109 protein-coding genes and 7 pseudogenes (1 of these 116 cut by a window edge) are annotated in these 112,298 nt (G+C 58.3%); 74 read left to right on the top strand and 42 right to left on the bottom strand.

The window, feature by feature from the left end:
- Window positions 1–546, top strand: the 3' portion of a protein-coding gene (locus KGA85_RS07425) for an aldo/keto reductase (protein ID WP_223543031.1). Its footprint begins 450 nt before the window's first position; only the last 546 of its 996 coding nucleotides appear in the window; its start codon lies beyond the left edge, outside the window; the stop codon is at window positions 544–546.
- Between the two features lie 47 nt (window positions 547–593).
- Here the strand turns inward: KGA85_RS07425 and KGA85_RS07420 are convergent, their stop codons facing one another.
- Window positions 594–1,124, bottom strand: coding sequence for a hypothetical protein (locus KGA85_RS07420; RefSeq protein WP_223543030.1), 531 nt, complete (start codon window positions 1,122–1,124; stop codon window positions 594–596).
- A 385-nt stretch (window positions 1,125–1,509) separates the two neighbouring features.
- Here KGA85_RS07420 and KGA85_RS07415 point away from each other — a divergent pair, with 385 nt between their 5' ends.
- From KGA85_RS07415 to KGA85_RS07385, 7 genes are all read left to right on the top strand, one after another.
- A complete protein-coding gene (locus tag KGA85_RS07415; protein ID WP_223457038.1) occupies window positions 1,510–1,956 on the top strand; it encodes a DUF411 domain-containing protein in 447 nt (148 codons plus the stop codon).
- Window positions 1,956–2,390: a YqaA family protein gene (locus KGA85_RS07410; RefSeq protein WP_223457036.1), complete on the top strand. Its 435-nt coding sequence runs from the start codon at window positions 1,956–1,958 to the stop codon at window positions 2,388–2,390. Before KGA85_RS07415 ends, KGA85_RS07410 begins: the two co-directional genes overlap by 1 nt.
- An 85-nt stretch (window positions 2,391–2,475) precedes the next feature.
- The gene (locus tag KGA85_RS07405; RefSeq protein ID WP_223543029.1) at window positions 2,476–3,501 is read left to right on the top strand and encodes an alpha/beta fold hydrolase; all 1,026 of its coding nucleotides are present in this window, start codon (window positions 2,476–2,478) and stop codon (window positions 3,499–3,501) included.
- Between the two features lie 12 nt (window positions 3,502–3,513).
- Entirely contained in the window at window positions 3,514–4,467 is a 954-nt protein-coding gene (locus KGA85_RS07400) for a D-2-hydroxyacid dehydrogenase family protein (protein ID WP_223543028.1), read from the top strand.
- 316 nt (window positions 4,468–4,783) lie between these two features.
- Complete coding sequence (locus tag KGA85_RS07395; protein WP_223457030.1) at window positions 4,784–5,326, top strand: tetratricopeptide repeat protein; 543 nt, start codon at window positions 4,784–4,786, stop codon at window positions 5,324–5,326.
- Between the two features lie 66 nt (window positions 5,327–5,392).
- On the top strand, window positions 5,393–5,875 hold the full coding sequence (locus tag KGA85_RS07390; RefSeq protein ID WP_411741647.1) for an RNA polymerase sigma factor: 483 nt from the start codon (window positions 5,393–5,395) through the stop codon (window positions 5,873–5,875).
- Entirely contained in the window at window positions 5,875–6,636 is a 762-nt protein-coding gene (locus tag KGA85_RS07385) for a transcriptional regulator (RefSeq protein WP_223536265.1), read from the top strand. Before KGA85_RS07390 ends, KGA85_RS07385 begins: the two co-directional genes overlap by 1 nt.
- A 22-nt stretch (window positions 6,637–6,658) precedes the next feature.
- Here the strand turns inward: KGA85_RS07385 and KGA85_RS07380 are convergent, their stop codons facing one another.
- Window positions 6,659–7,960 (bottom strand): ATP-binding protein, encoded by a 1,302-nt coding sequence (locus KGA85_RS07380; RefSeq protein WP_223460763.1) that lies wholly within the window; start codon window positions 7,958–7,960, stop codon window positions 6,659–6,661.
- 4 nt (window positions 7,961–7,964) lie between these two features.
- On the bottom strand, window positions 7,965–8,666 hold the full coding sequence (locus KGA85_RS07375) for a response regulator transcription factor (protein ID WP_007985461.1): 702 nt from the start codon (window positions 8,664–8,666) through the stop codon (window positions 7,965–7,967).
- Here KGA85_RS07375 and KGA85_RS07370 point away from each other — a divergent pair.
- The 10 genes and pseudogenes from KGA85_RS07370 to KGA85_RS07325 all read left to right on the top strand — a co-directional run bounded on the left by KGA85_RS07370 (window position 8,559) and on the right by KGA85_RS07325 (window position 21,038).
- The gene (locus KGA85_RS07370; protein WP_411741599.1) at window positions 8,559–10,091 is read left to right on the top strand and encodes an efflux RND transporter periplasmic adaptor subunit; all 1,533 of its coding nucleotides are present in this window, start codon (window positions 8,559–8,561) and stop codon (window positions 10,089–10,091) included. The genes KGA85_RS07375 and KGA85_RS07370 overlap by 108 nt on opposite strands.
- A 15-nt stretch (window positions 10,092–10,106) precedes the next feature.
- On the top strand, window positions 10,107–13,205 hold the full coding sequence (locus tag KGA85_RS07365) for an efflux RND transporter permease subunit (protein WP_223531521.1): 3,099 nt from the start codon (window positions 10,107–10,109) through the stop codon (window positions 13,203–13,205).
- Window positions 13,206–13,392: 187 nt separating this feature from the next.
- Window positions 13,393–14,034, top strand: a complete 642-nt coding sequence (locus tag KGA85_RS07360; RefSeq protein WP_223543027.1) for a DUF1345 domain-containing protein — start codon at window positions 13,393–13,395, stop codon at window positions 14,032–14,034.
- Between the two features lie 76 nt (window positions 14,035–14,110).
- On the top strand, window positions 14,111–14,950 hold the full coding sequence (locus tag KGA85_RS07355; RefSeq protein WP_223460771.1) for an AraC family transcriptional regulator: 840 nt from the start codon (window positions 14,111–14,113) through the stop codon (window positions 14,948–14,950).
- A 52-nt stretch (window positions 14,951–15,002) separates the two neighbouring features.
- Window positions 15,003–15,611 (top strand): LysE family translocator, encoded by a 609-nt coding sequence (locus KGA85_RS07350; protein ID WP_223460773.1) that lies wholly within the window; start codon window positions 15,003–15,005, stop codon window positions 15,609–15,611.
- A gap of 140 nt (window positions 15,612–15,751) precedes the next feature.
- Window positions 15,752–16,777: a LacI family DNA-binding transcriptional regulator gene (locus KGA85_RS07345; protein WP_317848722.1), complete on the top strand. Its 1,026-nt coding sequence runs from the start codon at window positions 15,752–15,754 to the stop codon at window positions 16,775–16,777.
- A gap of 100 nt (window positions 16,778–16,877) precedes the next feature.
- The gene (locus KGA85_RS07340) at window positions 16,878–17,660 is read left to right on the top strand and encodes a sugar phosphate isomerase/epimerase family protein (RefSeq protein WP_223460774.1); all 783 of its coding nucleotides are present in this window, start codon (window positions 16,878–16,880) and stop codon (window positions 17,658–17,660) included.
- The gene (locus KGA85_RS07335; protein WP_223460776.1) at window positions 17,653–18,639 is read left to right on the top strand and encodes a sugar kinase; all 987 of its coding nucleotides are present in this window, start codon (window positions 17,653–17,655) and stop codon (window positions 18,637–18,639) included. Before KGA85_RS07340 ends, KGA85_RS07335 begins: the two co-directional genes overlap by 8 nt.
- Before the next feature lie 103 nt (window positions 18,640–18,742).
- Window positions 18,743–20,039, top strand: a pseudogene (locus KGA85_RS07330) (MFS transporter).
- Window positions 20,040–20,060: 21 nt separating this feature from the next.
- Entirely contained in the window at window positions 20,061–21,038 is a 978-nt protein-coding gene (locus KGA85_RS07325) for a 2-hydroxyacid dehydrogenase (RefSeq protein WP_223531523.1), read from the top strand.
- Between the two features lie 104 nt (window positions 21,039–21,142).
- On the opposite strand, the gene KGA85_RS07320 is transcribed toward KGA85_RS07325, so the two are convergent.
- From KGA85_RS07320 to KGA85_RS07310, 3 genes are all read right to left on the bottom strand, one after another.
- Window positions 21,143–22,330: a pyridoxal phosphate-dependent aminotransferase gene (locus KGA85_RS07320; protein WP_223531524.1), complete on the bottom strand. Its 1,188-nt coding sequence runs from the start codon at window positions 22,328–22,330 to the stop codon at window positions 21,143–21,145.
- A 118-nt stretch (window positions 22,331–22,448) separates the two neighbouring features.
- Window positions 22,449–23,591: a glycerate kinase gene (locus KGA85_RS07315; protein WP_223460784.1), complete on the bottom strand. Its 1,143-nt coding sequence runs from the start codon at window positions 23,589–23,591 to the stop codon at window positions 22,449–22,451.
- 162 nt (window positions 23,592–23,753) lie between these two features.
- Complete coding sequence (locus KGA85_RS07310; RefSeq protein WP_223531525.1) at window positions 23,754–24,875, bottom strand: sugar diacid recognition domain-containing protein; 1,122 nt, start codon at window positions 24,873–24,875, stop codon at window positions 23,754–23,756.
- 170 nt (window positions 24,876–25,045) lie between these two features.
- Here KGA85_RS07310 and KGA85_RS07305 point away from each other — a divergent pair, with 170 nt between their 5' ends.
- From KGA85_RS07305 to rarD, 3 genes are all read left to right on the top strand, one after another.
- Entirely contained in the window at window positions 25,046–26,356 is a 1,311-nt protein-coding gene (locus tag KGA85_RS07305; protein ID WP_223460787.1) for an MFS transporter, read from the top strand.
- Window positions 26,357–26,551: 195 nt separating this feature from the next.
- Complete coding sequence (locus tag KGA85_RS07300) at window positions 26,552–27,565, top strand: aldo/keto reductase (RefSeq protein WP_223543026.1); 1,014 nt, start codon at window positions 26,552–26,554, stop codon at window positions 27,563–27,565.
- Between the two features lie 201 nt (window positions 27,566–27,766).
- Window positions 27,767–28,648, top strand: a complete 882-nt coding sequence (gene rarD / locus KGA85_RS07295) for an EamA family transporter RarD (protein ID WP_223543025.1) — start codon at window positions 27,767–27,769, stop codon at window positions 28,646–28,648.
- A 125-nt stretch (window positions 28,649–28,773) separates the two neighbouring features.
- On the opposite strand, the gene hppD is transcribed toward rarD, so the two are convergent.
- Entirely contained in the window at window positions 28,774–29,850 is a 1,077-nt protein-coding gene (gene hppD, locus KGA85_RS07290) for a 4-hydroxyphenylpyruvate dioxygenase (RefSeq protein ID WP_095966635.1), read from the bottom strand.
- 250 nt (window positions 29,851–30,100) lie between these two features.
- Window positions 30,101–31,045 (bottom strand): DMT family transporter, encoded by a 945-nt coding sequence (locus KGA85_RS07285; RefSeq protein WP_223460931.1) that lies wholly within the window; start codon window positions 31,043–31,045, stop codon window positions 30,101–30,103.
- Window positions 31,046–31,122: 77 nt separating this feature from the next.
- Here KGA85_RS07285 and KGA85_RS07280 point away from each other — a divergent pair, with 77 nt between their 5' ends.
- From KGA85_RS07280 to KGA85_RS07270, 3 genes are all read left to right on the top strand, one after another.
- Window positions 31,123–31,995: a LysR family transcriptional regulator gene (locus KGA85_RS07280; protein ID WP_223543024.1), complete on the top strand. Its 873-nt coding sequence runs from the start codon at window positions 31,123–31,125 to the stop codon at window positions 31,993–31,995.
- 112 nt (window positions 31,996–32,107) lie between these two features.
- Window positions 32,108–33,640, top strand: a complete 1,533-nt coding sequence (locus KGA85_RS07275) for an EAL domain-containing protein (protein ID WP_223460927.1) — start codon at window positions 32,108–32,110, stop codon at window positions 33,638–33,640.
- A 233-nt stretch (window positions 33,641–33,873) separates the two neighbouring features.
- Entirely contained in the window at window positions 33,874–34,236 is a 363-nt protein-coding gene (locus KGA85_RS07270) for a histone-like nucleoid-structuring protein, MvaT/MvaU family (protein ID WP_008065377.1), read from the top strand.
- A gap of 162 nt (window positions 34,237–34,398) precedes the next feature.
- Here the strand turns inward: KGA85_RS07270 and KGA85_RS07265 are convergent, their stop codons facing one another.
- The gene (locus KGA85_RS07265) at window positions 34,399–34,917 is read right to left on the bottom strand and encodes a DUF4946 domain-containing protein (RefSeq protein WP_223460925.1); all 519 of its coding nucleotides are present in this window, start codon (window positions 34,915–34,917) and stop codon (window positions 34,399–34,401) included.
- A gap of 144 nt (window positions 34,918–35,061) precedes the next feature.
- Here KGA85_RS07265 and gloA point away from each other — a divergent pair, with 144 nt between their 5' ends.
- On the top strand, window positions 35,062–35,583 hold the full coding sequence (gene gloA, locus KGA85_RS07260) for a lactoylglutathione lyase (RefSeq protein ID WP_090455458.1): 522 nt from the start codon (window positions 35,062–35,064) through the stop codon (window positions 35,581–35,583).
- Window positions 35,584–35,663: 80 nt separating this feature from the next.
- On the opposite strand, the gene ahpF is transcribed toward gloA, so the two are convergent.
- From ahpF to KGA85_RS07245, 3 genes are all read right to left on the bottom strand, one after another.
- Window positions 35,664–37,226, bottom strand: a complete 1,563-nt coding sequence (gene ahpF, locus KGA85_RS07255; RefSeq protein ID WP_223460923.1) for an alkyl hydroperoxide reductase subunit F — start codon at window positions 37,224–37,226, stop codon at window positions 35,664–35,666.
- Window positions 37,227–37,365: 139 nt separating this feature from the next.
- Entirely contained in the window at window positions 37,366–37,929 is a 564-nt protein-coding gene (gene ahpC / locus KGA85_RS07250) for an alkyl hydroperoxide reductase subunit C (protein WP_007975937.1), read from the bottom strand.
- Between the two features lie 138 nt (window positions 37,930–38,067).
- Window positions 38,068–39,006: a site-specific integrase gene (locus KGA85_RS07245; RefSeq protein WP_223460921.1), complete on the bottom strand. Its 939-nt coding sequence runs from the start codon at window positions 39,004–39,006 to the stop codon at window positions 38,068–38,070.
- 178 nt (window positions 39,007–39,184) lie between these two features.
- Between KGA85_RS07245 and KGA85_RS07240 the strand changes: the two genes are divergently transcribed.
- Entirely contained in the window at window positions 39,185–40,195 is a 1,011-nt protein-coding gene (locus KGA85_RS07240; protein WP_223460919.1) for a DNA-binding protein, read from the top strand.
- On the opposite strand, the gene gorA is transcribed toward KGA85_RS07240, so the two are convergent.
- Both gorA and galU read right to left on the bottom strand, forming a co-directional pair.
- Window positions 40,192–41,550 carry a glutathione-disulfide reductase gene (gene gorA / locus KGA85_RS07235; protein ID WP_223460917.1) on the bottom strand — a complete coding sequence of 453 codons (1,359 nt, stop codon included), beginning with the start codon at window positions 41,548–41,550 and terminating at the stop codon, window positions 40,192–40,194. The genes KGA85_RS07240 and gorA overlap by 4 nt on opposite strands.
- 130 nt (window positions 41,551–41,680) lie before the next feature.
- Entirely contained in the window at window positions 41,681–42,520 is an 840-nt protein-coding gene (galU, locus tag KGA85_RS07230; RefSeq protein ID WP_007975949.1) for a UTP--glucose-1-phosphate uridylyltransferase GalU, read from the bottom strand.
- 272 nt (window positions 42,521–42,792) lie between these two features.
- Here galU and KGA85_RS07225 point away from each other — a divergent pair, with 272 nt between their 5' ends.
- Both KGA85_RS07225 and KGA85_RS07220 read left to right on the top strand, forming a co-directional pair.
- Entirely contained in the window at window positions 42,793–42,981 is a 189-nt protein-coding gene (locus KGA85_RS07225; protein WP_223460915.1) for a hypothetical protein, read from the top strand.
- Between the two features lie 134 nt (window positions 42,982–43,115).
- Window positions 43,116–43,397, top strand: coding sequence for a hypothetical protein (locus KGA85_RS07220; RefSeq protein ID WP_223460914.1), 282 nt, complete (start codon window positions 43,116–43,118; stop codon window positions 43,395–43,397).
- A gap of 11 nt (window positions 43,398–43,408) precedes the next feature.
- On the opposite strand, the gene KGA85_RS07215 is transcribed toward KGA85_RS07220, so the two are convergent.
- Both KGA85_RS07215 and KGA85_RS07210 read right to left on the bottom strand, forming a co-directional pair.
- Complete coding sequence (locus KGA85_RS07215; RefSeq protein WP_008053025.1) at window positions 43,409–43,639, bottom strand: hypothetical protein; 231 nt, start codon at window positions 43,637–43,639, stop codon at window positions 43,409–43,411.
- A gap of 72 nt (window positions 43,640–43,711) precedes the next feature.
- Window positions 43,712–44,068 (bottom strand): hypothetical protein, encoded by a 357-nt coding sequence (locus tag KGA85_RS07210; RefSeq protein WP_223460912.1) that lies wholly within the window; start codon window positions 44,066–44,068, stop codon window positions 43,712–43,714.
- 201 nt (window positions 44,069–44,269) lie between these two features.
- Here KGA85_RS07210 and KGA85_RS07205 point away from each other — a divergent pair, with 201 nt between their 5' ends.
- From KGA85_RS07205 to ada, 5 genes are all read left to right on the top strand, one after another.
- A complete protein-coding gene (locus tag KGA85_RS07205; RefSeq protein WP_007912251.1) occupies window positions 44,270–44,572 on the top strand; it encodes a DUF1883 domain-containing protein in 303 nt (100 codons plus the stop codon).
- 37 nt (window positions 44,573–44,609) lie between these two features.
- The gene (locus KGA85_RS07200) at window positions 44,610–44,777 is read left to right on the top strand and encodes a hypothetical protein (RefSeq protein ID WP_191624874.1); all 168 of its coding nucleotides are present in this window, start codon (window positions 44,610–44,612) and stop codon (window positions 44,775–44,777) included.
- 117 nt (window positions 44,778–44,894) lie between these two features.
- On the top strand, window positions 44,895–45,599 hold the full coding sequence (locus tag KGA85_RS07195; RefSeq protein WP_223531529.1) for a 2OG-Fe(II) oxygenase: 705 nt from the start codon (window positions 44,895–44,897) through the stop codon (window positions 45,597–45,599).
- Window positions 45,589–46,269, top strand: coding sequence for a DNA oxidative demethylase AlkB (gene alkB, locus KGA85_RS07190; RefSeq protein ID WP_223460908.1), 681 nt, complete (start codon window positions 45,589–45,591; stop codon window positions 46,267–46,269). Before KGA85_RS07195 ends, alkB begins: the two co-directional genes overlap by 11 nt.
- Window positions 46,270–46,356: 87 nt before the next feature.
- Entirely contained in the window at window positions 46,357–47,421 is a 1,065-nt protein-coding gene (gene ada, locus KGA85_RS07185; protein ID WP_223460906.1) for a bifunctional DNA-binding transcriptional regulator/O6-methylguanine-DNA methyltransferase Ada, read from the top strand.
- Here the strand turns inward: ada and KGA85_RS07180 are convergent, their stop codons facing one another.
- A complete protein-coding gene (locus KGA85_RS07180) occupies window positions 47,422–48,405 on the bottom strand; it encodes an MDR family oxidoreductase (protein WP_223460904.1) in 984 nt (327 codons plus the stop codon).
- Between the two features lie 178 nt (window positions 48,406–48,583).
- Between KGA85_RS07180 and KGA85_RS07175 the strand changes: the two genes are divergently transcribed.
- From KGA85_RS07175 to KGA85_RS07145, 7 genes are all read left to right on the top strand, one after another.
- A complete protein-coding gene (locus KGA85_RS07175; RefSeq protein WP_223543023.1) occupies window positions 48,584–51,037 on the top strand; it encodes an autotransporter in 2,454 nt (817 codons plus the stop codon).
- Window positions 51,038–51,141: 104 nt separating this feature from the next.
- Complete coding sequence (locus tag KGA85_RS07170) at window positions 51,142–52,209, top strand: NAD(P)H-dependent flavin oxidoreductase (RefSeq protein WP_223543022.1); 1,068 nt, start codon at window positions 51,142–51,144, stop codon at window positions 52,207–52,209.
- A 122-nt stretch (window positions 52,210–52,331) separates the two neighbouring features.
- Window positions 52,332–53,099, top strand: coding sequence for a molybdate ABC transporter substrate-binding protein (gene modA / locus KGA85_RS07165; protein ID WP_223460649.1), 768 nt, complete (start codon window positions 52,332–52,334; stop codon window positions 53,097–53,099).
- A complete protein-coding gene (gene modB / locus KGA85_RS07160; RefSeq protein WP_223460650.1) occupies window positions 53,100–53,780 on the top strand; it encodes a molybdate ABC transporter permease subunit in 681 nt (226 codons plus the stop codon).
- Between the two features lie 3 nt (window positions 53,781–53,783).
- Window positions 53,784–54,863 (top strand): molybdenum ABC transporter ATP-binding protein, encoded by a 1,080-nt coding sequence (gene modC / locus KGA85_RS07155; protein ID WP_223460651.1) that lies wholly within the window; start codon window positions 53,784–53,786, stop codon window positions 54,861–54,863.
- Window positions 54,864–54,989: 126 nt separating this feature from the next.
- Window positions 54,990–55,211 carry a hypothetical protein gene (locus KGA85_RS07150; protein ID WP_223460652.1) on the top strand — a complete coding sequence of 74 codons (222 nt, stop codon included), beginning with the start codon at window positions 54,990–54,992 and terminating at the stop codon, window positions 55,209–55,211.
- Window positions 55,212–55,341: 130 nt separating this feature from the next.
- A complete protein-coding gene (locus tag KGA85_RS07145) occupies window positions 55,342–55,572 on the top strand; it encodes a hypothetical protein (RefSeq protein WP_007975977.1) in 231 nt (76 codons plus the stop codon).
- Between the two features lie 161 nt (window positions 55,573–55,733).
- Here KGA85_RS07145 and KGA85_RS07140 read toward each other — a convergent pair whose 3' ends face one another.
- Entirely contained in the window at window positions 55,734–56,396 is a 663-nt protein-coding gene (locus KGA85_RS07140; protein ID WP_223460654.1) for a TetR/AcrR family transcriptional regulator, read from the bottom strand.
- 177 nt (window positions 56,397–56,573) lie between these two features.
- Between KGA85_RS07140 and KGA85_RS07135 the strand changes: the two genes are divergently transcribed.
- On the top strand, window positions 56,574–57,416 hold the full coding sequence (locus tag KGA85_RS07135; protein ID WP_223460655.1) for an NAD(P)H-binding protein: 843 nt from the start codon (window positions 56,574–56,576) through the stop codon (window positions 57,414–57,416).
- Window positions 57,417–57,507: 91 nt separating this feature from the next.
- Window positions 57,508–57,702, top strand: a complete 195-nt coding sequence (locus KGA85_RS07130) for a hypothetical protein (RefSeq protein WP_223460657.1) — start codon at window positions 57,508–57,510, stop codon at window positions 57,700–57,702.
- A gap of 496 nt (window positions 57,703–58,198) precedes the next feature.
- Here KGA85_RS07130 and KGA85_RS07125 read toward each other — a convergent pair whose 3' ends face one another.
- From KGA85_RS07125 to KGA85_RS07100, 6 genes are all read right to left on the bottom strand, one after another.
- Complete coding sequence (locus tag KGA85_RS07125; protein ID WP_223543021.1) at window positions 58,199–58,675, bottom strand: Lrp/AsnC family transcriptional regulator; 477 nt, start codon at window positions 58,673–58,675, stop codon at window positions 58,199–58,201.
- Window positions 58,676–58,853: 178 nt separating this feature from the next.
- Window positions 58,854–58,985 (bottom strand): E3 binding domain-containing protein, encoded by a 132-nt coding sequence (locus KGA85_RS31385; protein ID WP_223460661.1) that lies wholly within the window; start codon window positions 58,983–58,985, stop codon window positions 58,854–58,856.
- A 94-nt stretch (window positions 58,986–59,079) separates the two neighbouring features.
- Window positions 59,080–61,788 carry an alpha-ketoglutarate dehydrogenase gene (mdeB, locus tag KGA85_RS07115; RefSeq protein WP_223460663.1) on the bottom strand — a complete coding sequence of 903 codons (2,709 nt, stop codon included), beginning with the start codon at window positions 61,786–61,788 and terminating at the stop codon, window positions 59,080–59,082.
- A gap of 93 nt (window positions 61,789–61,881) precedes the next feature.
- Window positions 61,882–62,802 carry a branched-chain amino acid transaminase gene (locus KGA85_RS07110; protein ID WP_223531534.1) on the bottom strand — a complete coding sequence of 307 codons (921 nt, stop codon included), beginning with the start codon at window positions 62,800–62,802 and terminating at the stop codon, window positions 61,882–61,884.
- A 69-nt stretch (window positions 62,803–62,871) separates the two neighbouring features.
- A complete protein-coding gene (locus tag KGA85_RS07105; protein WP_223531535.1) occupies window positions 62,872–63,663 on the bottom strand; it encodes an HpcH/HpaI aldolase family protein in 792 nt (263 codons plus the stop codon).
- A gap of 364 nt (window positions 63,664–64,027) precedes the next feature.
- A complete protein-coding gene (locus KGA85_RS07100) occupies window positions 64,028–64,633 on the bottom strand; it encodes a hypothetical protein (protein WP_223531536.1) in 606 nt (201 codons plus the stop codon).
- A gap of 615 nt (window positions 64,634–65,248) precedes the next feature.
- Between KGA85_RS07100 and KGA85_RS07095 the strand changes: the two are divergent.
- The 4 pseudogenes from KGA85_RS07095 to KGA85_RS07085 form a co-directional block, all read left to right on the top strand.
- A pseudogene (locus KGA85_RS07095) lies at window positions 65,249–65,581 on the top strand (hypothetical protein); the annotation flags it as partial.
- Window positions 65,577–65,831, top strand: a pseudogene (locus KGA85_RS07090) (cytochrome d ubiquinol oxidase subunit II); the annotation flags it as partial. The pseudogenes KGA85_RS07095 and KGA85_RS07090, both read left to right, overlap by 5 nt.
- Before the next feature lie 177 nt (window positions 65,832–66,008).
- Window positions 66,009–66,209 (top strand): annotated as a pseudogene (locus KGA85_RS31380) (tyrosine-type recombinase/integrase); the annotation flags it as partial.
- Window positions 66,210–66,273: 64 nt separating this feature from the next.
- A pseudogene (locus KGA85_RS07085) lies at window positions 66,274–67,432 on the top strand (transposase); the annotation flags it as partial.
- 167 nt (window positions 67,433–67,599) lie between these two features.
- Here the strand turns inward: KGA85_RS07085 and KGA85_RS07080 are convergent.
- The gene (locus KGA85_RS07080) at window positions 67,600–67,917 is read right to left on the bottom strand and encodes a hypothetical protein (RefSeq protein WP_223460671.1); all 318 of its coding nucleotides are present in this window, start codon (window positions 67,915–67,917) and stop codon (window positions 67,600–67,602) included.
- Between the two features lie 504 nt (window positions 67,918–68,421).
- Window positions 68,422–68,727 carry a hypothetical protein gene (locus tag KGA85_RS07075; RefSeq protein ID WP_223531537.1) on the bottom strand — a complete coding sequence of 102 codons (306 nt, stop codon included), beginning with the start codon at window positions 68,725–68,727 and terminating at the stop codon, window positions 68,422–68,424.
- A 103-nt stretch (window positions 68,728–68,830) separates the two neighbouring features.
- Here KGA85_RS07075 and KGA85_RS07070 point away from each other — a divergent pair, with 103 nt between their 5' ends.
- The 5 genes from KGA85_RS07070 to KGA85_RS07050 all read left to right on the top strand — a co-directional run bounded on the left by KGA85_RS07070 (window position 68,831) and on the right by KGA85_RS07050 (window position 71,927).
- Complete coding sequence (locus KGA85_RS07070; protein WP_223543020.1) at window positions 68,831–69,169, top strand: hypothetical protein; 339 nt, start codon at window positions 68,831–68,833, stop codon at window positions 69,167–69,169.
- On the top strand, window positions 69,166–69,471 hold the full coding sequence (locus KGA85_RS07065; RefSeq protein WP_223543019.1) for a DUF4406 domain-containing protein: 306 nt from the start codon (window positions 69,166–69,168) through the stop codon (window positions 69,469–69,471). The genes KGA85_RS07070 and KGA85_RS07065 overlap by 4 nt, the downstream gene beginning before the upstream one ends.
- Window positions 69,472–69,566: 95 nt before the next feature.
- The gene (locus tag KGA85_RS07060; protein ID WP_223543018.1) at window positions 69,567–69,923 is read left to right on the top strand and encodes a hypothetical protein; all 357 of its coding nucleotides are present in this window, start codon (window positions 69,567–69,569) and stop codon (window positions 69,921–69,923) included.
- A 764-nt stretch (window positions 69,924–70,687) separates the two neighbouring features.
- Window positions 70,688–70,894, top strand: coding sequence for a DUF4224 domain-containing protein (locus KGA85_RS07055; RefSeq protein WP_223531539.1), 207 nt, complete (start codon window positions 70,688–70,690; stop codon window positions 70,892–70,894).
- A 1-nt stretch (window position 70,895) separates the two neighbouring features.
- Window positions 70,896–71,927 (top strand): tyrosine-type recombinase/integrase, encoded by a 1,032-nt coding sequence (locus tag KGA85_RS07050; RefSeq protein ID WP_223543017.1) that lies wholly within the window; start codon window positions 70,896–70,898, stop codon window positions 71,925–71,927.
- A gap of 623 nt (window positions 71,928–72,550) precedes the next feature.
- Here the strand turns inward: KGA85_RS07050 and hpaR (KGA85_RS07045) are convergent.
- Window positions 72,551–72,973 (bottom strand): homoprotocatechuate degradation operon regulator HpaR, encoded by a 423-nt coding sequence (gene hpaR, locus KGA85_RS07045; protein WP_223510867.1) that lies wholly within the window; start codon window positions 72,971–72,973, stop codon window positions 72,551–72,553.
- Between the two features lie 249 nt (window positions 72,974–73,222).
- Window positions 73,223–74,128 carry a 4-hydroxyphenylacetate catabolism regulatory protein HpaA gene (gene hpaA / locus KGA85_RS07040; protein ID WP_223510866.1) on the bottom strand — a complete coding sequence of 302 codons (906 nt, stop codon included), beginning with the start codon at window positions 74,126–74,128 and terminating at the stop codon, window positions 73,223–73,225.
- A 180-nt stretch (window positions 74,129–74,308) separates the two neighbouring features.
- Between hpaA and KGA85_RS07035 the strand changes: the two genes are divergently transcribed.
- The 9 genes from KGA85_RS07035 (at window position 74,309) to KGA85_RS06995 (ending at window position 83,080) form a co-directional block, all read left to right on the top strand.
- On the top strand, window positions 74,309–74,968 hold the full coding sequence (locus tag KGA85_RS07035; RefSeq protein ID WP_223510865.1) for a fumarylacetoacetate hydrolase family protein: 660 nt from the start codon (window positions 74,309–74,311) through the stop codon (window positions 74,966–74,968).
- A gap of 11 nt (window positions 74,969–74,979) precedes the next feature.
- Complete coding sequence (locus tag KGA85_RS07030) at window positions 74,980–75,750, top strand: fumarylacetoacetate hydrolase family protein (RefSeq protein WP_223510864.1); 771 nt, start codon at window positions 74,980–74,982, stop codon at window positions 75,748–75,750.
- A 5-nt stretch (window positions 75,751–75,755) separates the two neighbouring features.
- Window positions 75,756–77,216 (top strand): 5-carboxymethyl-2-hydroxymuconate semialdehyde dehydrogenase, encoded by a 1,461-nt coding sequence (hpaE, locus tag KGA85_RS07025; RefSeq protein ID WP_223510863.1) that lies wholly within the window; start codon window positions 75,756–75,758, stop codon window positions 77,214–77,216.
- 104 nt (window positions 77,217–77,320) lie between these two features.
- Entirely contained in the window at window positions 77,321–78,178 is an 858-nt protein-coding gene (gene hpaD / locus KGA85_RS07020; RefSeq protein ID WP_223510862.1) for a 3,4-dihydroxyphenylacetate 2,3-dioxygenase, read from the top strand.
- 45 nt (window positions 78,179–78,223) lie between these two features.
- On the top strand, window positions 78,224–78,616 hold the full coding sequence (locus KGA85_RS07015; protein WP_223510861.1) for a 5-carboxymethyl-2-hydroxymuconate Delta-isomerase: 393 nt from the start codon (window positions 78,224–78,226) through the stop codon (window positions 78,614–78,616).
- A 51-nt stretch (window positions 78,617–78,667) separates the two neighbouring features.
- On the top strand, window positions 78,668–79,972 hold the full coding sequence (locus tag KGA85_RS07010; protein WP_223510860.1) for an MFS transporter: 1,305 nt from the start codon (window positions 78,668–78,670) through the stop codon (window positions 79,970–79,972).
- Window positions 79,973–79,984: 12 nt separating this feature from the next.
- Window positions 79,985–80,788, top strand: a complete 804-nt coding sequence (gene hpaH / locus KGA85_RS07005; RefSeq protein ID WP_223510859.1) for a 2-oxo-hept-4-ene-1,7-dioate hydratase — start codon at window positions 79,985–79,987, stop codon at window positions 80,786–80,788.
- A 14-nt stretch (window positions 80,789–80,802) separates the two neighbouring features.
- Window positions 80,803–81,603: a 4-hydroxy-2-oxoheptanedioate aldolase gene (hpaI, locus tag KGA85_RS07000; RefSeq protein WP_223510858.1), complete on the top strand. Its 801-nt coding sequence runs from the start codon at window positions 80,803–80,805 to the stop codon at window positions 81,601–81,603.
- A gap of 16 nt (window positions 81,604–81,619) precedes the next feature.
- The gene (locus KGA85_RS06995) at window positions 81,620–83,080 is read left to right on the top strand and encodes an NAD-dependent succinate-semialdehyde dehydrogenase (RefSeq protein ID WP_223510857.1); all 1,461 of its coding nucleotides are present in this window, start codon (window positions 81,620–81,622) and stop codon (window positions 83,078–83,080) included.
- A gap of 68 nt (window positions 83,081–83,148) precedes the next feature.
- Here KGA85_RS06995 and hpaR (KGA85_RS06990) read toward each other — a convergent pair whose 3' ends face one another.
- Complete coding sequence (hpaR, locus tag KGA85_RS06990) at window positions 83,149–83,571, bottom strand: homoprotocatechuate degradation operon regulator HpaR (RefSeq protein ID WP_223510856.1); 423 nt, start codon at window positions 83,569–83,571, stop codon at window positions 83,149–83,151.
- 287 nt (window positions 83,572–83,858) lie between these two features.
- Between hpaR (KGA85_RS06990) and KGA85_RS06985 the strand changes: the two genes are divergently transcribed.
- From KGA85_RS06985 to KGA85_RS06960, 6 genes are all read left to right on the top strand, one after another.
- Window positions 83,859–85,157: an NAD(P)/FAD-dependent oxidoreductase gene (locus KGA85_RS06985; protein WP_223510855.1), complete on the top strand. Its 1,299-nt coding sequence runs from the start codon at window positions 83,859–83,861 to the stop codon at window positions 85,155–85,157.
- Between the two features lie 31 nt (window positions 85,158–85,188).
- Entirely contained in the window at window positions 85,189–85,554 is a 366-nt protein-coding gene (locus tag KGA85_RS06980) for a cupin domain-containing protein (RefSeq protein WP_223510854.1), read from the top strand.
- A 52-nt stretch (window positions 85,555–85,606) separates the two neighbouring features.
- Window positions 85,607–86,266, top strand: a complete 660-nt coding sequence (locus tag KGA85_RS06975; protein ID WP_223543016.1) for a helix-turn-helix transcriptional regulator — start codon at window positions 85,607–85,609, stop codon at window positions 86,264–86,266.
- A gap of 85 nt (window positions 86,267–86,351) precedes the next feature.
- Window positions 86,352–87,173: a molybdenum cofactor biosynthesis F family protein gene (locus KGA85_RS06970; protein ID WP_223543015.1), complete on the top strand. Its 822-nt coding sequence runs from the start codon at window positions 86,352–86,354 to the stop codon at window positions 87,171–87,173.
- Window positions 87,166–87,966: an SDR family NAD(P)-dependent oxidoreductase gene (locus KGA85_RS06965; RefSeq protein ID WP_223510851.1), complete on the top strand. Its 801-nt coding sequence runs from the start codon at window positions 87,166–87,168 to the stop codon at window positions 87,964–87,966. Before KGA85_RS06970 ends, KGA85_RS06965 begins: the two co-directional genes overlap by 8 nt.
- Window positions 87,959–88,726, top strand: coding sequence for an SDR family oxidoreductase (locus KGA85_RS06960; protein ID WP_223510850.1), 768 nt, complete (start codon window positions 87,959–87,961; stop codon window positions 88,724–88,726). The genes KGA85_RS06965 and KGA85_RS06960 overlap by 8 nt, the downstream gene beginning before the upstream one ends.
- A gap of 41 nt (window positions 88,727–88,767) precedes the next feature.
- Here KGA85_RS06960 and KGA85_RS06955 read toward each other — a convergent pair whose 3' ends face one another.
- From KGA85_RS06955 to KGA85_RS06935, 5 genes are all read right to left on the bottom strand, one after another.
- Window positions 88,768–89,376 (bottom strand): TetR/AcrR family transcriptional regulator, encoded by a 609-nt coding sequence (locus KGA85_RS06955; RefSeq protein ID WP_223510849.1) that lies wholly within the window; start codon window positions 89,374–89,376, stop codon window positions 88,768–88,770.
- 32 nt (window positions 89,377–89,408) lie between these two features.
- Window positions 89,409–90,632, bottom strand: a complete 1,224-nt coding sequence (locus KGA85_RS06950; protein WP_223510848.1) for a multidrug effflux MFS transporter — start codon at window positions 90,630–90,632, stop codon at window positions 89,409–89,411.
- A gap of 103 nt (window positions 90,633–90,735) precedes the next feature.
- On the bottom strand, window positions 90,736–91,698 hold the full coding sequence (gene feaR, locus KGA85_RS06945; RefSeq protein WP_223510847.1) for a transcriptional regulator FeaR: 963 nt from the start codon (window positions 91,696–91,698) through the stop codon (window positions 90,736–90,738).
- Window positions 91,699–91,815: 117 nt separating this feature from the next.
- Entirely contained in the window at window positions 91,816–92,400 is a 585-nt protein-coding gene (locus KGA85_RS06940) for a DUF3156 family protein (protein WP_223510925.1), read from the bottom strand.
- Complete coding sequence (locus tag KGA85_RS06935; RefSeq protein ID WP_223510846.1) at window positions 92,381–93,880, bottom strand: APC family permease; 1,500 nt, start codon at window positions 93,878–93,880, stop codon at window positions 92,381–92,383. The genes KGA85_RS06940 and KGA85_RS06935 overlap by 20 nt, the downstream gene beginning before the upstream one ends.
- A 289-nt stretch (window positions 93,881–94,169) precedes the next feature.
- Here KGA85_RS06935 and KGA85_RS06930 point away from each other — a divergent pair, with 289 nt between their 5' ends.
- A complete protein-coding gene (locus KGA85_RS06930) occupies window positions 94,170–95,498 on the top strand; it encodes an alginate export family protein (RefSeq protein WP_223510845.1) in 1,329 nt (442 codons plus the stop codon).
- 57 nt (window positions 95,499–95,555) lie between these two features.
- Here KGA85_RS06930 and KGA85_RS31375 read toward each other — a convergent pair.
- Together KGA85_RS31375 and KGA85_RS31370 are read right to left on the bottom strand one after the other, a co-directional pair.
- Window positions 95,556–95,762 (bottom strand): annotated as a pseudogene (locus KGA85_RS31375) (methyl-accepting chemotaxis protein); the annotation flags it as partial.
- An 84-nt stretch (window positions 95,763–95,846) separates the two neighbouring features.
- Window positions 95,847–96,059 (bottom strand): annotated as a pseudogene (locus KGA85_RS31370) (PAS domain-containing protein); the annotation flags it as partial.
- A gap of 763 nt (window positions 96,060–96,822) precedes the next feature.
- On the opposite strand from KGA85_RS31370, the gene KGA85_RS06920 reads away from it, so the two are divergent.
- From KGA85_RS06920 to KGA85_RS06905, 4 genes are all read left to right on the top strand, one after another.
- Window positions 96,823–97,800, top strand: coding sequence for a helix-turn-helix transcriptional regulator (locus KGA85_RS06920; protein ID WP_223510844.1), 978 nt, complete (start codon window positions 96,823–96,825; stop codon window positions 97,798–97,800).
- A 131-nt stretch (window positions 97,801–97,931) separates the two neighbouring features.
- Complete coding sequence (locus KGA85_RS06915) at window positions 97,932–98,813, top strand: transporter (protein ID WP_223543014.1); 882 nt, start codon at window positions 97,932–97,934, stop codon at window positions 98,811–98,813.
- 22 nt (window positions 98,814–98,835) lie between these two features.
- Window positions 98,836–99,999 carry an MFS transporter gene (locus tag KGA85_RS06910; RefSeq protein WP_223510842.1) on the top strand — a complete coding sequence of 388 codons (1,164 nt, stop codon included), beginning with the start codon at window positions 98,836–98,838 and terminating at the stop codon, window positions 99,997–99,999.
- Window positions 100,000–100,034: 35 nt separating this feature from the next.
- Complete coding sequence (locus KGA85_RS06905; protein WP_223510924.1) at window positions 100,035–101,141, top strand: class II histone deacetylase; 1,107 nt, start codon at window positions 100,035–100,037, stop codon at window positions 101,139–101,141.
- Window positions 101,142–101,269: 128 nt separating this feature from the next.
- On the opposite strand, the gene KGA85_RS06900 is transcribed toward KGA85_RS06905, so the two are convergent.
- The gene (locus KGA85_RS06900; protein ID WP_223510841.1) at window positions 101,270–102,226 is read right to left on the bottom strand and encodes a p-hydroxyphenylacetate 3-hydroxylase reductase component; all 957 of its coding nucleotides are present in this window, start codon (window positions 102,224–102,226) and stop codon (window positions 101,270–101,272) included.
- A gap of 56 nt (window positions 102,227–102,282) precedes the next feature.
- A complete protein-coding gene (locus KGA85_RS06895; protein WP_223543013.1) occupies window positions 102,283–103,452 on the bottom strand; it encodes a p-hydroxyphenylacetate 3-hydroxylase oxygenase component in 1,170 nt (389 codons plus the stop codon).
- Between the two features lie 271 nt (window positions 103,453–103,723).
- Between KGA85_RS06895 and KGA85_RS06890 the strand changes: the two genes are divergently transcribed.
- Window positions 103,724–105,211, top strand: coding sequence for an aldehyde dehydrogenase family protein (locus KGA85_RS06890; protein WP_223510839.1), 1,488 nt, complete (start codon window positions 103,724–103,726; stop codon window positions 105,209–105,211).
- Window positions 105,212–105,352: 141 nt separating this feature from the next.
- Here the strand turns inward: KGA85_RS06890 and KGA85_RS06885 are convergent, their stop codons facing one another.
- Window positions 105,353–106,786 carry an NAD-dependent succinate-semialdehyde dehydrogenase gene (locus KGA85_RS06885; RefSeq protein WP_223543012.1) on the bottom strand — a complete coding sequence of 478 codons (1,434 nt, stop codon included), beginning with the start codon at window positions 106,784–106,786 and terminating at the stop codon, window positions 105,353–105,355.
- 164 nt (window positions 106,787–106,950) lie between these two features.
- Between KGA85_RS06885 and KGA85_RS06880 the strand changes: the two genes are divergently transcribed.
- On the top strand, window positions 106,951–107,913 hold the full coding sequence (locus KGA85_RS06880; protein WP_223510837.1) for a hydroxymethylglutaryl-CoA lyase: 963 nt from the start codon (window positions 106,951–106,953) through the stop codon (window positions 107,911–107,913).
- 2 nt (window positions 107,914–107,915) lie between these two features.
- On the top strand, window positions 107,916–108,728 hold the full coding sequence (locus KGA85_RS06875; protein ID WP_223510836.1) for a cupin domain-containing protein: 813 nt from the start codon (window positions 107,916–107,918) through the stop codon (window positions 108,726–108,728).
- A 147-nt stretch (window positions 108,729–108,875) separates the two neighbouring features.
- On the opposite strand, the gene KGA85_RS06870 is transcribed toward KGA85_RS06875, so the two are convergent.
- The 3 genes from KGA85_RS06870 to KGA85_RS06860 all read right to left on the bottom strand — a co-directional run bounded on the left by KGA85_RS06870 (window position 108,876) and on the right by KGA85_RS06860 (window position 112,251).
- Window positions 108,876–109,754 carry a helix-turn-helix domain-containing protein gene (locus KGA85_RS06870; protein WP_223510835.1) on the bottom strand — a complete coding sequence of 293 codons (879 nt, stop codon included), beginning with the start codon at window positions 109,752–109,754 and terminating at the stop codon, window positions 108,876–108,878.
- Window positions 109,755–109,879: 125 nt separating this feature from the next.
- The gene (locus KGA85_RS06865; RefSeq protein WP_223510834.1) at window positions 109,880–110,671 is read right to left on the bottom strand and encodes an SDR family NAD(P)-dependent oxidoreductase; all 792 of its coding nucleotides are present in this window, start codon (window positions 110,669–110,671) and stop codon (window positions 109,880–109,882) included.
- Entirely contained in the window at window positions 110,668–112,251 is a 1,584-nt protein-coding gene (locus tag KGA85_RS06860; protein ID WP_223543011.1) for an amino acid permease, read from the bottom strand. The genes KGA85_RS06865 and KGA85_RS06860 overlap by 4 nt, the downstream gene beginning before the upstream one ends.
- Between the last annotated feature and the right edge of the window lie 47 nt (window positions 112,252–112,298).

Raw genomic sequence — 112,298 nt, 5'->3', positions numbered from 1 at the left:
CGTTATCTGGGATTGAGCGAGGCCTCGGCGGCGACTTTGGAGCGGGCGCACAAGGTTCATCCGATCAGTGCGTTGCAAAGCGAATATTCGTTGTGGAGTCGCGACCAGGAAGAAAACGGTTGCCTGGCGGCCTGCCAGCGCCTGGGCGTCGCCTTTGTGCCTTATAGCCCGTTGGGCCGAGGGTTTCTGACCGGCGCATTGAAAAGCCCGGATGATTTCGCGGCGGACGATTATCGTCGTTTCAGCCCACGCTTCCAGGGCGAAAACTTCGCGAAAAACCTGCTGCTGGTGCAACAGGTACAAGCGCTGGCAGCAGAAAAAGGCGTGACGGCGGGCCAACTGGCGCTGGCGTGGGTGCTGGCCCAGGGCGACTACCTGATTCCGATTCCGGGCACCAAGCAACGCAAATACCTGGAAGAAAACGTGGCCGCTCTGGAGGTGACGCTGAACGCCGAAGAACTGCACGCGCTGGAAGCAATCTTTCCGGCGAATGCCACCGCTGGCCTGCGTTATCCGGAAGAAGTCATGAAACTGCTCGACCGCTAAGGGTTGCCGGCCCGTTCGATGAACCGGGCGGGCCGGGCAACATGGCGTCAGGCCTCTTCCGAGAGAACACTGCCTGGCCTCACCATGGGGCCGTTGTTCTTGCCGTAAGTTTCCAGGTTTTGCAGCACGTAGATCGCTTTTTTGAATTCGGGAACCAGGTAGTTGGCGTACTTGTTACCCTTCAGATTGTTATTCTGGATGTTCTCCAGTTGCGTGGCGAAATATTCCAGTGCATTAAACTTCGCGTCAGGGTCCTTGATGCCAAACCGGTCGAACTTGTCACCGGCATTGCTCAGCGTGACCGCCGTCACATCACTGATCAGGCCACGTTCTTTCAGAAAGACACTGAGACTGCCCATGGATTTGACTGAAATATTAGTAGGATCAAAACCCTTCATCTGCTTGCGCAACTTCATCTTGTCCATCTTGACTGTATCCAGTTTAACTGGATTGTTGCCCACCAAGTCAAGCATCTGCCTGACCTTGACGCTCTGGGGAACAGCCTTTGATCTGCTGGCGGTATCTCGAACCAGCAGGCCCGCTTTCGCGGTCCAGGCGCCGGTATATCCGATAGTCATTGAAAACTCCTTGTTTGACCAAGTTAGGAGGTCAGGAGTATCGGCCGGAGCACTTGAGGCCACCAAACTTTAATTCAGAGTTTTAACAATTCTCGTACAATTAAGATACATACTGTAAAACTTCTTGTTTATTGGATCTTGGCACATTAAAGAATGGTCCTTCAGACTTTTCTTACATAGCGACTAGTTGGTTTTCATCAATACCGATACTTACCCTCGGCATTTCAACCTGACGATTTTGTAATGTGCCCCTCATCTGCCTGACAGCGTTGATCTACCATCATCGAATGGCAGACCTTTGTAGCAATTAGAAACACTCCTTGAATGCCTGACCAATAAAAATGGTCAGAATGCGTTTTTTTGCCCGTTAGCCGAGACGAACCCCATGCGAAACCCTCTGCGTCTGATCGCCCTGAGCGCCCTGTTCATGTCCTCCCTGGCCCAGGCCGCCGACCTCATTCCGATCGAGGTTCATCGCGACGCCAACTGTGGCTGCTGCAAAAAATGGATCACTCATCTGGAGGCCAATGGCTTCAAGGTCGAAGACCACGTCGAAGCCAACATGAGTGAGTTCAAGCAACAGCATGGCGTGCCGCCGCGCCTGTCGTCGTGCCACACCGCGTTGATCAACGGCAAATTCGTCGAAGGTCATGTCCCGGCCGACCAGGTCCTGGCCTTGAGCAAGCGCGACGATCTGCTGGGCGTCGCTGCCCCCGGCATGCCCATGGGTTCGCCCGGCATGGAAATGGACGGCATGAGCGATGCCTATCAGGTCATCGGCCTGAAAAAGAACGGCACTGACGTGGTGGTTGCGGACTACCCCGCTCATTGATGTCCGGCGCGTACCTCGGGCTGTTTTTCGCGGCATTCGGTGCTGCCACGCTGCTGCCGTTGCAATCCGAAGCGGTGCTGGTCGGATTGCTGCTCAGCGATCGGTATTGGCTCTGGGCACTGCTGGCGGTGGCAACGTTCGGCAACGTTCTGGGGTCGCTGCTTAACTGGTGGCTGGGGCGCGGCATCGAGCGGTTCGGCGACCGACGCTGGTTTCCGGTGAGCCCCCGGCACCTGGAGAAAGCCCGGTTTCATTACCAACGCTACGGCCACTGGTCATTGCTGCTCAGTTGGCTACCGGTGATCGGCGATCCGCTGACGCTGGTCGCCGGGGTCATGCGCGAGCCGCTGGGGCGCTTCCTGCTGATCGTCACCCTGGCCAAAGGTGCCCGCTACGGCGTGCTGGCCATGGCGACTTTGGGCTGGATGGGTTGAACCATCGAGGGCGGCGGTTGCCTGTGTTTAATGCCGCCCTAATCGAGCCGATCCAGCATCGGCGGATTTTCCATGGAGCCCACCCATGTCGCCCCCCTTCTCCCGCTGGTTACCCGGTCTGCTGCTAACCGCCGCCCTGCCCGTCATCGCCCACGCCGAAGGAGCGGGATACGGCCCCGAGCTGCAAGGTTTCGACTACCCCTACACCCTCAAGCACTTCGCCTTTGAATCCCAGGGCCAATCCCTGCAAATGGGTTACATGGACGTCGCCGCCCACGGCAAGGCCAATGGTCGCAGCGTGGTGCTGATGCACGGCAAGAATTTCTGCGGCGCCACCTGGGACAGCTCGATCAAAGCCCTCAGCGACGCCGGTTATCGGGTCATCGCCCCGGACCAGATCGGCTTCTGCACCTCCAGCAAACCGGCGCACTATCAGTACAGCTTCCAGCAACTGGCGACGAACACCCAGCAATTGCTCAAGGCCCTGGGCATCCAGAAAGCCGCCCTGCTGGGGCATTCCACCGGCGGCATGCTCGCCACTCGCTATGCCTTGCAATACCCCGAACAGGTCGAGCAACTGGCGCTGGTCAACCCCATCGGCCTGGAAGACTGGAAAGCCCTCGGCGTGCCTTACCGCACGGTTGACCAATGGTACGAACGCGAACTCAAACTCAGCGCCGACAGTATCCGCAATTACGAACGCAGCACCTATTACGGCGGCCGCTGGAAGCCGGAGTTCGATCGCTGGGTCGACATGCTCGCCGGCCTGAACAAAGGCCCGGGACATACGCAAGTCGCGTGGAACTCGGCGCTGATCTACGACATGATCTTCACCCAACCGGTGTACTACGAATTCCAGAACCTGAAGATGCCGACCCTGCTGTTGATCGGTACGTCCGACACCACCGCCATCGGCGGTGACATCGCCCCGCCCGAGGTCAAGGCGAAGATCGGGCACTACGACGTCCTCGGCAAACAGGTGGCCAGGCTGATTCCCCAGTCCACGCTGGTCGAACTCCCTGGCATGGGCCACGCGCCTCAGATGGAAGAACCGGCAGAATTCCACCAGGCCCTGCTCGCCTGGCTGAACAAGACCAACCCCGTGCGTTAAAGAGGAAAGGCGATGCCTGTGCAGATTGCAGTGCTTGATGATTGGCAGGATGTGGCGCGGGACGTGGTGGACTGGTCGGCGCTGGACAGTGTCGGCCAGGTGAGTTTTCTCCATGACTACCCCACCGATACCCCATCCCTGGCCGAGCGCCTGGCCGGGTTTGAGGTGATCTGCGTGATGCGCGAACGCACCCGTTTCGATGAAGACCTGCTGCGCCGCCTGCCGAAGCTCAAACTGCTGGTGACCGGCGGCATGCGCAACGCCGCCCTGGACCTGAAAGCCGCTGCCGCGCTGGGCATTCAGGTCAGCGGCACCGACAGCTACAAACACGCCGCACCGGAACTGACCTGGGCGCTGATCATGGCCGCAACCCGCAACCTGGTGGTCGAAGCCAATGCCCTGCGTGCCGGCCAGTGGCAACAAGGCCTGGGTGGCGACCTGCATGGCAAGACGCTGGCCATCCTCGGTCTGGGCAGCATCGGCCAGCGAGTCGCACAGTTCGGTCAGGTGTTCGGCATGCGCGTCATCGCCTGGAGTGAAAACCTCACCGCCGAACGTGCGGCGCGGGTCGGTGTGACCTATGTCGGCAAACAGGAACTGTTCGAACAGGCCGACGTGCTGTCGGTGCACCTGGTGCTCAGCGAGCGCAGTCGCGGTCTGGTGGACGCGCAAGCCCTTGGCTGGATGAAACCCACGGCATTGCTGGTGAACACCGCTCGCGGACCGATTGTCGATGAAGCGGCGCTGATCAAGGCGCTGCAGAAACAACGGCTGGCCGGTGCCGCCCTGGACGTCTTCGAGCAGGAGCCGCTGCCCGCCCACCATCCGTTCCGGACCCTGGACAATGTGCTGGCAACACCCCATGTCGGCTACGTGAGCCAACAGAACTACCAGCTGTTTTTCTCGCAAATGATCGAGGACATTCAGGCCTGGTCGGCAGGGGCTCCGATTCGTCTGCTGGGTTGATACCGCGTCATAATGCTTCGTCGGACCGCCGCCCATGTTGTGTTCGACGAAAATCCTATGTGGGATCGTCAGCGCACACACTGTGTAAGGCACAAAACCATGCCTGCGCCCCGTCATGGGCTTTCCTTGAAAGCACCGCCAGAACGTAATGAATAATTGTTCATGCTGCGGTGTTCTCAAGACATCAACCCTGAACATGAGGTTGCCGGGGCAGCAGGCCCCTTCAATTGTTCAAGCCGTTGGCTGTCTCAACCATGCGCTGCATCTGGCAGGGCGCGACCTGATCCGAAACCCATGAACCTAAGGAGCAAAGCCCATGAATATTCGTTTTGCTGTTCTGATGACCCCGCTGTTGCTGACCGTTGCGTTGTCCGGCTCCCTCGCCCTGGCCAACGGTGGTGGCGGCGGTGACGACATGCCCACCAGGCCCAGCTGCCCGAAAGGTCAGGTGCTGGATACCAGATCGCATCGGTGCGTCAGGCAGACCAGCAACCTGGTGCCTGACGAAGACCGCACCAACTATGCCTATCAACTGGCCAAGGACGGGCGTTATGAAGAAGCCCTGGCCCTGCTCGACACGCTGAAACAGCCAAACACGGCAAAAGCGTTGAACTATCGCGGTTACGCCACGCGTAAACTGGGACGTACCGACGAAGGCATCGGCTATTACCTGCAATCGGTGAAACTCGACCCGCAGTACGCGCAGGTCCGCGAATACCTCGGCGAAGCCTATGTGGTCAAAGGCCGGCTGGATCTTGCGCAGGAGCAACTGCAGCAGATCAAATCCATCTGTGGCAGCACCCAGTGCGAGGAGTACCAGGACCTGGCCGAAGCCATCAACGGTTCATCGAAAACCTGACAACCCGAGCGGACGGAGGTCGCCATCGCCAGCGATCAGGCAATACGAACGGAACTGAACCAGCATCTGGCGCGTTTATGGCGCTACGGCCTGCTGCTGTCCCGGCAACGGCATGTCGCCGATGACCTGGTGCAGGCCACCTGCGTGCGAGCGCTGGAACGGGCCGGGCAATTCATGCCGGGAACGCGCATGGACCGCTGGCTGCTGAGCATTCTGCATTCGATCTGGCTCAACGAAGTCCGCGCCCAACGGGTGCGCCAGGGTCAGGGTTGGGTGGATGCCGATCAGGCCTTGTCGTTCGATGGTGAATCCGTGGCCCAGACCCACGTGTTGGCGGCGCAGGTCATCCGTCGCGTCGATGCGTTACCCGAGACCCAACGCGAAACGGTGTTTCTCGCCTATGTCGAAGGCTTGTCCTACCGCGAAGTCGCTGAAGTGTTGCAAGTGCCCATCGGCACGGTCATGAGTCGCCTGGCCACCGCTCGGGCGAAACTGGCCGAATATCCACCGTTGCACACGGTGCCCAACCCTAACCGAGGAGAACATTGATGAGCACGATACCCTCGGACGAACAACTGGTGGCTTACCTCGACAACCAACTCGATACCGAGCAGCGCTCGCGCATCGACGCGGCCATCATCGCCGACCCTATGCTCGGCCTGCGCCTGCAATGGCTGGATCGCAGCAGCCTGCCGTTCAAGGACGCCTACGATGAACTGGCCCGGCAGGCGCCGGTGGATCGCCTGCAAGCCATGCTCGCCACGCTACCCTCACCCGCCCGCCCCGGGCTCAATCGCCGCTGGTTCCTGGCCGCCGCGGCCGGGCTGTTGGCCGGCGGCGTACTGACGGACCGTTTGTTCCTCGGCTGGCAAGCGAGTCAGCAGACACACAACTGGCGCGGCCTGGTGGCCGATTACATGGCGCTCTACGTGCCAGAAACCCTGGATCATTTACCCGCCGATGAAGCCGCCCAACGGGCACAACTGCGAACCATCGATGCGCGCCTGGGCCTCGATCTCGCGCCGGCAAAACTGAGCCTGCCCCGTGCCGAGTTCAAGCGTGCGCAAATCCTCGAGTACGACGGTGCGCCCATCGCCCAGATCACCTACCTCGATCCGGCGCACGGCCCCATGGCGCTGTGCATCACCCGCTCCAATAGCGGCAACCGCCAAATCGCCCATGAACGGCGGCGCGAGCTGAACATCGTGTATTGGGCTGACATGGAACACGCCTGGATGCTGATCGGGCATCAGCCGATCGCGGATCTGGAGGAGATGGCCAAGTTGTTGCGTAGTCGACTGAGTGCCTGAGCAGCGCTATCCCGAGCGCCAGTCAAGCCGAAGCCGGCAACCATAAGCGAAACCGCGCCCCGCCCAGCGGCGAGGCTTCCACCGTCAGCGTGCCGCCCTGGGCCTCCAGCGCGCGGCGGCTGATCGCCAGTCCCAATCCGAAACCACCCGTAGCGCGGTCGCGACTGCGGTCGAGGCGGTAAAACGGTTCGAAGATCCGCTCGCGCTCGTCATCCGGAATACCGATGCCGTCATCGTCGACCCAGATTTCACAGCCCCCGGTATACACCTGCACACCGATCTGAATACGCTTCTCGCAGTAGCGCATGGCGTTGCGCAGCAGGTTTTGCAAGGCGCGGGCGGTCAGGCGCGGGTCCAGGCTGAAGCGTTCGAACTGGCCGTGGAGCAGCACGTCGATGACGATTTCCGGGGACTCCATTTCCTCGTCGACGCTGCCGAGGATGCTGTCGATGAATTCATCCAGCGACACTTCGACCTGCTCCGGTAGCCGCGCCGGGTTTTGCAGGCGACTGTAGGACAGCAGTTCCAGTACCAATTCATCGAGTTCACGAATGTGCGCCACCAGGCTTTGCAGGCGCTCGCGGCTGGCCGCCGGCAAGTCGTCGGACAGTGCCAGCGCCAGGCCGAAATCCAGGCGCGTCAGCGGCGTGCGCAACTCGTGGGACACCGCATTGAGCAAGTCCCGCTGCTGGTTGAGCAGGTTCTCGATGTCGCCGGCCATGGTGTCGAACACACTGGCCAGGCTGCCGATGTTGGAGCTCGGAGAGATTTGCGTGCGCTCGCCCAAGTGGCCCTTGCCAAAGCGTTCGGCCGCGCCCTTGAGGCGTTCCAGATCACGCCAGTGCGGGCGCAGCCAGAGCAACAGGCACGCGAGCATGGTCGCGCCGATCAGGACGTTGATGCTCCAGTACAACAGATTGACGTCCAGCGGGTCCGGTGGCACGACCATTTGCACCACGGTGCGCTCATTCAGCGGCGCGACCGCCAGCGTGCGCCAGCCCCAGTCGCCCACGCGCACGACGTTCTCGCCGTGGCGCAAGCGCTGCTGTTCTTCAGGCGTCAGGCTGCTGTCGTCATTGTCACTGAGCACGATGTGCAGTGGATTGAAGTCCTTGTCCATTTCAGCGGCCAGGGCCGGCCACTGTTCGGCCGGGGCCGCGTGAAACTGTTTGACAATCAGCGTTTGCAGCCCACGGGAATAATCGAGGTTGTAGGTGACAAAGCGCTCGTGGAACACCTTGACCACCAGATCCGGCACCAGGTAAATCGCGGCGCTGAACGAGACGATGGTCACCAGGTACAAACGAAAGAGGATTCTGAACATCGGCTCAGCATTCCCACTCGGATCGACTGAACAGGTAACCCTTGCCCCACACGGTCTTGATCTTGCGCGCCTCGCCGGCGTGGTCGTCGAATTTGCGCCGCAGCTTGGAAATTGCCACGTCCACCGAACGGTCGGTGCCGTTGAATTCGATGCCGCGCAAGCGTTGCAGGATCTGGTCGCGGCTCAATACTTCGCCGGCATGCCGGGCCAGCACCACCAGCAGGTTGTACTCACCGCTGGACAGCTCCACCAATTGCTCGCGCCAGGTCACGGTGCGTTCAGACAAATCGATGCACAGGTTGCCCATCAGAATGCGGTCGTTGGCGGTCTGCGGCTCGCTGAGGCTGCTGCGGCGGAGCAAGGTCCGCACCCGGGCCAGCAGCACCCGCGGCTCGCAGGGTTTGGTGACGTAGTCGTCGGCACCCATTTCCAGGCCCAGGACCTGGTCGTGGCTGTCGTCGCGGGCAGTGAGCATCAGGATCGGCAAGGTCGCAGAATCGGCGCGCAACAGGCGACAGACTTGCAAGCCGTCGAGTCCGGGCAGCATCAGGTCGAGGATCACCAGGTCCGGCGGATTGAGCCGCGCACGTTCGCGCACATGGTCACCGCGACCGATCACGCTGACGGAATAACCGTTGCGTTCCAGGTAGCTGGCAATCAGTTCGGCGAGGGCGGTGTCGTCTTCGACCAGGAGGATGTTGGGCATGGGGTGTTTCCAGAAAGAGCTGTGGCGTCTGCACCGGCCTCTTCGCGAGTAGGCTCGCTCCCACAGGGGACCGCATTTCAACTGTGGGAGCGAGCCTGCTCGCGATGGCGGCCTGTCAGGCGCAATAGAAATCAAGGACTGAAGGATATACGCCCTCACGCACACCTGAGTAAAACCCTTACACAATTTCACACAGCACCAACAAAGCTTCACCGCTACCCTCGCCGTCGCCCAGTAGGATGCTGGGGGTCTTTATTGGGGTATTACATGTCGAAGAATCTGCTTGCCAGGCTCAGCCTGATTGCACTGGCGTTGACACTGGGCGCGTGTGACAAGTCCTCGAACGCCGAGGAACAGGCGCCGCTGGCCACGGTTCGCATCGAGACCATCGAAGCGCGGCCACTGACCATCAGCAGCGAACTGAGCGGGCGGATTGCCGCACCGCGCATGGCCGAAGTGCGTGCCCGCGTGGCTGGCGTGGTCTTGCAGCGCACCTTCCGCGAAGGCAGTGACGTGAAACAGGGCGATGTATTGTTCCGCATCGACCCTGCGCCGTTCAAGGCTGACCTGGACAGTGCCGAAGCGGCGTTGCACAAGGCCGAAGCCAATGCGTTCCAGGCCAAATTGCAGGAGCAACGCTACGCCCGGTTGATCGACGACAAGGCCATCAGCGGCCAGGACTACGACAACGCCCGGGCCAACGCACGGCAGACCGCCGCCGACGTCGCCGGCAACAAGGCTGCGGTGGAACGCGCCCGGCTGAACCTCGGTTACGCCACCGTCACCGCGCCGATTTCCGGGCGTATCGGTCGCGCGCTGGTCACCGAAGGCGCGCTGGTCGGGCAGAACGAAACCACGCCGCTGGCACTGATTCAGCAACTGAACCCGATTCACGCCGACCTGACCCAGTCCACCCGCGAACTCAACGAACTGCGCCGCGCCTTCCGTTCCGGTCAGTTGCAGCAGGTCGGCCAGGACCAGGCCAAGGCCACGCTGATTCAGGATGACGGGAGCCTCTACCCGCTGCCGGGCAAAATGCTGTTCAGCGACATCACCGTCGACCCGGGCACTGGCCAGATCATCCTGCGCAGCGAGTTCCCCAACCCCGACCTCGACTTGCTGCCCGGCAGTTTCGTGCGCGTGCGCCTGGAACAAGCGGTCAACCAGCAGGGTATCAGCGTGCCGCAACGGGCCATCCAGCGCGACAGCGCTGGCATCGCCCAGGTGCTGCTGCTCGACGCCGAACAGCGGGTCGGGCAGCAACCGGTCGAACTGGGCGCCGTGCAGAACGATCGCTGGATCGTCACCAGTGGCCTGAAAGCAGGCGACCGCATCGTCATCGAGGGCCTGCAGCACGCCCGCCCCGGCGAGAAAGTGCAGATCGACGACACCCCTCTTCCACTTGCCCAGTTGACTGGTCAGTAAGCAGGACGCTTTTTTATGCCGCAGTTCTTTATCGACCGCCCGGTATTCGCCTGGGTGGTTGCCTTGTTCATCCTGCTGGCCGGTGCGCTGGCCATTCCGCAACTGCCGGTGGCGCAATACCCCGACGTCGCGCCACCGCAGATTGAAATCTATGCCGTGTACCCGGGCGCTTCGGCGCAAACCGTGGACGAGAGCGTGGTCAGCCTGATCGAGGAAGAGCTCAACGGCGCCGATCACCTGTTGTATTTCGAATCCCAGAGCAGCCTGGGCAGCGCCACCATCAAGGCCACTTTCCAGCCGGGCACCAATCCGGAACTGGCCCAGGTGGATGTGCAGAACCGCCTGAAAGCCGTGGAGTCACGGCTGCCGCAAGCGGTCATCCAGCAAGGTTTGCAAGTGGAGAAAGTCTCCTCCGGTTTCCTGCTGTTGATCACCCTGACGTCCAGCGACGGCATGCTCAACGACGTGGCGCTCAGCGATTACCTGGCGCGCAACGTGATGAACGAGATCAAGCGTCTGGACGGCGTCGGCAAGGCGCAGCTGTACGGCGCCGAACGGGCGATGCGGATCTGGATCGACCCGCAGAAACTGCTCGCCTTCAACCTGACGCCGGCGGACGTCAACACCGCCATTGTCGCGCAAAACGCCCAGGTGTCGGCGGGCAGCATCGGCGATCTGCCGACCCGCACCACCCAGGAAATCACCGCGACCATTCTGGTCAAGGGTCAGTTGTCGACCCCCGAAGAGTTTGCCGACATCGTCCTCAAGGCCAACCCGGACGGCTCGACCGTGCGCATCAGCGACGTGGCGCGGGTCGAGATCGGTAGCCAGGAATACCAGTTTTCCACACGCCTGAACGGCAAGCCGTCCACCGCCGTCGCCGTGCAGTTGTCGCCTGGTGCCAACGCCCTGAACACCGCGACCCTGGTGCGGGCGAAGATGGACGAACTCAAGCGCTATTTCCCGGCGAACGTCGAGTACTCGATCCCGTACGACACCTCGCCTTTCGTCAAGGTTTCGATCACCAAGGTGGTCTACACCCTCGGCGAGGCCATGCTGCTGGTGTTCGCGGTGATGTTCCTGTTCCTGCAGAACATCCGCTATACGCTGATTCCGACCCTGGTGGTGCCGGTGGCGTTGATGGGCACTTTTGCGACGATGCTGGCGCTGGGGTTTTCGATCAACGTGCTGACCATGTTCGGCATGGTGCTGGCCATCGGCATTCTGGTGGACGACGCCATCGTGGTGGTGGAGAACGTCGAACGGATCATGGCCACCGAGGGCCTGTCGCCCAAGGAAGCCACGCGCAAGGCCATGCAGCAGATCACCGGGGCCATCATCGGCATCACCCTGGTGCTGGTCGCGGTGTTCATTCCGATGGCGTTCATGCAGGGCTCGGTCGGGGTGATTTACCAGCAGTTTTCGCTGTCGATGGCCACCTCGATCCTGTTCTCGGCCTTCCTCGCCCTGACCTTGACCCCGGCCCTGTGCGCGACATTGCTCAAGCCGATTGCCAAAGGCGAGCACCATGAAAAATCCGGATTCTTCGGCTGGTTCAACCGCCGGTTCGAGCAACTGACCGAGCGCTATCAGGATTGGGTGGCCTACGCGTTGAAACGCACTGGGCGCTACCTGCTGATCTACGGCGTGCTGCTGATCGGTCTGGGCTTGGCCTTCAGTCGCTTGCCCTCTTCGTTCTTGCCAGTAGAAGACCAGGGTTACACCATCACCGACATCCAGTTGCCTCCGGGTGCGAGCAAGAACCGCACGGTGAAGGTGGCTGAGCAAGTCGAGGCGCACAACGCTACCGAGCCGGGTATTCGGGACAGTGTGGTGATCCTGGGTTTCAGCTTCTCCGGCAGTGGCCAGAACGCAGCACTCGCCTTCAGCACACTCAAAGACTGGTCCGAGCGCGGCAGCGACGATTCGGCGGCTTCGATTGCCGACCGGGCCAACGTCGCCCTCAGCCAGATCAAGGACGCGGTGACCTTTGCCGTACTGCCGCCGCCTGTGGATGGCCTGGGTACGTCCAGCGGATTCGAGTTCCGCCTGCAGGATCGCGGTGGTCTCGGCCATGAGCGGTTGATGGAAGCCCGCACCGGGTTACTCGCGGCGGCCGAAAAAAGCCCGATCCTGATGAACGTGCGCGAAAGCGCCCTGGCCGAGGCGCCGCAGGTGCAACTGGTGGTCGACCGCAAGCAGGCCAACGCGCTGGGGGTGTCCTTTGCCGACGTCGGCAACGTGCTGTCCACGGCCGTGGGCTCGGCCTACATCAACGACTTCCCCAATCAGGGGCGGATGCAGCGCGTCGTGGTGCAAGCCGAAGGCGATCAACGCAGCCAGGTAGCTGACCTGCTGAAGATTCACGTGCGCAACACCCAAGAAAAAATGGTGCCCTTGTCGGCCTTTGTGCAGGCCAAATGGACTCAGGGCCCGGCGCAGTTGACCCGCTACAACGGCTACCCCGCGATCAGCATTTCCGGTGAACCGACCCCGGGCCACAGCACCGGTGAGGCCATGGCCGAGATCGAGCGGCTGGTGGCGCAAGGCCCGGCGGGCCTGGGCCAGGAATGGACCGGATTGTCGTTGCAGGAACGGTTGTCCGGCAGTCAGGCGCCGATCCTGCTGGGGCTGTCGCTGCTGATCGTGTTCCTGTGCCTGGCAGCGTTGTACGAGAGCTGGTCGATCCCGACCTCGGTGCTGCTGGTGGTGCCGCTGGGCGTGCTCGGCGCGGTGCTGGCGGTGACCTTGCGCGGGATGCCCAACGACGTGTTCTTCAAGGTCGGGCTGATCACCATCATCGGCCTGTCGGCGAAGAACGCGATCCTGATCATCGAGTTCGCCAAGAGCCTGTACGACGAAGGCCACGACCTGATCGACGCCACCCTGCAAGCCGCGCGCCTGCGGTTGCGGCCGATTGTCATGACCTCACTGGCGTTCATCCTTGGCGTGGTGCCGTTGGCGATCGCGACCGGCGCCAGTTCGGCGAGCCAGCAGGCCATCGGCACCGGGGTGATCGGCGGGATGATCACGGCGACGCTGGCCGTGGTGTTCGTGCCGGTGTTTTTTGTGGTGGTGATGAAGCTGGTGCGCAAGCGACACAAGCGTCCCTGACCCACACACCACCCTGTAGGAGCGAGCTTGCTCGCGATGGACTCCCAGGCACCGCGTTTATCCAGCAGACACGCGTTATCGTTAACGACCATCGCGAGCAAGCTCGCTCCTACAAGGGGCGCGTTGATTTCAAGATTGGGGTCACCTGGGATAAGGTGACTGCATAGCCCCAACCCGTCGAGCCTCCATGATCTTCCTCGCGCGCACCCACCCTCGCCTGTCCACCGCCATCCTGCTGGGCATCGCGGTGGGCATTCTGGTTCCGGCCGATTCGCCGATCGGCAAGATCCTCATCGGCTGGAATGCCGGCGTCTGGATCTACCTGCTGCTGATGCTCTGGCTCACCGTGCGCTCGAAGGCGCCTGACGTAAAACGCATCGCCGAAATCGAAGACGAAAACGCCGGGCTGGTGCTGGCACTGGTGTGCATTGCGGCACTGGCAAGCCTGGCGACCATTACCTTCGAACTGGCTGGCAGCAAAGACCTGGAAACCACGCGCAAGCTTTTGCATTACGGCTTCACTGCGCTGACCGTCATCGGTTCATGGCTGCTGATCGGGGTCATCTTCAGCCTGCATTACGCCCGGCTGTATTACATCTGGGACGGCAAGGAGCCGGCGCTGCGTTTTGCCGAAGGGCTGACGACCCCCAACTACTGGGACTTCCTGTACTTTTCGTTCACCATCGGCGTGGCGGTGCAAACCTCGGATGTCGGCGTGGCCACCCGGGACATGCGCAAGATCGTGCTCGCGCAGTCGTTGATCGGTTTTGTGTTCAACACCGCCATTCTCGGGTTCTCGATCAACATCGCGGCAGGACTGTTCGGTTGATGACTGCACAAACGTTCTAGGCATGGCCCTCGGTCAAGGCGTTAAATAGCCCGGCAAACCGTTTCGCAGGTGCCCCATGAGCGCTCACAACTGGATCGACCTGGCCCAGGATGCCGACACCGGCATCGAGACCCTGCGCGCGCATTTCGAAGGCCACGCCTACGACCCGCACTGGCATGACAGCTATCTGGTGGGCGTCACCGAGCAAGGGTTGCAACAATTCAATTGCCGACGGGCCAGGCACCAGAGCACGCCGGGCAAGGTGTTTCTGCTGGAACCCGGTGACATCCATGACGGCGAAGCCCCGACCGCCGACGGTTTCACCTACCGCATGCTGTACCTCGACCCACAGTGGTTGCAGCGTGAACTCGGCGCCGTGTTCGATCATGCCCCCGACAACAGCCAGCTCAGCTTCGCCGCCACCCTGGCCAGCGATGCGCGTCTGGCCCAGGCCACCAGCCTGGCGTTTGAAACCCTGCATCGCGGTGAACTGAAGATTGTCCGCCAGACCGCCCTTGACGGTTTGCTCGAACGCCTGACCAGCCACTTGCACTGGCGCGCCCGCGATGGCCAGGACCCGCGTCTGCCGCGAGTGGCGCAGAAAGCCCGGGAATACCTGCATGCCAACGCGCAATACGACATCGGCCTCGATCAACTGGCAGCCGTCACAGGCGTCGACCGCTTCCGCCTGACCCGCGCGTTCAAGGCTGCCTATGGCATGGCACCCCACGCGTATCTGGTGCAATTGCGCCTGGCCACCGCCCGCCGCCTGCTGGCCCGTGGCGAACAACCGGCCGCGGTGGCGATGGCGCTGGGCTTTGCTGATCAGAGCCATCTGGGGCGCTGGTTCATGCGCGCCTACGGCCTGACGCCAGCGCTGTACCGCAAACGCTGCTCAAATCTTCCAGACAGATAAGCCCGGGATAGTGAAGATCGACTTCACTGATCTTCACCGGAGTTAGCCCGCGATGCTGCCCTCGTTCCCGACGTTACTGCCTTTCCTGCTGTTTGCCTTCGTGGCTTCGATCACCCCCGGCCCGACCAATATTCTGGTGCTGAGCAACAGCGCTCGATACGGGTGGGTCGCGGCTGTGCCGATCATCGTCGGCGCCTGTGCCAGTGCTGCGACTCTTGTGTTGCTGGTGGGCACGGGTATCGGTTCATCATTGACCGCGTGGCCCGCTGTGCAAGGCATCATGCAATGGGCCGGCGTGGCGTGGCTGAGTTATCTGGCCTGGCAGATTTTCAGCGCCCCGGCGACAGCCATTGCCGACCGCAACAGCGAAGCGCGCCTCGGATGGGTGGGCGCCGCCAGCCTGCAACTGGTCAACCCGAAAACCTGGATGATGGCGCTGGCGGTGGTCAGCGTATTCGCCGTGGGTGGCGAGCATCGCGCAGTGCAGGTGGCGTATTTGTCGCTGGTGTTTTTTCTGGTTTCCCTGCCATGTCTCGCGGTCTGGGCGATGCTCGGTGCCGGTTCAAGCCGCTGGTTGCGCTCACCCCGTGCCATGCAACGCTTCAATCGCAGCATGGGCCTGTTATTGCTGGGTTCTGCGTGGTTGAGCGTGTTGGCCTGACGGCCACTTGTCGTTCATTGTTCGACAATCAATCATCCAGGGCTTGACGGTGAAATGGCTTTTGGTGTCTCCTGAAACCGGTTTCAGTGCTGTCTCACGAAGCACTTGACCTTATAAATCCAATAAGAAGGTTTCAGACCGTGAACGATTTCTCCGCCGCTCAGCGCAGCCGCGTGACCATGCTCGACGTGGCCGAACACGCCAAGGTCTCCAAGGCCAGCGTTTCGCGGTTCATCGGCGATGATCGCGCCCTGCTCTCCGATGCCATTGCCCTGCGCATCGAACAGGCAATTGCCGAACTCGGCTATCGCCCGAACCAGATGGCCCGCGGCCTGAAACGCGGGCGCACCCGCCTGATCGGCATGCTGGTGGCCGATATCCGCAACCCTTATTCAATTGCCGTGATGCACGGGGTGGAAACCGCCTGCCGTCAGCACGGCTATAGCCTGGTGGTGTGCAACACCGACCGCGACGACGAGCAAGAGCGCCAGCACCTGGCCCTGCTGCGCTCGTACAACATCGAAGGCCTGATCGTGAACACCCTCGGTCATCATCGTGACGAATTGCACGAACTGCACCGGGAAATGCCCCTGGTACTGGTGGATCGCAAGGTGGAGAACCTTGAAAGCGATATGGTCGGGCTGAACAACCCGCAGGCCATAGACATGGCCCTTAACCACCTTGAAGAACGCGGTTATTGCGATGTGTTGCTAGTGACTGAGCCGCTTGATGGCACCAGTTCGCGGATTGAGCGGGTCAGCAGCTTCAAGGCGCAAATCGAGCAACGCCCGGCGCTTCGCGGCACGCACATCGAAACCGGCAGCGAACTGACCGCACAATTGAAATCCTTCCTCGACACGCCTGGCCCCGGCCCGAAGGCGCTGTTTTGCGCGAACGGGATTGCAGCGCTAGCCAGCACCCATGCATTGCGTGAACTCAAGTGCAACCTGTTCGATGACGTGGGCTTGATCGCCCTCGATGACTTGGATTGGTACCCGTTGGTGGGCAGTGGTATTACCGCCCTCGCGCAGCCGACCACCGAGATGGGCGCCAGTGCCTTTGAGTGTCTGCTCAAGCGGTTGCGTGGGGATGACGGGGCGGTGCGGACGCTGGATTTTTCCGCGCGGCTGGTTGTGCGGGGGTCGACCCTTGGGAATTTGCGTTGAATGTTAAGGCCCCTTCGCGAGCCTGCTCGCGAAGGGGCCCCAAGTAGCACTGAAAATTTTTTTGAACAAAAATGAAACCGGTTTCAGAGATAGAAAAACAATGAACAAACCAGCCGTTTCCATCAGCCTTTCCAGCTACGGCGCCGACCTTGTGCGTCAACGCGGCCAGGGCAGCTTCATCGAGATTCTCGCCGCCGCCGGCGCCACGCGCATTGAGTGGCGCGAAGAGTTGCTGACCATCGAGGACCCCGCTCAACTGGCCGATGCCACTCAAGCAGAGGGCCTGCAGAGCGTGTATTCGTCGCCCATGGAGCTATGGCTGGCCGGGCAATCCAAACCCAACGCCGAACTGATCACGGCCCTGCAACGCGCCCAGGCATTCGGCGCCAAATGGCTGAAGGTGTCGCTGGGCTATTTCACCGACAACAGCGATCTGCAAACTCTCGCCCGTGTGCTGGGCGAAAGCGCCGTGCAGTTGCTGGTGGAAAACGACCAGACCCTGCACGGCGGCCGCATTGAACCCTTCCAGCGTTTTTTCGCGGACGTCGAGCAGCACCAGTTGCCGATCAAGATGACCTTCGATATCGGCAATTGGCACTGGCAGGACCAGTCCGCCGCCAGCGCCGCGCGCTTGCTCGGACGTCACGTCGGTTACGTGCACTGCAAAGCGGTGACCCGCCGCGCCGACGGCAAACTGGTCGCTATCCCACCCGCCGTCAGTGACCTGCAACAGTGGGAACACCTGCTGCGGCACATGGCCCAAGGTGTTATGCGGGCCGCGGAATATCCGCTGCAAGGCGATGACCTGGTGCAACTGACCACCGAGCACGTTACCGCCCTCGCCCACCTCGGCCAATCGCAGCTGGAGAGTGCTCATGTCTAAGATCGATATTCTGTCGTTCGGCGAGACCATGGCGATGTTCGTCGCCGAGCAGGCTGGTGACCTGGCCAGCGTCGGCGCTTTCCACAAACGCATTGCCGGGGCTGACAGCAACGTCGCCATTGGTCTTTCCCGTCTGGGATTCAACGTGGCATGGCTGAGCCGTGTCGGTGCCGATTCGTTGGGCCGGTTCGTGGTCGACACCCTGGAAAAACAAGGCCTGGATTGCCGCCACGTCGACATCGACACCGTCCACCCGACCGGATTTCAACTCAAGTCCCGCACCGACGACGGCAGCGATCCGGTGGTCGAGTACTTCCGCCGTGGTTCGGCGGCCAGCCACCTGTCGCCGCACTCGATCGTGCCCGAATTGCTCAAGGCCCGACACCTGCACGCCACCGGCATTCCCCCGGCGCTGTCGGAGTCGGCGCGGCAGATGTCGTTCGAGTTGATGACCCGCATGCGCGAGGCCGGGCGCAGTGTGTCCTTCGACCCGAACCTGCGCCCGAGCCTGTGGGCCAGCGAGCAACAAATGATCACCGAGATCAACCGCCTCGCCGCCCTCGCCCATTGGGTGCTGCCGGGGTTGAGCGAAGGTCGCTTGCTGAGCGGTTTCGAAGACCCGGCCGACATCGCCGCCTTCTACCTTGACCAAGGCGCCGAAGCCGTGGCGATCAAGCTTGGCCCACACGGGGCTTACTACCGCACACATCTTGATCAAGGTTTCGTGGCTGGCGTACCGGTGCAAACAGTGGTCGATACGGTGGGCGCCGGCGATGGTTTTGCCGTGGGCATGATCAGCGCGCTGTTGGAAAACCAAAGCGTTGTCGAGGCCGTGAAACGCGCCAACTGGATTGGCAGCCGGGCGGTGCAGAGCCGGGGGGATATGGAGGGGTTGCCTACCCGATCCGAAATGGTCAGCGAATTTGAGGCCGCCATCGCGAGCAGGCTCGCTCCTACACGGGATTTATGTCGACCTTAGATCCAATGTAGGAGCGAGCCTGCTCGCGATGAGGCCAGTAAAGGCACCGAAGATTCAAACCGTTACCTGCTGCGACAAAAACAACAAGCTCAGGAGCACCACCATGAAAACCGCAACGCTCGCCACCCGCCGCTGGTGGTACATCATGCCCATCGTGTTCATTACCTATAGCCTGGCGTATCTGGATCGCGCCAACTATGGGTTCGCCGCCGCGTCCGGCATGGCGGCAGACCTGATGATCACACCAGGCCTGTCGTCGATGCTCGGCGCGCTGTTCTTCCTCGGCTACTTTTTCTTCCAGGTACCCGGCGCGATCTACGCGCAGAAACACAGTGTGAAGAAGCTGATTTTCGTCAGCCTGATCCTCTGGGGCAGCCTGGCGACGTTGACCGGGATTGTCTCCAATGCCTACTGGCTGATCGTCATCCGCTTCATGCTCGGCGTGGTCGAAGCGGCAGTGATGCCGGCGATGCTGATCTACCTGTGCCACTGGTTCACCCGCGCCGAACGCTCGCGGGCCAACACCTTCCTGATCCTCGGCAACCCGGTGACCATGCTGTGGATGTCGGTGGTCTCGGGCTATCTGGTGCAGCATTACAGCTGGCGCTGGATGTTCATCGTCGAAGGTTTGCCAGCGGTGTTGTGGGCATTCATCTGGTGGCGTCTGGCCGATGATCGTCCGTCACAAGCCAAGTGGCTCAACGATCAGGAAAAACAGGACCTGGAAAGCGCACTGGCCGCAGAACAGGTCGGCATCAAGGCCGTGAAGAACTACGCCGAAGCGTTCCGCTCACCCAAAGTGATCATCCTGGCACTGCAGTTTTTCTGCTGGAGCATTGGCGTGTACGGCTTCGTGTTGTGGCTGCCGTCTATCCTCAAGGCCGGCGCGCAGATGGACATGGTCCAGGCCGGCTGGCTGTCGGCGCTGCCGTACCTGGCGGCGGTGATCGGCATGCTGCTGGTGTCCTGGGGTTCGGACAAGCTGCAAAAACGTAAACGTTTCGTCTGGCCGCCACTGCTGATTGCCTCCGACCTTCTATGGTTCCTACGCCTTGGGTGCCGAACACTTCTGGGGGTCCTACACCCTGCTGGTGATTGCCGGTGCCTGCATGTACGCGCCTTACGGACCGTTCTTCGCAATCATTCCGGAGATCCTCCCGGCCAACGTCGCGGGCGGCGCCATGGCGCTGATCAACAGCATGGGCGCCCTCGGTTCCTTTGGCGGTTCCTATCTGGTCGGCTACCTGAACAGCTCCACCGGCTCGCCCGGCGCCTCGTACCTGTTGATGAGCGGCGCGCTGATGTGCTCGGTGCTGCTGACCATTTGCCTCAAGCCCGGCGCCAGCGATCGGGAGCGGCCCACGGCCACAGTAACGCGCACTGCCACGGCACATTCCTGAATTGAAGTTGAGATCTCAAAGATGAAAAAGCAGGTCGTCCTGTACAAGAAACTCTCGCCGCTGTTGATGGCTCGCCTGCACGAGCAGGCCGAAGTGACGCAGATCGAAAACCTTGATGCCCAGGGCCTGGCCAAACTGCGCGATGCCCTGCCCCGCGCCCACGGTTTGCTGGGTGCCAGCCTGAAGCTGGATGCCGAACTGCTCGATCTGGCACCCAACCTTCAAGCCATTGCCAGCGTCTCGGTGGGTGTCGATAACTACGACATCGACTACCTGACCGAGAGGCGCATCCTGCTCAGCAACACGCCGGATGTATTGACAGAAACTACCGCCGACACTGGTTTCGCGCTGATCCTGGCAACGGCCCGGCGCGTAGTGGAATTGGCAAACATGATTCGTGAAGGCAATTGGACCCGCAACATCGGCCCCACGCATTTCGGCAGCGACGTGCACGGTAAAACCCTGGGCATCATTGGCATGGGTCGCATTGGTGAGGCCCTCGCGCAGCGCGGGCATTTCGGGTTTGGCATGCCGGTGATTTATCACAGCCAGTCACCGAAACCGGCGGTGGAACAGCGGTTCAATGCGCACTATCGAAGCCTGCCGGAGCTGTTGCAACAGGCCGATTTCGTTTGCCTGACGTTGCCGCTGACCGCTGAAACCGAAGGGTTGATCGGCACAGAACAGTTCGCCCTGATGCGTCCCGAGACCATCTTCATCAATATTTCACGGGGTAAAGTGGTGGACGAAGCAGCACTGATTGAAGCCTTGCGTGCGGGCCAGATTCGCGCGGCCGGGCTGGATGTATTCGAACGCGAACCGTTGAATCAGGACTCGCCGTTGTTGCAGTTGAACAACGTGGTGGCAACACCGCATATCGGCTCGGCCACCCATGAAACACGGGAAGCCATGGCCAGATGCGCGGTGGACAACCTGTTGGCGGCGCTGGCGGGTGAACGGCCGGCCAATTTAGTCAACGCTCAAGCCTGGAAGGCTTGAGGGATTTGGCGTTTGCCTCATAGCTATCGTCGGAACGCCGCCCGGAGCAAGCTCGCTCTGGGCGGCGTTCCGACGACGGGGCCCGCACACGCAACACAACGACCTCAGGCCCGCCGCACCTCCAGCAAATCCGTCGCACACAAAGCAATCCGCCGGCATGCATCAGCCAGCTTCATCTGATCCACCACCAACCCGATGCGGATATGCCCCGCCGCACTCGGCCCGAAAGCTTCACCGGCCAGTACCGACACGCCATAGTCTTCCAGCAGTCGTTCGGCGAAGCGCTGGGCCGACAACCCGGTCTGGCCTACATCGACCATCACGAACATCCCGCCATCCGGGCGAATCGGCCTGAGGCCCGGACACTGGCTCAGACTTGCACACACCAGGTCTCGGCGCTGGCGATACTCTTCGCGCATCGAGGCCACTTCCGGCAGGTCCCGGTCCAGCGCCAACTGCGCAGCGTTCTGCACGAAATCCGGAATGCCGAACAACATGCTCAGCGACAAATTGACCAGGTGTCCGGCCATGGGTTTGGGCCCGATCACCCAACCCACCCGCCAACCGCTCATGGCATGGGACTTGGACAGGCTGTTGATTGTCGCCGTACGTTCGGCCATGCCCGGCAGACTCGCCGGGCTGATGTGTTCACCCTCGTACAGCAGGTCGCTGTAGACCTCATCGCTGATCAGCCACAAATCGTGGCGAATGCACAGCGTTGCCAATTCCTGCCAGATCGGCAACGACAGACTGGCGCCTGATGGATTGTTCGGACTGTTGAGCAGGATGGCGCGTGTTTTTGCCGTGATCCGTGCCGCGACATCTGCCGGGTCAACGCGAAACCCGTTCTGCGGGCACACTGGCACCGGGACCACTGTGGCCGCGCAAGCGCCGATCACGCCCTCATACGTCACGTACATCGGCTCGGCGACAATCACTTCATCGCCCGGATCGAGCAGGCATTGCGCCACCGAATACACCGCACACTGCGCGCCCGGAAAGACGATCACATGCTCGGCATCTACCGCCTGACCGCTGCGGTGCCGATGCCGCCGGGCAATGCTGTCGCGCAGCCCTCGACTGCCGCGCACTTCAGGATAGTGCGTATCACCGGCCAACAGGCTGGCGATGGCGGCCTGCACGATGGGTTGCGGCGTATCGAAATCGGGATCGCCAATTGACAGCAGCACGACATCGACGCCCTGTTCGCGCAATTGCAGCGCTCGATCGTGAATCTGCCAAGCCGCCGCTCCGTCACCGGCGATTCGTTGGGTCAAGGCTGAATAGCGCATGTCGGTCTCCTGTCGCGCGGGTGCTCCCAGCCACAACCCTATCTCAAATCACGAAGCGCGCCACCATGGCGTGCAAATCCACCGCCAAAACTGCCATCGGGGCTTTTGTGAAAAACCCTCAGCCGCAGCGGACAGCCATCCGCCAGACACGAGCGATATCAGTTGCCCGCTCACGCAGCAAGCGCGGCGCCTCGGCACAGGCCTGGTCCAGGGTCATCGGCCCGCTCGCCAGGGCAAACGCAGCGTCGATACCATGCTCGTACAGTGCCTGATAGCCCTCGCCCAACGTGCCGGCGATGACGATGACCGGCACGCCATGTTCCCGGGCGACCCGCGCCACACCAAACGGCGTCTTGCCGCGCAGGGTTTGCGCATCGAAACGCCCCTCACCGGTGATGACCAGATCGGCGCCTGCAATGGCGTCGGCCAAGCCCACGAGTTCGGCTACCACTTCAACACCCGCCTTGAATTGCGCACCGAGGAACGCCTTGGCGGCAAACCCCAGGCCGCCCGCCGCGCCACTGCCCGGCTCGTCGCGTACGTCGTTGTTCAAGGCAGTCGCGCAATAGTCGGCAAAGTGCCCCAAGGCCCGGTCCAGTTGCTCGACCTGCACGGGCGAGGCGCCTTTTTGCGGGCCGAAAATCGCCGAGGCACCGTGGGGGCCGCACAACGGGTTGTTGACGTCGGCGGCGATGTCGAAGCGCACCTGTGCCAGACGCGGATCAATGTCGCTCAGGTCGACGCGGGCCAATTGCGCAAGGGCGAGGCCGCCCGGTGACAGCGTCTGCCCCTGGGCGTCGAGCAATTTCACGCCCAAGGCTTGCATGGCACCGGCGCCGCCGTCATTGGTCGCACTGCCGCCAATCGCCAGGATCACCCGTTGTGCACCGGCATCCAGCGCGGCGCGGATCAATTGCCCGGTACCGAAGGTGCTGCTGATGCACGCATCCCGTTGCACCACCGGGACTAACTGCAAACCGCTGGCCTCGGCCATTTCGATGATCGCGGTGTGGCTCTGCGGCAACCAGCCCCAGGCGGCTTCCACCGTGGCCCCCAGCGGCCCTCGAACCACGGTGCGGCGCTGTTCGCCTTCGCACGCGGCCAGGATTGACTCGACAGTCCCTTCCCCACCGTCGGCCATAGGGCATTTGATCAGTTGGGCATCAGGCCAGACCTGCGCCAATCCCAAGGCAATGGCATCGGCCACGCCTTGAGCGCTGAGGCTGTCCTTGAACGAGTCGGGGGCGATCACGATTTTCATGGGAATTCTCCAGTTCCAATGTCCACATGCTGCCAGCCGCCATGAACAATAACGCCGGTCCGCTGCACAAGCGGTGTTGAGGATTATTGTTCATTTCCACAAACCCGGCGGGAGCGGCATCGTCCACAAATCTGTGCACCACCACAGGGGGAGTTGTGTGATTCATGGATGGGTGTCTGTCTGGGGCAACAGTTGCACGCCGAGGTACAACGCGAGCATGCCGTCCAATCTTAGTGGATCAACCCCGCTCAGTTCGGCAATCCGCTCCATCCGGTAACGCAGGCTGTTGCGATGGATGCCCAACGCATCGGCGCAGGCCTGGCTCTGGCCGTCGTGTTCGCACCAGCTGCGCAGGGTTGCCAGCAACTGGCCGTTGTTGTCCTTGGCAATGACCTTGCGTAGCGGATTGAGCAACTCATCGAGTGCGTCGTCGTTGCGGTGGCGCCAGAGCATCACCGGCAGCCGATAACGGTTCAGCGTCAGCAATCGGGAGCGCGGCAACACCTCGCGCCCGTAGGCCAGCAAGTCACCGACCCGGCGATAGCAGCGACGCAAGCCCGAAAGTCCATCGGCCTGCCCACCCACGGCAATGCGCAGGATGTTCCAGCCCAGGCCGTCGAGTTTGTCCAGCAAGCGCTCGTTCTCAACCGTCTGGCTCGCCGGCCGGCACCAGAGCAACGAGGTCTTGGCTGAACTCACGCACCAACTGTCGGGATGACGGGTGGTCAACCAGGCGCTGAGTGCCTCGACGGTTTGCCCTGGCGCGTGCTCCAGGCCCAGTTCGAACAGGTACGGCACCCGGGTCATCTGTGGCTTGAGGCCCAGCTGCGCTGCTTCATCGACCAGTCGCGGAGCATCCCCAGCTTCGCTGAGCAACAACGCCAGCAGATCATCGCAGCGCTGGCGACGCCATTGTTGTTCGGCCTGCTGGTTGCGCTGGCCCACCAACATTTCGGCGGTCATGCGCACCAGCTCGGCGTAGGTGCGCAGTTGCTCGGGTTCGCCGGTGATGCCCAGTACGCCGATCAGGCGCTGGTCCAGCAAAAGCGGCAGGTTGATGCCCGGCTGCACGCCCTTGAGATGAATCGCCGTCTGCGCATCGATCTCCACCACCCGGCCATTGGCCAGGACCAGTTGCGCGCCTTCATGCCGGGTGTTGACCCGCTCCGGCTCGCCGCTGCCCAGGATCAAGCCCTGGCTGTCCATGACGTTGACGTTGTACGGCAGGATAGCCATCGCCCGGTCGACGATGTCCTGGGCCAGGTCGTGATCGAGTTCGAACATGCAAGTAATCCTTGAAGACGGTGATGGAACGGGTTGTTCACCCGCACAGGCCTTGGTTGCAAACCCTGTGCTCAGGCACAAAGACAGCCACCCTGAGGGTGGTCGAGACTCTCTGGGCGATCAACGTTACCCTTTGCATCGCAAAAAATCATAATAAAGAGAGAGCCGCCATGACACAGAGCGCCGTAGCGTCCGACGCCATCGCTGACGACAAAAACGCCGTCTACAAGCGCATCACCCTGCGCTTGATCCCCTTCATTTTCATCTGCTACCTGTTCAACTACCTCGACCGGGTGAACGTTGGGTTTGCCAAGCTGCAGATGCTCGACGCGCTGAAGTTCAGCGAGACCGTGTACGGCCTCGGTGCCGGCATCTTCTTTATCGGTTACGTGCTGTGCGGTGTGCCAAGCAACCTGGCGTTGACCAAATTCGGCCCACGGCGCTGGATCGCGTTGATGATGATTACCTGGGGAAGCCTGTCGACCTGCCTGCTGTTCGTCACCACGCCGACCGAGTTCTATACACTGCGCCTGTTCACCGGCGCGGCCGAAGCCGGGTTCTTCCCTGGCGTGGTGTTGTACCTCTCGCAGTGGTTCCCGACCTTCCGCCGTGGCCGCATCATGGCGCTGTTCATGTCGGCGATCCCGGTTTCCGGCCTGCTCGGCAGTCCGTTTTCCGGCTGGATTCTCAATCACTTTGCCACCGGCCAAGGTGGTTTGGCGGGCTGGCAGTGGATGTTCCTGCTGCAAGGCATTCCCACCGTCATCCTTGGTGCGCTGGCTTACTTCCTGCTCAGCGACAGCTACGCCAACGCCAAGTGGCTGACCCCGTTCGAGCGCTCGGTGCTGGAAGCCGACCACGCCGAAGATCTGGCGAACAAGCCGAAAACCACGACCGATTCGCTGCTGGCGGTGTTCAAGAACCCGGCGATCTGGGCCTTCGGCCTGATCTATTTCTGCATCCAGAGTGGCGTGTACGCGATCAACTTCTGGCTGCCGTCGATCATCAAGAACCTGGGCTTCAGCGATAACCTGGTGATCGGCTGGCTCAGTGCGATTCCGTACCTGCTGGCCGCGGTGTTCATGCTGATGGTTGGCCGTTCGGCGGACCTGCGCCAGGAACGTCGCTGGCATTTGGTGGTGCCGATGCTGATGGGCGCGCTGGGGCTGCTGATTGCGGTGAACTTCGCTGCCAACCCGGCTATCGCGATTCTCGGCCTGACCATCGCCACCATGGGCGCCCTCACCGGCCTGCCGATGTTCTGGCCAGTGCCGACCGCCCTGCTCAGTGCTGGCGCCGCGGCTGGCGGCCTGGCGCTGATCAACTCGATGGGACAGATGGCTGGCTTCCTCAGCCCGTACCTGGTGGGTTGGGTCAAGGACAGCACCGGCTCGACCGATGCGGCGCTGTACCTGCTGGCGGGCGTGATTGTCTGCGGCAGTTTGCTGGCGTTGCGCATGACTCGCACGCTGCGCGCCTAAGCAGCGCAAATCCCCTGTGGGAGCGGGTTTGCTCGCGAAGGCGGAGTGTCAGTCAATATAAATGTCGTCTGATACTCCGCCTTCGCGAGCAAGCCCGCTCCCACATTTGATCTGAGTTGTTAGTTAAATCGGTTTGCCCCGCAGAGCGATTCTGGTATCTGATTGAGCCTTTCCCACTGGTAAAAGGATTTGCTCATGAGCTACCGCACGCTGGGTCATTCGGGCCTGCAGGTGTCCACCCTGACCCTGGGCACCATGATGTTCGGCGAACAGACCAGCGCCGAAGATTCCTTGCGAATCATCGACAAGGCCTGGGACCAGGGCATCAACTTCATCGACTCCGCCGACGTCTACACCAACGGCCGTTCCGAGGAAATCGTCGGCGAGGCCATCGCCAGCCGCCGCCATGAATGGGTGCTGGCCACCAAGGTCGGCTTCGGCCCCGTGGACGGCGTCCCCAACCGCAGCGGCCTGAGTCGCAAGCACCTGTTCAACGGCATCGATGCCAGCCTGACGCGCCTGGGCACCGACTACCTCGACATCTATTACCTGCACCGTGAAGACCACAACACGCCGCTGGAGGTCACGGTATCGGCCATCGGCGACTTGATCCGCCAAGGGAAAATCCGTTACTGGGGCCTGTCCAACTACCGTGGCTGGCGCATCGCCGAAGTCATCCGTGTGGCCGACAAGCTTGGCGTTGACCGGCCGGTGATCAGCCAGCCGCTGTACAACATCGTCAACCGCCAGGCTGAAACCGAGCAGATCACGGCGGCGCAAAACTACGGTCTGGGCGTGGTGCCCTACAGCCCGCTGGCGCGCGGGGTGCTCAGCGGCAAATACGCGCCGGATGTGAAACCGGACGCCAACAGCCGCGCCGGACGCCAGGACAAACGCATCCTGGAAACCGAATGGCGCGTCGAGTCCCTGCGCATCGCCCAGCAAATTCAGCAGTACACCCAGCAGCGCGGCGTCGGCATCGTCGAGTTCGCGATTGCCTGGGTGCTGAACAACAGCGCCGTTACCTCGGCCATTGTCGGGCCGCGTACCGAAGCGCAGTGGGACGCCTACACTAAGGCGCAGGCGGTGAAGATCACGGCCGAGGACGAGGCGTTCATCGATTCGCTGGTGACACCGGGGCATGCGTCGACACCGGGGTTCAATGATGTGAGCCATTTTGTGCCGGGGCGTACACCGCGAACCAACTGAATCAACCTATAACCCAGTGTGGGGGCGAGCCTGCTCGCGAAGACGGAGTGTCAGCAACATCAATGCTGACTGACACACCGCTTTCGCGAGCAGGCTCGCTCCCACAGTTGGACGGTGTTGATTGATCGGTCAATATTCGTCTGAAAAACCACGTATCCTCTGCGCCCGTTTCACTCTCACTCAAAATCACGCGAGGACAGCTTGTCTAAAGGTATCGCTCTATCGGTTTCAGCCTCGGTGCTGTTTGCCGTCATGTATTACTACACGTCGCTGCTCACCCCCTTGAGCGGCGTGGAAATCTTCGGTTGGCGCATGCTGCTGACCGTCCCGTGCATGACCGTGTTCATGCTGGTGTCCGGAGAGTGGAAGCGCGTGCTGGAGATCGTTCGGCGCGCCACTGCCAATCCGAAACTGATCGGCGCGCTGATCGCCTCCTCCGCCCTGCTCGCCGTGCAATTGTGGCTGTTCATGTGGGCACCGCTGAACGGCTACAGCCTCGACGTATCACTCGGCTATTTCCTGCTGCCGCTGACCATGGTCTTGACCGGTCGCCTGGCCTACGGCGAACGCCTGTCCTATCTGCAAAAAGTTGCCGTGGTGTTCGCCTGCCTGGGCGTGATCAACGAGGTGTATCAGGTTGGTGGTTTTTCCTGGGCGACCTTGCTGGTCTGCATTGGCTATCCAACCTACTTCATCCTGCGCAAACGGCTGGCGGCGGACAACCTCGGTGGCTTGTGGCTGGACATGGCATTGACGCTGCCGGTGGCGTTCTGGTTCGTGCAGAGCGGCGCGCAAGGTTTTGGTGTGTTTGACCAGCATCCATGGTTGTCGCTGTTGATCCCGATGCTCGGCGTGATCAGCGCGTCGGCTCTGGTGGTCTACATCATTGCCAGCCGCCTGCTGCCGTTCAGCCTGTTCGGCTTGTTGAGCTATGTCGAACCGGTGTTGCTGCTGGGCGTGGCGTTGCTGTTGGGAGAAAGCATCAAGGCTGGTGAGTGGCTGACCTACATCCCGATCTGGATGGCGGTGCTGGTGCTGGTATTCGAAGGGTTCAAGCACCTGGTCCGCCAGCGCAAACCTTAACGTCACGTAAAACAAATGTGGGAGCGAGCCTGCTCGCGAAGGCGTCGTATCAGCCAACCTTTATAGTGACTGATACAACGCTTTCGCGAGCAAGCTCGCTCCCACAGTTTTATCGGTGTAACGGCTTAGTCGGTGGAGAGAACACCACGACGAACCTGGTCACGCTCGATGGATTCGAACAGCGCCTTGAAGTTGCCTTCGCCGAAACCGTCGTCGCCCTTGCGCTGGATGAACTCGAAGAACACCGGCCCCATCAGGGTTTCCGAGAAGATCTGCAACAGCAGGCGCTTGTCGCCCGACTCGGACGAACCGTCCAGCAAAATGCCCCGCGCTTGCAGTTCGCCTACCGGCTCGCCGTGGTTCGGCAAACGGCCTTCGAGCATTTCGTAGTAGGTTTCCGGCGGCGCGGTCATGAAGCGCATGCCGATGCTTTTCAGGTGGTCCCAGGTCTTGATCAGGTCATCGGACAGGAACGCAACGTGCTGGATGCCCTCGCCGTTGAACTGCATCAGGAACTCTTCGATCTGCCCGGCGCCCTTGGACGACTCTTCGTTCAACGGAATGCGGATCATGCCATCGGGTGCGGTCATGGCCTTGGAGGTCAGGCCGGTGTACTCGCCCTTGATGTCGAAGTAGCGGATTTCGCGGAAGTTGAACAGCTTCTCGTAGAAGTTGGCCCAGTAGGCCATGCGACCGCGATACACGTTGTGGGTCAGGTGATCGATGATCTTCAAGCCGGCACCGACCGGATGGCGGTCGACACCTTCGATGAACACGAAGTCGATGTCATAGATCGAGCTGCCTTCGCCGAAACGGTCGATCAGGTACAGCGGCGCACCACCGATGCCTTTGATCGCTGGCAGGTTCAGCTCCATCGGGCCGGTTTCGATGTGGATCGGCTGGGCGCCAAGTTCCAGGGCACGCTTATAGGCTTTTTGCGAATCCTTGACGCGAAACGCCATGCCGCACACCGACGGACCGTGCTCGGCCGCGAAGTACGAGGCCACGCTGTGGGGTTCGTTGTTGAGGATCAGATTGATCGCGCCCTGGCGATACAGGTGCACGTCCTTGGAACGGTGGGTCGCCACCTTGGTGAAGCCCATGATCTCGAAGATCGGCTCCAGGGTGTTCGGAGTCGGCGATGCGAGCTCGATGAATTCAAAGCCCATCAGGCCCATTGGGTTTTCGTATAAATCTGCCATGGTCGGCGCCTCATCATTCTTTATCAATTAACAAAGGTTAGTTGTAAGCAATGCTGAGACCAGTGGGTGGCGCACAGGAGATGCCCCGCACACTGCGGGCGAGAAAGTCACCGTAGATCAGTTGAAACCCGAATATCTTCATTGTCGACCCAAGGCTCTTGCGGGCGAGGCTTCTGCTGCCAGAAGACGATTATTATTGTATGCGTAACCCGATTCTACACAGCGTAAATCAGTTTGTCCGCCTTCTGTATCAAATCCCCTTTTTCCTTGCCCGCGCAAGGGGTTTGTTGCAGAGGAAAATCCCCGCCAGTATCAGCCCGCCGCCCAGGCACATGGCCAGCGTCAGCGGCTCGTCCAGCAGCAGCGCGCCAAGGATCACCGCTGTCAACGGGTTCAAGGCAATGAACACCCCGGAACGGGTCGCGCCGATTTTGCGGATGCCGTCGTAGTAGCCAACGTACGCCAGCGCCGATCCCAGCACCCCCAGGTACAAAAGGCTCAACCATTGCTGCGCACCCAGATGGGCGATCGCGGCGACACTCACCTCACCGCGCACGATGCAGGCCATCCAGAGCATGACGGTGCCCAGGACAATCGAATACGTCACCGTTTGCACCGGTCCCAGGGTTTGGTTCAGCTCTCTGGAGAACAGCGAGTAGACACCCCAGCCGAGGACGCAACCGAAAATCAGCAGATCGCCGAGCCAGACATCGGCACCGCCGGCCAGTAATTGCGGGTCGCGACTGACGATCACCATGCTCGCGCCCGCCATGCAGATTGCAATACCGACGACTTTGGCCCGGTTCAAACGCTCCTTGAACAGCAGCCAGGAAGCCAGGCCGATCACCGCCGGATTCAGCGCCACGATTAAGGATGCCCGTGAAGCGTTGATGTAATGCAGGCCATAAAAGAAGCACAGGTTGTAAAAAAAGATCCCGAAAAAGCCAAGCAATGACAATTGCAGCCATTGCCGGGGGCTGGGCCGGACCAGCGGTGTCCGCGCCATGCGTACAAACAGCAGCAACGCCACGCTGGCCAGCAGAAACCGCAGGCTGGCCGCCAGTATCGGGCTGAGGCCGCCGGCCAGATAGCGACCGGCGACGAAGGTGCCACCCCACACCATGGTGACCGCCGCCAGTTTCAGATACACCGGAAAATCCGAGGGTTTTGACAGGGTTTGCTCGCAGATCGTCATAGATTCCAGGACCGGATAGTGGAGAGATGACGTATCATTCGACTAATACCCAGTCATCGTAAAATGAGCAAACACTCATGACCCTCACTCAACTGGAGATTTTCTCCCTCGTGGCCGAACTCCACGGCTTCACGGCAGCGGCCAATCGCCTGGGTATTTCCCAATCGGCGGTGTCCCATGCCTTGAAGTCCCTGGAGCTGGAGTTGGGTGTCGAGTTGTTGCGCCGCCATCAATCCCAGGTCGAGTTGAGCGACATTGGTCAGCAGTTGTTGCTGCGTGCCCGAGCGATGCTCGGCCTGGCCAACACCTTGCGCCAGGAAGCGGCCGATGCGCGAGGCATGAAACGCGGCACGCTGCGCATCGGCTCCTTCGGCCCGACCTCATCGATCAAATTGCTGCCGTTGATACTGCAGCAGTACCGCGCCGCCCATCCCGGCATAGAGGTGCATATCGACGAAGGCCCCGACCGCCAGGTGCTCCAGTGGCTGGAGGAACGACGGATCGACATCGGCTTCGTGGTATTGCCCGAGGAGCGTTTCGACACGGTCGCGCTGATCGAAGACCAGATGGTCGCGCTGCTGCCCGCCGCCCACCCGCTGGCGGTTCACGACAGCCTGAGCCTGAAGGACCTGTGCGATTTCCCGTTCGTGCTGACCGAGGCCGGTTCTTCGGAGCTGGTTTCACGCCTGTTCACGGCGGCCCGACTGACGCCCAACATCCGTTATCGCTGCTCGCAGTTGATCAGCACCCTGGATGTCGTCGCTCGTGGCGACGGGGTGACGGTCGTTGCCGAAGGTTCATTGCCCAATCAAATTGACCGCCGCTGTGTGAAAAAACCGCTGTCGCCGGCAGTGTTGCGTCAGGTCGGCCTGGCGGTGCTCGACCGACGCCAGGCATCACCCGCGACGCTGGCCTTTATTAGCCTGGCCGAAAGCCTTGACTTGCGTTGAGCGGCATAACCGCCAACGGCCAACTATCATGGCCCATACCCGAACTCTTCATGGGAGGCGTATTGCCCTGCCAGCGTTTGAGAGCCTTACTTCTTCGTGACAGGATTCGCGAATGCCGTTGAAAGCCAAAGCCCGCAGTCGCAGCACAAGAATTGCTGTCACTCTGATCAGTGGATTGCTCCCGGTGCTGTTGGGGGCCGCCATTCTTTACATGCAAGCGGGGCGTGCGCTCAAACAAGACACCGAACAAACTGCCGAAGAAGCGATTCGCCAGTTCGACCTGATGCTCGACAACACCGCCCAGGCCGCTCGTGAACTACTGCCGCTGGCAGGCCAACGTTGCGCTGACGTCAGCCTGGCCCTGCGCGAACAGGTCACTCGCCGCCCATTCGTGAGCTCAACCAATCTGGTGTGGGACAACAACCTCTATTGCAGCTCTCTGTTCGGCGACTACCAGGAGCAGGTCACCCCCGGTGACTACAGCCAGGGCGCCTTATGGCTCATGAGCGGCAATCCGGTAACGCCCGACACCGCCTTGCTGGTATACCGCCTGAGCGAAGGAAAAAAAGGTGCACTGACGACCCTCTATGGTCATCACTTGAGCAATATCCTGCGCCTGATAAGCCGCAAGACTTTGCTATTGCTGCAAGTTGGCCCGGACTGGATATCCGCCGACGGCAAGGTTCACAGGGGCGCTGCGCCTGACCTGCCCGTTGCGCAAAGTCGATTGACCTCCGAGCACTATGCTTTTGCCGTGGAAGCGGGTTTCCCCAAAGGCGAAACCTGGCGATACATGAGCAGCGAATATCCACCATTGTTCAGCCTGCTGATTTTCTTCGGTGTGATTGCCGGGGCAATTGGTCACTTCCTGCAAAAGCGCTCATCGGCACCCACCCAGGAAATGCAACGGGCACTGGAAGCTGCAGAGTTCATTCCGTATTTCCAGCCCGTGGTGCATGGCGACAGCAAAAGCTGGTCCGGCGCTGAAGTGCTGATGCGCTGGAAACATCCGAAGGAAGGCCTGGTGCGTCCGGATCTGTTCATTCCGTTTGCCGAGCACTGCGGACTGATCGTGCCGATGACCCGCTCGCTGATGCGACAAACCGCCGCCCTGCTCGCGCCGAACTCCGCCAGATTCAACAGGCCGTTTCACATTGGTATCAACATCACCGCCAGCCATTGTCAGGACCTGGAGCTGATCAAGGATTGCCGCGAGTTTCTCGATGCGTTCGAACCAGGCTCGATCCATCTGGTACTGGAACTGACCGAGCGCGAACTGATCGAGCCCACGGCCATCACCCTGCAATTGTTCGAGCAACTTCGCGAACTGGGCGTGAAAATCGCCATCGACGACTTCGGCACGGGCCACTCAAGCCTTGGCTACCTGCGGCAGTTCAATGTCGATTTTCTGAAAATCGACCAGAGTTTTGTCGCCATGATCGGCATCGACACACTCTCCAGCCACATCCTGGACAGCATCATCGAACTGGCGGTCAAGCTCGACCTTGCCCTGGTGGCCGAAGGTGTCGAAACCCGTGAACAGAGTGATTACCTGAGCGCTCATCAGGTCAACTTCCTGCAAGGTTATCTGTTCGGCAAACCCATGCCCGGCGCGGAGTTCATTAGTGCATTAAGCAACCATTAACTAGCGGATTTAACCGAGAAAACAACGACTACACGCACCAATTTGAATCAAAACACTACTGCCGTTACATGAAAAAAAAGACAGGATTTACTCTTGGCCAATTAACTACTACAATTTTACATGCCTGCGCTAAATTGGCAGGTGAGCCACTATCACCGAGTCGCTGCAAGGCTCTTGGCTTATAGCTTTGTTTGCGGTTGGTATCAGCCAAACACACTATTGGAGTAAAGATATTGTCCAGACTCGCTGAATTTCGTGCAGCCGAAAAGGCTCTTCAAGAACAGCTCAAGCAGCTGGAATCACTGAAGAACGATGCCGGGCTCAAGAAAGAAATCGAATTCGAAGAGAAGCTCCAGGGTTTGATGAAAACCTATGGCAAGAGCCTGCGCGACATCATCGCCATTCTCGACCCTAACCCGGCAAAATCCGGCCTGCAGCAGGCAGCACCTAAAACCCGCCGCGCCCGTGTGGTCAAGGTTTATCAGAACCCGCACACCGGCGAGCTGATTGAAACCAAGGGCGGCAACCACCGCGGCCTGAAAGCCTGGAAAGAACAGTACGGTGCAGCCACCGTTGATTCCTGGCTGCGCGGCTAACTCTCGCGGCGAAAAAAAGCCCTGCTTATGCAGGGCTTTTTCATGGGTTATCTAAATGCCCGGGGCGGACACCCGTCAACTACCTGACTGCCACCAACTTTGTGCTTAATCCATTTGGATATCTAAAATTTTCTTCATGCATCGAAAAAGCACTGTCGCTTACTAAAGTTTCAAGCTGTTACGGGCAGCGTCTATTTCATCCTGGCTCGCCTTATAAGCCTCGGCCTGCCCTGCGTAGGAAAGAACATAGGCCTTATCGGCATCCACCGCGGCCACCAATGTTTGAGAAAGCACATGCCTGCCGTTTTGCGTGATGGTGCAGGTTGTTTCCAGCGCGGCCAATCGACTCAACGTAGTCGAATGAATACGCGTACAGACACTTTGATACCCGCCCTGAAAGAAGTCTTTTTGAACTGACTTGCGCATCTCCAGCAATACGCCTTCGAGGTTTACCTGGTGATCGCTTTGCACCGGACTCATGGTCAGTTCCATCACCATGAGCGGCGATCCATTCTGATCATTTTTTACCGCCCGCTGGCGACTGACCCCTGACGCCGATTCAGGCACGACTTCGACCTGCCAGCCTTCCGGCCAGGTCACTACTGGCGCATCGGCGCGGGCAACGCCAGCCAGCGAAAACACGCTTAGCAAGATGAACAGCACGCTACGGAATCGAATCATTGCAATGGGCGCTCACGGATCAAGCCGTAAAGTCTGGGCCCAGGCCGGCTGTCAGGCAATAGCCGACTGTTTGGGTTTGGTGATGTCCGAACCCTTGCGTATCATTGTCACCATTCGTTAGCCCACATATTTCCCGGAGGGCCCATGAGCCTGCACGAATTGAACACCTTCCCCGGCGTCACCGCCCAACCGGACGCCGCTACGCAGAAATTTGTCTTCAACCACACCATGCTGCGGGTCAAGGACATCACCAAGTCCCTGGACTTCTACACACGCATTCTGGGTTTTACGCTGGTGGAAAAACGCGACTTCCCGGAAGCCGAGTTCAGCCTGTATTTCCTGGCGCTGGTCGACAAAAACCAGATCCCGGCCGATGCCGCCGCGCGCACCGAGTGGATGAAATCGATCCCGGGCATTCTGGAGCTGACCCACAATCACGGCACCGAGAACGATGCGGATTTCGCCTACCACAATGGCAACACCGACCCCCGCGGTTTCGGCCACATCTGCATCTCGGTACCGGACATCGTCGCCGCCTGCGAACGCTTTGAAGCACTGGGCTGCGATTTCCAGAAACGCTTGAGCGATGGCCGCATGAAGAGCCTGGCGTTCATCAAGGACCCGGACGCCTACTGGGTCGAGATCATTCAGCCAGCTCCGCTCTAACATCCACCACACATTGGTAATGTGCAAGACACAAAAAAACCCATGATCAATCATGGGTTTTTTGTTTTCAGCGCCAGGGTTTATGCCGGGGCGGAAGTCCGGATCAAGTGATCGAAAGCGCTCAGGGAAGCCTTGGCGCCCTCGCCCACTGCGATCACGATCTGCTTGTACGGCACGGTGGTCACGTCGCCGGCGGCGAACACACCCGGCACCGACGTTTCACCACGAGCGTCGACGATAATCTCGCCTCGTGGCGATAGTTCGATCGAGCCCTTGAGCCAATCGGTGTTGGGCAACAGACCTATCTGCACAAAGATCCCTTCCAGCTCCACACTGCGCAACTCGTCGCTCTGACGATCCTTGTAGCGCAGGCCGTTGACCTTCTGGCCGTCGCCGGTGACTTCAGTGGTTTGCGCACTGGTGATCACGGTGACGTTCGGCAGGCTGTGCAACTTGCGCTGCAATACCGCATCGGCACGCAACTGCACATCGAACTCCAGCAGCGTGACATGGGACACGATACCGGCCAGGTCGATGGCCGCTTCGACGCCGGAGTTGCCGCCGCCAATCACCGCCACGCGCTTGCCCTTGAACAGCGGGCCGTCACAGTGCGGGCAGTACGCCACGCCCTTGTTGCGGTATTGCTGTTCGCCCGGCACGTTCATTTCACGCCACCGTGCGCCAGTTGCGAGGATCACGGTCTTGGCCTTGAGCTTCGCGCCGCTGGCGAAGTGGACTTCGTGCAACTCACCTACTTTGCCAGTGATCAATTTGTCTGCGCGTTGCAGATTCATGATATCCACGTCGTACTGCTTGACGTGCTCTTCCAGCGCCACGGCCAGTTTCGGCCCTTCGGTTTCCTGCACGGAAATGAAGTTTTCGATGGCCATGGTGTCGAGCACCTGACCACCAAAACGCTCTGCCGCGACGCCGGTGCGAATACCTTTGCGAGCCGCATAGATCGCCGCCGAAGCACCGGCCGGGCCACCGCCGACCACCAGCACATCAAAGGCTTCTTTGGCGCTGATCTTCTCGGCCTGGCGTTCAATGCCGCTGGTGTCGATCCTGGCGAGGATTTCTTCCAGACCCATGCGGCCCTGACCGAAGTTCACACCGTTCAGGTAGATGCTTGGGACCGCCATGATCTGGCGCTCATCAACTTCAGCCTGGAACAGCGCGCCATCGATGGCGACGTGGCGAATGTTCGGGTTCAGTACCGCCATCAGGTTCAGCGCCTGGACCACGTCCGGACAGTTCTGGCAGGACAGCGAGAAGTAAGTCTCGAAGTTGAACTCGCCCTTGAGCGAGCGGATCTGTTCGATCACTTCGACACTGGCTTTGGACGGGTGACCGCCGACTTGCAGCAAGGCCAGCACCAAGGACGTGAATTCGTGGCCCATCGGGATGCCGGCGAAACGCAGGCTGATATCGGCCCCCGGGCGATTGATCGAGAACGACGGCGTGCGTGCATCATCGCCGTTGTCGAGCAAAGTAATCTGGGTGGAAAGACTGGCAACGTCTTTCAACAGTTCGAGCATTTCCTGGGATTTCGCACCGTCGTCGAGGGAAGCAACGATCTCGATCGGCTGGGTAACCCGTTCCAGGTACGATTTCAACTGGGCTTTAAGATTGATGTCCAACATACGGGCGATTTCCTTTTTGCTGTTTCATATAAAGCAGGCATAAAAAAACGCCCGAGCGAATCTCGCCCGGGCGTTTTTATTGGGCGGTGCAGCTTACCGAGTAGGCGCGGAGTTCCGCCCTGATGGTGCGATCACAGACTTAGATCTTGCCGACCAGGTCCAGGGACGGCGCCAGAGTGGCCTCGCCTTCTTTCCACTTGGCTGGGCAAACCTGACCTGGGTGAGCAGCGACGTACTGGGCTGCCTTGATTTTGCGCAGCAGCTCGGAAGCGTCACGGCCTACACCGCCGTCGTTCAGTTCAACGATCTTGATCTGGCCTTCCGGGTTGATCACGAAGGTGCCGCGGTCAGCCAGGCCTGCTTCTTCGATCAGCACGTCGAAGTTGCGGGAGATGGCGTGGGTCGGGTCGCCGATCATGGTGTACTGGATTTTGCCGATGGCTGGCGAAGTGTTGTGCCAGGCAGCGTGGGCAAAGTGGGTATCGGTGGAAACGCTGTAGATCTCGACGCCCAGCTTCTGGAACGCGTCGTAGTTGTCGGCCAGGTCTTCCAGCTCGGTCGGGCAAACGAAGGTGAAGTCGGCCGGGTAGAAGAACACCACAGACCACTTGCCTTTCAGGTCAGCGTCCGAGACTTTTACGAAGTCGCCATTTTTGAATGCGTCAGCTTTGAACGGTTTAACTTGGCTGTTGATGATAGGCATCGTTGACTCTCCGTCAGGGGTTAAGAAGTTGATGGAGAGAACTTTACCCACTCGACGAACGGTTGGCTCATTGGCAAACCTGATGCTGCTGATTGGCTTTCGCTATTAGCCAGCTGTATTAATAGAAGAAAACGGTATCTAGGGTGACACGGGCTTTTCCGTGATACGCGCCATGCCGAGGAACGGACTGGCTTCGATGTAACGCATGGCTGACTTCATGTCTTTCCAGCCTACATAACTCATCAAGGACTTCAAATCCCAGCCGCTCTGATGCGCCCAAGTGGCAAAGCCGCGACGCAAGGAGTGACTGGTATAAAGCTCGCCGGCGATACCTGCTCGCGCCAACGCCTGACGCAATAGCGGAATCACACTGTTGGCGTGCAATCCCTCCTCGCCCAGATGCCCCCAGCGGTCGATGCCACGAAACACCGGCCCACGCACCAGTGCCGCCTCGGTAATCCAGTCGATATAAGCCTGCACCGGACACAAGCGCTGCAAGGCCGGTGTCTGATAGGTCTTGCCAATGTTATCGCGATCACTCTTGCTGCGCGGCAGATAGAGACTGATGCCGGAACCGGCGCTGGCCTGCACGTGTTCCACCTGAAGCCGGCACAACTCATCACTGCGAAAGCCGCGCCAGAAGCCCAGCAGGATCAAGGCCATGTCGCGCCTGGCCCGCAGTAAACCCGCTCGATCGCCTTCGGCCCTGGCGGTTTGCACTTCTTGCTCCAGACAACTGACCACCTGCTCCAGATGCTGAAGCTGCAAGGGTTCGGCTTGTTTTTCCTGGGCCGGGTGCAGCGCGCGAATGCCCTTGAACACCTTGCGCACCACCGGCGCCTTGGTGGGATCGGCAAACCCCTGGCTGTTGTGCCATTGCGCCAATGCCGACAAACGCAGTTTTAGCGTGTTGATCGACAACACCCCGGCATGGGCCACCAGGTAGCGCGCCACGCTGTCGCCGGTGGCCGGCAGAAAACCGCCCCACGTGACTTCGAAGTGTTCGATGGCTGCGCGATAGCTGCGACGGGTGTTGTCGCGTGTCGCTGCTTGCAGGTAACGATCCAGCTCGGTCATGGGGTCAACTCTTGAATTCATACCGCTTTGATGGGTCAAAAACCGGTACTTGGCGTATCACACGGGGTAATACCAGTATATCCCGTATCAGTTATATTCAGCATTTAACTTTATTAATTGAATGGTACAATGTGTATTTACGTGGTACGTACCACATCATCAAAACCCGGGAGATCTCATGGCACGCGGCGGTGTAAATAAAGCGGTGGTTCAAGCCGCTCGGTTGGCGATCCTCGCCCGCGGCGAAAACCCCAGCATCGATGCCGTACGCATCGAGATGGGCAATACCGGCTCGAAAACCACGATTCATCGATATCTCAAGGAGCTGGATAACCGGAGCGAACCTGCCGAAGCACCAGCGGAACCGATTGACGACGAACTGATGGCGCTGGTGGCACGGCTCGCACAAAGACTCAAGGAGCAGGCGCAAGAACCCATCGACCAGGCGCGCGCGCAGTACGAAGAACAACGCAAGGTGCTGGATAACCAGCTCGGCAAAGCGCAAGAGGCCAACAGCGAACTGCACCAGCAATACGAATTTCAAAGCCTGGCACTGACCCAGGAATCCGAGGCCCTGCAAGAAACCCGCGCCATTCTGCAAACGGAGCAAACCCGCAACGCCGGGCTGAACCAGGCGCTGGCCGATTTCGAACTGCGCTTGAAAGACAAGGACGAGCAGATCCGCTCCCTTGAAGAAAAACACCTGCACACTCGCGACGCGCTGGAGCACTACCGCAATGCGGTCAAGGAACAGCGCGAACAGGAAATGAGTCGCCATGAAGGCCAAGTGCAACAGCTACAGATGGAACTGCGCCAGGCACAACAAAGCGCACTGGTACGCCAGGATGAAATCACCCAGTTACACCGTGACAACGAACGCTTGCTGACTGAAAACCGCGGCACACTGCGCGAGCTGAGCCTGCTGCAAGAACAGCTCAAGCAGAGCAATACCCGCCAGGATCAGTTGCTGGAACAAACCACCCGCGTCGACGGCGAGCGCACCCTCCTCCAGGAACGCCTGCGCGTCGCCCTGCTGGAAAGCCAGGCACTCAAACAGAATGTCGATGAGCAGTCGCAGCTCAACAGGTCACTGGAAATGGATTTGGCCAAGACCCGGACGGATCTTGAAGAGCGCGTACATCTGGCCGCGACCCTTGCGGCAGCGGCAGACGCAGCGAAGGACGATTAACCGGCGACCGGCGTACGCATGGTGACGAACTCTTCGGCGGCCGTCGGGTGCACGCCGATGGTTTCGTCGAAGTCGCGCTTGGTGGCGCCGGCCTTCAAGGCAATCGCCAGGCCCTGGACGATTTCACCGGCGTCCGGGCCGACCATGTGGCAACCCAAGACCTTGTCGGTCCGGGCGTCCACCACCAGCTTCATCAGCGTGCGCTCCTGGCATTCGGTCAGGGTCAGCTTCATCGGCCGGAAGCGGCTTTCGAAGACCTGCACCTCGTGGCCGGCTTCGCGAGCCTCTTCCTCGGTCAAACCGACGGTGCCGATGTTCGGCAGACTGAACACCGCCGTCGGGATCATCTTGTAATCCACCGGACGATACTGCTCTGGCTTGAACAGGCGTCGTGCAACCGCCATGCCTTCAGCCAGCGCCACCGGAGTCAGCTGAACACGGCCGATCACATCGCCCAGCGCCAGGATCGACGGCTCGGCGGTTTGATACAGCTCATCGACCTCGACGAAGCCTTTCCTGTCGAGTTTGACCCCGGTGTTTTCCAGCCCCAGATTGTCCAGCATCGGACGACGCCCTGTGGCGTAGAACACGCAATCGGCTTCCAGTTGGCGGCCATCCTTGAGCGTGACTTCCAGGCTGCCATCGGCCTGCTTGTCGATGCGCTCGATGTCCGCATTGAATTGCAGGCCCATGCCGCGCTTGGTCAACTCTTCCTGCAAATGCTTGCGCACGGAACCGTCGAAGCCGCGCAGGAACAATTCGCCGCGATACAGCAGCGTGGTCTTGGCACCCAAGCCGTGGAAGATCCCGGCGAACTCGACCGCAATGTAACCACCGCCCACCACCAACACCCGCTTGGGCAGTGCTTTAAGGAAGAACGCCTGGTTGGAACTGATGGCATGCTCGTGCCCCGGAATCTCCGGAATCTGCGGCCAGCCGCCGGTAGCGATCAGGATGTTTTTGGCGCTAAAGCGCTCGCCATTGATCTCGACCTGATGTGGGTCGACGATTTTCGCGTGACCTTCATGCAAGGTCACGCCACTGTTGACCAGCAGGTTGCGATAAATGCCATTGAGGCGATTGATCTCACGGTCCTTGTTGGCGATCAAAGTCGGCCAGTCGAACTGCGCCTCATCCAGACCCCAGCCAAAACCGGAAGCCTGCTCGAAGTCTTCGGCGAAGTGCGCACCGTAGACCAGCAATTTTTTCGGCACGCAGCCGACGTTCACACAGGTCCCGCCCAGATAGCGGCTCTCGGCCACGGCGACTTTCGCGCCAAACCCGGCGGCAAACCGCGCAGCCCGCACACCGCCGGAACCGGCACCAATCACATAAAGGTCAAAATCGTAGGCCATTTTCAATCTCCTCGGCAGGTGACCAGCATACCTGCAGACATTTGTTGGGCAAGCGCTGCAGTCGATATGGGGCCTGAAAATAAAAAAGCCACCCGAAGGTGGCTTTTCAATACAGTCAGGTCGAAAGCGATCAGTACGCCTTGCCCGTCTTGTAGAAGTTCTCGAAGCAGAAGTTGGTCGCGTCGATGTAGCCTTCGGCGCCACCGCAGTCGAAACGCTTGCCCTTGAACTTGTAGGCAATCACGCAACCATCCTGCGCCTGCTTCATCAGGGCGTCAGTGATCTGGATTTCGCCACCTTTGCCTGGCTCGGTTTGTTCGATCAGGCTGAAGATGTCCGGCGTCATGATGTAACGACCGATGATCGCCAGGTTCGACGGGGCATCTTCCGGCTTTGGCTTCTCGACCATGTTGCGCACGCGGTACAGGTCGTCACCAATCAGGTCGCCGGCAATCACACCGTACTTGCTGGTTTCTTGCGGGTCGACTTCCATGATCGCGACGATGGTGCAGCGATACTGCTTGTACAGCTTGACCATCTGCTTCAGTACGCCGTCACCTTCCAGGTTGACGCACAGGTCATCCGCCAACACCACGGCGAACGGCTCGTCGCCGATCAGTGGACGACCGGTGAGGATCGCATGACCCAAACCTTTCATTTCAGTCTGGCGAGTGTAGGAGAACGAGCACTCATCCAACAGGCGGCGGATGCCGACCAGGTATTTCTCCTTGTCGGTGCCCTTGATCTGGTTTTCCAGCTCGTAGCTGATGTCGAAGTGGTCTTCCAGGGCGCGCTTGCCGCGACCGGTGACGATGGAGATTTCGTTCAAGCCAGCGTCCAGTGCTTCTTCAACGCCGTACTGGATCAGTGGCTTGTTCACCACCGGCAGCATTTCTTTGGGCATGGCTTTAGTCGCTGGCAGGAAGCGAGTACCGTAACCGGCTGCTGGGAACAAGCATTTCTTGATCATATAAGTCCTTGTAAGGGCTGTGCGTGTACGAGTTTCGGCGCAGTCTAATCAGGCGGCGTGCACCTTACAATGCCCCCGCGCTGGCTAACCGATGCCAACATAGAGAAATAAACTTGCCGATAGTTCCCTGCGCGAGCCCTTATGCATAGCAGAGACTTGCGCAATTGCACGGATTTCAACCGCCCGGAACGAACCACCATACGCCCATCGACACCCGTTGAGTGCGTTTGGCGGTATCATGGCGCGATTGAACCAGACAACGAGGCAAATAGATGTCGGCAGTAAAAAGCGTCAACGGATTCCTGATCAATCAGGAGAAAGACGGTCAATGGTGGGTGGCCAGTGTCGCCGGTGAAAATATCGCCGGACCTTTCCCTTCCGAAGCCCTGGCAATCGAAGTGGCTTCGGTGCTGGAGCTTGAGCACCCGGAACCCAAGCGACGCAGCAAGGACAAGAACTGATCGACGTCCGATGCGAAAAGCCCTGTCATTGCGCAGGGCTTTTTTATGAATGCATGCAATAACGTGGCGTTTGGCTATAACCTTTTGCCTGCGACGCTGTCTCAGCCTTAGCCCCCCCTGATGATGATCAAGCCATGAACAAAATTTTGCCTTTGCTAGCGGTATTGGCCCTGAGCGGTTGCGCAACGTCGAAAGAAACCTATCTGGGTAACGGAGAGCAAGGTCTATCGATTGACTGCTCCGGGGAAGCCAATTCCTGGGCTGCGTGCTACGAAAAGGCCGATTCGTCCTGTGCAGGCAGCGGCTACAAGATCGTCGGAACCGATGGCACCCCCTCGCTCAAGGAGAGCGAAAAGACTCTCGGCGCCGACGTCGGCAACTACAAGAGCCGCAACGTCGTGGTGATCTGCAAGTAAGGCGCCGCGCTCTACATATGGATTTCGGCGAATTTGATTCCGAGCCCGCGCACGGTATCGATCAGATCATCAAGGCGGCTGAAGGACTCGACTTCATCATTGTCATCCACCAGGAAATAGCTGCGCCCGGCACTTTTCTTGAAAAACACGATCCATTCCCCCAGCTCCGCCGGATTCTGAATCACATGAGTGGCAGAGATTAAACCCTCTGCATGGCGCTCCCGGACCTGCTCTCGCTTCATATTCGACTCCAGAAATAACGATGCCGCCAAAGCAAGGCTTTGGCGGCATCGTTGCTGATGGTCGATAGTCTATCAGCCGGAAATGCACTCGTTGGCGGCATTCTGTACGTCCTTTGGCCGCACCGGGACATTGGACATGCTCTCGTGCAGCTTGATGCTGCTGCCGCCGGTGCGTTCTTCGATGTCAAACACGGCAGACGGACCCGAGGAAAATTTGAGCGGCACGATCACGCGCAAACCATCCTTGTGCGGCTGGATCTGCAAGGCGCCACGGCTGGCAGCCAGCTTTTCGCTCAGGCATTGCGCGTATTCATGGGGCTTCTTGCCGGAAATCACGTTCATCGTCGGCAAGGACTCGTTGATTTCCGAGACGTTCGCACAACCACTGATCGTCAATGCCATCGGCAACAACCACAAACCCCACTTCATACTAAACCTCCGATAAAGACCCTCGGACAGCGCAACTGCGATTTTTCTCCGAGACAAACTGCTTTATCGCTCATCAAATGTGAAATAAGCGTTTTTAATTGTCGAAGCGGCCGGATAATAAGGCGTTCGGGCTGATAAACTGCGCCAATCGCCCATGCTATCGTTTTGATTTTGTAGAAAAAGCCCTTCTGGAGGCGCCTCATGAAATTTATCCATCAGCGCGAGCACCTCAATGAAGACGACATCGTCGTCATTCAATGCTCCCAAATGTGCAACATCCGCTTGATGAACGACGCCAACTTCCGCAGCTTCAAGAACGGCGGTCGTCACACCTATCACGGCGGTGCATTCGACACGTTTCCGGCGCGCATCACTGCCCCTAGCACCGGCTTCTGGAACATCACGATCGACACCGTCAACCGCCGCGCTATCAGCGTGACGCGCAAACCCACCCTGACGCACTCGATCAAAATCATTCGCCGTTCCAGCACGAAACTGAGCTGATCAGCGAACCCGAAACACAAGACAGGCAGATACAACCGTGGCCCAAACGACCAAGTACGTCATCAAATACAAACTCAACGGTGAGCGCCGCTTCGAGTTTGCCCAGCTTGAAAACGGCACCCCGGAAGAAGCCAAGGCGGCGCTGGATGCCATTCATGGACAGGACGACGTCATCAGCGAAATCAGCGTCAGCAAAGCGCTGTAACACGATCCGGAGCGACAATGGACGTCTGCTCCCACTCGCAATTCGACCGCAAGCACCGGAGTGCCAGCTTCATCCTTGCCTTGCAGACTGGCCACCTCAACAACAAGAGGCCCGGCAATGAGCGAGCAATATCTGGACAGGCTGGACTGGCCCCGGCTGGAACAGCAACTTGATCAGGACGGTTACGCCGTCATCCCGTCACTGTTGAGCCACAAGGCTTGTGAGCTGGTCAGCGCCTTGTACCCTCGAACCGAGCTGTTTCGCTCCCACGTGGTGATGGCTCGTCACGGGTTCGGCCGAGGCGAGTACAAGTATTTCAGCTACCCGTTGCCGGAACTTGTGGCCCGCTTGCGCAGCGCGCTCTACCCACGACTGGTGCCCATCGCCAATCGCTGGCATGAACAGATGGGCTTGCCGGTGCGTTTTCCTGAAACCCTTCCAGCCTTCCTCGATCGCTGTCATGCCGCTGGTCAGAACCGTCCGACACCCTTGTTGTTGCAATATGGTCCGCAGGACTACAACTGTTTGCACCAGGATTTATACGGTGAGCACGTTTTCCCGCTGCAAGTGGCGATTCTGCTGTCAGACCCTGATCAAGACTTCACCGGCGGCGAATTTGTCCTGACTGAACAGCGCCCGCGAATGCAGTCACGCCCGATGGTCATCGGCCTGAAGAAAGGTGACGGGTTGATCTTTGCGGTCAACCAACGGCCGATCAAAGGGACTCGCGGTTACTACCGAGTGACCCTGCGACACGGCGTGAGTCGCCTGCACAGTGGCAAACGGCATACCCTTGGAATCATCTTTCACGATGCGTCATGAACCCATGAATCCGCTGACTTTCGATCTGTTTGCCGACATAGAACCCGAGCAACAGCCCAGGCGCGAGCAGATTGGTGAACAGTCCTACGTGCTGAGAGGCTTCGCCCTGCCCTGGCTGGAACGCTTGCTGCCTGCCCTGGAGGCGGTGCTGGTGGCCGCGCCATTTCGGCAGATGGTCACACCCGGCGGTTTCACCATGTCGGTTGCCCTGAGCAGTTGTGGCCAATTCGGCTGGACCACGGACCGCAGCGGTTATCAGTACACCCGCGACGATCCACAAACCGGTCGGCCCTGGCCAATGATGCCCGAGGTGTTTTTCCAACTGGCACAAGCGGCGGCGCAGGCAGCGGGTTTCGCCGATTTTGCACCGGATTCCTGCCTGATCAACCGCTATATCCCCGGGGCAAAAATGTCATTGCATCAAGATAAGGACGAACACTCCTACGCCGCCCCCATCGTTTCAGTATCCCTGGGTTTGCCGGCGATGTTCCTGTTCGGGAGTTTTGCACGCAGCGACAAAAGTCAGCGCGTTCCGCTGTTCCATGGTGACATCGTGGTCTGGGGTGGCGTGGATCGCCTGCGTTATCACGGCGTGTTGCCGATCAAGGACGGCCATCATCCGAAGCTGGGCGAGCAACGCATCAACTTCACCTTCCGTACCGCCGGATAAAGACTTCGAATTTGACCGCAAGCACCGGAGTGTGTGGGAATTGCCCCATGGTTAATGTGCAGGCAACCCCTCAATGGACGTGACGCCATGACAACCCAATCGACCAAGATCACCATCGAAAACGATCCACGCTGGGCCGCCGTGGTCGCGCGCGATCCCAAGGCTGACGGGCAGTTTGTCTATGCCGTGAAGACCACTGGCATCTACTGTAATCCCAGCAGCCTCGCGCGCTTGCCCAAACCACACAATGTCGAATTCTTCGATAGCGCCGAACAGGCCCGGGCTGCAGGTTATCGTCCGAGCAAACGCGCGACAAAGGATCAGAGCGAAGTCGCCGCGCAACATGCCGCCACCGTGGCCGCCGCGTGCCGCCAGATCGAAAGCGCGCAAACGCTGCCCGCCCTAGGCGAATTAGCTGAGGCGGCGGGCCTGAGCAGCTTCCACTTTCATCGCGTGTTCAAAGCCGTCACCGGCCTGACGCCCAAGGGCTACGCCGATGCTCATCGCTCACGCAAGGTGCGCGAGCGACTGGCAACCGGCGGCTCGGTGACCGATGCCCTGTATGACGCCGGCTTCAACTCCAACAGCCGGTTTTACGAAGCGGCTGACCATCTGCTCGGAATGAAACCCGGGGACTACCGCGCGGCCGGTCAAAACAACGACATTCGTTTTGCCGTCGGCCAGTGTTCGCTGGGCGCGATTCTGGTGGCGCAGAGTGAGCGCGGGGTCTGTGCGATCCTGCTGGGCGATGATCCGCACCAACTGGTCTGTGATCTGCAAGACAAATTCCGGCGCGCCAACCTGATGGGTGCCGATCATGAATTCGAGCAATTGATTGCCAGGGTCGTCGGCTTTATCGAGGCGCCGGCCATTGGCCTGGATTTGCCGCTGGACGTACGCGGCACGGCGTTTCAGGAGCGTGTCTGGCAAGCGCTGCGGGACATTCCCGTGGGCAGCACTGCCAGCTACGCCGATGTCGCCCAGCGTATCGGTCAACCAAAAGCCGTTCGCGCCGTGGCCCAGGCCTGCGGCGCGAACAGCCTGGCCGTGGCGATCCCTTGCCATCGCGTGGTGCGCAGCGATGGCAATCTGTCGGGCTATCGCTGGGGTGTCGAGCGCAAACGGCTGTTGCTGGAGCGCGAGTCGCAGTGATCAGCGATTCACATCCACCACCACGCGCCCGCGTAACTGCCCGGCCAGCAAGCGCGGCGCGGCTTCGATGGCTTCGCTCAAGCCGATTTCGTGACTGATCAGCGGCAACAGATTGAAGTCCAGATCCTGGGCCAGGCGATTCCAGGCTTCCACGCGCTTGGCTTTGGGCTGGGTCACGCTGTTGATGCCGGCCAGGGTCACGCCGCGCAAGATGAACGGCGCAACGGATGCCGGAAAGTCCATGCCCTGGGCCAAACCGCAGGCCGCGACGGTGCCATTGGCCTTGGTGCTGGCGCATGCGTTGGCCAGGGTGTGGCTACCGACCGAGTCGATGACGGCCGCCCAGCGCTCCTTGGCCAAAGGTTTGCCCGGCTCGGACAAGGTGGCGCGATCAATGATTTCGCCGGCACCCAGTTGCTTCAGGTAGTCGTGCTCCGAGGTTCGTCCGGTAGACGCGACCACCCGGTAGCCGAGCCTGCTCAGCAACGCTATGGCGAAGCTGCCGACGCCACCGTTGGCGCCGGTCACCAGAACTTCGCCCTGCCCGGGCGTCACACCGTTGTGCTCCAGCGCCAGGATGCACAGCATCGCCGTGTAGCCCGCCGTACCGATGGCCATCGCCTGGGCAGCGCTAAACGCCTTGGGCAGCGGAATCAGCCAGTCACCGTTCAAGCGCGCCTTCTGCGCCAATCCACCCCAATGCCCTTCACCCACGCCCCAGCCATTGAGCAGGACTGCGTCACCGACCTTGTAGTCCGGGTGCCCGCTGGTTTCGACGACACCAGCCAGATCGATGCCCGGCACCATCGGGAATTTGCGCACCACCGGACTGCTGCCGGTGATCGCCAGGCCATCCTTGAAATTCAGCGTGCTGTAGGCAACACGCACCGTGACATCGCCCTCGGGTAACTGATCGTCCTGGATCTCTTGCAGTGTGGCCCGGTAACCGCTGTCGTCTTTGTCGATCAAAATGCCTTTGAACATTACGGCCTCTCAATGGAATCAGTCTGGTGGTGGTGCAATTGAAATAACACATGGCAACGGATTGCCGTACCCGACTTTAAGCCAATCAGGCAAACCGCCGAGCGTTTTCATTGACGGCGGCTATGCTTTTCGCAACCTTGAAATGCCGCAACAAACTGTCTTGTCGATGGAGCTGACAATGCCTCAACTGCGTTTATTCACCGCCTTTCTGATGCTCTGCCTGGTTCCGCTCAGCGACGTCCAGGCAGCACCGGAGCAACCCCTCCAACCTTCCGCGAATCAGGCGCCCGCCTCCCCCAGCTGGCCACAGGTGCTGGCTGCCGGCGATACCAAGTTGACCATCTACCAACCGCAACTGGACAGTTGGGACGGCTACACCCTGAACGCGCGGACTGCCGTGGAGGCCACGGGCACCGATGGCAAATCCACCTACGGCATCGTGCAGTTCAGCGCCCACACGCTGGTCGACAAGGCCACCCGCTGGGTGGCGCTCGACCATTACACCATCACCAAAGCCGATTTCCCCGATAGCGCAACCAAGGCTGACAGCTGGGTCGCAGCGGTGAAACAAGACGCCGAGAACCGCACGAAAAGCATTTCTCTCGACCAACTCGAAGCCGCGCTCGGCGTCATCGCCGCCGAGCAAAAGTCCGGCAGCGAGCCGCTGGAAAATACCCCGCCGACCATTATTTCGTCCGAGGTACCCGCACTGCTGGTGTACATCGATGGCGAGCCTGCCTATCGCCCCGTTGATGGCACCTCACTGCAGCGGGTGATCAACACCCGGCCGCTGCTGCTCAAGGATGCGCAGGGCAAACATTACCTGCACGTGTTCGATGGCTGGATGGTGGCGGACAATCTGGGCGGGCAGTATGCGCCACTGCACCCGCCTTCAGCCGAGCTGGAGAAAGCCAAGAAAGCTGCGATCCAGGGTCGCCAGGTAGACCTGCTGACGGGCCAGAGCGATCCGAAGGACAAAATACCGACACTGGCCAAGCCGCCGATTCCGCAAATCCATATCGCCACGGTGCCGACCGAGCTGATCGTGACTGACGGCCCGCCGCAATGGCAGCCGATCCAGAACACCAAGCTGCTGTATGTGACCAACACCACCGGGCATATTTTCAAGGAGATCGGTGACCAGGACAGCTACGTGCTGATCTCGGGCCGCTGGTTCCGCGCCGGTGACATGAAAGGCCCTTGGACCTTTGTGGGGGCAGACAAGTTGCCGGCGGACTTCGCCAACATTCCCGATGACAGCCCCAAGGAAAACGTAAAAGCCTCGGTAGCCGGCACGCCGCAAGCCAGGGAAGCGGCGATTGCAGCGACCATTCCGCAGACCTCGGCGATCAAGAAAAGCCAGGTGAAAATGAGCAAGCCGGCATTTGACGGCGAACCGCAACTCAAGGCCATCAAAGGCACGCCCCTGCAATACGTGGTCAACAGCCCGATGCCGATCATCATGCTCGATGCACAAAGCTGGTACGCGGTGGAGAACGGTGTCTGGTTCGTGGCCACGTCGGTGCAAGGCCCCTGGACGGTCGCCTCTTCGGTGCCGGCGGTGATCTATTCGATTCCGCCCAGTTCACCGATGCACTACGTCACTTACGTGAAAGTCTACGAAGCCAGTGACGATACGGTCGTCGTCGGTTACACGCAGGGGTATCAAGGTTCGACGCTGGACCCTGACAGCGGAGTGGTGGTGTATGGCACCGGTTATCCGTATACGCCGTGGGTGGGCAGTATCTGGTACGGCCCGCCGGTGACCTATGGCTTTGGCGTGGCGATTCGCTACACACCCTGGACGGGCTGGACGTTCGGCTTCGGTTTCGGCTGGAGTTGGGGCGGCAGTACGGTCGCCGTGGGTTGGGGCTGGGGCGCCTATCCGTGGTGGGGCAATTACGGTTGGGGTTACGCCTGGGGGCCGCATCTGTACCCGGCGCCAATGCCTTGGGGCGGTGCCGCTTACGGTTATCATGGCGGCGCTGTCGCCTGGGGCCCCGGTGGCTGGGCCGGCACGACCGGCAACATCTACCGCCAGTGGGGCGACCGTGCTTCGGTCAGCCGCTACGGCGGCGGTTACAACGCCTGGACCGGCAATCGCTGGGCCGGTCAGGTCGGTGCCTCCTACAACTCGCGCACGGGCATCGCCGCGGCCGGCCAGCGCGGCGCGGTACACAACGTCTACAACGGCAACTATGCCGCTGGTCGCAGCGGCGTGGCCGTCGGCCCCAACGGCGGGGCCATTGCCGGCCAGCATGTGACGGCCGGCAACGTCCGCACCGGTACCCAGGTCACCGCCAATCGCGGTGCCGTCTACAACCCCAATACCGGCAACACCACCCAGTACGGTGGTATCCATGATCGCAACGGCGGCGTGGCGCATGTCGGCGACAACGTGTACGCCGGCCATGATGGCAACGTTTACAAGAGGACCGATAGCGGCTGGCAATCGATGGTTCAAGGCGGTGCAACCCATCTCGATTCGGCCAACACTGCCCAGGTCCAGAATCTCAACCGGGAATACGATGCGCGCTCCTTCGGTAATGATCGCTTCAACAATTTTCACGACTCTTCCGGGTTTATGAATCGCTCCTTCGGGGGTGGGGGTGGAGGCTTCCACCGACGCTGAAAAAGCCTCAGCCGCTGAAATGACGACTGGCCTTGCGCCAGTCGTTGCGTTACAAATCCTGTTCTACCGTCCCTGCCCGGATTCAACGTCGGAGAACTCAGCACATGAACCAATGGCCAGATACCCGCATTCTTGACCTGCTCGGGATCGAACTGCCGATCATTCAGGGGCCGATGGCCGGTGCCACCAACTCGTCCATGGTGATTGCAACCTGCAATGCAGGCGGCCTGGGCTCGATGCCAGCGGCAATGCTCAGCACGGATCAACTGCGCGAAGAGCTGAAGACCATCCGCCAACACACCCAGCGCCCGATCAACGTCAACTTCTTCTGCCATCAGCCTCCAGCCCCTGACGAGCAACGCGCGCAGGACTGGAAAAACCTGCTGCAACCCTACTATCAGGAGCTCGGCATCGACTTCGATGCGCCAACGCCGGTGTCCAACCGGGCGCCGTTCGATAACGCTGCCTGCGAAGTGGTCGAAGCGTTTCGCCCTGAAGTGGTGAGTTTTCACTTTGGCCTGCCGGAAAAATCCCTGCTCGACCGGGTCAAAGCCACCGGTGCGAAGGTGCTGTCCTCGGCCACCACCGTCGCAGAAGCGGTGTGGCTTGAGCAGCATGGCTGCGATGCAATCATTGCCATGGGCTACGAGGCCGGAGGCCATCGCGGGATGTTTCTCAGCGATGACCTGAGCAGTCAGGTGGGGACTTTCGCCCTGGTGCCCCAAGTCATCGATGCGGTGAAAGTGCCGGTGATTGCCGCCGGCGGCATCGCTGACGCACGAGGTGTCGCCGCCGCTTTCATGCTCGGCGCTTCGGCGGTACAGGTGGGTACGGCGTACCTGTTCACGCCTGAAGCCAAGGTCAGTCCTTCCCATCACAAAGCCTTGCGCACCGCCAGGGAAAGCGAGACGGCCGTCACCAATGTGTTCACCGGTCGCCCGGCCCGGGGCATCCTCAATCGGGTGATGCGTGAACTGGGGCCCATGAGCGCCAAGGCCCCGGCCTTTCCCCTTGCCGGTGGCGCGCTGATGCCGTTGCGAGCCAAAGGTGAAGCGGACTTCAGCAACCTCTGGGCCGGCCAGGCATTTACCCTCGGCGTCGATTTGACCACCGAGGCACTGACTCGAAAGCTGGCTGAAGAAGGATTAGCGAGACTGCTAGGTCGCCCCTGAGCAGCACCTGCGTTAAAATTGTATACAATTTTGTGACAGCACATTCCGTTTAAAGGCAATTCGCTATATATTTTTGTACATAACGATTAACCTGCTGCAATTGCCTTTAACGGAGCCGTTTCATGACCATTCGTGCCTCACGTTTTGCCCCGACCTGCCTGGCGAGCCTTCTCGCCGTATTCACCTTCGGCTCAGCCCAGGCGGACGAAGTCCAGGTGGCTGTCGCCGCCAACTTCACCGCGCCTATCCAGGCCATCGCCGCTGATTTCGAAAAAGACACCGGGCATAAACTGGTCGCATCCTTTGGCGCCACCGGCCAGTTCTACACCCAGATCAAAAACGGCGCGCCGTTCGAAGTGTTCCTCTCGGCAGACGACAGCACCCCGAAAAAACTTGAAGCCGAAGGCGACTCCGTCAAGGGTTCGCGCTTCACCTACGCGGTCGGTACCCTGGCGCTGTGGTCGGCCAAGGAAGGCTACGTCGATGCCAGGGGCGATGTGCTGAAAAAGAACGCCTACCAACACCTGTCCATCGCCAACCCCAAAGCCGCGCCTTATGGCCTGGCGGCGACCCAGGTATTGGCCAAGGAAGGTTTGACCGACGAGGTCAAGGACAAGATCGTTGAAGGCCAGAACATCACCCAGGCCTATCAGTTCGTCTCCACCGGCAACGCCGAATTGGGTTTTGTCGCCCTGTCGCAGATCTACAAGGACGGCAAGATCACCAGCGGTTCGGCCTGGATCGTTCCCGCCAGCCTGCACGACCCGATCAAGCAAGACGCGGTGATTCTCAACAAGGGCAAAGACAACCCGGCCGCCAAGGCACTGGTTGACTACCTTAAGGGGCCGAAAGCGGCCGCTGTCATCAAGTCCTACGGTTACGAAATCTAAATGTCGCTATCGAGTGCCGACTTTTCCGCCATCTGGCTGACCCTGAAACTGGCGTCCCTGACGACCGTCATCCTGCTGATTGTCGGCACTCCGATTGCGTTATGGCTGTCGAGCACCCGCTCCTGGCTGCGCGGCCCGGTCGGGGCGATTGTCGCCCTGCCCCTGGTGCTGCCGCCGACGGTGATTGGTTTTTATCTGTTGCTGGCGCTCGGCCCTCACGGGTTCTTTGGCCAGCTCAGCCAATCACTCGGCCTTGGCACCCTCACGTTCAGTTTCGCGGGGCTGGTCATCGGTTCGGTGTTGTATTCGATGCCGTTTGTGGTCCAACCGCTGCAAAACGCTTTTTCCGCAATCGGTACACGCCCGCTCGAAGTGGCCGCGACCTTGCGGGCTAATCCCTGGGACACCTTTTTCAGCGTGACGCTGCCCCTGGCCCGCCCCGGTTTCATTACCGCGGCCATTCTCGGCTTCGCCCACACCGTCGGCGAGTTCGGCGTGGTGCTGATGATCGGCGGCAACATTCCCGAGAAGACCCGCGTGGTCTCGGTGCAGATCTACGATCACGTCGAAGCCATGGAGTATGCCCAGGCCCATTGGCTGGCCGGGGCGATGCTGGTGTTCTCGTTTGTCGTTTTGCTGGCGCTGTATTCCAGCCGTAAAACCAAAGCGGGCTGGAGCTGATCGATGATTCAAATGCGTCTGAAACTACGTTATTCGGGCTTCGCCCTGGACGTCGACCTGCAGCTGCCGGGCCGTGGCGTCACTGCGCTTTACGGTCATTCCGGCTCGGGTAAAACCACTTGCCTGCGCTGCATCGCCGGCCTGGAGCGGGCCGATCAAGGCTTTATCCAGGTCAACGATGAAGTCTGGCAGGACAGCGAACACAAGATCTTCGTCGCGCCGCACAAGCGCGCGCTGGGCTACGTGTTCCAGGAAGCCAGCCTGTTTCCTCATCTATCGGTGCTGGCCAACCTGGCGTTCGGTCTCAAGCGCATCCCGAAGTCCCAGCGTCGGGTCGACATGGCCCACGCCACCGAATTGCTGGGCATCAGCCATCTGCTGGACCGGCACCCACAACACCTTTCAGGCGGTGAGCGGCAGCGCGTCGGTATCGCCCGCGCCTTGCTCACCAGCCCGAAACTGTTGTTGATGGATGAGCCACTGGCCGCGCTGGATGCTCAACGCAAAAGTGAAATCCTGCCCTACTTGCAACGCCTGCACGACGAACTCGACATCCCGGTGCTGTACGTCAGCCACTCCCAGGATGAGGTCGCGCGGCTGGCCGACCATATCGTGTTGCTCAGCAACGGCAAGGCGCTGGCCAGCGGCCCGATCGGCCAGACCCTGGCACGCCTCGATTTGCCGCTGGCAATGGGGGATGACGCCGGTGTGGTGATCGAAGGTCGCGTCAGCGCCTATGACGCCGACTACCAATTGCTCAGCCTGCAACTGCCCGACACCACCCTCGACATTCGTGTGCCTCATACGCCGCTGGATAAGGGCCAGGCACTGCGCTGCAAGGTCCAGGCGCGGGATGTGAGCCTGAGCCTGGACAATGCCGGGCACAGCAGCATTCTCAATCGCCTGCCAGTCACCGTCGTCAGTGAAATGAACGCCGACAACGCCGCCCATGTGCTGATTCGCCTGGACGCTGCGGGCACGCCACTGCTGGCGCGGATCACGCGATTTTCTCGCGATCAACTGAACGTCCATCCTGGCCAACAACTCTGGGCACAAATAAAAGCGGTCGCGGTGCTGGCGTAAATCCGCCGGCACGGCTGCACCGGACAGAGGTCACTGCCTGAACCGACGAATTAACTTGTCTATTTTTTGCACGATCACCAATGGCTTCTATAGTTGAACTGAACACGAATCAGCTGCGGAGACGCCATGGAAGACATTTTCGTCGTGAAGCGTTGCAACAAGATCATCATCCATGGCCGCCGTGAGGGTGAAATTGACCACCTGCCACCGGACGCTGCGGTCTGGTACCGCATCGCCGATACCCGCACCCAGGGCTTTATCGGCGATGGCTACGAAGTTGAAGAAGATGCCGTGCGTGTTTGCCGTCAGTTGAACGCTAAATCACAAGTGACAGCCCGACAAAGTTGACGGCTCGTCACCATTTTTTAACGGGGCTATACTGAAATAGTTGAAGGATCAGTAACCCTTTCGGCAGAAAGCTCGCTCCAGGCGGGCTTTTTGCTGCCACTCCCAGGTTTCTTGAACGGAGGTGTTTCCCATGTCCGAAAAAGAGTCCATCACCACCCTGCTCACTTTGCTGGACTCGCGTCAGGCTCGCCTGGCCGCCGCCTGCAAGGAAATCGCCGACTGGGTCGATCATCAAGGCGGACACCCCACCGCCCTCAGAATTCGTGATCGCCTGAACGATATCGAAAAGGACACGCCGCTGATCCGGCACACGCTGTCGTCTCTCCAGCCTGTCGACCGGCCTCTGCCTCGGTTCAGATGATCCGTCACGGATTTGCGGTACGAGGACAGGCCCGATTCGGGCAGCATGATCGGTGACAGTGACGTCTCCGAACGTTTGGCTGCCTGCTGGATTTCCATCCTTTCTCACAACCCGACCTGGTGTCGGGATTTTTGTTGCCCAAAACCAATCGAGAGACCTCATTACTTGTCGACGCCCTTGCGCGCTGGCTCCATGACCTCGCGCAGGGACATGCGTTTGAACGCCTCGACCAGTGCGCGCCCCTCCTCTGGCGCACAAGTAACCGCCAGGCGCATGGTCGCCTCGCCCAGGTGCCAGATCAAAAACGCGGATTCCTGAACCTGTTGCTCATCGCTTTCCGGAAATACACGAAGCATGGCCTGGGCGAGCAGCGCTCCGGCAATCCGGCTCTCCCCCAGTTCCAGCTGCAGCAACTGCTTGTCGGCCTGCATGCCGGACCAGATGTCACGCATCACCGGTGTCGCCATCACGATCTCGTAATACTGATCGAGCAACTGCGAATAGGCGGCATGCAAGCCCTCAGCATCCTCGACGGCCTCCATTGCCTCTGTAATGCAACGACGGCTCTCAGCGTTGTAACGTTCGGCCAGCATCCGGATGACGGAGCTCTTGTCAGGGAAATACTGATAAAGGGAGCCGATCGAGATCTCGGAGCACTCGGCGATTTCACTCATCTTGAGTTGGTCGCTGCCTTTGTCCGCGATCAATTGAGTGGCCATGGCCAGAATCCGCTCCTGACGATCGCGGCTGCGCTGTTGCGTGGGATGACGTCGAACCGCTTGCGCAGCAGGCTGTTCGAGGGTTTCAGAGGGCTTCTTGCGCACGAGCGAATTCCCGTTCAATAACATGACATGTACTCACCTTAGCATCGCCGCTCGCCGCGCCCAATAACGGATGCCACACGTCGGGGAATTCGATCTGATGGGTTGACGGAAAAACATGAGCATCTATCATCTTTTAAACGTGAGTTACACTCACATTAACCGATGGAGATGAACGCGATGAAAAATGCCCAACCAATCACGCTGGTCCTCGGTGCCACCGGCAAAACCGGACGGCGTATTACACAACGGCTCGAAGCGGCCGGCCTGCCCGTTCGCCGGGGTTCGCGCGACGCCAATCCACCCTTCGACTGGGAGGATCGATCAACCTGGGACGCCGTGATAGATGGTGTTCATGCGGCCTACATTTCCTTTCAACCTGATCTCGCCGTTCCAGGCGCCCTTGAAACCATCCAGGCTTTCACCGACCTGGCGGTGAAAAGCGGAGTCCGCAAACTGGTTTTGTTATCCGGGCGCGGCGAAGTTGAAGCGGAACAGGCCGAACGCGTCGTACAGGACAGCGGGATTGACTGGACGATTCTGCGGGCCAGCTGGTTTTGCCAGAATTTCAGCGAGGCACACTTTCTTGAACCCATTGTGCAAGGTGAACTCGCACTCCCCGTCGGCCAGGTCGCCGAACCCTTTGTCGATGCAGAAGACATCGCCGAGTGTGCCGTCGCAGCACTGACCCAAACCGGACACACCGACCAGCTCTATGAATTGACCGGCCCTCGGGCGTTGACCTTTGCTCAAGCCGTGACCGAGATTGCCCGCACCACCCGGCGCAACATCGAATTCGTGGCCGTACCGCCGGACGCCTACCGACAGGCAATGGAACAGGAACAACTTCCCCCGGAGTTTATCGATCTGGTGTTGTATCTGGTCACGACTGTGCTGGACGGTCGCAACACACCCGTGGCCGATGGCGTGCAGCGGGCACTGGGTCGGCCGGCCCGCGACTTTAGCGACTACGTACAGCGCACTGCCGCTACGGGAATCTGGGGAAATGGAAGTCCGACGTAAAGCAGTGGCGAGAACCTGCTTCGTCGACTAGGGTTTTTGCGTATCGAACTGCGGCGCCTTTATTGGCAGGAGCCTGATCAAGGAGGTACCCATGTCACCCAATCGTAGTGCTGAACAAACCTACCGCCAGTGGTCCAGCCCGATCCTGTTGGAACTCAAGGAGCGAGAACATCAAATGAACCCGTCAGACCGCCAGGCCTTGGAAAACGTACTGCTGGAAAGAAGGCTGATCGATACCGGCAACCCAACCGGCAGCGATCGCCGCAAGGCAGACCCGGCATCCTGAAAAGCATCAGGCAACCACGATCAAGATAGAAATAATGGAGCAGAAACAAACAAGGGCTTGCATCAGTTTTCGCTTGCAAGCCCTTGATTTTACGTGGTGCCCAACACTGGAATCGAACCGGCACACCCTTGCGGTCCGGAAAATCCACCTGTTTCAAGTGCCAACGTATGCTCTGTGTCCGATGTTGTTCCAACTCTCATTAATCTATTTTTGATAACTATTAATTTCCCTACTCCGCTCCTTTGGCTTTGAATGCGCATCGAGGAGGGGCGGCTAAGGTAGGACTTACAGGTGACGCCTTTGACGGATGCTTCGAATGCAGCCCAGCCTGCATTTGAAGAGGCTGACCCTCCTCACCATGTGTACTATTTTGCCCCGCATCTTCCCCCAGGAGGTGCGGGGATTTTTTTACAGCAATAAGTACAAGTCAGAAGCAAAGCTGATAAGCGCTTGGCAAGTCGCATGCACTTCAAACAGGTTAGATACATACTCCCTACTACCCGACCATCAAATTCACTGGCGTTTTAACTTCCTTTACGACAAAGGAGGTGCAAACGTCTTTGACACCTGGAAAACCATTTATATTGTTTCTGGCAAACTCACTGAATTCAGCCAAATCAGTTGCCAAGACCGTTAACTGGTAATCATAAACCCCTGAAATGCAGTGGCAGGCTATAACCTGCTCAAAAGAAGTTATCAACTCCTCGAAAGCCTTCATATGGGTAGTATCCTTTTGATCCAGGGATACCTGTACAAAGGCAGTAATAGCGTAACCAAGCATTTCGGTATTAATGCTGGCATGATAGCCTCGCACCAGACCTATTTCTTCAAGTCTTTTGACCCGTCTCCAACATGGAGATGCGCTCAGTGATACCAGCTCAGCAAGCTCCGCACTCGACAGTCTTGCATCCCGCTGGAGTGCCGCCAATATGCGGCGATCCGTAGCGTCTATCTTAACCTTTGGCATGATCATTTCAAAAACCCCAAAAATACAGAATATACATTCCATATCCTTTCAATAGAGCAAGGGATTTTAGCATAAGTTTTTTCAAGAAAGCCGTAGTATCTTCTCATTGGTTTACATACTGGGCTGGGAGCCCGCTGCCTTGAGGCGACCCCACAAGGGACTAGTTCTCGGTTAAGCAATAATATCAGTTTAAACCCGAGGCGCGGCAAAGGTTAAATTTGCTAAAAATCCGAAATCCCGACATACAATTAATTTCATTCAGTGGCACCCCAAGCTCCCGGGCTAACTTACGAACTGATGGTGAAGCGAACGGCAAAATTTCATTGGAAACTACTTTCTTAATGTTTGCCTGATAGCGTTATTGGGAATAATGGGCGAAAGCAATTTCGATGCCCCCTCACAAATTCACATCAACATTCCCAAGGGGCTGTTTCGTCAAATCCAATGTCGTATTTTTCAATTGCACGAGAACAGATTTCAGCACTAAGTTGCCCTTCGTGCACCAAGCCCCACAGGGCGCTCAGGACTATCTGATGTCGGTCGACTTCAAAAAATTTGCGTAAAGCTGTGCGAGTATCGCTGCGACCAAAACCATCGGTACCCAGAACGACATAGTGATCCTCAACATAGGAACCAATAAGTTGCGCAAGCGCGCGCACGTAATCGGTCGCAGCAATGATTGGAGTCCCCTTCGGCAAACACTCACTCACATGGCTAGTCTTCTGATCGCCTTCAGGATGATGCCGGTTCCAGCGTTCTACTCCTCTGGCGTCCCTGGCGAGCTCTGTAAAACTCGTGACACTCCAGACCTCGGAATCGACCTGCCAATCTGCGCTCAGGAGTTCTGCTGCAGCCATCACTTCTCGCAAGATGGTTCCTGATCCGAGCAGCCGAACTTTGTTCGATTCCGCTCCACACTTTTGTTCTGAGAAGAGGTACATGCCTTTGATGATGTCTTTCTCAACATCCGTCGGCAGGCTGGGCTGAGCGTAGTTCTCATTCATAAGGGTGACGTAGTAGAACTCATCAACCTGCTCCTCCAGCATCTGACGCATGCCATGGTCTAGAATTACGGCAAATTCACCAGCAAATGCGGGGTCATAAGCTCTGCAATTTGGCACCAGAGCAGCCATCAAATGACTACTGCCATCTTGATGCTGCAGACCTTCCCCGCCCAAGGTTGTACGGCCTGCCGTGGCTCCGAGCAGAAAGCCTCTAGCCCTCTGATCAGCTGCCGCCCAAATGAGATCGCCGACTCGCTGAAAACCGAACATTGAGTAATAGATGTAGAACGGCAGCATGGGCAGACCATGGGTAGCATAGCTAGTTGCCGCTGCCACCCAGGAGCTGATGGCACTCGCTTCGCTGATACCCTCTTCGAGTATTTGACCATCCAGCGCCTCTCGATAGCTCAGAATCGAGCCAATGTCCTCTGGCTCATAATGCTGACCGACGCTGGAATAGATACCGATTTGCTTGAACAGATTCGCCATCCCGAACGTCCGGGCTTCATCTGCCACAATGGGAACCACACGCCGTCCCAAAACAGGATCTTTTAGCAAGCTACTGAGCATCCTGACAAAAGCCATGGTCGTGGACATTTCCTTGCCTTGCGCTTTGGTGGCAAAGCTTGCATAAACATCCAATCCGGGTACCGCGACCACAGGAACATTCGTTTGCCGGCTTGGCGTAAAGCCCCCAAGGCTTTGCCGACGCTCAAGGAGATAGCGAATTTCACGACTATCATCGGCAGGCTTGTAGAACGAGAGAGTCTCAACCTGCTCATCAGTCAAAGGAAGATTGAATCGATTTCTAAAGCCAATAAGGGTTTCGCGATCAAGCTTCTTTTGCTGATGAGTCGTCATCTTCCCTTGGCCGGCTTCGCCCATCCCATAACCTTTTTTGGTCTGGGCAAGAACCACGGTAGGCTGGCCCTTATGAACAGAAGCAGCGTGGTAGGCGGCATAGATCTTCACCATATCGTGGCCGCCACGTTTCAGCCGATCGATTTGTTCGTCTGTGAAACCTTGGGCAAGCTTTGCCAATGCTTCGTTTTGACCAAAGAAATGATCCCTGCTGTAACGTCCGTCTTTCGCCGCAAAAGTCTGGAACTGCCCATCAACGGTTTCCGAAAGGGCCCGCACCAGGCTTCCGTCAGTGTCACGAGCGAAAAGCCCGTCCCAATCAGACCCCCAAACCAGTTTTATGACGTTCCAGCCAGCCCCGACAAACAATGCTTCCAGCTCGTCGATGATTCGCCCATTGCCTCGCACCGGCCCATCTAACCGTTGAAGATTGCAATTGACTACCCAGATCAGGTTATCCAGACCCTCCCTTGCAGCCAAAGTAAGAGCTGACATGCTTTCCGGTTCATCCATCTCACCGTCACCGAAAACGCCCCACACTTTTCGCTCAGATGTGTTTAACAGGCCACGGTTGTGAAGATACCGCATGAATCGGGCCTGGAAGATCGAACTAATCGGGCCGATGCCCATCGATCCCGTCGGAAACTGCCAGAAGTCCGGCATTAACCAAGGGTGTGGATAGCTGGACAAGCCCTGTACCCCTTGGCTAGAAGCGGTAATCTCCTGCCGGTAATGCTGAAGGTTCTCTTCTCCCAGCCGTCCCTCAAGAAAGGCTCGCGCGTAAACTCCTGGTGCCGAATGAGGCTGATAGAAGACCAAATCGCCACCAAAAGAGTCGCTCCTCGCTCTGAAGAAATGGTTAAAACCAACCTCGAACAAATCAGCCGCACTCGCGTAGCTGGCAATATGACCACCCAAGTCCCCATATGCCTGGTTAGCACGTACGACCATGGCTAGAGCATTCCAGCGAATTATCGATGACAGACGTTCCTCGATTGCCAAATCGCCTGGGAATGCAGGCTGCTTTGTCACGGGGATGGTGTTGACGTAGGGCGTAACCAGCGTAGGTTTCCAGCCAATGCCGGGATCACGGACGAGACTGACCAGCTCATCGATGATTTCGCGGGCCCTCTCAGGGCCGCTATTTTCAATCAAGGAAAGTAGCGCATCACGCCACTCTGCAGACTCCTGCGTGTCGCTTTCGCTGGTGGAAAACTCCAAACTTTCAGGAGTACCGTGCTGGGAACTATTCATGGTTATCTCACCTCACATCAAGAAGTCTAGCCACCATTAGGAATAGTTGACTGTGGCTCCAGCAATAGCCGCGACATCCTGGTCACCCGACCATCAAACATAGGTCAACCAATGAGCGTACTTTTCATTAGTTCCATGTACTGCGCAAAAGTAGACCTCTTGAAGCTGCTGAGTGATAGGGCCTCGCGAGCCCGCACCGATTGTCCGACCATCGAGCTCTCGAATAGGTGTTACTTCAGCAGCGGTACCTGTAAAGAACGCCTCATCGCAGCAATACAGTTCGTCGCGAGTGATTCGTTTCTCCCGAATTTCGAAGCCCAAATCCCGAGCAATTAGCATAACCGAGTCACGGGTTATGCCATCAAGGCAAGACGCCAGATCGGGAGTGTAAATAACCCCGTCTCGAACCATGAAAATATTCTCGCCCGCACCCTCACTCACATAACCCTCGGTATCTAGCAATAGCGCCTCGTCAAACCCCAGCGAAGTAACCTCTCGGTTAGCCAGGATGGAGTTGATGTAATAGCCACAAGCTTTTGCACGCACCATGGAAACGTTGACGTGATGGCGGGTGAAAGACGATGTTTTTACTCGAATGCCTTTTTCCATGCCCTCCTCCCCTAAGTAAGATCCCATGGGCCATGCAGCTGTGGCGACATGAATTGTGTTGTTTTTTGCTGCGATACTCAGAAAGTCTGAACCGATCCAAACCAAAGGACGTAGATAGCAAGCGTCGTACTTGTTTGCTCGAATGACTTCTTCGCACGAGTTACGAATAGTTTCCTCATCGAACGGAACTTCCAGTTGAAAAATTTTAGCCGAGTTAAAAAGACGACGAATATGCTCTTTCAGACGGAAGATTGCAGGGCCACGCGCAGTTTCGTATGCGCGCACGCCCTCGAACACGCCCATGCCATAATGAAGTGTATGGGTCAAAATATGAGTTTTGGCCTCACGCCATTCAACTAACTCGCCATCTTTCCAGATTTTCCCATCACGATCTGACATCGACATTTACAACCTCCAATACAAACAATGAAAACAACAAATACTCATCGATACCACTCGATGTTCAATTCGGTATTATCTTTTTAAGTTGAGAGCATCCAAGGCGTCTGTCGCCCCCTTGGTCAACCAACCTGTATCCGAGTGAAGTGCGATAAAGGTCACGCCCTTTTCCCTGTACTGGCGGGCTTCTTCCACCGAGGTCGCAAAGATTCCTACTGCTTTGGAATGCTTGCGGGCAGCTGTCAAGACTCTCTCTACCGCAGCCTTGACATCATCGTGCCTGGTCTGCCCCAGTAGCCCCATGCTTGCAGACAAATCAGCCGTACCAATAAACAGGCAGTCAACGCCCTCGACTTCAGCTATAGAGTCGACGTTCTCTAGCCCTTCCACTGACTCGATCAGGACAATCGCACAAGCCTGGTTGTTTGCGGATTTGACATAGTTACTGTCCAGCCCATACGCCCCCGCTCTGACCATTCCGGCGACGCCTCTGACACCACTTTGATCTGGTAGTGGGAATAACATCGATGCCACTGCGGCTTGCGCGTCAGCCGCACCGTTAATGTTCGGGAAGACAATAGTCTGTGCCCCACAATCCATGGCGCGCTTGACCAAAGAAGGATCATTGGCGGTTACTCGTACTGCACCTACGGCTCTTGCCCCATTAAAACCCGCCGCATCAATGGCTCTAAGTTGAGCAGCAATATCCTGGGTATCACTAGGGCCGTGCTCGGCATCGATGACCAACCAATCAAAACCGCAATGAGCAATCAGTTCAGCGACCGCAGGGCTCGCGAGCGTCAGCCAACAACCGAGGGTTGGTTTAGCGTTTTTCAAACTGTGCTTGATTGGATTTACAAAGCCCATGGCAGATCTCCTGGCATCGTGATGCGGCGGTAATCGATGGCTCATGTTAGGCAAATACCAGGGGTATTTTTTGCGCATTTTCATTAACAGAAACGACATGCGACAGAACATTCATTCCACTTTTTTGGCATCCGCGAAATCGTCATGCTGATGTTGGTGAAATTCAGTGGAATGCCGCCGAAACGGTACTCGCCCAAAACTCACACAGACGTTTTTAGTTAACCGACATGCCAGAACCATTGAGTACATCTGGGTTATTTGTAACGACAGAAATCGTTGAATCGAGAGATCTTGGCAGTGAAGGTCAGATCGACGCATCCGGTCTAGTCGCCCAATACGTCGGGTTAATCACCCATCTGCCACGCTAAAACCACCCACTCCGATCATCTTCCAGTTCCTGGCGGCATTGCTTGAGTTGCGCGCTGTAAATTTCTGACTGCTTTTGCACTTTCTGGGCAACCTGCATCAGCCACGGTTTACTGCGATAGGAATTGCGGCTAAAGCCCTCACGCCCCTCGTGGTAAGCCAGGTACTGATTGTAGGTGTCCCATTGGGAGATACCGAGCTGACGCTGAGTGCCAGTGGCGTACCAGCCGATAAACATGATCGCGTCGTCGAAGCTGTCACGCGAACCACCGTTGCCAGTATCGTCCTTGTACTCACCCCACACCGGATCTTGAGCCTGCGCATAACCGTAAGCCGAACTGACTCGTCCCCAAGGGATCACCCAGAGCAGGTAGTCACGAGGCGGCAATGCGTCCGCCACGTAGCTGCTTTCCTGCTTCATGATCGCCATGGCCACATGCAGAGGCGTTCCATATTCACTCTGCATTTCCAGTGAGTCCTCATACCAGTCGGGATACTCACGGTAAATACTGCAGAGATTGCTTTGATCTTTTGGTGGCATAGTCGTGCAACCTGTCAAAAACATAAACAACAAAGCCAACAACAAAACTTGTCCTTGTTTCATTCATCATCCTCAAAAATAAGGGCATAAGGTGCCCTCCGTTTACTGCAAGGAGCCAGAGTCAGGCAGGTGCAGGCAAAATCGTCAGAAGACATTGATCTTGACCGCGTCACCCTTATTGAGAGATTGCTTTGTAAGTCCCTATTGCAGAGTTAACCTGGGAAATTCATTGGTCAACCAACTGCAAAGCCAAAGCCTGCAAGGCTTTCATGCTTGAGGTAGCCCTTTTTGCGTGGACATGACTGGGCACTACATTCGCAAGCGTAACGGGGTGAGGGTGATGGCTATCACCCAGAACAGTTAAATCCACGTCGCCTCAGGGCAAGCAGCCCCTACCAAAAGCGCTCGGAGAAATAGGGTCGCTACTATCTCCAAAAATGGGGCATTACACCCACCCAACCGGGCGTTTACCACCTAATTTGAGGAATGGTCCCCTCTTCACCCTTTCTCTCGCTTGAAAGACTCAGAAACAGCCTGTTAATTAATTTGAGCTTTTTCTTCGCCCTATTGAAATGGCTCATTAGTTGCAGCCCCCCTGGTACCCGCAACAGCTGTCGTCCCGGACATCATGGATGACGGCGGGGCTCGCCAGATTCGGCATGACGCGAGGGGTGAAAAATGAAACGCGTGACACCGCCATGCAGCTCCATTGCCTTGCTGCTCAGGTCAAGCCCGCCCTGTGCGATGCTCCTTACCGTCCCCAAGGCCGCGCTGGATGTGCTGACCTTATCACCCGCCAACCAAGGCGCGATTGTCCTGCCCAACGGCGTGTTCGGTGACCGGAACACGCCACGGGCCGACAACGAGCTTCCACCAAACTTGCAGACATCATTCAAAATCCCCACCAACGGCAAGCCCAACCCATTGTTCGGGGCTCAGCCGTACACTCGGCAACTGCTGTTGCTCGAAGAATTCGGCACGGAAAAACTCGACCCGACACTGCCGACGCCAAAGTCATACGCACTGGCCGTTTTTGTTCACCCGGATGCTGATGCTCCTCGCTTACATCAGCCTGGCACTGAGCATCTGGCCGAACATCATCCCGCCATCCGCCAGCCTGTGGTCGGCAGTATCACCGGCCTCCAGTCGGCTGTTCGCCCTGATCGGCGCACTGATCATCCTGCCGGTGATCCTGATGTACGCCTGCTGGCGCTATTACGTGTTCCGCGGAAAAGTGAGAATTGATGATGGCTTCCTCTGATAAATCAATTGCTCGAATCACGAAAAGGCCGATGCCCCTTTATAAGCAGGTCGCTCAGTTGGGCCTAATGTTTATCGCGTTGCTGATGATGCTGGCGTTGTCCGCTGCACTGGCGATGGAGTTGACCCTTGGAGCGCTCTGACAAGTCCGGAAAAAAAAGCAAATCATCCTCTCGGTACCGGCCTTCGGGATGCGATGGGTCTTGCCTACTTGACCGGTCAGCGGGTGACTGACACACGACGTATGGACGCGCGAGACATTCGAGATGGGCAAATTTGGGTGCTACAAGCGAAAACAAACACCAAGCGGCGGATTGGGATCACGGGAGAACTGAAGGTTTTGATTGATCGAATCATGTCCGGAAAGTCAGAACACAAGTGTAGTGGTCTAATGAAACCGGACACCCATTTAGGCGAGAATGCTCGCCAGATAGAGGTGTCTGATGACCAAGCAACGTCGTTCCTTTTCCGCTGAGTTCAAACGCGAGGCCGCAGGCCTCGTGCTCGATCAAGGCTATAGCCATACCGAAGCCTGCCGCTCGCTTGGGGTGGTCGAGTCTGCTTTGCGTCGCTGGGTTAACCAACTCCAGCAGGAGCGCAACGGCGTTACTCCGCAGAGCAAAGCCTTGACGCCTGAGCAGCAGAAAATTCAAGAACTGGAAGCTCGAATCGCTCGCCTTGAGCGGGAGAAATCCATTTTAAAAAAGGCTACCGCGCTCTTGATGTCGGAAGAGCACGAGCGCACACGCTGATTGATCAGTTAAGTGCCCAGGAACCGGTCGATTGGCTTTGCGCGGTCTTTGACATCACTCGTTCGTGTTACTACGCCCATCGCCTCAGTCGCCGATCTCCGGACGTTGAGCGGCTTCGGTTGCGCAGTCGGGTCAACGAACTGTTTACGCAAAGTCGAAGCGCTGCCGGTAGCCGCAGCATCGTGTCGATGATGCAAGAAGACGGCGAGCAAATCGGGCGGTTCAAGGTGCGTGGCCTGATGCGGAACTGGCATTAGTCAGCAAACAACCTGGATCACATGCCTACAAACAAACGACGGTCGAGCGACCTGATATTCCGAACATCTTGAATCGGGAGTTTGATGTGCCGGCGCCCAATCAAGTCTGGTGTGGCGACATCACCTACATCTGGGCACAGGGGAAATGGCACTACCTGGCGGCCGTCCTGAATCTTTGTGCACGTCGAATTGTGGGCTGGGCGTTGTCGAACAAGCCGGATGCGGATCTGGTCATCAAAGCGCTGGATATGGCTTACGAGCAGCGAGGCAGGCCTCAGGGACTGCTGTTTCACTCGGATCAGGGTTCGCAATATGGCAGCCGACAGTTTCGCCAACGGCTCTGGCGTTACCGCATGCGCCAGAGCATGAGTCGTCGGGGAAACTGCTGGGATAATGCGCCGATGGAACGCGTGTTCCGGAGTTTGAAAACTGAGTGGATACCGACCGTGGGCTACATGACAACCCAAGAAGCGCACCGAGACATCAGCCACTACCTGATGCATCGGTATAACTGGATTCGACCGCACCAATTCAACGGTGGGCTGGCTCCGGCTCAGGCCGAGAAAAAACTTAACGTCGTGTCCGGGATCAGTTGACCACTACAGGTGTAAGCGCGTCTTGGGCTGAAGCGAAACACTGTGCAGCTCGAAAAAACGACATAAAGCCTCCTGGCTAGTTCAGAAAGCCAAATCATACGCACCTACTCACAAACTTCCATCACCCCACTGTCGCATCCGGTCACGGAGGGCGGCGCCTACGATCACGACCCTACGTGCGAAAGCTCTTCGTCAATGATTCGCTCTGCATTCTTCGCAGCGGTTGTCGCAAACTCGTAACAGACCCAGTAGTCCTGCTCTGTTACGGATGCAGATCCCTGCAAGTTCTCCAGGCAGCGCGTTAATGCATGCTTTATCAAGCCATCATTTAGAGCATTGCGGGCTGCCTCTTCACCTTCAACCGCTCGAATGGCAGCTTCGATTTCTTCGATCTGCTCAATCTTTGCCGCCAGCGCGACCTTGGCGAACTCATCTCGTTCGATGATTTTGGTCCAAGAGTGATCAACTATCAGCGTTTTCATTAGTAGCTCCCTGTCTTCCAGGCTCATTCCGGGTTATCAACCAATAGCCCACAAACTCACATCTCGCCACCGCATCCGGTCACGGAAGACGGCGCCACCTGATACACACCGTACCGCCGCACCCTGGGCGGGAGCGGCGCCTAGATCCGAAGGTCGTCAATCATTTGTCTTGCGTCGTTGCTTACATCAATTTTGGCCTGTTCGCGATCCTTCCAAATCTTGTCAGCGTACTTCCGGGGTGGAAGTCCTTCAATTTTGAGCCTTGAGGTGAAGCCGTTCGAATAGGCCTCAAAGTAGATAGTGAACACGCGCCCTTTATGGCTTGAATGAAGCATTGATCTCTCCTTGACCCGGTTCCATGCCGGGCCGAGCACAAATACCCCACTTCAACGAATCACGCCAGCCGGCGGAGATTGGAGGCTAAGGTTGCGAATGAGCAGCAAAGCGTCAGCTCTCGTCTCAACCTTTATGGCCCAGTGCTCGTCACCTACCTTGTGCGAGTCATCAGTGAAGCTGTCGGAAAACTGCGCCTTCAGCGTGTCCTTTTTGTACCGCTTCATCTTGATTACTGGCGGACGCCACTGAAAAACCAGTTATTTCTGAGAAGGCATGATCGAAAAGCACCATTCGCCATTCAGGTCGACAGCAATGGACCGGACCTCTTTCTGTGGCGACACCCGGCAGGTGACCATTTTTAAACAGGTGAAGTTGCCAACCAATAAAGCGAAGGCCTCTCTTACATCCGTTATCCCGGATGTACTCATAGAACTCAGCGATTCGCTCCGAATCCTCAGCACCTTTCAGCATCATCAATCCTCCACCCTACCCCTCAAACACTGTAGCCGTTTGGCGACGAGGCACACCTATGTCCGTACAGCAGAAGAAACCCATTTTCCTCCATGGACAGCCAAGCATGGGCCTGCCATTCGAAAAAGAACTGGAAGTTGACCTGTTCGCCGGTGGCGGCGGTGCCAGCACCGGTATTGACTACAGCGGCAAGCGGATCTTCACGCATGATACGGTGTGGGGCGGGAAATGGCGCGGGTTCACCCACGGCGGAACGCTGCGCGACTTGGTCAAAGAGTTCCGCGATTACATCTGCACCGGGGAGCCGCTACACCCTGGCTATCTCGGACCTGAACGGTTCAATGACAGCAACATCTGGGGTTACGACGAAGCAGATATGCAGTCAGTTCGCGAGCAGGCCGGCGCCCTTCCAGTGTTCCGCCAGCCAGACGTGGAGGCTGCATGAAGCGCATCTACCTCAGCGGCCCCATGACCGGCCTGCCCCACCCCAACTTCCCCGCCTTCGCCGCAATGACCACCAGCCTGCGCGCCGACGGCCACACCGTCACCAACCACGCCGAACTCAACCCTGACGGCGGCTCCTGGAATGACTGCATGCGGCGCGACATCGCCGCCCTGGTGTACTGCGACACGGTGGCCACGCTCCCGGGTTGGGAGCATTCAAAGGGCGCCTGCCTCGAAGTGCTGATCGCTGAACGCCTCGGCATGACGGTTGTGAATCCCAATGATCTGGTATCGATGGGGTGACTGTCGGTCTCGCCTTTTGTCGCAAGTCGATTGACTGACAGGGACCTTTGGAGCCCAGTAATCAGCTGGCTAAACCTGATCAGAAGAGAAACACCATGTCGAAGATAACGGTGATATCCGGTGACTTTCTGGCAGGTGATGCTGAATTTCAATCTGGACTGTTCATTTTAAAATCTGCAGTAAAACCTTCTCTTGAAATAAAGATACCCATTTCAAAACTAGAAACCTTAGAAACAGCAACCGAGGAAATAGTTAATAAGAAAGGGAGCGTTATTCGATGGAGTCTGGCTGGAGCATTGCTTTTAGGTCCGATTGGACTAGTTGCGGGCTGGTGGCTATGTGATAAAGAAAAGGAAATAACTTTCTACGCAAAATTCAAAGATGGCCGCAGCCTTCTTGCCACAACTGATATCAGCACTTACTCCAAACTCTCCGCATCTCCCCACAAGTAACACCACTTCCCCCTTCAAAGCCAGCCGCTATAGCGACAAAGACGAAGTCATACCTGAAGAAATCGTTTTGATCCAGCCAGCCCCTGTCGTCCGCGATAAGAATGGCAAGTCCCGGCATAGGACGCCCCATGCCCACAGAAAACCAAACCTGTTGCGCCGCCATAGGATGAGCGCACGACGGTGATGAAGCCGGTCATCAGCGCCGTGCAACATGCCCTTCGCCAGATCGAAGCAAGAACTTCTATCTAATCTGAAGTTACCGACTTTCTAGAACGATTCCGCAGGCTGGTAGATCTCTCTTCTGCATCCCGATGTAGCAAGGAAACGTTGTAATCGTAGGTCGATATCAATGGCACAGGCTCCGCATTCCGGGACATATCAAGCCATCGCCTTGTGCGTTCGATGTCGAAGGATTCCTTCTTGAACTTCATCTTCGCAACAAGGTTCGCTGAAACCCTGAAGTGTCCACAACCAGCTGAGCATTTGACCTCTGACCAGTCTCCAGGCGCTTGAACAATCCTGGCGGCAGCCTGACAGATTAAGCACTTCATATTCGATCTCCATATCAGTGACCTATCAACTGTAGCCGATCATCGGCGAAGGAAATCCCCATGCCCACAGAAAACCGATTCACCCGGTTTCACCCGGACCCGCAAGACGCTGATTAGCATCAGCGCAACAGCCGCCGACTTGGCGCCTTCAGCAAACGAACTGCCACCTCCACTCACCCACCTTCTGCCGCCACCCGCGGCATGGAGACGCTTATGAACATTCAGTTTCTTTCCCACACGGAGGTCTGCGAGCTTACCGGCGCGCGGAACAAGGCAGGCCAGATCCTCAACCTGAAGAAGAACGGCGTCAGGCACACCATTAAGGTGAATGGCTGGCCAAGTGTCACGGCGATGGCCGTGACCGCGGTCGGTATGTTTGAGCCAGAGAAACCCGCATGGACACCACGCAAGGCTAGCTGACATGGGACGACGACCAAGCAAACCCGGATCAGTCGCCCGGCTGAGAGAGCGCAAGAAAGCCAGCGGCCGGATTTTCTATTATTACGACACCGGCGGCAAGGACCGCAAAGAAATTCCGCTGGGCAGCGATTACGGTCTGGCGATCATGGAGTACGCGAAACTCGAGCGTGATCGCACCGCCACCGACCTGGTGGCCAAGGTGATCACCTTCCGTTACGTGGCCGAAAAGTATTTGGTCGACGTGGTGCCATCAAAGAAACCAGCAACGCAAAAAGACAACGTCAGGGAGTTGAAAAACCTGATGTCATTCTTCGACGACCCGCCGGCCCCGCTCGAAACAATCCAGCCCCTGCACGTCCGCCAATACCTGACCTGGCGCAAGGCCGCGCCAGTGCGCGCCAACAGGGAGAAGGCCCTGCTCAGTGCAATCTGGAACTTCGCCCAGGATATCGGCTATACCGCGCTCGCCAACCCTTGCGCAGGAATCAAGGGAAACAAGGAGACGGGGCGGGACATCTACATTGAGGACGCACTGTTCAAGCGCGTGTACGAGAAAGCTGACGCCGGTCTACGGGATGCGATGGACCTTGCCTATTTGACTGGCCAACGGGTGACCGACACTCGATTGATGGATGAGCGCGACGTCCGAGAGGGTCAGATATGGGTGCTGCAGGGCAAGACAAACGCCAAGCGCCGAATCGAAATCACTGGGGAGCTGAAGGTTTTGATTGATCGAATCATGTCCCGAAAGTCAGAACACAAGGTCCGCTCAACGCGGCTGATCGTTACCGAGGATGGCACACCAATGTCGATGGCGATGTTGCGGGGAAGGTTTGACTTGGCCAGAGAAGCAGCCGGGGTTGCAAAATCCGAGTTCCAGATGCGCGATTTGCGCGCTAAAGCCGGCACGGACAAGGCGGAGTCAAGCGGCGATATTTTGCAGGCCAGAGATCAACTGGGGCATACGACCATCGTAATGACCGAGCAGTACATCCGCAATCGAAAAGGGAAAAAGGTATCTCCAACGAAGTGAATTGCGGACCAGATCAATAATTGCGGACCAGAAACGAACAAGAGTTTGCATTAGCTTTCGCCCGCAAACCCTTGATTTTAAATGGTGCCCGAAGCCGGAATCGAACCCTCCTCTTTGTCGCTGAAAATAAAGGAAAATTTTAAGTTCGAAAATTTCTCTATCTCTATGCGTACCCTCATTGGGCTTTTCCAATGGTACGACTGGAACGCAGTGGGGCACCGCGTAGACGAAAAATATCCCGGGTGTTTTTCTCGTTCTTCTTGGAATTCAATAGAACTCTGCAGCGCAATAATTGGAACGGGAAACGTGCGTACGCGTTGCCGCTTGTTGGCGCTGAGGCGATTTTGACCCAATCCGCCGGAAATCATTCACCCATACGAATACTCAGCAATCGATGGCCCAGCGTGGGATTTAAGAGGCTGCACATGGGGCAGCTAAAATCAGTAACCTGGGTCAAAATCGCCTCAGCGCCAACACCAGCCGTCACCGGGTTCAAAAAACTTGTGTTCCATTGCTCCGACAATTCCACTTCGGAGCAAACTCTGGTCGGAATACTAGAGCCGGCCGTCAACGAAGTACGCCTACGAAATCAGAATGGTTGTATTCGAGCCCCTCGCGATCAATCAAGGTTTGATATTTTTCAGCTCATTGAGCAAAGCCAAAAGCTGCTCCATTTTTTCCGCACCAAACTGTTCCTGAATCTTGAGGTAGTTGCTTTCCATACCTTCGCTCATGGAGACAAAGCATTGCTGGCCGCGCTCTGTGAGCGCAACGAAAACTCGCCGTTGGTCCTGGCTGGATTTCTGCCGACGCACGAGACCATCTCGCTCCAGACGACTTAAAACGCCAGTCATACTTGGCTTTAGAATGCAGGCCTGATGTGCAAGTTGGTGGCTTTCAAGTTCCCCCTGCTGGCGCAGTATCCGAATGATCCGCCACTGTTGTTCGGTCAGGTCATGTTTGTTGAGTGAGGGCCGGAAGAAAGCCATGGCGGCTTCGCGAGCTTGCAACAAGGTCAATGTCAATGAGGGTCTGGGGTTAGCCATAACGAAACTACTTGAATGGGCGAGTCGGCAGCTTAGTGTCGCCAGCCAACGGGGGCAAGCTGCGGACCAACACTCGTTTATTCGCTTGTTACCGTTTTCACAACGTGACTTCAGTGGACATCGCCCAGCGGCAGCTTCTGTGAAAAGTACAATCCGTTCCCCGTAAAAGCCATTCTGTCGAACCGCTGCGGTGGCCATGATGATCCGTACAAGATCAACAAGACCGACGCAAGAACACCTATGCCCCGCTTAACGCAAACCCGATTGACGCTGGCGGTACTCTCCCGGAGTGAGCTGTGCGTAGCGCTGGAAAAAACGACTGAAATAGGCCGGATCCTTGAACCCGAGCTGATAGCAGATTTCGTTGGCAGAGCTGCCCGTAAACAACAGCAATCGTTTGGCCTCCTGCATCAAACGCTCCATGATCAAACGCTTGGAAGGCAGATCGGCGATCCGTCGGCATACATCGTTGAGCCGTGCCTCTGTAACCCCAATGCCTTCAGCGTAACGCGACAAAGGCCAGTGCTGCTGATAGTGAGCTTCAATCAGCTCATTGAAGCGATGGAATATTTTCAGATCCTCGTGCCTGGCAGGGGTCGCTTTCAAAGAGTTGGAGCACAGCCGCAACAGGCTGACCATGATCAATCGCGTCAAGCTGTCCAGGGCGGCGCTACGCCCGGAACGCGCAGCTATCACCTCTTCGCTCAGTTCCTCGAACAGATATTCCAGTCGGCGGACATCGCCCGCATATTCCGGCCCCAAATGAGCCAGCGCGACACACGCCGCCGGCAATTGCGCTCCGGCCGGCGCCAGGCTGGAGTCGGCATCGATCAGTTGCCACACCAATTGCTGACGCACCGTCAACACGTGCCCGTCACTGTCGGCCTCGGTCACAAAGGAGTGTGGGACGGTGGGTGGTGTCAGGAAGAACATCGGCCCGGACTCAACGTATTGCTGGTCATCCAAGTAAACCCTCACCGTTCCGCTTTTCACGTAATGAATCTGGAAAAACCGATCATGCCGGTGAACGGGCATGTTGCGTCCAAAGAAGCCCGCCAGGTTGTTCAGCTTGTCGTAATGGACTTCAGCGTCGCTATAACGCTGGTCGTATACCTGGCCAATGTTGATGTTCGGGATCTGTTGACGGTCGGTCATCGTGGACTACTCGTTTTTATACTGACTCAGGCACCGCAGTCGCTTTCATCCTGCGCCGAATTGGGCATGACAACCACTGCCACGCCATTCTGCCACGCTTGACGATAGTTAACATATTAATTATAACTGTTAACACATTAACAAATCGCAGAGCCCTCATGGCTCTGCCAGGAGAAAAGCATGAGCCGTGCCTTGCATGACGTCGCGACCGGCACCCTTTTCGGTGTCGCGTTGAACTATCAGGGACTGCTGAAGCAGCGCCTCGCCGAATTCGAACAGCCGCCCTATCAGAAGCCGCCTATCAAACCTGTGCTTTTTATCAAGACGCCCAATACGCGCAATCAGCACGGCGCCGAAGTTGTGCATCCAGGCCACGGTGAACGTCTGCAACCTGGGCCGGCATTGGGGGTTGTGATTGGTAGAACAGCCAGCCGTGTCAGCCCGGTCGAGGCACTCAATTACGTGGCCGGTTACACCATCGTCAATGAATTCAGCCTGCCGGAAGACAGCTACTACCGCCCCGCCGTCAAAGCGAAGTGCCGTGATGGTTTCTGTGCCATCGGGCCAGAACTGGTGCCGACGTCACAACTCGCCGACCCGCACAGTCTGGCCGTCACGCTTTACGTCAATGGCGAAATTCGCCAGCAAAACAACACTGCCAATTTCGTTCGGGGTGTTCCCCAACTGATTGCAGAGATCAGCGAATTCATGACGTTGCACGAAGGCGATGTGCTGATAACCGGCACCCCGGAAGGACGTGTCGATGTTCAACCCGGTGACACCGTCGAAGTCGAAATCAGCGGCCTTGGCCGTCTGGTCAACCACATCGTGGCCGAGTAACAGGAGCTTCCATGAAACACGCCCGTATAAATTTTGAAGGCGAAGTCCACCTCGCCCATGTCGAAGACAACAACGCCGTACGCTTGGCCGACGGCCGTTTGCTGACCGAAGACCAGGTGCAATGGCTGCCACCGGCCACTGGCAGTATGTTCGCCCTCGGTTTGAACTACGCCGATCACGCCGCAGAACTGGCATTCAAGCCGCCCACCGAGCCATTGGCATTCATCAAATCGCCCGGCACCTACACCGGCCATAACCAGGTGACTTGGCGTCCGGATAACGTCGCCTATATGCACTACGAGTGCGAACTCGTTGCCGTCATCGGTAAGCCGGCACGCAACGTGAAACGTGAAAACGCCCTGGAATATCTGGCGGGTTACACGGTGTGCAACGACTACGCGATTCGCGACTACCTGGAAAATTACTACCGGCCCAATTTGCGGGTGAAGAATCGCGACGCCACGACCCCCGTCGGCCCGTGGATCGTCGACGTCGCCGATGTGCCGGACCCGAGCAATCTGAAATTGCGCACCTGGATCAACGGTGAGCTGCGTCAGGAAGGCAGCACAAAGGACATGATTTTCGACATCCCCTATCTGATCGAATACCTGTCCAGCTTCATGACCCTGCAGCCCGGCGACATGATCGCCACGGGCACGCCTGAAGGTCTGGCCGACGTGGTGCCCGGCGATGAAGTCATCGTGGAAGTTGAAGGCGTAGGTCGCCTGGTCAATCGGATTGTCAGCGAAGCGGAGTTCTTCTCCGCTCAGAAAGAGGCTTGAGCACCATGATCAAACATTGGATCAACGGCCGTGAGGTCGAAAGCAAAAACGTGTTCGTCAACTACAATCCGGCAACCGGTGAGGCTATCGGTGAAGTGGCGAGTGGCGGCGCCGAAGAAGTCGCTCAAGCGGTAGCGGCGGCCAAGGAAGCGTTTCCAAAATGGGCAAACACTCCTGCCAAGGAGCGTGCCCGGCTAATGCGCAAGCTTGGCGAACTGATCGAGCAGAATGTACCGCACCTCGCCGAACTGGAAACCCTCGATACCGGACTGCCGATTCACCAAACCAAAAATGTACTGATTCCCCGTGCTTCGCATAACTTCGATTTTTTTGCCGAAGTCTGCACTCGCATGGACGGGCACAGTTACCCGGTCGATGACCAGATGCTCAACTACACCCTTTATCAACCAGTGGGTGTGTGCGGCCTGGTATCGCCATGGAACGTGCCGTTCATGACGGCGACCTGGAAGACCGCACCGTGTCTGGCGCTGGGCAATACCGCCGTGCTGAAGATGTCTGAGCTGTCACCACTGACCGCAAACGAACTGGGTCGCCTGGCCGTCGAAGCAGGTATTCCCAAGGGCGTACTCAACGTCATTCAGGGCTACGGCGCCACGGCGGGGGATGCACTGGTTCGGCACCCGGATGTGCGCGCGATTTCCTTTACCGGCGGCACCGCCACCGGCAAGAAAATCATGCAGACCGCCGGCCTGAAAAAGTACTCCATGGAACTGGGCGGCAAGTCGCCGGTGCTGATATTCGAAGATGCGGATCTTGAACGAGCCCTGGACGCGGCGTTATTCACCATCTTCTCGCTCAACGGCGAGCGTTGCACCGCCGGCAGCCGGATATTTATCCAGGAAAGCGTTTACCCGCAGTTCGTGGCCGAGTTTGCCGCTCGCGCCAAACGCTTGATCGTCGGCGACCCGCAAGACCCGAAAACCCAGGTCGGTTCGATGATCACCCAGGCTCATTACGACAAGGTCACCGGCTACATCAAGATCGGTATCGAAGAAGGCGCCACCCTCCTCGCTGGCGGCCTTGAGCGTCCGGCCAACTTGCCTGCCCACTTGAGCAAAGGTCAGTTTATCCAGCCGACAGTGTTCGCCGATGTAAACAACAAGATGCGCATTGCCCAGGAAGAGATCTTCGGCCCGGTGGTGTGCCTGATCCCATTCAAGGATGAAGCCGAAGCCCTGCAACTGGCCAACGACACAGAGTACGGCCTGGCGTCCTACATCTGGACCCAGGACATTGGCAAGGCGCATCGTCTGGCCTATGGCATCGAAGCGGGCATGGTGTTCATCAACAGCCAGAACGTGCGCGATCTGCGCCAGCCGTTCGGTGGTGTGAAAGGCTCCGGCACGGGCCGTGAAGGCGGCCAGTACAGCTTTGAAGTGTTCGCAGAGATCAAGAACATCTGCATCTCGATGGGCAGCCATCACATTCCTCGGTGGGGACTGTAACCGGCCTAACGATTGCTAAAGTCCGCGAGGGTCGCGCATCGGCCTGTCGCGGCTTCACTTAATGTCGGATTGAAACGCATAACAACAATTTCAGGAGAATCATCATGGGCGAAGTCGTCCTGGCTGCGAAAATCTGCCACGTCCCCTCGATGTACTTGTCGGAGCTTCCCGGAAAACACCATGGCTGCCGTGAAGCGGCCATTGCCGGGCATAAGGAAATCGGTCGTCGCGCCCGTGAGCTGGGTGCCGATACTGCCGTGGTGTTCGATGTGCACTGGCTGGTCAACAGTGCTTACCACGTTAACTGTGGCGAGCAATTCAAAGGCATCTACACCAGCAACGAATTACCGCACTTCATTAAAAATATGGAGTACGACTACCCGGGCTGTCCTGAATTGGGCGAGTTGATCGCCGCCGAGGCCAACGCTGCCGACGTACGCACCCTGGCCCACAACATCCCGAGCCTTGAGCTGGAGTACGGAACCCTGGTGCCTATGCGTTACATGCACATGGGGGTACCGCAAGATCAGAAATTCAATGTCGTTTCGATTGCCGCCTGGTGTGCCTGGCATCGTCTGCAAGACAGCTTCACCTTCGGCGCCGCCGTACGCCGTGCCATCGAGAAGAGTGACCGCAAGGTCCTCGTGCTGGCCTCCGGTTCATTGTCGCACCGCTTTTCCGATGATCGCGATGCCGAGGCCAACATTCATAGCTGGACCCGTGAGTTCGACAAACAAGTCGACCTGCACGTCGTGAATCTCTGGCGCCAGGGCCACTGGAAAGAGTTCTGCGCCATGCTCCCGGACTACGCCGAGCACTGCTTCGGTGAAGGCAAGATGCATGACACCGCCATGCTCCTCGGCTTGCTCGGCGGGCCGAATTACGACAAGCCCGCTGAGATCATTACCGAGCCCTTCGGTAGTTCAGGCACCGGTCAGATCAACGCCATTTTCCCTGTTTGACTGTACGGCCACGCGCTCCTCCCGCGCGGCCTGAAGGAGCCGTTCATGCCCCACTTCATTGCTGAGTACACCGATAACATTGAACAGCAAGCCGACTTGCCTGGCCTGTTCGAAAAAGTCCACGAAACACTGGGTGACAGTGGCGTGTTTCCCCTGGGCGGCATCCGCAGCCGAGGCGTGCGGCTGGACACCTGGCGCATGGCCGACGGCAAGCATGACTACGCGTTCGTCCATATGACATTGAAAGTCGGTCACGGCCGTGATCTGGCGACACGGCAGAAAGTCGCCGAAAAACTCTTCGAAGTCATTACCCAGCACTTTGCCGAGCTTCAGGCCCAACGCCCGCTGGCCTTGTCGTTCGAGATGATCGAACTGCACGAGCAACTCAACTTCAAGGAAAACAACGTCCACGCCTTTCTCAAGGCTCAGGCCCGTTAAGGCAGCCTGCCCGTTCGTTCCATCGGCCTCTCAGACAAAAAGTATAAAACCATGAGCACAGCCAATACTGCCGACACTATCGAGACGGTTGCACGCGACCGTACACACAGCATCATCACCTGGCGTCTGATGCCGTTGTTGTTGATCTGCTACCTCTTCGCCCATCTCGACCGCATCAACATCGGCTTCGCCAAGATGCAGATGAGCACTGACCTGAATTTCAGCGACACCGTCTACGGCTTTGGCGCCGGCCTGTTCTTCGTCGCCTACGCGCTGTTTGGCGTACCCAGCAACATGGCCCTGGACCGTGTTGGTCCGCGACGCTGGATTGCCACGCTGATGGTGGTGTGGGGGGCGTTGTCGACGTGCATGTTTTTGATCGACGGCGCGACGGGTTTCTATGCCCTGCGCTTTTTGCTCGGTGTGGCCGAAGCCGGTTTCTTCCCAGGCATTCTGGTGCTTCTCAACCGCTGGTATCCGGCCGGTCGTCGAGCACAAATCACTGCGTTGTTTGCGATCGCGGTACCGATGGCCGGTGTCATCGGTGGTCCGCTCTCAGGCGGCATCCTCGAACATTTTCATGATTTTGGCGGCCTGCGCGGCTGGCAATGGATGTTCGTCATCGAGGGGTTACCCGTGATCCTGCTTGGGCTCGTTGTACTCAAGTGCTTGCCGGAAAGCTTCGAGACGGTCAAGTGGCTGGCGCCGGAGCAGAAGCAACAACTGCGTGAACAACTGAACAAGGAAGAACACCGCAAATCGATCACGTTGTTTTCCGCAATCCTCAGCAACCCGCAGGTATGGCTGTTGGTGGCGGTGTATTTCGCGGTGATGCTCGCGGTCAACACCCTGGCCTTCTGGATGCCGACGCTGATCCACGGCGCCGGCATCGGCAGCGATGGCAAGATCGGCCTGCTCAGTGCCGTGCCCTATCTGGCCGGCTGCTTCTTCATGATTGGCTGCGGGCGCTCATCCGATCGTAATCGTGAACGCCGCTGGCACCTCTGTGTGCCGCTACTGATGGCTGCTGCCGGCATCGCCATCGCCGGGCTCTCACCCACCAACCCGACCCTGGTTCTGGGTGGTTTGATCCTCGCCGGCATGGGGGCTAGCGCCGCGCTGCCAATGTTCTGGCAACTCCCCCCTGCGTTCTTGTCCAACCGTACCCAAGCTGCCGGTATTGCGCTGATCAGCTCCTTCGGCAGCATCGCGGCGTTCTTCGCGCCCTATCTGATCGGCTGGATGCGCGACACAACCCAGAGTGCAAGCCTGGCCCTTTACCTGCTCGCACTGTTCATCGCTCTCGGTGGTTTTTTGGTGCTGCGCACCCAAGCCTCCATCGTCAACCCTCAGTAAGAGATCATTGTCATGCTTGATCAACGCCTTATTCAGCAAGCCGCTGCCCGCCTCGACCACGCCGAGCGCTCACGCGAGCAGGTACGTCAGTTTTCCCTGGACCATCCAGAGATCACCATTGAAGACGCCTATGCCATTCAACGCGCCTGGGTGGCCCAAAAAATAAAAGATGGCCGCAAGCTGGTCGGGCATAAAATCGGCCTGACCTCCCGGGCCATGCAGGTGTCTTCCAACATCACCGAGCCGGATTACGGCGCGCTCCTCGATGACATGTTCTTCGATGAAGGTACCGACATTCCGTTCGAGCGCTTTATCGTGCCGCGAGTCGAAGTCGAACTCGCATTCATTTTGGGCAAACCCTTGAAAGGTCCGAACGTGACGGTTTTTGACGTGCTGGACGCCACCGAATGGGTGATCCCGGCGCTGGAAATCATTGATGCACGCATCCAGCAGGTCGACCCGCACACCAACGCAACCCGCAAGGTGTTCGACACCATCTCCGACAATGCAGCCAATGCCGGTGTGGTCATGGGTGGTCGCGCCGTACGCCCCACGGAGATCGACTTGCGCAAGGTGCCAGCCGTGCTCTACCGCAACGGTGTGATCGAAGAGTCCGGGGTTTCAGCGGCGGTACTCAACCACCCGGCGAAGGGCGTGGCCTGGCTCGCAAACAAACTGGCGGCCTATGACGTCACCCTGCAGCCAGGGCAAATCATCTTGGGTGGCTCCTTCACCCGTCCTGTGGCGGCCAACCCTGGCGATACCTTCCATGTCGACTACGACATGCTGGGGTCCATTGCCTGTCGTTTCGTTTGACCGGAGGTCTTCTCATGGATATGCCTATAAACACCTTCAAGCTTCGCCTGCAAAGCGGTGAAGCACAGATCGGCCTTTGGCTTGGTCTGGCAGATGCCTACTGCGCCGAACTGGCCGCTAACGCCGGATTCGATTGGCTGTTGATCGACGGCGAACATGCACCCAATGATCTGCGCGGGATGCTCGGCCAGCTACAGGCTGTAGCGCCCTACCCTAGCCATCCGGTGATTCGCCCGGTCATCGGCGACACTGCACTGATCAAACAAGTGCTCGATATTGGCGTGCAGACGCTGTTGGTTCCGATGGTGGAAAGCGCGGACCAGGCGCGAGAACTGGTGAAAGCAATCCACTACCCACCCAACGGCGTTCGCGGTGTCGGCAGTGCGCTGGCACGTGCGTCGCGCTGGAACAGTATTCCCGGTTACCTCGACAAAGCCGATGAACAGATGTGCCTGCTCGTGCAAATCGAAAATCGCGAAGGCCTGGCCAATCTGGATGCCATCGCGGCGGTCGACGGCGTTGACGGGGTCTTTATCGGCCCGGCGGATTTGAGTGCCTCAATGGGTTACCGCGGCAACCCGGGGCACCCCGAAGTACAGGCTGCTATCGAGGACGCCATTGCCCGCATCCAGAAAGCCGGCAAAGCGGCCGGTATTCTCAGCGCCGATCAGAAACTGGCCAAGCGTTACATCGAACTGGGCGCGGCGTTCGTTGCCGTTGGCGTTGACACGACCGTCCTGATGCGCGGCCTGCAAACCCTCGCTGCCACCTTCAAAGATGCTCCGGCGCCTACCAGCTCCGGCGGCGTGTACTGATTTTTTGAGAAACCCCATGAAACTTAACGATCTGAAATTGCTGCGCGAACAGGCTTACATCAACGGCCAATGGATCGAAGCCGATGACGGCAATCGTTTCCCGGTGACCAACCCGGCGAATGGCGAAATCATCGCCGAAGTCAGTTCTCTCGGCCAGGCAGAAACCGCACGCGCCATCGCCGCAGCCCAGGCTGCCCTGCCCGTCTGGCGAAGCAAGACCGCCAAGGAGCGTAGCACTATCCTGCGCAAATGGTTTGACTTGATCATGCTCAACCAGGAGGACCTCGCCCGTTTGCTCAGCCTGGAGCAAGGCAAGCCATTGGCCGAGAGCCGCGGCGAAATTGCCTACGGTGCCAGTTTCATCGAGTGGTTCGCCGAAGAAGCCAAGCGCATCTACGGTGACGTAATCCCGCATGACAAGCCGGGCCGCCGCCTAGTGGTGATCAAACAAGCCATCGGCGTGGTGGCAGCCATTACGCCATGGAATTTTCCCAATGCGATGATTACTCGCAAAGTCGGTCCGGCATTGGCCGCAGGTTGCACGGTCGTGGTGAAACCCGCGTCGGAAACGCCGCTGTCCGCACTGGCCTTGGCTGAACTGGGCGAACGCGCGGGCATCCCCGCCGGTGTGCTGAACATCGTCACCGGCAACCGTGCCCGTATCATCGGCGCCGAGCTGACGGGTAATCCCGCTGTTCAGAAGGTCTCGTTCACCGGTTCTACCGGTATCGGCAAAACCCTGATGGCGCAATGCGCCGAGACCATCAAGAAAGTCAGCCTTGAGCTCGGTGGCAATGCACCTTTCATCGTATTTGAAGATGCCGACCTCGATGCCGCGGTCGAAGGCGCCATGGGTTCGAAGTTCCGCAACAGTGGGCAAACCTGCGTCTGCACCAATCGAATCCTGGTGCAGAACAGTGTCTACGATGAATTCACGCGTCGACTGGTGGCTGCGGTCAATCAACTGAAGGTCGGTGCAGCTGACGTAGATAACGCCCAGCAAGGACCGCTGATCAATGCCAAAGCGGTGGCCAAGATCGAGGAACATATCAGCGATGCACTGGGTAAAGGTGCCACCTTGCTAGCGGGCGGAAAAACCCACGCGCTGGGCGGTAACTTCTTCCAGCCGACAGTGCTCGGTGAAGTGACCCCGGCGATGCTGGTCGCACGGGACGAAACCTTCGGCCCATTGGCGCCGGTGTTCCGCTTCGAAACCGAGGCCGAAGCGATTGCAATGGCCAACGACACCGAATTCGGCCTGGCGTCTTACATCTACACCCGCGATCTGGGGCGTGCCTGGCGCGTCAGCGAGGCGCTGGAGTACGGAATGGTCGGTGTAAACGAAGGATTGATCTCGACCGAAGTGGCGCCGTTTGGCGGCATCAAACAGTCGGGGCTGGGACGAGAAGGTTCGAAGTACGGCATCGATGATTACATCGAACAAAAGTATATGTGCATGGGTATCGGTCAAGCCTGAAACGTCTGACTGACGATAACAAACCACCCCAGCGCAACGCTGGGGTTGGGTAATGTAACCACTTGTGACTAGCGCTTGAGCGTTTTCAGTTCGTTGAGCAACGTCAACAACGTCTGCAACTTCTCCTCGCCAAAACCAGCCTGCAACCGCTGGTAATTCGCTTCCATGCTCTGACTCATTGAGTTGAAGCAGGCCTTCCCCTTCTCGGCCAGCCGCACCAGCACTCGCCGTTGATCCTGTTCCGCCTTACGACGTTCAACCATGCCGGCGGCCTCCATGCGCATCAGCACACCAGTCATGCTCGGTTTGAGGATGCAAGCCAGCTCAGCCAGGCGATTGATCTCAAGCTCATCATGCTGACTCAGGATCCGAATGACCCGCCATTGCTGCTCGGTCAACCCGTGCTGATTCAAAGAGGGACGGAAAAAACCCATTGCGGCTTCGCGAGCATGGAGCAATGTGAGGGTCAAAGATTGGCGCGGCCTGGACATCGGAATACGCTCGAACCCAAAGTTAGTTAATAGATTAACTAAACTCTATCATCCTCCGCTCAGCATTGCGCGGTCCTGATCATTACGAGGCGTCCCGGAATCAGTTGTGCTTGATCGGACACTCGCGCGGAAAGCGAGCCTCTCCAGTTCTGGCAGCCACGGTCAAAAGCTGCGGCACACAGGATCAAGACACCTACCGGTCGGAAGGCACTTAATACAACCCAACAGGTACAGAGCTTCTTGCAGGTTCTGCAGATGAGTTTTCCTTCACTTTTCCAGGCTGCGCCATGATCAATATCGAAACGCCTACCTACTATTCGGCAACCAAAAAATACAATCTCAGCTTCCCGACCCTTGAACAGGATGTGGAAGCAGATGTCGTGGTGATTGGTGGCGGTTTCTCCGGCATCAATACCGCGCTGGAACTCGCTGAAAAAGGCATCACCAATATCGTGGTGCTGGAAGCACGCTATCTGGGGTTTGGTGGCACTGGCCGCAATGGCGGTCAGATCATGGCGGGTATCGGCCACGACCTGGAAAAAATCAAGAAACACGTGGGTGAGCAAGGGCTGCGCGAGATCTTTGAAATTAGCGAACTTGGTGCTGGCATCATCAAGGATCGAATCGCCAAATACTCGATCGACGCTGACTTCTGCAACGGCTATGGCTACATGGGTTTCAACGCCCGCCAGGAAAAAACCCTGCGCGCCTGGGAGAAGGACTTCAAGTCGATCAACACCAAGGACGAAATCCGCTTTATGGCAGGGTCCGAGGTCAAGCAGATCATTGGCTCTGACGCTTATACCAGCGCGTTACTGCACATGGGTGGTGGGCATGTTCACTCACTGAATCTGTTGCTGGGCGAAGCCAAGGCACTCGCCGGGCACGGTGTGCGGATCTATGAGCACAGCCCGGCCCTGGAGGTCAGCTATGGCGAACGCATCACCGTACGCACAGGCCGGGGCTCGGTGAAAGCCTCCAAGTTGCTGTGGGCCTGCGACAGCTTCCTCAACAAACTGGAACCAGAACTGCACAAGACCACGCTGAACACATACGCCTTCCAGTTGATGACTGAACCGCTATCGGACGAAATGATCAACCGCATCAGTCCAATACGCGGCGCCTACAGCGATATTCGACCGGTGATCGACTATTACCGTGTCACCAACGAAAACCGTCTGCTGTTCGGTGCGGCGACGCCCTTTGTCGAGCACATCCCGCTGGACTTGAAGGCGTGGAACCGCAACCTGATGCTGAAAATTTTCCCGTACCTGAAGGACGTGAAAATCGACCTGGCATGGGGTGGTCCGATGGCGACCGGGGCCAATCTTTTCCCTCAAATCGGCACGCTCAGCGGTCGTCCCAATGCCTTTTATGTGCAGGGCTACGCCGGCTTTGGGGTTACACCCAGCCACATCATCTGCAAGGTATTGGCCGAGGGCATGAGCGAGGGTTCCTCTCGCTATGACCTAATCAGTTCGGTCAAACATGCGCAAATCATGGGCAAAGATCACATCCGTCCGCTGCTGCTGACGGCCGGCAAAAGCCTTCACCAACTCTCGGGTTATTTCAACGGTCGCCGTTGATCCCCACCCTTTCATTCACAGGAGAACTGCCATGCCCGTTACCACACTCAAGAAAGACATCCAGCTGTCCGAGCTCGACGCCTGGGGCACTGTCGCCGACCTCGGCTCCGAAATCCTCGAAGGTGAAGTCAAAGCCTTTGGAAAAATGACCTTTGGCGCACCGACCGACCCAGTCAGCAGTGCCTATTTCGGCACCACCCAAGGTAAATTCCGCATGGTCTACCCATTTGCGGAACAAGCCACCGTGGTCACTGGCGAAGTGGTTTTGACTGACGAGTCCACTGGCCAAAGTACGCGCTACAAGGCCGGCGACAGCTGGTTCGTGACCAAGGGCACGCCTGTGCTCTGGGACATTGTCAGCGAAAGCTTTGTGAAGCATTATTTCGCGGTTGCCTGACCGTTACCCGCTGCCGGCTCATGCCGGCAGCCTTTTGGCGAAGTTACCGACCATGAACGCCATCCCTGCCCAGGAAGTCGCTGGCCATTGCCTGCAGGCTTTCACTCAACTCGTTCCTGCCAGCCAGGCCGCGTTCTACTGTGTCGACCGGCAGCTGCAAGCCCGCGACTTCCGATTGCACCAGATGAGCGGTGAAATGCATCGCGATTATCTGGACAACTATCGTCAATTCGATCCGCTTCAACCGCGCAATTGTCAATCGAGCGGACTGGCAGTGGTGCCTCTTGGTTTCGCCATGGCCCGACAGCCCACCCGTGACAGTCGCCGCTATCGAGACTTCCTGCAACGCTACGGTGTCGTCGACGTAGTGGAGATACTCGCCCATCGCTCCGGCCAGCCGCTAGCCGCTATCTCCTTGTTGCGCACCGCTGCGCAAGGTGCTTTCACCGCGGATCAATTGGCTCAACTCAGTGCTTTGCAGGCGTTGCTGCAAATGGCGGTTGCCAACATGCAGCCCTATGAAGATTCGCTGTCAGAACTGACCCCCAAAGAGCGTCAGATCGCGTTGTTGTTGCGCCAGGGCGCCAGCAACAAACAACTGGCCCAGGAGCTGGATGTCGGTCTTCCCACCATCAAGACTCACTTGATCAACCTGTTCCGCAAAACGGGCGTGACCAGCCGCACCGAACTGGTGGGGGCGCTGTTCCTGTAAGCTGGTTCAACCATTTGGTTGATAGGCGAACCACCATCCCGGCCGCATGATCCAGGTTGTCAATTCATCCAACCGGAGCCATGCAATGACCACACAATCTGACTGGATCACCGTAGGTGCCCTCGCCGACGGTTTCGCCCCAGAAGCTTTTATCCTGCCCAACCTCGCCGATCTCAACGGCAAGACCTTCACGCTGCACTTCGCCAACGGCTGGCAGATCGAGCATCGCTTTGAAACAGAAGAGTTGAGCTGGAACGCCGCTGACGGTCACTCCAGCGGATCTGCGGCGTACCGCGCCACGTCCGTGCGTCCGGGCCTGTATCTGGTCGATTTCATCAAGCGCGAAGCCGGTCAGGCCTGCTCGGTGAGCCTGATCCTGGACACCGCCACGTCGTCGTTCACCGCCGTGATCGCGAGCATGCCGACGCAGGCAGACACACAGGAAGGACTGTACAGCCGCGCGCTCGCCGGTAAACCTCTGACGTCGGTTGACGTGCAATTTCTTCATGGCAGCCTCGACCACCCTTGGCAGGAAGGCCAATGCCCACACACGCCGACCCAAGAATTGGTCGGGTTGCGCAACATGTATCGCTATAGCCCCAGCGAAGTGTACGAGCACATTTATCTCAACGATCAGTTCTATTCCTGGCAGTGCCTAAAGGGCGTCGAGCAAGGCTTGTGCGATACCGACCGTTGCCACTACTACAAGATTGCCGAGCAACTGTACCTGTTCGTCTGGCGCGAAAAGATCATCCCTACCCTCGGCCTGGTATTGATCGACCTGAAACAGCACCGCAGCGACGGCAAGATCTTCGGCTACGCCGGTTCGTCCTTCGATGAGCTGTCGAACTTTCCAGTCAGCTCCTACTGCCAGGTCCTCAATCGCACGGAGTATCCCGATGCCTGAGTCACGCACGATTGTCATCACCGGTGCCGGAACGGGCATTGGTGCCGCCTGCGCGCGGCTGTATGCGGCCGAAGGTGCCAATCTGGTATTGGTCGGTCGCCGACGCGAGCCTCTGGAGCAGGTTGCTCGGGAAACCGGGGGCCTGATCCTGGTAGGCGATGCAGCTTGTCCGGACACGTGGGAAAGTTTCGTTGCGCAGATTCGTGAGCGCTACGGCCGACTCGATGTGCTGTTGGCCTGTGCCGGCGGTCATGGCATGGGCAGCGCCACCCAGACCAGCCCGCAAACCTGGGAAGCTGCGTTGCGAAGCAATCTGGACAGCGCGTTCTACAGTACCCGGGCCTGCCTGCCGTTACTGATCGAAAGTGCCGGCAACATCGTGCTGATCGGCTCCATAGCCTCTTTGGCCGCCGGCCCCGAAGTGTGCGGATACACCACCGCCAAGCACGCGTTGCTTGGGCTCAATCGCTCACTGGCCAGGGACTATGGGCCACGCGGCGTACGTGTGAATGCTGTTTGTCCGGGATGGGTCACGACCCCGATGGCCGATGAGGAAATGCAGCCATTGATGAGTTTCTATGGCGACACGCTGCAGCAAGCCTACGACCGGGTTTGTGCCGATGTGCCATTAAGGCGTCCTGCCAGCGCGGAAGAAATCGCCAAGGTCTGTCGCTTCCTCGCCAGCGCCGACGCCTCGATCATCACAGGAGCGACCGTGGTCGCCGACGGGGGTTCAAGCATCGTCGATGTGCCAACGCTGGCTTACGCTCACATGGAGGCCGCCAATGCGTGAAGACTTCAATTTCAGCGGGAAAACGGTGTTGGTGACCGGTGGCGCGCAAGGCATTGGCCGAGCAATCGTCGAAGCCTTCGCATTGCGCGGAGCACGGGTGATGATCGCCGATCTTCGTCTGGCCCAAGCTCAGACGCTCGCTGCAGACCTGAAGGATCGAGCGTGTCAGGTTGAGGCTGTGGACGTCGATCTGGCCGACGCGACAGCGGTATCCAAACTGGTTCAAGGGTTGGAGCGACACTGGGGACGGCTAGATATTCTGATCCATAACGCCGGCTACTTTCCGCTGACGTCGTTCGCCGACATCACCCCGCCGATTCTCGAGCGCACGCTGGCAGTCAATCTCTCGGCATTGTTTTGGCTGACCCAGGCAGCCTTGCCAATGTTCCAGCGTCAGGGTGCTGGCTGCGTGCTGGTCACCTCGTCAGTCACCGGTCCAAGGGTAGCCTATCCGGGGCTCAGCCATTACGCCGCGTCGAAGGCCGGGGTCAACGGTTTCATTCGCAATGCCGCTCTGGAGCTGGCGTGCCATGGCGTGCGCGTCAATGGTGTCGAGCCCGGCATGATTGCCACGCCAGCCATGAACAATCTGGGTGACGATCAAGTCAATGGCGACATTGCCAACCGGGTACCGTTGGGACGACTCGGCTCTGCCGAGGACATTGCCGGGGCCATGCTCTTTCTTGCGTCTGATCTGGCGACTTACATCACCGGACAAACCATCGTAGTTGACGGTGGATCGACCTTACCAGAGGCGTGATTTCGCACCTCGGGTAAACGACCTGAACCGCATGGACGCCATCAGACACGGCTTGCACCTTCGAGCATCGACAGGGAATCCCTGAAGACGCGCGACAAGGCTGCAAGCCGTTTGCCGTAACCCTGCGGCGTCGCATAAATCAGCTCCACATGCAGGCTGTCGACAATGCCAAGATAGGCGTCGCAGAACACTTCAAGCTGCTCAGGCTGGACCCCCGCCGACTGGTATTTGTCATGCGCGGCGCTCTGAAAGCACCGGCGAATCCGTGCCAGGTAACCCTCGAACCCCGTGGTAATCATTGTGCGGATATCCGCTGGCGGGAAGTAGGCCGTGCGCAATAGAAAGCGCAGATGCGCCGACACGTCATAGCGTCCGATCAAACGTTCAAGATGCAATTGTCCGGGCACCTCCGTGTGCTCGGCCTCTTCCTCGAAGCATGAGGCGATGTACTGATGCTCATGTTCCAGGGCGATCGCGAAGACCGTCTTAAACAGGTCATCCTTGCTGACAAAATGCGCGTAAAGCGACGCCTTGCGCATGCCTGCCCTGACGGCAATCTCGTTCAGGGACGAGGCGTCGTAACCGTGATCGGCAAAGTGTCCGACCGCTACCGCGCAAATATTACTGGCCGAAGGGGTGAGCGGTTTCATGACATCGTTTTCCCTGACTCATAAAAAAGGACTCAGTGCTCAATCACACTGTTTGAGACAGCATCGGTGCAACGCGTGGTGAGCCACGTCAGACCCCAGACCAATAAAGCCGACAGCATCAGCAATAGCGCCCACTCAACAACACCCCGCTCCACCACGGCCCCTGCCAATGGTGTGGAGGAAGAGGAAATAACCAACTGAAAAGCACCGAGCAACGCAGCGGTCGAACCCAGCGCACGCACCTGAGAAGCCATGGCCAGCGACACCAATGTCGTTTCGCAGACGCCTAGTCCGAAGAGACTGAGGGCCACACCGGCAACCACGCCGATCAAGTGCGGCTCGCCCAATGCAAAGACCAGCGTCAGCAATGTTCCCATGAGCATGCATCCGGCCCCGAACAACGCGAGTGTGCTCAGGCCGAAGCGGATGACCAGGCGACCTGCGGTGATCGCGCCCAGCAGGATAGCAACCCCCGTCGCACCGAACACTGAACCAAAGCTCGTTGCCGATAAACCGAAATGGGTCTGATAAACGAACGCCGCGCCGGCAATGTAGGCGAAGAGGAAAAAGAACACTGAGGCCAAAGCGAGGGCCGGACGCAAGAAGTTCGGATCTCGCCAGATGTGCGCATAGGTACGCACGATGGTGTACGGTTGCCAGACAAGGCGTTTTTCTGCGGGCAGGGTTTCTTTGAGCGCCAGAACCGAGTTGAACAATACCCCAGCGCCCAGCACCGCTAGCACCACCATGATTGCCCGCCAACCGAAATGCCCACTCAGAAAGCCCCCCAGGGCGGGGGCTATCACTGGAGCCAAACCTTCGATCGTCATCAGCAAAGCGAAAATCTGCGCGGCTCGCGCACCTTCGGCGACATCGCGAACCATGCTCATGATGACCACCAGTGTCAGCGCGCTGCCCAGCCCCTGAACGAAGCGTGCAACCAACAGCCACTCCAGGCTCGGCGCCAGCGCAGCGGTCAGCGAACTGAGGATGAACACCAGCAACCCCGCCAGTAATGGTCGCCGTCTGCCAAGCGTATCGACCATCGGCCCAAATACCAGTTGCCCTGCCCCCATCGCCAGCAGAAACACTGTGAGCGTCAGTTGAACGCTCGAGTAGGAACGGCTGTACTCTTGGGCAATGCCCGGAAGGCTGGCCAGATACATGTCGACGGCTGAAGGGCCAAGGGCACCGATCACTGCGAGTGAAACCGCAAACCGCCAGTTGGATCGGGTACCGTTTTCTGAAAAAGTCATCGTAAGTCCTGGCGTCGAAGAGGGCTTCCTACCAATAGGTAGGAAGCCCCAGCAAGCTTATCCAGCACCTTGGCCAACGTCAATTAGTTAATAGATTAACGACCTACGCAGCTCCGACCGCTTGCTGCAAATGGGTCGAGCGGAAGTCCTTGGGCGAGAGATCGAACTGTTTTTTGAACGATCGGCTGAAGTGAGCGGAATCGGTAAACCCCCACTTGTAAGCGATCGATGTGATCGACTCACTCTTCAGGAACGGATTAGTCAGGTCATCCGCGCTTCGTTTGAGTCTCGCACGCTGAATGTAGCGGCAGACACTGTCGTCCTGCTCTTCGAACAACCGATACAAATGGCGAACCGAGATGTTCAAGCGGCTGGCAAGACCCACCGGGCTTAGACCCGGCTGGGTCAAGGATTCCTCAATGACTTTCTGGACATAGCTACGCAGATTGTTGCCCTGCAGGGATGCAGCGCTGTCACCCGGCATGTCATTCACTTCGAAGGCGGAGCCGAGCAGCGAGACAAAAGCTGATTGCAGGGCCTCACCCTCTGCACTCGAATCCTGGCCGTTCTGCCCTTCCCTGCAGAGTTGATCCATCAATACATGAAGCATACGGCCACAGGCCTTGCTGGAAGAAATCTTGCCGAAGGTTCTCGAACCACTTCCCAGGTGTTTGCACACCTCGCTGCGCGAGAGCGACAGCGAGGCATGTTCGATAAGTCCGAAAGGACTGATCTCGATCGACCCTGTGGAGTCCATCAACAACATATCGCCCGGGGCCAACTGAATGACGTGGCCATTTTGGGTGATCTGACAATAGCCACTGCGCTGGCTGACCAGGAAGCAATGTTGATCGTTATCGTGATCGGCGTTGGGCCGGTCGCGCGAAATCAAACCGGCGTTGGTACGCAGATTGGCCAGAGACAGACCGCCCCTGGACTGTTTGGAAACCTCGCCGATGAACAGCGAACGGTTGTAGGCCAGTTCAGTGTCGAAATGGCCACAGGCCGCTCGCAAGTCCCGAGTCCAGTTTTCTAATCCATGTTGCGCAGACTGATAGGTGCTCATGGGCATCTCCGCAGTGGCATCTTGTTTTTGTTGGTCAATAGTTAACATGTTATCTATATAGACGCAACAAATCCGTGGTACCGACTACAGAAGCACTTATGGTGCCAACACCTAAATTCAGAGTCCGTTCAATACCCGCTGAAAACCCACCAGCACATTGAGCAGCTCCTGACGCTGCTCGCCGCTCAGGGCGATGTAACGACGAAAGGCCGGCATTCGGTTGACCACCTCGCTACCGCCCATATGCTCCAGCCGAACCTGCCATTGAGGCCCGTCCAGATCGATTTGCAGGGTTTTGAAATCAAGCAGCATCAACGATTGATGCAACGCTTGGTCTTCTTCTAGGCGGGCCTGGAGTCTGGTTGCCAAAGCGGGGTCTCCTGCCCGTTGTCGATACCTCAACCCCGTGCGTCGAATCGACCCGCTATGGTGCAACTCGAAGCGAGCATTGCCCTCCTCTGAGGCGGGCACCCTGATCACGAACTGCGTCATCACCAGGTGCATCAGCAATTGCGATTCGGTGCGCTCGACGATGTCGACCTGAAGGTCGGCTTCTTCCAGAATCAGCACGGCCGCGGCCGGGCCTGTCGAGGTAAAACCCTCCCTTGCAAGGTTACGCCGCAGGTACTCCAGCGTGACCCCCGGTCGGTAACCTGCCGGGGCCCGCTGGGCACTGAATACCTCAGACAGTTTTTGCAGCATGGTCGAGATACCCGTTGTGAGGGTTGCCAAGTTCATGGGAAAACTCCTTGGCCAGCACTTCTTCGACCGAAGCCGGCTTGAATGGATTGACTTTCTGTACCACCAACGTCCAGAACAGGGCGTACGACGCCGTTATCCCGAGCATCACCCCGAACGGCACGTAGATATCCGCCGGGTTCATCCCTGGCGGGGTAATGAACCACATGCCCAGCAAGATGCCGACGCTGGAGAGAATCTGTGGCAACGGGAAGAATGGCGAGCGATAAGCGCGTGGCAGATCCGGACGACGAATCCGCAGGATGACCACCGACAGCGTCACTAACAGGTAGGCAAAACTCCACGCACAGACCGCCGCCAGTACCAGGTGCATGATGTTATCGGTATTGCCACCCAACCACAGGGCGTACAGGCACGGAATCATCATCGCCACCAGAATGCACAACAGCGGTGTCTTGAAACGCGGGTGCAAATAGGTGAACACCTTGGGCAACGCGCCATCGACTGCCATGCCGTAAAGAATCCTTGGTACTCCCGCCATCAGCGTATTGATGGTCGCCGCACCTGCAAACAGAAAACCGATCCCCAGCCACATCGGGCCGACATGTCCCATGACCTGCTCAGCAAATTTCGGAATGGCCATGGGGGTATCGAGCAAATGCACGCCAGTGGCAGCATCCAGCAACACGTTTTCGACCTGACGCTTCATCGCGGCGCCATAAATGAACATGCAGGTGGCAACACTCAACAGTCCCAGAATCATAGCCTTGGGCATGACCTTCGCCGAGTTGCGCAGGTCCGGAGCCAATGGAGTCACGAACTCGCAACCGACGAACATGAACATGGCCATGCCCACCAGCGACAGAATGGTGATCAAGTCAGTACCCACCAGAGAGACGCCGAACCAGCCATCCAGTTGTACCGCCGGCGCCGCGATCAGCCCCAGCACGCCAAACACCATCAACGTTGTCCACATACCGAAAGTCAGAATGATCTCGGCGCGGCCGAAGGCGCTGACGCCAAACGCATTGAGAACCCCGAACACGACGACGAACCCCACCCCGAGCAACCAGGAACCGCCGGCACTCTCCGCCAGGGTATTGAGGTGCTCGAAGTTCACCAGCGCCATGACCCCGGACAGAATGGTTTCCGCGGTGCCCGCGAACACATGCACGATCAGGTACGCCGACAACGTGCCGGTGATCGCGAAGAAACGCCCCATCCCGCAATTGATGTAGTCGTAGACCGAACCGGTGGTTGGCAGGATCGACGCCGCTTCGGCGAAGGTCGTCGCCTGGGCAAGCATCATGACTACCGCAATCAGCATGGCCACCGCGAATGCGCTGCCGCCGATACCAAAGCCCATGGTGGCGGTGAGAATCACCGGGCTGGCCATGATCAAGCCAATGGTGCTGGCCAACGCGGTTGGAAAACCAACGCTGCCCCGTTTCAGATGCTGTGTGAGCCGGTCATTGATCGACATGGTGCGGATCCTCGAAAGCGGATTTCTTGATGGATGTATCGAGCCGTTCAAGGAGCCGGCGGTGAAGCCCTCCCCAGCCAGTCCCTGATCGAAACGGCCTCGTGTTCAGGATCACTTTGCGCTCGTCCCGGCCCGTCGTCTTGCCCATGTCTGCCGCCGGTTTTGTTGCTGCCTGCCAAGGAGCACGGTCTGGCCGGCAGAGTCAATTCTGTGGCACGCAGATCAAAGACTTCCCTCGCTACCAATCACCTTAATGCGCCCTCGACCAATAATGCTGGGGAACGTAACAATGGAGCAAACGCTGAAAACACGATCGCTTTCCAAGGCCATTGGCCTGGGCGTCGCGCTGCTGACCGCCAACTCGTCCGCCTACGCCTACGAGCTTTACGCCGATGAAGACACTAAAGTCACAGGCAACTTCCTGGCTGTCTACGGGATGTTTAACAGCCGGAAAAACTATGACGGCACCAACGGTGGCTCCAGTTGGCGCGAAGGTTTTATCAAGTATGGACTGAGTATCGATCAGACTCTCGGCAATGCAGGAAGCTTGTATGGCACGGCCAATCTAGTCAGTTCGGGCACATGGGGGGATGGTGATGCAGCGGGCATTACGGATGGCACCGAGCGCACCACGAAATTCGATGAAGCCTTTGCAGGATGGCGTTCAGGCGAACTTTTTCCAGTCCTGGGCAAGGACGGCGTAGACCTGTCGTTCGGCCGCCAGATCATCACCCTCGGCGACGGCTTCATCATCAACGATGATGGCCTGAATTTTGGCAAGGGGCCTGCCGACGGTAAGCTCAATCGAGGAGGAGCGTACTACCTGGCCGCCCGGCATGCTTTCGACGAGACCGCCGTCGTTCGCCTGGGGGGCAAAGACGGCGTACACGGCAGCATGATGTGGATGAAGTCCAACAATCGCTCACAAGCCAACACCGAAATGGCCGCAGGCACGCTGGAATACACAGCTCAACCGGGTACCCTGGGCTTGACCTACATCCACGGCATCGACGTTGACGATCGCTACGCCAGCGACTTCCAGAAGCAACGCGAGGGTATGAACATCTATAGCCTTCGCGGCACGGGCAATGCCGGGATAGAAAACGCCCACTTTGCTTTCGAATATGCCTGGCAGGACAAGGACGCCGGCGACGAAAAAGCCTGGTACACCGAAGCCGGCTACACCTTTGCTGATTTACCCTGGTCGCCCGACCTGACTTACCGCTACAACCGGTATTCAAAGAACTGGGATTCGATGTTCAACGGTTTCAACCGCGGCTATGGCACCTGGTTCCAGGGTGAAGTGGCCTCCAACTATTCCGGCCCCTTCAATAGCAACACCTCGGTCCAACATGTCGCATTGAAGGTCAAACCGGTCGACGTGGTAACGGTCGGCGCGCTGTTCTTCGACTACAAGACCCTGCACAAAAGCGACGCACTGAACCTCGATGGTCGCGAGCTGGATCTGTACGCCGAATGGGCTGTGAGCGAACACCTGATCGTCACTCCACTGCTGGGCCTGTACAAGCCGAACAAAGATGAAAGCAACGGCGGAAATCAGGTGGGCGGCAATGGCACCAACGTTTACAGCCAGCTAACCGTGGCCGTACCGTTCTGATGACCTTCAGGAGCTGCACTGCGCAGCTCCTGAACCAAACTACTGTTTGTGTTCAAGCAACATAGTCTGAATCCGTTGCGTAGCCTGGCGGGTACTTTGCGCCAGCTTTCGGACTTCGTCGGCCACCACGGAAAACCCACGCCCGACTTCCCCCGCCCTTGCAGCCTCGATCGCGGCGTTCAGCGACAGCAGGTTCGTCTGGTCCGCAATGCCTTTGATGACACTCACGACGTTTGCGATTTGCCCGTAGGTCGCCTGATTCTGCTCAAGCAACTGCTGATGAGTCGTCCTGGCTGACTGCTCATCGCTGATGTCGCGCACCGCGCCGATCACCCGGGTCAATCGCCCCCGCTCATCTCGGACCGCTCGACCACGCTCTCGACACCAGATGTAGTCACGCGTCTTGTGGCGCATCCGGTATTCACACACGTACTCACCACTGCCGTGCATGCCGAGAATTTCACGGTCAAAGATCGCCATGATCTTCGGCAAGTCGTCAGGATGAGTAATGCTGACTTGAGCATCCCAGCCGTCGGGCAACTCATGCGGGGAATAACCCATGAGGAGGCGGAACTGATTGAAAATCCGCATCCGACTGCCGGGGTCCTGAACGTCACCGTTGACCACGGTAATGTCCCAGCAGCCCTCGGTGAGTGTTGACTGCAACAGTTCCCAGATTTGCGTCTCCTGCTGATGCTGACGTGACAACAGATTCTGCTGTCTCAACTCAGCCTCAAGTGCATCCTCGCGTTGCCGGCTCTGCTCAATTTGCTGGCGAAACGCTTCAAGCGCTTGCTGTGCATGTTGCAACTGGGCAATCTGGTCCTTGGCTAATTCCTCTGCCTCAAGAAGCCGTTGGCTGGCTTGCGCTCTATACTGCGCGAACTGTTCCAGACACGCCTGCACCTGCGGATAGGCGTCCAGTGCTTGTGCCTCAAGCCCCTCATCGGCCAGCAATCGTGCCAAGATTTCAGCAAGTTGCTGCATCGGTATATTTTTCTTGAAGAACATCAGTCTGTCCTTTGCTAATCGAGTCGACACTCAGGATCTGATAGCAAACCGATGCAGATTACTTGTACGAGATTGCTGAGCCTTTTGCTCCTGTCTGCCATAAACAAAAAAAAGCCCAGTTGCGCTTGAGCGACCGCCGATACCCGCAGCCGTCAGACGTCAGACGTACGAGCCATCGTGCATCTGTAGGATAGCGACCCGCTCTCAAACCACCGATACTCGTCCTCAGGCCCTGCCCACGTCCAAACGACGTTCCGGTCCTTTATGACTTCGTGACGAAAACAATAAGAATGTCGCACAGAGGTACCTACGAATGAGCCGTCATGATCGTGGTCACGCCAGCCTCCTGGGAGCGTTCAGCGCGATAACACTGGAGCTTCTGCGCCTGGCGCAGAACAAAGACATCGAGCATTTCCACCAGGCCGCGCTGAGCTGCATGAGCCAGCTATTGCCCTTCGACAGTGCCTGGTGGGGCCGTGCAGCGCTGATTGACGGGTTGCCAGAAGAGCACAGTTCCTACCTCTACAAACTGCCCCGCAGCTACCTGCCCGACTGGCAATCGATTCGCCATATCGACGTGACCGTCGGCAAGGTCCACGACAATCCGGGTCACGCAGCCATCGTCGACATGCGCAACCCCGCCAGCGGACCCGGGCTCAACTGGCTCGGCGAGTCCTATGGCATTGGCGAATTACTGTGCGTTGTGTACGTCGACCCGCAAACCCACCTCAGCGATCACCTCACGGTGTATCGCGCTCCCGACGCACCGCGTTTTACCGAGCAGGACTGCCTGTTATTGAACAACCTCATGCTTCATCTGGTGGCGGCGGTATCGGCCAATCAGATTCGCACTCTAGTGGCCATGCGCGAAACCCTCACCAGCCCGCGTAATCTGGCGCTCGCCGTATGTGACCAGCGCGGCACACTGCACTGCGCGGAACGTGGCTTCGTCGATTTGCTGCTGAGCGAGTGGCCGGACTGGACCGGCCCTTGCCTGCCGGTGGCGATGGACGCTCAGGGGTATGAAGGCAAGCACCTGCAGGTCGAGGCCTCGACGGTCGGCGATCTGTTCCTGCTGGCAGCCCGAAGCCGCACGGTGCTGGTGCAACTGAGTCCAAGGGAAAACGATGTGGCTCAGGGCTTCGGCGAAGGCAAGACCTACAAGGAAGTTGCCCGCGATCTGGGCATGTCACCCAATACCGTGCGCCACCACATCCGCGCCATCTACAGCAAACTCGGGGTCAAGGACAAAGCCCGAATTGCCCATCTGCTGCACGCCCCACCTGACTGATCTGCACCGCTGACTCGCGCTGACTTTTTAGCTGTCTTTTTGACAGCCACGGGACGCTTTTGCCCTTTTTTTGCCCCTCTGCCAATTACGGGCGATCCGTTCGCCGCATAACAACTCAAAGAAGAGACGCAATGCCCATGACCAATACCTTCACCCGCAACACCGCACTGGCCCTCATCAGTGGTCTGTCGAGCCTGCACGCTGGTGCTGCCGACCTCAACGCCCGGGATTTTTTTGGCGCCCCTTCGGGCACCACCCTGGGCGTGCTGTATTTGCCGGCAAGCCGCTCCAGCGATTTCCACGGCCCGGCCGACAGCACAGGCAAAGCCGACCTGAAGGTCAACGCCGTGGCTTATCGCCAGGTATTTTTCACCGACATTTGCGGCACGCTCTGCACTCCACAGTTCATCGTGCCCTTCGCCGACATCAACGCCCGCCTGCCGGGTGCCAGCCAGCACACTGGAGAAAGCGGTTTCGGTGATCCTCAGGTCGGCGGCACCGTGTTCTTCATCAACGACCCCGCCTCGCGCACCTACAGCGGATTGCTGACCCTGATTACCCTGCCGGTGGGCGAGTACCACGGCAACAATCCGGATGTGTCGCCCAGTGCCAATCGCTGGGGCGCCACCTTCGTTTACAACTACACCCAGGGCATCGGTGAAAAATGGGTGCTGGAAGCCAACCTCGAAGCCCAACTCTATGGCAAGAACGACGACTACTTCGGCAGCGACCTGAAACAGGACCCGCTGTATCGACTGCAAGCCTTTGCCTCCTACGACTTCACTTCAAGCACCTATGGCGCGTTGCGACTGATCCATGCCGATGGCGGCGAGTTACGCATCAATGACCAGCGCATCGACGACACCCACAAGCGCTACACCCAGGTGGGTTTCGAAGTCGGACATTGGCTCGATAAACAGAATCAGTTGATGTTCAGCCTCTCGCAGAACGTCGCCACCGACAACGGCTATCACGGCACCGACGCGCTGCTGCGTCTGGTCCATGTGTTCTGAATTCATATATCGGAGTTTGACCATGAACACCCAGACCAAACCGCTGACCCATCACCGCTCGCTCGCTGCATCGCAACTGGCATTGCTGGCAGCCATTGTGCTGTTCGCTGCCATTACCCCAACCATCCTCATGACCGCTCCGGCAGTGGCGGCGCAACTGGCGACTCAATGGCAGTTGAGCCCCTCACAGATCGGCGATCTGTTCTCCACTGAACTCGGTGCCATGAGCCTGGCCACCCTGCCCGCGCTCTGGTGGCTCAAACGAATCGACTGGCGCCGCGCCGCTTTGGCAGCCGGAGTTTTGTTTATTGCAGCCAACCTGCTTTCGATACTTGCCCACGATTACTCGATACTTCTGGCATTGCGCTTCTGCAGTGCCCTGGCCGGCGGATCATTGATGATCATCTGCCTGTCCAGCGCTGCCTCGACGCCCAACCCCGGTCGAGTCTATGGCTTATGGGTGATGGGGCAACTGGTAGTCGGGGCGATTGGTTTGAGCATCTTGCCACGCCTGTTCGAACACTACGGGCTGTCGGCCTGCTACTTGATCCTCGCCGGGTTGATGACCGTTTTTCTGCCACTGGCGCGTTACTTTCCCGAGGGCAGCCCACCAACTGAAAAAAACGCCGAGCACGTGGCCCTCGTCTCTAAATGGAAAGCCGCACTGGGCATTCTTGGCATCCTGAGTTTTTACATCAGCCTGAGCGGCGTCTGGACCTTTATCGGTTCCATCAGTACACGCGCCGGCCTCTCTGCCGAGTCCAGCGGCGAGATTCTTGCCATCGCCACGTTGACCGGCATTGTCGGTGCAGGTTGTGCCTCGCTGATCGGCAATCGTCTGCCACGCCTGCTGTTGTTGCTGCTGGGTTACGGGCTGATGGCAGGCTCGGTGCTGTTGTTGCTGGGCCAACCCGAAATGCTGCGTTTTGCGTTGGCCGCGCTGCTGTTCAAGTTCACCTGGACGTTCATTCTGCCGCTGATTCTGGCCTGCCTGGCCGACCTCGATCGCTCCGGAAAACTGATGAACGCTTCCAACCTGGTGATCGGTGGTGGCCTGGCCATCGGCCCGACAGTGGCTGGCCGGCTGATCGAAGCCAGCGGCGGCTTCCAATTACTGCTGATCGGGGGGGCCTGCATCACCTTGCTGTCCCTGGTGTTGATTCTGAGCTGCCGCCCTAGCGCATGAGCAGCCCTTTTACCCTAAAGAAAATGGAAACGACGATGAATCGAAAAAGTGCATTTTTCTTCGACGAACTCAGCCTTTGGCACAGCGCCGGACTGCACGCCTTGACCTTGCCAGTGGGAGGCTGGGTGCAACCGCCTGCTGCTGCCGGCCACGCCGAATCGCCGGAAACCAAACGCCGGTTGAAAAGCCTGCTGGACGTTTCCGGCCTGACCCGACACTTGCAGGTACGAAGCGCCAATGCGGCAACGCATGAAGACCTGCTGCGGGTTCATACGCCTGACTACCTGCAACGCTTCAAAGCCATGAGCGATGCCGGGGGCGGCGAATTGGGGCCGAGCGCACCCATCGGGCCCGGCAGTTATGAAATAGCCAGACTCTCCGCCGGACTGGCCATAGCAGCGGTCGATGCCGTGCTATCCGGCGAGGTCGACAATGCCTATTCCCTGTCACGTCCACCGGGCCACCACTGCCTCGCTGACAGCGCCATGGGCTTCTGCTTCCTGGCCAATATCGCCATCGCCATTGAGGCCGCAAAAGCTCACCGTGGCCTGGGCAAAGTCGCGGTGATCGACTGGGATGTGCACCACGGCAACGGCACGCAATCAATCTTTGAAGAGCGTGGTGATGTGCTGACCATATCGCTGCATCAAGACGGCTGTTTCCCTGCTGGTTACAGCGGTGAAGCCGATCGCGGCCGCGGCGCGGGACTGGGGGCGAATATCAATATTCCGTTGCCCCCCGGCAGCGGTCATGAGGCATATCTCTATGCGATGCAGCGCATCGTGATTCCGGCGCTGGAGCGCTTCGAGCCAGAGTTGATCATCGTCGCCTGCGGTTATGACGCCAATGCCGTCGACCCGCTGGCCCGGATGCTGTTACACAGTGACTCGTTCCGGCAAATGACCCGTTGCGTGCGCAAAGCCGCCGAACGTCTGTGTCAAGGCCGTCTCGTTCTGGTGCATGAAGGCGGGTATTCCGAAGCGTATGTGCCGTTTTGCGGGTTAGCGACCATTGAGGAACTGGCGGGCGTCAGGACTGAAGTCGCAGATCCAATGTTGGAATTTGTGCAGTTGCAGCAACCGAAGGAGGCGCTTGCGACGTTTCAGCGGCACTTGATCGATGAGATGGCCGAAGCACGCTGAGCCTTGGTGCTGACAACGTTGCGGGGCAATTCCACCGCCCGAGCGTGACGCAATGAAAATCCGATGCCATGACAGGCATCGGGTTTTTATTTTTTACCGCCAAAGATCAAACGTGATTTGGCTGGCAGTCAGCAGTTGCTGATCAGTCGTTTCAACACGGTTTTGAACGTTTCGATCTGCGTCTCGCTGAATACGGCAAAGACTGTATCTTGTTGCGCCTGAGCGATCGCCCAAAGGTCTTCGGTCTGCTCGATACCGGCAGCCGTCAGATGTACACCGTTGGCATCGTCGCTCACCAGTCCCTTGCGTTTGAGGTTGGCTACGGCCTCATCGATTTCCCGAACAGGCATTGCTACCTCTCGCAAAAGATCGTTGGGACTCAGCCTGGCGTCGTTTTCCAGCACCATCAACATCCGCGCTTCGCTGGTACGCAGACCGGTGGACAACTGCCGGGGCTGATAGCTCGACTGGTAAGCCCGCACTGCCTGCGTCATCAGGTAGTACAAGTTGTGGCAAAGGCGTCTCTGGAAATGACTGCTCGGCGACTGGTTTTCATCGCGTTTGGTCATGCGGGTATGAGGCAAGACCATGGAGTAAGCACCCTGGTGATACAGCAATGGCGAGCGACCGAAATCGTCGAAGGCCACCACTTTGCCGATCATGATCCAGTGGTCGCCACCATCCACCTGCTGGTACTTCTCGCAGTGAAAACGCGCCGAGCAATCGGCGAATACCGGAGAGCCACCCTCCCCCGATTCGTACTCGATCTCGGCGAAGCGATCTTCCTTGGGTCGAGCGAAATTGTTGGACAGGTCAATCTGGTCCGCCGCCAGTACGTTGACCGCGAAATGGCTGGCCTGCTCAAACACCTCGTGACTGTTGGAGCGTTTATCGATACTCCACAGCACCAGAGGCGGATCGAGGGACACCGAGTTGAAGCTGTTGGCGGTCACCCCGACTTTGCGCCCGGAGGCGGTGGCGGCCGTCACCACGGTCACCCCGGTAGCGAAGTTGCCCAGTGCCCGGCGAAACGCCCGTGGGTCGAAGGTGGTTTCAGTGGCTGCGCGAACGCTGTTATCAGTCATGCAAGACTCCCGGACTGCTTCCATGAGCAGTCCTGATTGTTGTTATGAAGGCGGGTTCAGATCATGCTCGGATCGGGCTCCAGGCCCATCAGTTCGCGGCCGAGGATCTGCGCACAGACGTCGTAGTCGGTGTAGGCATGGGCACCCGTCATGTGCGAATCGCGAAACAGGCGCTGCATCTCGTTATGTTCGAACCAGGCATTGCCACCGGCTGCCTCGAACAGCCGATCCACGGCCTGGATGCACATTTTGGTGGCGTAGGCCTGATTAGTGCGCCAGAACGCCAGGGTTTCGCGACTTGGATAACGCTGCTGTTCACTGTGTTCGGCGTGTTCCTGCCAGGTCTTCTCGAGAAAGGCTCGGGCTGCGGCGACCTGGTGAGTCGACTCGGCCAGACGCATCAGCGCAGGGGTCGCGGCACCGACTGCCGCACCGGTATAAGCACGCACGCGGGTCTTGGTCTTTTCGCGGAACACCTCAAGCATCCGCTCGGCCACACCCAGGCTCACGGTGGAGAAGCCGCTGGCGAAGTAAGGACGGTACGGCGAGTAGAATATTTTGCTGTCCGGGTACAGACCGAAGCCTGCAGACTTGCCTTCCATCATGTCCTTGGCTTTCTGGATTCGATGTTCCGGCACCCGCACATTGTCGATGATCAAGGTTTTGGTACCGCTGCCTTTCATACCGGCGGCGAACCAGTCGTCACGAATCTGATAATCACTGCGCGGCAGAACTGCGAAGCAGTAATCCTGAGTGCCCTCAGCGTTCTTGCGACGAAAACCGACAATCGCCCACTCGGCGTGGTCGCTGCCGCTGCTCCAACCCATTTCACCACTGAACAGCACTCCGCCTTCGATTTCTTCGGTGCGACCAAAAGGCGCGATGCTGCTACTCGCGGTGGCATTCGGGTCATCGCCCCAGACTTCCTGCTGCAGTTCGGCCGAGAACAGCGCCAATTGATGACTGTGGGTGCAGAGCAGGCTCATAGCCCAGGCAGTACTGGCACAGGCACCCGCAAGCAAGGCAATGCAATCGGCAAACTGGGGCAGCGATAACTCCATGCCACCGAAGGCTTTCGGCTGAAAGGCACGGTGCAAACCGATGCTTTTGAGCAGCGCAATATTCTCGCCGGGGACCTTGCGATCCTGCTCCGCCTGGAAGGCGTTTGCAGCGATGGTCGGCAGGATGGACTTCAGGTCTTCAAGGAGCGGGTTTGGCTTTTTCATAGATGGCCCTGCTTATTATTGGATGTCCAGGCGACTCCCATAATTGCAGAGTGGCGCTGGATGCAGAGCCAGTATGGAGACACCCCTCCGGGTAGAAAATGCACCTTCCAGAGCCAAGATTGTACTTTTCAAAGGCGATGAGCCAAACCTGCCAAACACATCCTTACGGCGCTGGCAGCCACAGACATAGGCTCCGGCAGCCACAGTCAAGCCAGCCTGGAACCCATGGATTAACCTCGGGCTTTTATTTATTCGCGACCAGGAAAACCCCATGAGCGATATTCCACTGCTGCCTCAAGTTGAAGCCTTCCTCAGTCGAAGCCATGCGCTGTTCATCGACGGTGGCTACATTCAGGGTCATTCCAGCCAGACGCTGGAGGTGATCAACCCCGCCACTGGCCAGGTCATCGCCCGCGTCACCGAAGCAGATCCGGTCGATATCGATGCGGCAGTGGCGTCGGCCAACCACGGCTTCAAGCAGTGGTCCCAGGTCGCACCGGCGACTCGCGCAAACGTGCTGATGAAACTGGCCGACCTGCTGGAGCAGAACCGCGAAGAACTGGCGCAGATCGAAACCTGCCAATCGGGCAAGATCATCCAGATTTCCCGGGCCTTCGAAGTCGACCAGGCCGCACACTTCCTGCGTTACTACGCTGGCTGGGCGACCAAGATCAGCGGTCAGACCATCACCCCGTCACTGCCCTCCTTCGCTGGCGAACGCTATACCGCCTTCACCCTTCGCGAACCCGTCGGGGTGGTCGTCGGCATCGTGCCGTGGAATTTCTCGACCATGATCGCCATCTGGAAACTCGCCTCGGCGCTGGTAACCGGCTGCAGCATCATCATCAAACCCAGTGAATTCACGCCGCTGACCATTCTGCGGATCGCCGAACTGGCCATTGAAGCCGGCCTGCCTGCCGGTGCCCTTAACGTATTGACCGGTGGCGGTCTGGTGGGTAAAGGACTGATCGAACATCCAGGCACCGACAAGGTTTCGTTCACCGGTTCGGTACCGACAGGCATTGCCGTCGGCCAGAGCGCTATGGGTGCCGGGCTGACCCGCGCCACACTGGAACTTGGCGGAAAAAACTCCGCGGGTTTCCTGCGCGATGTAGATTTGGACAAGGCGGTCAACGGCATCATCGAAGCCGGCTTCCTGCATTCAGGGCAAATCTGTGCCGCCGCCGAGCGGTTCTTCGTCCATCGCTCACAGATCGATCCGGTCATGGACAAACTGGCCCAACGCCTGGGCGCACTGAACATCGGTTCGCCACTGGATGAGCGCACCGAATTCGGCCCGGTCACCAATCGCCAGCATCAACTTAAACTCGGCGAGTTTTTCGCCAAGGCTCGATCAGAAAACAACACCATCATTTACGGTGGCAATCTTATCGACCGCCCGGGCTGCTACGTCGAACCAACAGTAGTACTCGCCAACACTGTCAATGACACGCTGCTCAACGAAGAAACATTTGGTCCGATTGCGACGTTCTTCCCTTACGACAGCGAAGAAGAGCTACTGGAATTGATGAACAACACGCCTTACGGCTTGAGTGCCAGCCTCTGGACGAACGACCTGGGCAAGGCGCTGCGCATGGTACCTGCCATCAACGCCGGAACGGTTTGGGTGAACATGCACACCCTGCTCGATCCTGCGGTGCCATTCGGCGGCAATAAATCTTCGGGGGTCGGTCGCGAGTTTGGCAGCGCGTTCATCGATGACTACACCGAACTCAAGTCGGTGATGATTCGCTACTGATAACGCCAACAAACCCAGGACCGCCCGGTATTCGTGGGCCGGGCGGCCTCGGGGTTGCCTTGCGACAACGCTGTAAGGCCGGGGATCAAGCGACTCCCCATTGCGCCATGCACCCCGTCCCTGGGGTCATTTTGATCTATTTCAGACACCCGCCTGACTGATGAACTTGGTCGTCAGATAGGCATCCAACCCTTCAGTCCCACCCTCACTGCCGTGACCACTGGCCTTGATGCCGCCGAATGGCGTTTCCGGCAGGGCCAAACCAAAGTGATTGATCGAGACCATCCCCGCTTGCAGGCGATTGCCCAACTCGGTGGCCGTTTTCAATGAGCGGGTGAATGCAAACGCAGCCAGCCCGTACTCCAGACTGTTGGCTTGCGCGATCACGCTGTCCAGATCATTGAAACGCAACAACGGCGCCACTGGACCAAACGGCTCTTCGTTGAGCAGTCGAGCCTGTTCAGGCACGTCGGTCAATAACGTCGGTTCAAAAAAATGCCCGATGCCACCGATGCGATTTCCGCCGGTCAGCACCGTGGCGCCCAGATCCCGAGCATCGGCGATCAACTCTTGAACCATCATCAAGCGCCGGGCATTCGCCAACGGCCCCATCTGACTGCTGGGGTCGAAACCGTCGCCCACCTTCAACTGCACTGCCAGTTCGGTAAATCGCCGGGAGAACAGATCGAACACGTCGTCATGCACATAGAAGCGCGAGGGCGAAGCGCACACTTGTCCGGCATTGCGGAACTTGAGGGTGCAGGCCAACGCAGCGGCGGCTTCCACATCGGCATCCGCGCAGACGATAAACGGCGCGTGGCCGCCCAACTCCATCGTCGTCAGTTTCAAATGCGTCGCCGCCAGGGCTCCGAGCTGCCGGCCCACGGCCGTCGAGCCGGTGAACGATACCTTGCGGATGACCGGTGACCGAATCAGGTAGTCGGAGACGTGCGCCGGATTACCGAATACCAGGTTCAACACGCCCTTGGGCACACCGGCATCGTGAAAACAGCGCACCAGCTCGATCACGGCGCCGGGTGCCTCCTCAGGCCCTTTGATGATGATGCTGCAACCCGCCGCCAGCGCTCCTGCAATCTTGCGCACCGCCTGATTGATCGGGAAATTCCACGGGGTGAAAGCCGCTACCGGACCTACCGGCTCGCGCACCACCAATTGGCGTACGGCTGCGTTACGTGAAGGCACGATACGACCATAGGCCCGCCGCCCCTCCTCGGCATACCACTCAATGTGGTCCGCCGCGCTTTTGGCTTCCATGGTCGATTCTGCCAGCGGCTTGCCCTGATCCAGCGTCATGCACTCGGCCATCAGTGCATGGCGGTCACGTACCAGCGCGGCTACGCGGCGCAAGATGCCCGAGCGGTCGAAAGCAGACATCGCTGACCATGTTGCGAACCCGCTGGCCGCGGCGGCCAATGCGGTATCGAGATCTTCACTCGAAGCCAATGGCAATTGCCCAAGCGTCTCCCCCGTCGACGGATTGAGAACAACCGCCGTGTTGCCGGAGCTGCCGGCAGTCCATTGGCCGTCGATGTAAAACAACAGGTCGGTGTACATGGATCACTCCTCGGAAAAGGTCATTGGACGCAGGCGATGGCACAGGTATCGACCCTGCATCAGCGGCACTGAAAAACACAGCAACAGGTTGACACTATCAACCATATACTCGTAAATTTAGTTCACCATGTCAACCATGTTTCATGATCACCTCTGAGGCCCCAATGAGAGACGTCATCCTGTGTGAATGTTTCGCCCGCGACGGTCTGCAGCACGAACCGGACTTTCTGCCTACTCCGATAAAACGCCAATTGGTGGAGCGATTCGCCCAAATCGGCTTTCAAAGGATCGAAGCAACCTCCTACTCCAATCCTGCGGTGATTCCGCAATTTTCCGACGCCAGCGCGCTGCTGGCGACGCTGCAGCGGCGTGCCGGGATTTTCTATAAAGCGACCTGCGCCAACGTGCGGGCAGTGGAGCGAGCGGTCAGCGACTTCGCCGCCGGCCACGGCGCCAATGAAATCAGCCTGCTGGTATCCGCCTCTGAGTCGCACTCGCTGAAAAACCTCAAGCGCAGCCGCGAAGATCAATGGTTGAACATAGAGCAGATGGCCGAAAAGGCCCTCAATCGATTCCGCCTGATCGGCACGATTTCCGTGGCGTTCGGCTGTCCGTTTGAAGGGCGCGTCAGTGAGGCCAGTGTACTGGCGGATGTTGAACAGTTTGCCAGGCGCGGGGTGAAGTTCGTCACCCTAGGCGATACCACCGGTGTCGCGACACCACAGAGCACCAAACGCCTGTTCAGTGCGGTGCTGGCGACATTTCCCGGGATCACTCCAATCGCTCACTTCCACGACACCCGTGCTACCGGCCTGGTGAATTACGTCGCGGCGCTGGAAGCCGGGGTCACCCATTACGACTGCGCCTTCGGGGGTGTCGGCGGTCATCCGGCCAAGGTCAAGTATGGCGGCGGACATACCGGCAACGTCAGCACCGAAGACTGGATCAACCTGCTGGAGTCAATGGGCGTGCGCACCGGTATCGACCTGGACCGCCTGCTCGACGTGGCCGCCGAATGTGAAGCCGCTCTCGGTCGTGAACTGCACAGCCGGGTGCTGCGCAGCGGGCTGAATCCACTGCTGAACACGAATTTCCCTCAAGCGACATCATCCGAAGAAGAGGTATAAAAATGCTCAGCCTCAATCCGGTTGCCCGACAGTTACGGTTGTTCTGCGGAGTGTTATTGCTTTCAACGCCAGTGTTCGCCAGCGATAAATTGCTGCTGGTTGAACGTGATGACTTGATCCGCGGCCCGGCGAACGAAACACTGCTGGGCCAGCACATCTGGGAAATGCACAAAACCGATCTGTCGCGCACGACCCTGGTCCAACTCGACCAGCAGACGCCAGTGGTCAGGCATGACGTCGGCGAGCGCACGTTAATCGTGCTGCAAGGCAAGGTCCAGTTTCACTTCGCGGATCGGGAAGTGGCCTTGGCAGCCGGCGATTACGTGGCGATCCCTCCGGGACAGGCCTATCAGATGACGCCGCTGGACAAGGAGAAAGTCCTGCTCCTGGGGTTTGATGTGCCCACCCTCGACATGGCGAAGGCCACTGCCGTCGATTTCTCCACGCCAACCAATGGCCCCACGCCAGTCGTCAAGAAACAACAAGCGGTAATGGCCAGCCCGCCTGGCTGGAATGACCCCAGTGACCGCGGCTGGACCCTGATCAAGACGCCGGAAAAGCGCGTCAATCTTGTGGAGATGTTCTCCGATTTGAAAAACCACAGTCACCCTGACGCTGATCACTCGCTAATTCTTCTCGGTGGCAGCGCGCGGGTCGTGACCCCGACTGAAGATCGCATTCTGAAGAAAGGCGATTACGTTTCCATTCCGCAGAACGTCCCACACAAGTATTACGTCGAAGGCAAGCAATCGGCGCTGTTCATCAGCTTCGATGCTCCGGCATACGATTCGGCGAAAACCATCTACCTTGAGTAACAGCGCTGTACCCGTAAGGCCAAAAAACGCGTGGACCTGAGTCCATGCGTTTTTGCTTGCACCTGAATTCATGGCGCAGAGCTGGTATCTCCCTGCTGATGCCATTCTTACCTCGCTGCGTCATCCAAGCGATCAAAGCTGTTCCCACTAGCTGGTAAAAGCTTCCTGTAACGGTATCGCGCTCCCTGCGTGGGCGAGCGGGATTTTCGCGGTATGGCTGAGGACAAAGTTCACGAACAGATGAAACAACTCGGATTGACTTGAAATGCCAAGCTTGCAATACAGGTGCTTGCGGTGGTTTTTCACCGTGCCCTCTGCAATGCCAAGGTGCAGCGAGATCGACAGGCTGGAGTGCCCACGCAGAATCATGCTGACGATCAACTGTTCACGAGGGGTTAGCTGATCAGCGGCGAAGCGGGAAAAAGCGCTGTTCAAATGCTCTCTTAACGCCACCCCACTGCTATCGACATGGGTACATACGTCCTGATAGTGACGACGCAGTAAAACGTTGACCATCGCCTGACTGCACTGGAAACCTTCAAACTGCGCAGCTGAAAACACCGGAGAAGCATTCAGTCGCATCAATGAATAGGCCAGATGGCCAATGCCTGGCAAAGCACAGATGAAGACGATTTCTTCGGCCAACGTGCCCGACTGCATGGAGATACAGGGGTGCACGTCCGGCGAATTGAAATAATCACCCTCGAAGAAGGCGTCAGGGGCCAATTCGCTCATGCGGTAAAGGCCTGTAGCCTGGCCATGCGCACAGGCCGTGTAGACCGGGTCCAACAAGTAGGTACCGCTGAGATAGCTGTGCATCGCACCTGGCTCGGAAATGCCTTGCAAGTTGTCATGCAGTAACAGTGGCGAGCCGCCCGATGGGTAAAACAGCACACAGCTTTGGTCGAAATCAACGAGTGCCCGTAGTGCTTCGTCCAACTGTCGGGCAAAGCCATCACTCTGCAATTGTGCGACCAAACCGGGCGTCGCCGTGTGCCATGCACTGAGGACGGGCGCGGCATCCATGCTATGCCTGTGCTCCGGAACTGAAGTTGTCATGCCATCCCCTTGTCTTTATCCAGTGCGCCACGCTGCATAAGCGCACTCTAAATCCCGCGATAAAAACAAGCACATATCCTGCCACGAATGACTTATACCGCGGAAAAACAGTTATCCACGAACAGCTGGGTACCACTCACAAACGACGCGTCATCGCTGGCTAAAAACAGTGCTGCCCGCGCTACCTCTTCGGGCTCGCACAGACGCCCCTGCTGCTGACTGATCGCCCCCTCACTGGCATCCACGCCCATGGCCTGCAAGTCCCGCATTTCCCGCTCCCCATGGGGAGTGCGGATAAATCCTGGTGCTACCGCGTTGCACCGAATACCTCTATCGCGAAACTCGACGGCAATGGCTCGCGCAAACATCTGGCAGGCGCCCTTGCTGGCGTTGTACACGACCTCGCCCGGAGTCGCGTACTGCGCGGAGATCGACGAGGTGCAAACGATACTGCCCGCACCCTTGGCAATCATTTGTGGAAGCACCGCCTGAGTGACCAGGTACATGCTCTTGACGTTAACCGCCATAAGCCAGTCCCACTCATGCTCCTGCACGTCCAGAAAAGGTTTCACGATCAGCGTGCCGGCATGGTTGAAAAGCACATCTGCCGGGCCGAATTCAGCCAGCCCCCGAGCGACAGCTTCGAGAACCTGAACCGCTTGCGAGACATCGGCGCCCAACCCCAGTGCCTGACCGCCATCGGCAATAATCTGCGACGCCAGATTGACGGCAGCATCACCATTCAAATCGACAATGACCACCTTGGCCCCTTCCGCCGCGAACAACCGACTTGCGGCAGCGCCGCAACCACCAGCACCGCCGGTGATAATGGCCACTTTACCGGCCAGACGGCCCTTGCCTTTGGATAGCTCGACTTTACTCATTGCGGATTTCCTTCACGACCGCCACTCACGGCGAATGCTTCTTCAGGCGACAACACCAGACGATGGCGACGATAGAATGCAAAATAGGCAATCCCGATCAGGTACCAGCAGGCCGCGGCGAGTGCAGCCCATTTGTACAGTGGATCAAGAAACTGATAAGTCAGTGTTGCCAACGCAATCATGATCACCGCAACCGCTCCGAATATCCCGTAAGGGCTGCGATAAGGCCGGTGCAAATTCGCAAAGGAGCGTTTCAAACGAATATAGGCGACGCTTTGCAAGATGTAGGAAATCATTCCCGCGAAGACGATCATGCTAACCAGGATGCCGCCCATCAGCGGGTTGTTATCCTTGCCGAACGTGAACCAGCACAACATCAGGATACCCAACGCCGCCAAGGCCCCGGTAGCCAACGCAATGTTTGGCGTATTGCGGGTCGGGTGCGTAACCGACAGCCCGGTCGGCAGGTAACCGGCACGCGACAGTGAATAGATATTGCGTCCTGCGGCAAAGCTGCCCGCCAGGAACGACGCCGCCAGACCGAGCACCGCCACCGCAGACAAAAGCTTGCTCGCGGTGTGCCCGAAAATCTCGCGGAAGCCATCGAGCAGCGGCTCCGACGAAGTACTCATGAAAAAGCTACCACCGCCGATCGATGCACTGAAAAACAACACCCCCAACGCCAATATCGCAAGGATCACGGTGCCCCAGACCAATGCCAGCGGTAAGTGGCGGGTCGGGTTATGAGACTCCTCGGCCGTCAACGGCAATTGCTCGATGGCCAGGAACATGTACACGGCGAACGGCAACGCGAGCATGACGCCAGTCATTCCGAACGGCAGCCATGGTCCATTGCCACCAGCCACCTCGACAGGCTTGCCTGCAGCATCAACCGCAAGATTCAGGGCTTTGCCGGTGAAATCCATGTGCGGGTAAGCCGCAACAAAGAACACCACCAACACCGCTACCGCCGCCAGGGTAATGAGCACGACCGCGCGCATCGACACCCCCAACCCCCGGTTCGAAAGCAGCAACATGCAGGCATACCCGGCCACCCACCAGACAGGTTGCCATTCTGGTCCGGTGCCGAAAATGGCGGTCAGGTAGGCCCCCATGAAAAACATGTTGCCGGCGGGGGCCAGAATGAATTCGATATTCTCTGCAAGACCTGTACTGAAACCACCCCAAGGGCCCATTGTGGTACGCGCAAAAGAATAGGCACCGCCGGTATGCGGCAGTGCAGCGGCCATTTCGCCGATTGACGAGCAGAGAAACAGGTACATGACGGCAATGATCAGCAAGGCTAAAAACATGCCGCCGAAGCCCTGAGCCAAGCCCAGGTTCCAGCCGGAATACTGACCCGCCACCACCGCACCGACGCCGAGAATCAGCAGGGTGAAAAAGCCTGCATGACGCTGCAGGCGACGTTGTTCAAAGTAACCGCTTTCCACATGTTGATAGCTGATCCCTGAGGGGGCAACTGCCGCCGCCGTCGGCGCTGATGTTGTCGGTCTGTCCACGCGGTGATCCTCCAATGACTCATTCAGGGCAAATTCCCCGACTGCCATCTTCGAATGCACCGCGCATGCTGCCTATGTCTCCAAAGGGACATAGGCAGCGCACGCCT

Source organism: Pseudomonas sp. GL-B-12, assembly GCF_019955895.1.
Taxonomy (GTDB): domain Bacteria; phylum Pseudomonadota; class Gammaproteobacteria; order Pseudomonadales; family Pseudomonadaceae; genus Aquipseudomonas.
The sequence above is the reverse complement of the archived record's forward strand: the minus strand, read 5'-3'. Positions and strand labels throughout refer to the sequence as shown.

What these genes read in the sequence shown, in the direction of transcription:
- KGA85_RS07420 (WP_223543030.1), bottom strand. Translation starts at nt 1,124, where the DNA reads ATGACTATCGGATATACCGGCGCCTGGACCGCGAAAGCGGGCCTGCTG.
- KGA85_RS07415 (WP_223457038.1), top strand. Translation starts at nt 1,510, where the DNA reads ATGCGAAACCCTCTGCGTCTGATCGCCCTGAGCGCCCTGTTCATGTCC.
- KGA85_RS07410 (WP_223457036.1), top strand. Translation starts at nt 1,956, where the DNA reads ATGTCCGGCGCGTACCTCGGGCTGTTTTTCGCGGCATTCGGTGCTGCC.
- KGA85_RS07405 (WP_223543029.1), top strand. Translation starts at nt 2,476, where the DNA reads ATGTCGCCCCCCTTCTCCCGCTGGTTACCCGGTCTGCTGCTAACCGCC.
- KGA85_RS07400 (WP_223543028.1), top strand. Translation starts at nt 3,514, where the DNA reads ATGCCTGTGCAGATTGCAGTGCTTGATGATTGGCAGGATGTGGCGCGG.
- KGA85_RS07395 (WP_223457030.1), top strand. Translation starts at nt 4,784, where the DNA reads ATGAATATTCGTTTTGCTGTTCTGATGACCCCGCTGTTGCTGACCGTT.
- KGA85_RS07385 (WP_223536265.1), top strand. Translation starts at nt 5,875, where the DNA reads ATGAGCACGATACCCTCGGACGAACAACTGGTGGCTTACCTCGACAAC.
- KGA85_RS07380 (WP_223460763.1), bottom strand. Translation starts at nt 7,960, where the DNA reads ATGTTCAGAATCCTCTTTCGTTTGTACCTGGTGACCATCGTCTCGTTC.
- KGA85_RS07370 (WP_411741599.1), top strand. Translation starts at nt 8,559, where the DNA reads ATGGTCACCGCGACCGATCACGCTGACGGAATAACCGTTGCGTTCCAG.
- KGA85_RS07375 (WP_007985461.1), bottom strand. Translation starts at nt 8,666, where the DNA reads ATGCCCAACATCCTCCTGGTCGAAGACGACACCGCCCTCGCCGAACTG.
- KGA85_RS07365 (WP_223531521.1), top strand. Translation starts at nt 10,107, where the DNA reads ATGCCGCAGTTCTTTATCGACCGCCCGGTATTCGCCTGGGTGGTTGCC.
- KGA85_RS07360 (WP_223543027.1), top strand. Translation starts at nt 13,393, where the DNA reads ATGATCTTCCTCGCGCGCACCCACCCTCGCCTGTCCACCGCCATCCTG.
- KGA85_RS07355 (WP_223460771.1), top strand. Translation starts at nt 14,111, where the DNA reads ATGAGCGCTCACAACTGGATCGACCTGGCCCAGGATGCCGACACCGGC.
- KGA85_RS07350 (WP_223460773.1), top strand. Translation starts at nt 15,003, where the DNA reads ATGCTGCCCTCGTTCCCGACGTTACTGCCTTTCCTGCTGTTTGCCTTC.
- KGA85_RS07340 (WP_223460774.1), top strand. Translation starts at nt 16,878, where the DNA reads ATGAACAAACCAGCCGTTTCCATCAGCCTTTCCAGCTACGGCGCCGAC.
- KGA85_RS07335 (WP_223460776.1), top strand. Translation starts at nt 17,653, where the DNA reads ATGTCTAAGATCGATATTCTGTCGTTCGGCGAGACCATGGCGATGTTC.
- KGA85_RS07325 (WP_223531523.1), top strand. Translation starts at nt 20,061, where the DNA reads ATGAAAAAGCAGGTCGTCCTGTACAAGAAACTCTCGCCGCTGTTGATG.
- KGA85_RS07320 (WP_223531524.1), bottom strand. Translation starts at nt 22,330, where the DNA reads ATGCGCTATTCAGCCTTGACCCAACGAATCGCCGGTGACGGAGCGGCG.
- KGA85_RS07315 (WP_223460784.1), bottom strand. Translation starts at nt 23,591, where the DNA reads ATGAAAATCGTGATCGCCCCCGACTCGTTCAAGGACAGCCTCAGCGCT.
- KGA85_RS07310 (WP_223531525.1), bottom strand. Translation starts at nt 24,875, where the DNA reads ATGTTCGAACTCGATCACGACCTGGCCCAGGACATCGTCGACCGGGCG.
- KGA85_RS07305 (WP_223460787.1), top strand. Translation starts at nt 25,046, where the DNA reads ATGACACAGAGCGCCGTAGCGTCCGACGCCATCGCTGACGACAAAAAC.
- KGA85_RS07300 (WP_223543026.1), top strand. Translation starts at nt 26,552, where the DNA reads ATGAGCTACCGCACGCTGGGTCATTCGGGCCTGCAGGTGTCCACCCTG.
- hppD (WP_095966635.1), bottom strand. Translation starts at nt 29,850, where the DNA reads ATGGCAGATTTATACGAAAACCCAATGGGCCTGATGGGCTTTGAATTC.
- KGA85_RS07285 (WP_223460931.1), bottom strand. Translation starts at nt 31,045, where the DNA reads ATGACGATCTGCGAGCAAACCCTGTCAAAACCCTCGGATTTTCCGGTG.
- KGA85_RS07280 (WP_223543024.1), top strand. Translation starts at nt 31,123, where the DNA reads ATGACCCTCACTCAACTGGAGATTTTCTCCCTCGTGGCCGAACTCCAC.
- KGA85_RS07275 (WP_223460927.1), top strand. Translation starts at nt 32,108, where the DNA reads ATGCCGTTGAAAGCCAAAGCCCGCAGTCGCAGCACAAGAATTGCTGTC.
- KGA85_RS07265 (WP_223460925.1), bottom strand. Translation starts at nt 34,917, where the DNA reads ATGATTCGATTCCGTAGCGTGCTGTTCATCTTGCTAAGCGTGTTTTCG.
- gloA (WP_090455458.1), top strand. Translation starts at nt 35,062, where the DNA reads ATGAGCCTGCACGAATTGAACACCTTCCCCGGCGTCACCGCCCAACCG.
- ahpF (WP_223460923.1), bottom strand. Translation starts at nt 37,226, where the DNA reads ATGTTGGACATCAATCTTAAAGCCCAGTTGAAATCGTACCTGGAACGG.
- ahpC (WP_007975937.1), bottom strand. Translation starts at nt 37,929, where the DNA reads ATGCCTATCATCAACAGCCAAGTTAAACCGTTCAAAGCTGACGCATTC.
- KGA85_RS07245 (WP_223460921.1), bottom strand. Translation starts at nt 39,006, where the DNA reads ATGACCGAGCTGGATCGTTACCTGCAAGCAGCGACACGCGACAACACC.
- KGA85_RS07240 (WP_223460919.1), top strand. Translation starts at nt 39,185, where the DNA reads ATGGCACGCGGCGGTGTAAATAAAGCGGTGGTTCAAGCCGCTCGGTTG.
- gorA (WP_223460917.1), bottom strand. Translation starts at nt 41,550, where the DNA reads ATGGCCTACGATTTTGACCTTTATGTGATTGGTGCCGGTTCCGGCGGT.
- galU (WP_007975949.1), bottom strand. Translation starts at nt 42,520, where the DNA reads ATGATCAAGAAATGCTTGTTCCCAGCAGCCGGTTACGGTACTCGCTTC.
- KGA85_RS07225 (WP_223460915.1), top strand. Translation starts at nt 42,793, where the DNA reads ATGTCGGCAGTAAAAAGCGTCAACGGATTCCTGATCAATCAGGAGAAA.
- KGA85_RS07220 (WP_223460914.1), top strand. Translation starts at nt 43,116, where the DNA reads ATGAACAAAATTTTGCCTTTGCTAGCGGTATTGGCCCTGAGCGGTTGC.
- KGA85_RS07215 (WP_008053025.1), bottom strand. Translation starts at nt 43,639, where the DNA reads ATGAAGCGAGAGCAGGTCCGGGAGCGCCATGCAGAGGGTTTAATCTCT.
- KGA85_RS07210 (WP_223460912.1), bottom strand. Translation starts at nt 44,068, where the DNA reads ATGAAGTGGGGTTTGTGGTTGTTGCCGATGGCATTGACGATCAGTGGT.
- KGA85_RS07205 (WP_007912251.1), top strand. Translation starts at nt 44,270, where the DNA reads ATGAAATTTATCCATCAGCGCGAGCACCTCAATGAAGACGACATCGTC.
- KGA85_RS07195 (WP_223531529.1), top strand. Translation starts at nt 44,895, where the DNA reads ATGAGCGAGCAATATCTGGACAGGCTGGACTGGCCCCGGCTGGAACAG.
- alkB (WP_223460908.1), top strand. Translation starts at nt 45,589, where the DNA reads ATGCGTCATGAACCCATGAATCCGCTGACTTTCGATCTGTTTGCCGAC.
- ada (WP_223460906.1), top strand. Translation starts at nt 46,357, where the DNA reads ATGACAACCCAATCGACCAAGATCACCATCGAAAACGATCCACGCTGG.
- KGA85_RS07180 (WP_223460904.1), bottom strand. Translation starts at nt 48,405, where the DNA reads ATGTTCAAAGGCATTTTGATCGACAAAGACGACAGCGGTTACCGGGCC.
- KGA85_RS07175 (WP_223543023.1), top strand. Translation starts at nt 48,584, where the DNA reads ATGCCTCAACTGCGTTTATTCACCGCCTTTCTGATGCTCTGCCTGGTT.
- KGA85_RS07170 (WP_223543022.1), top strand. Translation starts at nt 51,142, where the DNA reads ATGAACCAATGGCCAGATACCCGCATTCTTGACCTGCTCGGGATCGAA.
- modA (WP_223460649.1), top strand. Translation starts at nt 52,332, where the DNA reads ATGACCATTCGTGCCTCACGTTTTGCCCCGACCTGCCTGGCGAGCCTT.
- modB (WP_223460650.1), top strand. Translation starts at nt 53,100, where the DNA reads ATGTCGCTATCGAGTGCCGACTTTTCCGCCATCTGGCTGACCCTGAAA.
- modC (WP_223460651.1), top strand. Translation starts at nt 53,784, where the DNA reads ATGATTCAAATGCGTCTGAAACTACGTTATTCGGGCTTCGCCCTGGAC.
- KGA85_RS07150 (WP_223460652.1), top strand. Translation starts at nt 54,990, where the DNA reads ATGGAAGACATTTTCGTCGTGAAGCGTTGCAACAAGATCATCATCCAT.
- KGA85_RS07145 (WP_007975977.1), top strand. Translation starts at nt 55,342, where the DNA reads ATGTCCGAAAAAGAGTCCATCACCACCCTGCTCACTTTGCTGGACTCG.
- KGA85_RS07135 (WP_223460655.1), top strand. Translation starts at nt 56,574, where the DNA reads ATGAAAAATGCCCAACCAATCACGCTGGTCCTCGGTGCCACCGGCAAA.
- KGA85_RS07130 (WP_223460657.1), top strand. Translation starts at nt 57,508, where the DNA reads ATGTCACCCAATCGTAGTGCTGAACAAACCTACCGCCAGTGGTCCAGC.
- KGA85_RS07125 (WP_223543021.1), bottom strand. Translation starts at nt 58,675, where the DNA reads ATGATCATGCCAAAGGTTAAGATAGACGCTACGGATCGCCGCATATTG.
- mdeB (WP_223460663.1), bottom strand. Translation starts at nt 61,788, where the DNA reads ATGAATAGTTCCCAGCACGGTACTCCTGAAAGTTTGGAGTTTTCCACC.
- KGA85_RS07110 (WP_223531534.1), bottom strand. Translation starts at nt 62,802, where the DNA reads ATGTCGATGTCAGATCGTGATGGGAAAATCTGGAAAGATGGCGAGTTA.
- KGA85_RS07105 (WP_223531535.1), bottom strand. Translation starts at nt 63,663, where the DNA reads ATGGGCTTTGTAAATCCAATCAAGCACAGTTTGAAAAACGCTAAACCA.
- KGA85_RS07100 (WP_223531536.1), bottom strand. Translation starts at nt 64,633, where the DNA reads ATGAAACAAGGACAAGTTTTGTTGTTGGCTTTGTTGTTTATGTTTTTG.
- KGA85_RS07080 (WP_223460671.1), bottom strand. Translation starts at nt 67,917, where the DNA reads ATGAAAACGCTGATAGTTGATCACTCTTGGACCAAAATCATCGAACGA.
- KGA85_RS07075 (WP_223531537.1), bottom strand. Translation starts at nt 68,727, where the DNA reads ATGATGCTGAAAGGTGCTGAGGATTCGGAGCGAATCGCTGAGTTCTAT.
- KGA85_RS07070 (WP_223543020.1), top strand. Translation starts at nt 68,831, where the DNA reads ATGGGCCTGCCATTCGAAAAAGAACTGGAAGTTGACCTGTTCGCCGGT.
- KGA85_RS07065 (WP_223543019.1), top strand. Translation starts at nt 69,166, where the DNA reads ATGAAGCGCATCTACCTCAGCGGCCCCATGACCGGCCTGCCCCACCCC.
- KGA85_RS07060 (WP_223543018.1), top strand. Translation starts at nt 69,567, where the DNA reads ATGTCGAAGATAACGGTGATATCCGGTGACTTTCTGGCAGGTGATGCT.
- KGA85_RS07055 (WP_223531539.1), top strand. Translation starts at nt 70,688, where the DNA reads ATGAACATTCAGTTTCTTTCCCACACGGAGGTCTGCGAGCTTACCGGC.
- KGA85_RS07050 (WP_223543017.1), top strand. Translation starts at nt 70,896, where the DNA reads ATGGGACGACGACCAAGCAAACCCGGATCAGTCGCCCGGCTGAGAGAG.
- hpaR (WP_223510867.1), bottom strand. Translation starts at nt 72,973, where the DNA reads ATGGCTAACCCCAGACCCTCATTGACATTGACCTTGTTGCAAGCTCGC.
- hpaA (WP_223510866.1), bottom strand. Translation starts at nt 74,128, where the DNA reads ATGACCGACCGTCAACAGATCCCGAACATCAACATTGGCCAGGTATAC.
- KGA85_RS07035 (WP_223510865.1), top strand. Translation starts at nt 74,309, where the DNA reads ATGAGCCGTGCCTTGCATGACGTCGCGACCGGCACCCTTTTCGGTGTC.
- KGA85_RS07030 (WP_223510864.1), top strand. Translation starts at nt 74,980, where the DNA reads ATGAAACACGCCCGTATAAATTTTGAAGGCGAAGTCCACCTCGCCCAT.
- hpaE (WP_223510863.1), top strand. Translation starts at nt 75,756, where the DNA reads ATGATCAAACATTGGATCAACGGCCGTGAGGTCGAAAGCAAAAACGTG.
- hpaD (WP_223510862.1), top strand. Translation starts at nt 77,321, where the DNA reads ATGGGCGAAGTCGTCCTGGCTGCGAAAATCTGCCACGTCCCCTCGATG.
- KGA85_RS07015 (WP_223510861.1), top strand. Translation starts at nt 78,224, where the DNA reads ATGCCCCACTTCATTGCTGAGTACACCGATAACATTGAACAGCAAGCC.
- KGA85_RS07010 (WP_223510860.1), top strand. Translation starts at nt 78,668, where the DNA reads ATGAGCACAGCCAATACTGCCGACACTATCGAGACGGTTGCACGCGAC.
- hpaH (WP_223510859.1), top strand. Translation starts at nt 79,985, where the DNA reads ATGCTTGATCAACGCCTTATTCAGCAAGCCGCTGCCCGCCTCGACCAC.
- hpaI (WP_223510858.1), top strand. Translation starts at nt 80,803, where the DNA reads ATGGATATGCCTATAAACACCTTCAAGCTTCGCCTGCAAAGCGGTGAA.
- KGA85_RS06995 (WP_223510857.1), top strand. Translation starts at nt 81,620, where the DNA reads ATGAAACTTAACGATCTGAAATTGCTGCGCGAACAGGCTTACATCAAC.
- hpaR (WP_223510856.1), bottom strand. Translation starts at nt 83,571, where the DNA reads ATGTCCAGGCCGCGCCAATCTTTGACCCTCACATTGCTCCATGCTCGC.
- KGA85_RS06985 (WP_223510855.1), top strand. Translation starts at nt 83,859, where the DNA reads ATGATCAATATCGAAACGCCTACCTACTATTCGGCAACCAAAAAATAC.
- KGA85_RS06980 (WP_223510854.1), top strand. Translation starts at nt 85,189, where the DNA reads ATGCCCGTTACCACACTCAAGAAAGACATCCAGCTGTCCGAGCTCGAC.
- KGA85_RS06975 (WP_223543016.1), top strand. Translation starts at nt 85,607, where the DNA reads ATGAACGCCATCCCTGCCCAGGAAGTCGCTGGCCATTGCCTGCAGGCT.
- KGA85_RS06970 (WP_223543015.1), top strand. Translation starts at nt 86,352, where the DNA reads ATGACCACACAATCTGACTGGATCACCGTAGGTGCCCTCGCCGACGGT.
- KGA85_RS06965 (WP_223510851.1), top strand. Translation starts at nt 87,166, where the DNA reads ATGCCTGAGTCACGCACGATTGTCATCACCGGTGCCGGAACGGGCATT.
- KGA85_RS06960 (WP_223510850.1), top strand. Translation starts at nt 87,959, where the DNA reads ATGCGTGAAGACTTCAATTTCAGCGGGAAAACGGTGTTGGTGACCGGT.
- KGA85_RS06955 (WP_223510849.1), bottom strand. Translation starts at nt 89,376, where the DNA reads ATGAAACCGCTCACCCCTTCGGCCAGTAATATTTGCGCGGTAGCGGTC.
- KGA85_RS06950 (WP_223510848.1), bottom strand. Translation starts at nt 90,632, where the DNA reads ATGACTTTTTCAGAAAACGGTACCCGATCCAACTGGCGGTTTGCGGTT.
- feaR (WP_223510847.1), bottom strand. Translation starts at nt 91,698, where the DNA reads ATGAGCACCTATCAGTCTGCGCAACATGGATTAGAAAACTGGACTCGG.
- KGA85_RS06940 (WP_223510925.1), bottom strand. Translation starts at nt 92,400, where the DNA reads ATGCTGCAAAAACTGTCTGAGGTATTCAGTGCCCAGCGGGCCCCGGCA.
- KGA85_RS06935 (WP_223510846.1), bottom strand. Translation starts at nt 93,880, where the DNA reads ATGTCGATCAATGACCGGCTCACACAGCATCTGAAACGGGGCAGCGTT.
- KGA85_RS06930 (WP_223510845.1), top strand. Translation starts at nt 94,170, where the DNA reads ATGGAGCAAACGCTGAAAACACGATCGCTTTCCAAGGCCATTGGCCTG.
- KGA85_RS06920 (WP_223510844.1), top strand. Translation starts at nt 96,823, where the DNA reads ATGAGCCGTCATGATCGTGGTCACGCCAGCCTCCTGGGAGCGTTCAGC.
- KGA85_RS06915 (WP_223543014.1), top strand. Translation starts at nt 97,932, where the DNA reads ATGCCCATGACCAATACCTTCACCCGCAACACCGCACTGGCCCTCATC.
- KGA85_RS06910 (WP_223510842.1), top strand. Translation starts at nt 98,836, where the DNA reads ATGAACACCCAGACCAAACCGCTGACCCATCACCGCTCGCTCGCTGCA.
- KGA85_RS06905 (WP_223510924.1), top strand. Translation starts at nt 100,035, where the DNA reads ATGAATCGAAAAAGTGCATTTTTCTTCGACGAACTCAGCCTTTGGCAC.
- KGA85_RS06900 (WP_223510841.1), bottom strand. Translation starts at nt 102,226, where the DNA reads ATGACTGATAACAGCGTTCGCGCAGCCACTGAAACCACCTTCGACCCA.
- KGA85_RS06895 (WP_223543013.1), bottom strand. Translation starts at nt 103,452, where the DNA reads ATGAAAAAGCCAAACCCGCTCCTTGAAGACCTGAAGTCCATCCTGCCG.
- KGA85_RS06890 (WP_223510839.1), top strand. Translation starts at nt 103,724, where the DNA reads ATGAGCGATATTCCACTGCTGCCTCAAGTTGAAGCCTTCCTCAGTCGA.
- KGA85_RS06885 (WP_223543012.1), bottom strand. Translation starts at nt 106,786, where the DNA reads ATGTACACCGACCTGTTGTTTTACATCGACGGCCAATGGACTGCCGGC.
- KGA85_RS06880 (WP_223510837.1), top strand. Translation starts at nt 106,951, where the DNA reads ATGAGAGACGTCATCCTGTGTGAATGTTTCGCCCGCGACGGTCTGCAG.
- KGA85_RS06875 (WP_223510836.1), top strand. Translation starts at nt 107,916, where the DNA reads ATGCTCAGCCTCAATCCGGTTGCCCGACAGTTACGGTTGTTCTGCGGA.
- KGA85_RS06870 (WP_223510835.1), bottom strand. Translation starts at nt 109,754, where the DNA reads ATGGATGCCGCGCCCGTCCTCAGTGCATGGCACACGGCGACGCCCGGT.
- KGA85_RS06865 (WP_223510834.1), bottom strand. Translation starts at nt 110,671, where the DNA reads ATGAGTAAAGTCGAGCTATCCAAAGGCAAGGGCCGTCTGGCCGGTAAA.